This is a genomic window from Chitinophaga sedimenti, assembly GCF_023156195.1.
GTDB classification, from domain to species: Bacteria; Bacteroidota; Bacteroidia; order Chitinophagales; family Chitinophagaceae; genus Chitinophaga; species Chitinophaga sedimenti.
On sequence record NZ_JAKUKA010000001.1, the window covers coordinates 228,300 to 340,486 of the forward strand.

Here is a 112,187-nt window from a genome sequence, read left to right on the forward strand (position 1 = left end):
TGGAGCCCCAATGGCCGTTTCGCTTTGATGTTCAATCATGCGCAACGCGCCTGGATGCTGCTCGATCCCGTAAAAGGTGCGTTTGAAAACATATCAGCCAGCATAGGTTTTCCTGTAAACGACGAAGCCGCCGACATGGAGCGTATGCAAACTGCGTACGGCGTAGCCGGTTGGATGGATGGCGGTAATACGGTGGTCCTATATGATCGTTACGATATGTGGGCGTTGGACCTCACCGGTACTGCTGCGCCGCGATCACTGACAAATGGTTACGGCCGCGCAAATGGCATTGCCCTCCGCGCGCTGGGCGCACCTTTTCTCGGAGAAATCAATCCCGCTAAGCCTGTACTGTTAAGCAGTTTCAATGAGCGTACAAAATCGGCCGGCGTATATCGGTTAATGCCATTTAAAAAGGTAGAAGCACTGGCCGACGATGCCGCCTATTCTGTGAAGGGAGCGTCGGTTGCTGGTAATGGAAAAGCGTTCCTGTTCAGCCGGCAGAGTTTTGCCCGTTACCCCGACCTGTGGTATGCCAACGGCAACATGCAGGGCGCGAAGCGGTTGACGGACATCAATCCGCAGCAACAGCAATACAGCTGGGGCAGCGCTAAAGTGTTCAATTGGAAAAATGTAAACGGCAAGGAAAACCAGGGCCTCCTGTACCTGCCGGAAAACTACGATCCCGCGAAAAATACCCGGTGATCGTGAACTTCTACGAAAAGCATTCCGACGACCTGCACGATTATCTTACACCGCTCTATAGCACATGTACTATTGATATTCCTACGTTCGTGAGTAACGGTTACGTGGTATTCCGCCCAGACGTCCACTTTGGCGTGGGTAAACCCGGTGAAGACGCATTTAATGCGGTCACCAGCGGTACGCAGGCGCTGATCGCGCAGGGCATTGCTGATAAAGACCATATCGGTTTGCAGGGACACAGTTTTTCCGGATTCGAGGTGGCGTACATCGCCACTAAAACGGATATGTTTAAATGTATCAACGTAGGCGCGGGCGTGGTGAACATGACGTACAACTATACGTCCCTGCGTCAGAACGGCGCGCCGGGTATGTTTAAAACAGAGGTGGACCAATACCGCATCGGTAAAACGTTATGGGAAGATAAGGAAGCTTACCTGCTGAATTCGCCCATCCTGCAGGCGGATAAAATCAGCAGTCCGATGCTGATCCTGCACAATGATAAGGACGGTGCGGTAGCCTTCACCCAGGGACTCGATCTTTTTTAGCCATGCGCCGCATGCAGAAAACCGCCTGGCTCCTGAATTATAAGGGCCAGAACCACACGCTGGAAGAACTGCCGCAACAGCAGGACTGGACCGCCCGTATGACGCAGTTCTTCGATCATTACCTGAAAGGCAAACCAATGCCGAGGTGGATGAAACAAGGCATCAACACAGACGAAGCGAAAGTGGACCGTAAATTGGATTATTGATGTTTTCTCATAAACAAGGAAAGGCGCCGGCCAAGCGTTATTAAACGTACTGCCCGCAAAATAAACGTCCTGCCAAACATGGCGGGACGTTTTTATTTGCGCAGGAAGTCCATGCCATACGCCGTTCCCACACCCAGCAATGCCCCCGCAGCCACATCAGACGGGTTGTGCACACCCAAATATAACCGCGAGTAACTCACCGCGCCGGCCCATAAAAAGGAGGGTGCGATTACATACCATTTTGGATAGGCATGCGAAACGGCCATCGCGTTACTGAAAGTGGAGGAGGAGTGCCCGGATGGAAACGAATAGCCGCCATTGCGAGCAAGCGCCGTAAACCAGGAATAGCGGCGGAAGGGCCGGGGACGTTTGAAAATCAGTTTTAATCCTGCATTGAGCAGTGCCGTGGTGGCAGTGCTGCTTGCCACGTAGAGTGCATTGCTGCGCATGTCGCGGTTATCGGAGGCAATGCCGCCGATGAGCAGTCCGGCCGGTACAGCGATGTTCACATACGTGTTGGCCTTTGCGGCGAATTTATAAAACTTCGTTTGCGCGTCGGTGCGGGTGTTGGCAATGTTGTCGAGCATGCGGATGTCGATGGAGTCGAGTCGGGTTTGCGCCTGCAGACTGGTGCAAAAGGCGAGTAGCAGGAGCGTAAGGTGGCTTTTCAACATAGGATAAAAGTAAGGGTAATTTGGCATAGAGGAGGCCTGTGCAAATCGCCAGGGCTGTCATTTTTTCAAGATAAAAACTGACATTTTTTAGCCGGAAATGACAAAAATGTCATGGGCCATTGCCTGGCACACGGGTTGAAAAGAGTTTTTTCGGGAGGGCCCTCCCCCAAAAGAGCATGCTATAATGATTTGTTTTTGAACCAATTCAAATTAATGAACTATGGCAAACAGTGTAACAGCTATTCCATTGCATGACCGGGTAATTATAAGACCGGCGACCACAGAAGAGAAGACCGCAGGCGGCATTATTATCCCCGACACCGCCCGGGAGAAGCCTCAGAAAGGTACGGTAGTAACAGCCGGGCCTGGAAAAAAGATGAGCCGGTAACAGTAAAGTCCGGCGACACGGTGCTGTATGGCAAGTATGCCGGCACAGAAGTTAACATTGATGGCGAAGAACTGCTCATCATGCGCGAGTCCGATATCTTCGCAATTCTGTAACCATTAAACGTACTGGACAATCATGGCAAAGCAACTTTTCTTTGATCTTGAAGCGAGAAACAGAATGAAGAAAGGGGTAGAGATACCCTGGCCAACGCAGTAAAAGTAACCCTCGGTCCCCAGGGCCGCAACGTAGTGCTGGAAAAGAAATTCGGTGCCTCGGCCATAACAAAGGATGGGGTAAGTGTAGCAAAGGAAATTGAATTGGAGGATCCTGTTGAAAACATGGGAGCACAAATGGTGAAGGAGGTGGCCTCCAAAACCGCGGATGTTGCCGGCGACGGTACCACTACGGCAACCGTGCTTGCACAGGCAATCATCACCGAAGGGTTGAAAAATGTAGCTGCCGGTGCTAATCCGATGGACCTGAAACGGGGTATCGATAAGGCCGTTGCAGCAATTGTCGGAGGACTACAGCAGCAGGCGCGTACAATCGGTGATGATACGGAAAAGATCCGGCAGGTGGCTACGATATCCGCCAACAACGACGATAATATAGGACGCCTCATTACCGAGGCATTTACCAAGGTTGGCCGTGAAGGGGTGATTACGGTGGAGGAAGCCAAAGGTACAGATACAACTGTTAAAGTGGTGGAAGGTATGCAGTTCGACCGGGGCTATTCGTCGGCCTATTTCGTTACCAACCCGGATAAGATGCATGCCGAATTGCAACAGCCGTACATTCTTATTTGTGACAGGAAGATATCTGCAATGAAGGATATCCTGCATATTCTTGAAAAGGTAGCGCAGAGCGGCCGCCCACTGCTGATTATAGCCGAAGACACGGAGGGAGAAGCCCTTGCTACCCTGGTGGTAAACCGGCTCAGGGGCACTTTAAAGGTAGCCGCTGTAAAAGCTCCCGGCTTCGGTGATCGCCGGAAGGAAATGTTGCAGGACATCGCAGTGCTGACAAAAGGGATTGTGATCAGCGAAGAACAGGGCTATAAACTGGAAAATGCCGATTTAAGTTACCTGGGCTCCGCCGAATCTATTACGATTGATAAAGATAGTACGACCATTGTAGGCGGGCTGGGCGATAAATCCGCTATCAGCGCCCGCATTGGACAAATTAAAGCCCAGTTGCAGGCTACAACATCTGACTATGACCGCGAAAAACTTCAGGAGCGGCTTGCTAAGCTCAGTGGAGGCGTGGCGGTATTATATATAGGAGCGGCAACCGAGGTGGAAATGAAGGAAAAGAAAGACCGGGTAGACGATGCGCTGCATGCCACCCGCGCTGCGGTGGAAGAGGGGATCGTTCCCGGGGGCGGGGTTGCATTGTTGCGCGCCGCGGCCGGCCTCGAAGCTGTAGCATATTCCAACGAAGATGAGCAAACCGGCATAGAGATCGTTAAACGTGCCGTGGAGGAGCCTTTGCGCCAGATAGTCCGTAACTGCGGCCTCGAGGGAAGCGTCGTTGTGCAGCGTGTCAAAGAAGGAAAAGATGATTATGGCTTTAATGCACGCACCGAGCAATACGAAAACCTGTTGGCGGCAGGTGTAATCGATCCGGCCAAAGTAAGCAGGATTGCTATTGAAAACGCGGGGTCGATTGCCGGCATGTTGCTCACAACGGAATGCGTAGTTGCAGACAAACCGAAAAAGGAAATCCCCCGGTACCGGCAGCGCCGGGTATGGCCGGAATGGATTATTGATAGAAAAAGAGGTTCCATGTGCCGCAAAGGCGCAGTCAATCCCAAAACAAGAAAACCAATAACAAAGTGAGGGCTGGGGAAACCCGGCCCTCGTCTATTATATGTATGACACCCTGCGGCCCCGCAAATGAAGTATGCGGAGAAGTTCCTGAAATACTTATTTTTAGTTCTTCACCATTATTTTTTTGTACTTTTAATGTGACTGAGTGAACCCATCCACGTTTAGACCGTATGCATCAAAGCACAACCAATGACAACACGTTGTTACGCCTGCTTGCAGGTGGTGACCAGCATGCGTACCGGATCATTTTTGAACGGTATTGGGATCCCGTTTACTCCACCGCCTTACTCCTTACCAAATCGCCGGCCATGGCCGAAGATGTAGCCCAGGACGTGTTTACCATGGTCTGGGAGAAGCGTGCGTCGATGGCGGCAGTGGAAAAGCTGGAAGGATTCCTGTTCGTAGCCGCCCGCAATACCATTTATACCCGCCTCCGTAAGCTTGCATCGGGCAAGGCGTACCGCGATTATTTACTGCATTGTTTCGACGAAAACGGTGCACAAACCGCCGCCCAGCAGACCGAATTCCGGGAAATGGAGAAGACCGTACTGCAGGCGATCCGGCAATTGCCGCCACAACAGCAGAAGGCTTTTCAGCTCAGTCGTTTCGAAGGCATGCGCCATGAAGACATCGCCGTTACCATGGGCGTGTCGCGGATTACCATCAAAAGTTATATCGTACAGGCCATCGCCACCCTGCGTAAGGCCCTCGCCAACTATCCCTCCGGCGCCCTTATTACCTTATGGGCACTTAGTTTTATAGGTTGATTTCCTCCCCGCGAATTTTTTTAAATCCACCACCTCCCTTTTTCGGAGTTGCGCGTCTTTATCCTGTAACCGGCTATTTCACGTTATGGACCCGCAAACATTTTCGGCCTTACTGGATAAATATTTAAGCGAGGAGCTGAGCAGGGAGGAAGTAAACCAACTGCTGAACTCTTTGGAGGACGAGCAATTCCGCGGGCAATGGAACGACGCCCTTGATAAGTTGCTTGCCAACCGTGCCCTGCACGGCCTTTCGGACCGCGACCGCATGGATGCGATCCGTCAGCGTATTGTGCAGCGTCCGCGCTACAGGCGTTTGCGCACCTTGGCCGCCGCAGCTGCTGTACTCGCCCTAGCCGTTTCTGGTCTATTATATTTTATAAGAGAAACTCCTCCGACCACCCGGGGTACAAGCACCTTTGCCGCTAACCACCAGGTAAAGCCCGGGGGCAATAAAGCCGTGCTCACCCTGGCGGATGGCAGCGAGATTACGCTCGACAGCGCCGGGAACGGCGCCATTGCGCAACAGGGTAATGTACAGGTGATCAAGTTAAACAGCGGACAGCTGGCCTACCAGGCCGGTGGGGGCGCACAACCAAAGTCGGGCTACAACACGCTTACCACGCCAAGGGGCGGCCAGTTCCGCATTGTGCTGCCTGATGGCTCCAATGTATGGCTAAATGCTGCTTCCAGCCTTCGTTTTCCCACAGCTTTTGCCGGGAACGAGCGCGCCGTGGAGTTGCAGGGCGAGGCTTACTTCGAAATCGCCCACAACACGCGGCAGCCATTTAAAGTAATGGTGAACGACATGACGGTGCAGGTATTAGGCACGCATTTTAACGTAATGGCTTATGCAGACGAGCAGCAGGCGCGTACAACATTGCTGCAGGGCGCTGTGAAAGTAGTCCGCGGGGCACAGGCGTTAACCCTGAAGCCGGGACAGCAGGCCGTAACAGATCATCAATCTAATATCAACCTGAAAGAAAATATAAACCTGGAAGAAGTAGTAGCATGGAAAAACGGCTATTTCCAGTTTAACCACGAACCCCTGGAGGGCGTAATGCGACAGGTGGGCCGCTGGTACGACGCGGAAATTGCTTACGAAGGCAATGTGCCATCGCGGGAGTTTGGTGGACAGGTTTTGCGTAGCAGCAGTATAACAGACGTATTGAAAATGCTGGAATTAACCGGCGTCCACTTTCGCCTGGAAGGGAAAAAGATTATCGTGACACCTTAGTTTATTAGTTATGAAAAAATAAGCAATCCACTATGAAGAAAAGAACGCTCAACACACACTAATGAATCCGCCCATAAAAAAGCCGGTCCCGATGGCCGTCGGTCCCGGCGAAAATGAAAGGGCAAAACCAGCTGTTTAATTGGTACCTCCACGTTCCTGGCTATTGGCCAGGCGGGATTTCATTACCCTAACAAACCAAAATTATGCATTTTAGAATTATTCATGCGCGGTATTTAAAATGGCGCCTGTCAGCCCAAACACTGCTTGTTATGAAGATCACTGCTGTACTCTTATTGTCCGTATGCCTGCAGGTCAGCGCCCGCGGTTACGCTCAGAACGTAACGTTCTCGGGGCGCAATCTGCCGCTGGAAAAACTGTTCCGTTACTTCGAAAAGCAAACGGGATACGGATTTTTCTACGATCATCAATTGATCGATAAAGCGCCGAAAGTATCGGTCGACTTTAAAGACGTGCCTTTGGAAAAAGCGATGGAAGAGGCTTTGAGAGACCAATGGCTTTCTTATTCCATCGTGGGTAAAAATGTTGTTATCCGGAAAAAGGATATCTATATGAATCTTGGCCCGGTAAAAATACTGGTACAGGATACTACCGTTGAAGCCACAGGCCGTGTGACGGACGCCCGGAATCAGCCGCTGCCCGGTGCTACGGTAGCCGATAAAGCCACGGGTAAAGGCGCTGCAACGGATGCCAACGGCAATTTCAAACTGCGCGTATCCCGCGGGGCAATGCTCACCATTTCGTACCTGGGTTTCAAAAGCCGGGATGTGCAGGTGGTAAACGCGCAGCCCATCGAAATAAAACTGGAAGACCAGGTGAATGTAACCGACGAAATTGTGGTGGTAGGGTATGGTACCGTGCGCAAAAGCGATTTGACCGGTTCCCTGTCGCAGGTGAAGTCTAAAGACATTACCGCGTTCCCGTCTACCAACGTGATGCAGGCACTGAACGGTCGCGCGGCCGGTGTAAGGGTGATGCAGAACGGTGGCTCTCCCGGTGGCGGCGTGAGCATTAGGGTAAGGGGTACGAACTCTATCCTCGGTGGTAACGAACCGCTATATGTGATCGACGGCTTTCCTTATAATGGTAATCCTACGTTTTTACAGAATGCGGATATCGCCTCGCTGGAAATTCTGAAGGATGCTTCTTCCACGGCTATTTATGGTTCACGCGGCGCCAATGGCGTAGTGATGATCACTACAAAAAGCGGCCGTAAAAATGATTTTACTTCGGTAGATGTGGATGCCAGTTACACCTTGCAAACGGTATCTAAAAAAATGCCTTTGATGAACGCGCAGCAATACGCGCTTCTCTATAATGAACAGGCGAAAAATGACGGCCTGGCGCCCTACTTCACCCAAAACTATATCGATAGCCTGGGTGGCGTGAAAGGAACCGACTGGCAGGACCTCGTGCTGCGCCAGGCGCCTATCTACACGGTAAGCGCCACCGTAAACGGCGGAACGCAGAAAACGAAGTTCTCGATCGGTTCCAGCGCTTTCCTGCAGGAAGGTATTATCCGCGCCAGCGACTACAAACGTTATAACCTGCGCGCCAACATTGAGCATGATATCAATAAAGTATTCACCGTATCGTTTAACAGTATCCTGACCCGCCTGAGCAGCGCGCGCCAGAACTCTGGCCTGGGTAACCGCGGCAGCGACCTGATTTCAGCTATGTTGATGGCGCCGCCTTCTGTTACCCCCTATCTGCCTTCCGGCGCGTATCGCAGGCTGAATACCGCGTATCCTTTTATTTCCAACGCGATCATCAACCCGCTGATCTTTACCAACGAACAGCGCGACGTGATTAAAAGCGACCGCGTATTCGCGAATGCCGCGGTGATCGTTAAACCGCTCGATGGTTTAACACTGCGTTTTTCCGGTGGTATCGACAATATCAACGACCGTACCGATCAATACTCCAACATCGAACCTACCGTGAACTCTGTTGGTAATGCCAGCATTGCCACCACGCAGCAAACTGGTATGCTGAGCGAAAACACCGCTACCTATCAGAAAGAAATCGGGATACATTCCTTCACCGCACTGGCAGGTTTTACCTACCAGGACAATGTGAGCACCAGTCTGAACGGCTCGGGCAACGGCTTTCTCAGCGATGTACTGGGCACCGGCAATATCCGGGGTTCAGCCACACCGGGTATCCCGAGCAGCGGTTATTCTAAATGGGTATTGTTGTCGTACCTCGCCAGGTTGAATTACACCCTGAACGACAAATACCTGTTCACCGCCAGCATTCGTCGTGACGGCTCTTCCCGTTATTCTAGAAATAACCAGTGGGAAAACTTCCCCTCTGCGGCGGTAGCCTGGAAGGCATCTAATGAAGAATTCCTCAAGAAATCGAAAGTGGTGTCTGACCTGAAAGTGAGAGCTACTTATGGTTTGTCCGGTAATACTTCGCTGAATCCTTACCAGACCTTAAACCTGTTAGGTTCCGGTAACACGATCTTTGGCGATGCGCTGTTTGTATCGTACGGACCGGGTGTAGTACTGCCTGGTGATCTGAAATGGGAAGTTACCCGCCAGCTTGATTTTGGCGCGGAACTCGGCCTGTTTAAGAATGACCTGCGTTTAACGTTCGACTACTACCGCAAGCGGACCGTAAACCTGTTGAACAACGTAAATCTGCCACGTTCCATGGGATACGAGCGTACGCTTAAAAACGTGGGCGAGATGGAAAATACCGGTATTGAGCTTGGACTTGATGCGGCTATCCTGAAAGGCGATGTACAATGGAATATGAACGGTAACATTGCTTTCAACAGGAACAAAGTCGTGAAACTCTATGACGGACAGGATATTTATGGCTCAGCTTTTACACCGGTTCTTTAAATGATGCTGTGAACCTGCTGCGCGAAGGCGAGCCTTTAGGTGTGTTTTACGGTTATAAAGAAATCGGTTATACCTCGACCGGTAACCTGGCGTATGAGGACAGATCAAAAGACGGCGCCATCAGCGCGGCGGACAAAATGATCATTGGCGATCCGAATCCTGATTTCATTTACGGCCTCAATTCCGTAACCGGCTGGAAAGGCCGGAGCTCACCGTGTTTATACAGGGCTCTTACGGAAACGATATCTTCAATCTTAATAAAGCATCTTCCGTGGATCTGGGCATGGGTCTCAACCTGCCAAGAGAAGTATTCGAAGACCACTGGACACCGGAAAACACGAATGCGAAATATCCGAAGATTACGCGTACCCTTACCGCGAATATGTCCAGCCGCTTTGTGGAAGACGGTACCTACCTGCGTTTTAAAAACATACAACTTGCCTATAACCTGCCTGTAAGAGACTGGGGCTGGAAAGGATTTAAGTCTGCCCAGGTATATGCCAGCGGACAAAACCTGATCACGTTTACCAAGTATTCATGGTACGATCCGGAGGTAAATGCCTACGGTGGCGCCAATTCCATTAACCAGGGTATCGACTATGCGATCTATCCCACTAACAAGTCTGTTACATTCGGTATCCGTTGCGGATTCTGATCTGTTTTACCACGTTAATCATCTTGTATGAAAAAATATTTGATCCTTTTATTCGCAACCGCCACGTTCACTTCCTGCGCTAATTTGCTGGACGAGGAGCCGCGGGCGATTGATGCCGGTAATTTCTATAACACTCCAGCCGAAGTGGAAGCCGGCCTGAATGCCATTTACACGCCCACCCGCGGTTCGGGTGTGATGGGCGCTTTATACGAATGCCAGCAGGAAATATATGCCGAGTATTTATACGGCCGTGGCAGCCACGCACCGCTGAATGACTATACCGGGCTTGATAATACGAACATTACCCGTACCGGTGATATGTGGAGCGCGTTTTACCAGGCGATCCGCAACGCTAATATTGTGATACAAAAGGCGCCGTTGGGCAAACAACTCACGCCGGTGCAGGTTCAGCAATATGTGGCGGAGGCCAGGTTTATGCGCGGACTATCGTACTTCTTCCTGGTACGTAACTGGGCGGGCGTACCCCTGCGTACGGAGTTTAACATCGATTCTATTGAACTGGCGAGATCAACGCAGGCACAGGTGTACGACTTCCTGGTGGCCGATTTGCTGGCCGCCGAAAAGGATTTGCCCGATGCGCCAAGAGCCATAGGAGCTCCGTCGAAGCTGGTGGCAAAAACAGTGCTGGCCGATGTTTACATGAATATGGGACAATATGGTCCGGCGCGTGATAAGGCGCTGGAAGTGATCACCGCTAATAAATTTGCGCTGGTGGAAGTGACAACGGCGAATGACTTTGATAAGTTGTTCGGCCCGGAAGCCAACGGCACCAGCGAAGAAATTTTTACGTGAAATACTCGCGTACACCGGCCTCCCAGGGATTTCAGTACCCACAGTATTGTCATTATCCGGGAACGGTCTATTATAAACCAGGAGGATTTTATACCTTTTACAGCGATTCGATACAAAATCCGGCCGTGCGCGACTGGCCGAAGACTGATCTGCGTTATAGATACAACTGGTACAGCCAGACCTTCGGTTTGGGCGCTACCACTATTCTGCTCAAAAAGTTCAGTGACGGGGTAACCACCACTGCCGGTGGTAACGACTATCCCATGTATCGTTATGCGGATGTGCTGTTGTTTTATGCCGAGTCGGTGGCACAGGCGGATGGTGCTCCTAATGCCGATGCTATGGAGAAACTGAACATGGTGCATCGCAGGGCGTACGGTAAAAAGCCGACCGTGCCAGATGCGGCCATCGATTTTAAACTGGCCGACTATCCCACCAAACAGGCATTTATAGACCTGGTAGTAAAGGAAAGAGGCTATGAAACCGTAGGGGAGGCAAAACGCTGGTACGAATTAAAACGACTGGGCATTGCGCAGCAGGTGATAAAGGCAGTAAAAGGGAAAGATATGGCCGCGCGCCATTTATTGTGGCCTATTCCGGTGTCGGAGCTGAATTACAACAAAGCTATCGACCCCGTAAAAGATCAGAATCCTGGTTACTAAATCAATCTATATAGAAGATGAACAAAAGATGGAACGTCATGTTGGGGCTTGTGCTGCTCGCCGGCAGTGCAGCGGCACAAACAGTAAAAACGGTGGATATCTGCGTGTACGGCGGCTCTTCGGCCGGCATCATTGCGGGATATACCGCTAAAAAGATGAACAAAACCGTACTGGTACTGGAACCCGGCCAAAGGATCGGCGGACTCACCACCGGCGGTCTCGGTTACACCGATATTGGCAATAAATACGCCATCACCGGTCTGTCGCGCGACTTCTATCGTCGTGTAGGCAAGCATTACGGAAAATTTGAACAGTGGATCTTTGAGCCGAGTGTGGCCATGGCTACTTTTCAGCAGTATATTAAAGAATCAGGTTTAGAGATCATCTACCAGAAAAAGCTCGAAACCCTCAAGAAAGAGAACGGCCGCATCACCGAAATTAAAGCCGGCGATGTGATCGTACGTGCTAAAATGTTCATCGACTGTACCTACGAAGGCGACCTGATGGCGAAAGCCGGTGTAGCCTATACCGTAGGCCGCGAGCCGAACGCGCAATACAAAGAGGATTTCAACGGGGTGCAGATGCACGAAAAGCACCAGTTCCCAGACGGTATCGATCCTTACAAAATACCTGGTAAGCCAGAAAGCGGCCTGTTATGGGGCATCAGCAGCGAAACGATGGCTGAGAAAGGCTCCGGCGATAAGAAGGTACAGGCGTACAATTTCCGCATCTGTTTAACGGAAGATCCCGCCAACCGCGTGGAGATCACGAAGCCGGAGGGGTACGATCCGTCGAAGTACGACTTATTCATTCGCCTGATCGAAAAAACGAAGCCTAACAATTTAAATGCGTTCCTGAAGTTCGACAGGATGCCCAATAAGAAAACTGATATCAACAACCAGGGGGCGTTTTCTACCGATATGATCGGCATGAACTACGACTTCCCCGAAGCGGATTACGCCACGCGCGAGAAAATCCAGCGGGAGCATGAGTTGTATAATAAAGGATTTCTCTACTTCATTGGCCACGATCCGCGCATGCCCGAGGGACTGCGTAAAGAAATGCTGCGCTGGGGTTATCCTAAAGATGAATATGTAGAATTTGGTCACTGGTCGCCGCAGATGTACGTACGCGAAGCACGCCGCATGGTAGGTGCCTACGTGATGACACAGGCCAACTGCCAGAGCAAGGACATGGTAAAAGATGGTGTGGGCATGGCCGCGTACACTATGGACTCGCATAACTGCCAGCGCATCGTGGTAAATGGTATGGTGAAAAATGAAGGTGATGTGCAGATGGGCGGCTTTGGTCCTTACCCGATTGCATACCGCTCTATCATCCCGAAAGCGGAGGATTGCAAGAACGTGTTTGTGCCGGTTTGTTTATCTGCCAGCCACATCGCTTACGGTTCTATCCGCATGGAACCGGTGTTTATGGTGCTTGGTCAGTCGGCTGCGGTAGCAGCTTCGCTGGCGATCGACAGCAAAAAGGCCGTTCAGGATATTGATGTAGCTAAGCTGCAGACGATCCTGCGTGAGCGTCCGCTGGCTTCTAACGCTACCGCGGAAATACTGGTAGATAACGACGATGCGCCGCGTATTCAGCAAACAGGCGAGTGGAAAAGAGAAACCCGTGGTGCTTATGGTCCGTCTGTTTTTCAGGCGAAACCGGGTGCGGTGGCCAGCGTGAAATTCTCGCCGGTGGTGGTGAAAACGGGCAACTATAAAGTATATACCTATGTGCCGAAGCAAAGCGGCCTGTCTGCCAATACCAAAATTAACCTGGTGGCCAACGGCAAAAGCACGGCGACGCACTACACAGCGGCATCTGTACGCGTAGAGGGACAAACCTCCGGCGAATGGGTGGAGCTGGGTACCATGAAGCTCACGAAAGGAGGGAAGGACTATGTAGAGATTACGAATGAAGGTGCTGATGGTGTGGTAGTGGCGGATGCGGTATTATTTGTTCCGCAGTCTTAATCCACGTTTTACTGAGATATTGAAGCCGGCCTCTTACGGGGCCGGCTTTTTTATTCATCCACCTAAATTTTATTAATTTTATACCGGAATTATAACGGCGGCCAAAATTGTTACATAACGAAAGCGAATTACTGTCAGGGGTGGCGAACGGCGATGAGAGCGCCTTCCGCGAGCTGATGCGTACATATCAGCCGCTGTTGCTCACCTATGTATACCAGCTCACCAAATCCGAAAGCGTGTCGGAAGAGATCGTGCAGGATGTATTCCTGAAGGTATGGATGGGCCGCGAATCGCTGGCTGGTGTGCGCGATTTTAAGAGTTACCTCTTCATTATCTGCCGCAACTATGCGCTGGACCAGTTGCGTAAGCTGCTTAGGGAGCGTGAACGGGCTTCTGCCTGGGAGAACGAGCAGGATACTTCGGCTGCCGTTACCGCATCTTCCGATAACAATGATTTCTTTTTTACTTTATTAGATGAGGCTGTTGCCCAGTTAGCCCCGCAACAGCAGAAAGTTTACCTCATGGCGCGCCGCCAGGGTTTGTCGCATGCAGAGATTGCGCGGCAGACCGGCCTCTCCGTTCTTACCGTTAAAAAATATATGAAACTGGCCCTCGCGGCCATTACTACGTATATAAAATCAAGACTGCCGGACGTTTCGCTGGTGCTGATCGCTATGGCGATGGGCCTTGAAAATTATTTTTAGAAAAATTTTTTAGTCCGATGGCCCCCTCCGGCATTTTTTTCCGTCTTTAAGGTAGAATCAGTAAAAATATGCAAGAGAAAGAGATCCGGGACCTGTTTCACCGCTATATGCAGGGCGCCGCTACTCCCAATGAGGAGCAGGCGCTGAAAGACGTATTGCGCGGGCAACAGGACGATCAGCTTTTGCAATTACTGCAACAGGAGTGGAACGCGCTGCAAACACCCGACGCACGTTTTGCCGGTTACGATGTGGATGCTTCGTGGCAAAAGATCGTGGGTGAGCCGAAACCCTTAGCCCGCGTGTATTCTATGCGCAAATGGGGTTGGGCGGCTGCCGCGGCGGTTGTCCTGCTGGGCGGCGCCGGGTACTTCTGGCTAAACCCAAGCCGGTAGCGCCGGCGGAAGTCGTTAGTATTACTGACGTGGCCCCAGGCGGTACCAAAGCTACGCTTACCCTGGCGGACGGCAGTGTGGTAACGCTTGATAGCGCCGGGAACCAGGTGCTGCAACAGGCAGGCACTACGGTAACGCAACAAGGCGGAGAACTGGTTTATGATGAAAACGGCGCAATGGCCGATATAACTTACAACACCTTGCAAACGCCCCGTGGAGGCATCTTCCGGATCACGTTGCAGGATGGCACCAGGGTGTGGCTGAATGCCGCATCCGCTCTCCGTTATCCCACCGCGTTCAATGGTAAGGAAAGAGTGGTGGAGATAACGGGCGAGGCTTATTTTGAGGTGGCGCGGGATGCGCGCCGGCCTTTAAGGTACAGGTGGGCGATAAATCCGACATACAGGTGTTGGGCACCACTTTTAACGTTCATAACTATGCTGACGAAACCGTCTCCTCAACTACCCTGCTAAGCGGCGCCATCCGTGTGTCCGCCGGCGGGCAGACGGTTACGCTGGAACCCGGGCAGCAGGCATTGCTTGCAGCCGAAGGGCTGGAAGTGGCGCGCGACGCCGATCTTGGTAAAGTAATCGCCTGGAAAAGCGGTGCGTTCGATTTCGATAATGTAAGTTTGCAGGATGCAATGCGCGAAATAGCGCGCTGGTATGATATAGATGTTGTTTATGAGAATGGCGTGCCACCCATCTATTTTGGTGGTAAACTGCCGAGAAATATTAGCCTGAATGACTTGCTGGCGGCCCTCGAGGTCTCTGGTGTACGTTTCAGGATCGATGGTAAAAACTTATCGTAACAAAATAAACAATGTTTTAAGTAAGCAGGGGATGCAATACTCATCATGACTTCATGATAAGGGAAAACTATGCCTGAATAAATCAATGTCAATCAACCAATAAAAAAACCGGAAGTGATCAGACTTCCGGCAAAGACTGTCAATTTAAAACGAGTAGTCGAGTCTCATTTTTAAACCTTCAATCCAATGCAATTTATGCAAAAAACTGCTATTGCGTCAGGGGCTTCCCATGCCTGTACCCAACCGCCGGCTAGTCACCGCGCGACCGGAAACGGGGAAGTGAAGCGCCGCGCTTTAACCAAAATCTTGTTAGTAATGAAGCTTACCTTCATTTTGATGACGGCATTTCTTTTACAATTGCATGCCAACACTTATTCACAGTCCGTTTCACTGAACGTGCGGAACGTACCTTTGAAAAATGTTTTTTCTGAAATAGAAAAGCAGACAGGGTATACTGTTTTCTACAACCGCGAGGTGCTGGAAAAATCTAAGCCCGTAACGGTATCCGTGCAAAATCTTCCTTTGAAGAATTTCCTGGAAGTGAGCCTTGTAGGACAACCCATCGATTATATCATTAAAGATAAATTCATCCTGCTGAAAGAAAAGAAAATGGAGGAAACCACTGCACCCGTGGCTGCACAAGCAATACAGGGCGTCTTAAAAGACGAGCGCGGGCAGCCGGTGGCGAATGCTTCGGTGTTGCTGGTGCCGTCTCGCAGGGTGGCCAGCACCAATGCCGCGGGCTGGTTTTCTTTCAACGATGTGCTCCCGGGTGAATACACCCGGAGATTTCGCATGTGAGCTTTCAGCGGGTAACACATAAAGTAACCGTTGGCAACGCGCCCGTAACAGTAACGGTGAACATGCGCGTATCACAACTACAGCTCGAAGGGGTAACGGTAAGCACTGGTTACCAGAAGATCGACAAGCAGCAGATCACCGGTTCCGCTACCGTGATCACGGCAAAGGATATCCAGCAAAGCCCGGCACTGAACATCATGGAGCGGCTGGAAGGTATGGTGCCCGGTGTAGTGTTCGATGTGCGTAACAATGCCATCCAGATGCGTACGCAGAACAGCTACTATGGCGATGCGAAAGAGCGGATGCCGTTGGTGGTGATCGACGGATTTCCGGCAATCGATAACTACCTGACCACCAACCCGACCACAGGATTGGGCAGAACGGACAAAGCAACGAACAACTCCGTCATCAATAATATCAACCCGAATGATATTGAAAGTATTTCCTTTTTGAAAGATGCGGCAGCGGCGGCTATCTGGGGTTCCAGGGCGGCTAACGGTGTAATCGTGATCGAAACCAAAAGAGGAAAAGTGGGTGCACCCAGCGTAAGCCTGTCTACCGCGGTAAGTATTTCAGAGCCGGCAGACCTGAGCAACCTGAACGTGATGAGCACGAAGGATTACATCGAATTTGAACAGGAATTATTTGATAAAAACTTCTTTACAGATCCTGCCAGCCACTGGCGTACGCCGGATGTGAGCCGCGCACAGCAGATCATGTTTGATGCGAAGAACGGTAAAATCACCACAGCGCAGCGCGATCAGTTGCTGGCCGAACTGGGTACCCGCAACAACAGGAAGCAGCTGAACGATGTGATGTTGCAAAATGCAGTAACGCAGCAATACGGGCTGTCGGTTTCCGGCGGTTCCGGTAACTCCGATTATTATGTATCCGGCAACTACGCGAAAGACAGGCCGGTATTCCGCTCGAACGGCACGGAGTCTTACTTCGCAAATGTGCGTGTGAACAGTCGCTTTTTACAGAACAGGCTGAATTTATCGACCTATATTAACCAGACTTATTCTAAAAGCCAGGTAAATATGGCGGCAATGAACTCCCTGCAGCCGGGGCAGTTTGGTCTTCGTCCTTATGAAGACATCAACGATCCGAAATACCTGATGTTTACCAAGGCGGTGACCGACAGCTTTACGCGCCTCGGATATTTCCCCTGGTCGTACAACGCGATCGACGAACTGCATCAGTCCAAAACTACCTACCGCAAAAACAGCAGCCGTATTAACGTGGCGCTGACCGGTCATATTACCGATTGGTTCAGCCTGAACGTAGACGGTACTTACCAGCGCACCGGCGCCATGGTGGAGGAACTGACGAAAGAGAACGCCTACGCTACCAAACAACTCGTGAACGAAGGTACTTCGCGTGAGGCGAATGGAAGGCTCACGTACGGTGTGCCAAAAGGCGCCATCCTGAAGCTCAGCAACGTGGTGAGCCAGGATTATACGCTCCGTTTCGGTTTTAATTTCAACAAGCAATTTGGAGAGCACTCGGTGCATGTGCTGGGTGGTAATGAATTCCGTGAAGTAAAATCGGAAGGCTACACGCAGGCGCACTATGGTTATGATCTGCAAACCAGCAGTGGTATTGTGGTGAACCCGACCACTCCTTATAAAACTTACTTGTCAACACCCACTGTCGCATTTACCAAAACACTGGGTTATGCGGATGCAATAATCAACCGTCCCATTACGCGTTATTTATCTTACTACGGCGTGGCGAACTACGACTTTAAGAAACGTTATTTCGTTTCCGGTAGCGTGCGTTTTGACGACTATACAGAACTCGGCCTCGAAAGAAGGCAGCGTGCGAAACCTTTCTGGTCGGTAGGTACCCGCTGGGACCTCACCAAAGAGAACTTCATGAGCAGCCTGCTGCCGGTGATCAACAATGCTGCGCTGCGCTTTACGGTGGGTACAGCCGGTAAGGTGCCTGTAGGTGGTAACCCTTTCTCCCTGTACAACGCTTCCGCTGTTGACCAGTACACTACGTTGCCGAATGGTACGATCAGTACGCCCGGTAACCCTGACTTGCGCTGGGAAACTTCCCGCACTTTCAATACCGGCCTGGACCTGCGCATGCTGCAGCAGCGTTTGGTGGTAGCCTTTGATATTTACCAGCGTCGTTCTACAGGCATCCTGGTAAACATGCCAATGAACCCAACACTCGGCTGGAGCACCATCGCCTACAACACCGGCGAAATGAAGAGCAATGGCTTTGAAGTAGCGGTAAGTGGCGAAATTATTCGTGCTACGGACTGGACCTGGAGCGGCATGTTCAACATTGCTTACACCAATACCAAAGTAACCGATAACCGTTTTGGCACGCAGGCCGTAAACGGCCCAACTTATGTGGGACCCTTGGTGGGTTATCCCGTAGACCGCCTGTTTGCCTATCGTTGGGCGGGGCTCGATGAAAGAGGTCAGTCACAGATCTATAATGCAAAAGGAGAGAAGATCAGCTCTTTTGCGCCGAAACCTTTAACGATTGATGATATTAAATACGTGGGCCGTGCTACCCCGCCGACTACCGGCGGCTTAATGCAGACCCTGCGCTATAAGAAACTGTCGCTCACGGCGAGAGTGGCCTACTACCTTGGTCATAAAATGTTTTACGATCCGGTTGGTGCGCCGCAGCTGCCTAGTGGTTCGCAATTGAGCGGTTACCTGAGTACGGCAAAAGCGATGGCAGACCGCTGGCGTCAGCCGGGTGATGAGGCGAATACCAATGTGCTGGGTATCAGCAATATCAATTTTAATTCGATTAACTGGTTTACCACTTCTGACATTAATGTGATTGATGCGGACAACATTCGTTTGCAGCAGGTGTCATTGAGCTACGCGTTGGGCAGTTTAGGTAAACGTGCTTTCGTGAAGAATATGAACCTCGGTGTTACTGCCGCTAATGTGGGCTTAATCTGGAAAAAGAACAAGGTGGGGGTAGATCCGCAGTATGTGTTCACCAGCAGCTATAGCAGCCTGCGTCCGTCGCCGAATTACAACTTTAGCATGAGCGTTACTTTCTAATCAAGTTTGAAACAATGAAGAAATCATTTTTAATATATGCATTTGGCGCCCTGGTGTTAATCGCCGCGGGCTGCCGCAAATACGTGGAAGTAGAGCAACCCGGAAGGCGCGTGCTGAAACTGACTTCCGACTACGACGCGCTGCTGAACAGCGTTTTTACCATGAACTATGGCTATTCACTGCCGCCGGTGATGGCCGACGATTTTGAGGTGACCGACGTGGTGATTGAGCCGCGGATTACCAATGCCATTCGTATGGCCTACACCTGGTCTGAAAATGTGTATGGTGATTTAAATGATGCAGACTGGGACCGCTATTACAAACAGATTTATGTATGTAACCAGATCACCGATGGGGTGATGACCAGTGAAGGTGGTACGGAGGAACAGAAGCGCGCCACCTATGCGGAGGCCCGCGTATTCCGCGCTGCTGCTTACCTGGACCTGGTAAATATGTATGCCAAACATTACAACGAAGCGACAGCGGCTACTGACCTGGGCGTACCCCTGGTGTTGCGTGCAGCTTTCGAAGGGGTGAACCTGACCAGGGCGTCCGTTAAAAATGTATACGCACAAATTAAGACCGACCTGCTGGAGGCAATGCCCTACCTGCCCCCACAGCCTTTTCGTAGCACCGAGGCTTCGCAGATGGCTGCTTTCGGCCTGCTGACGCGTGCGCACCTGTACATGGGCGCCTACGAAGATGCCCGCCGTTATGCCGATAGCGCCCTTAAACGCAATAACCAGCTGTTGAACCTGGCGCCGTTCGTCAGCGGTACCGCTTTTCCGCCGAAACTGAGCCAGCCCGAAGTATTGTTCCTGCGTGTTAATGGATCTTCTTCGTTTGTGCACTATGCGATGAGCAGGGAGCTGCAGGCATTGTTCACACCGGAAGACCTTCGCTGGAGGGTATACACCGTGCCGGGTACAAACTATCCGATTGCGCCTACGTTTGCGGGCAGGGGATATGTTGGACACCGACTGGTATTAATCGACGTAGCGAGTGGTGCACTGACTGGCCCGAGCGTACCGGAAATGCTGCTGACCAAGGCAGAATGCCTGGCCCGCGACAACAAACCACAGGAGGCCATCGACCTCCTCAACATGTTACGCCAGAACCGTTTTCTTCCTGCTGAATACCAGCCGCTCGTGGCCACTACGGCAGACGAAGCATTACGTGTTACGCTGGAGGAGCGAAGAAGGGAACTGATGTGGAGCGGCACCCGCTGGTTCGACCAGAAACGATTAAACCAGGAGCCGCGTTTCGCAAAAACCGTTACACGTACTTTCCTGGGCGAAACCTATACGCTGGCGCCTAATTCCAACAGGTACGTATTGCCGATTGCAACAAAATATATTCAACTAAATCCTGAGATCCAGCAAAATCCCAGGTAACATCATCCTTATAATAAACTAATCATGCTTACACGAAAATTGCCGCTATTCGCGCTGATCTTCTCATGCGCGATCGTAGGGGTAAATCATGCTGCCAGCGCGCAGAAACGGAAAAAGAAAAAGGGAGCGGCCACGGTTGTAACGCCGCCCGCTAAACCTGTGAGCGACTCGTCCCGTAAAACGCCGCCCAAGGTGAAGAAGTACAGCGAGGTAATTACCAAGGACATGGAATCCAGCAAGGGCTTCCTCACTGTACATAAAAAGAGGAAAAATTTTATTTTGAAGTACCCTTCAGCCTGTTTAAACGCGATATCATGGCGGTGAGCAGGATATCGAAAGCCTCTGTGGACATGCGTAACGGCGCTTCCGGACTCGTGGGCGACCAGATCGGCGAATCGGTGTATCGGTTTGAAAGAGGGTCTGGTGACAGGATTTTCCTGCGCCGCATTTCTTATACAGAGTACACGAAAGATTCTACTTCGGACATGGCAAAAGCAGTGACGCTGAACAACGTGCAGGCCATTGCGATGTCGTTCCCGGTGGCGGCTTACAACAACGATTCTACCGCTGCGGTGATCGATGCTACGGAATTCCTGAACAGCGATAACAATATCCTTTATTTCGAGAATGATAAACTGAAACAACGTGCGGGTATGGGCGCTCAGCAGAACGACCGCAGTTATGTTGAATCGGTTAAAATCTATCCAACAAATCTGGAGGTAAAAGCCGTAAAAACGTATGCTGCCGGCATGAACCCGACGCACTCCAACTACACCGTGGAGCTGAACGCTTCGCTGGTGCTGCTGCCCGAAGTGCCGATGAAACCACGTATCATGGACGAACGTGTAGGGTACTTCACCTCTTCGCACCGCGACTTCGACGTACACCCGCAAAGTGTGAAAGTGATCAGCTACGCTGTTCGCTGGAGACTGGAACCGAAGCCGGAAGACGAGCAACGTTACCTGAAAGGCGAACTGGTAGAGCCAAAGAAACCGATCATTTTTTATATTGACCCCGCTACGCCTAAAAAGTGGGTACCTTACCTGATTGCCGGTATCAACGACTGGAATAAAGCCTTTGAACAGGCGGGTTTCAAGAACGCGATCATTGGTCTGGAAGCGCCGACCAAAGAGCAGGACAGCACCTGGAGCCTCGACGATGCCCGTAATTCGGCGATCATCTATCGTCCGTCCGCCATTGCGAACGCAATGGGACCGAACGTAAACGATCCCCGTAGCGGCGAGATCCTGGAAAGTCATATCTTCTGGTATCATAACGTGATGTCGATGCTGCAGAAATGGTACCTCGTACAGTGCGCCACTTCCGATCCCCGCGCCCGCAAGCCGGTAATCGACGACGCGTTGATGGGTGATCTGATCCGCTTCGTATCTTCCCACGAAGTAGGCCACACGCTGGGCCTGCGCCACAACTTTGGATCCAGTTCCACCGTGCCGGTAGAGAAACTGCGCGACAAAAAATGGTTGGAGCAGCACGGACATACGCCTTCTATCATGGACTACGCACGGTTCAACTACGTTGCGCAGCCCGAAGATAATATCGGTACTTCCGGTCTGTACCCACGTATCAACGATTACGATAAGTGGGCGATCGAATGGGGATACCGCTGGCGCCCACAGTACAAAGATGAGTGGGAAGAGCGTACAGCCCTCACCAAAATTGTATCCGACAGCCTGAAAAACAATCACCGTTTGTGGTTCGGTGGTGAAATGGAACCCGATGATCCGCGCTGCCAGAGCGAAGACCTGGGCGATGATGCGATGAAAGCAAGTGAATACGGTATCAAGAATCTGAAAAGAATTGTACCCCAGCTCATCGAGTGGACGAAAATCCCGCAGGAAGGATATAAAGAATTAGAAGATACCTATTCCCAGGTGCTGGCCCAGTACGGCCGTTACCTCGGTCACGTAAGCAAGAATATCGGCGGTATTTACGATACCTACAAAGTAGCTGCCGATGCCGGGCCTGTGTTCGTGCCGGTTGAATATGAGAAGCAGAAACGCGCCATGAAGTTCATGACCGATTATTTCTTTAAAACGCCTGAATGGCTGAATAGCCGCGACATCTTCGAACGTCTGCCTTATTCATTTGGGATGGAATTCGCGAAAGTACAGGAAGAAGGCATTGATATGCTGGTGAGCCGCCGCCGTATGAGCCACCTGATGGACCCGGCGTACGACAAAAAAGCGAAGCAGTACAAACTGGAGGAGTTTTTGAAGATATGAACAAAGGCATCCTCACAGAAATTTATGCTGGTAAACCGGTGGATTTCTACCGCAGGAACCTGCAGAAACTGTATATACTGCGCATCCTGCAGCAGGCATTTACGCAAGACAGCAAAGGAATAATCAGCATGGGCACTTACAATGTGTCTGGTTCTGATATGCAAGGCATTATGCGCGATGTACTAAGGCAGCAGCAACAGCTGTTTAAGCGCCAGATGCAAAGCCCGGCTATAGATAAGATTACCCGAATTCACCTGAGGGAAATGTATGACAGGATTGAGAAGACTTTTGAAAGTAAAGTGACCCTGTAAAATGAAAAAGCCGGCGAGTTAATCGCCGGCTTTTTTTTATGCAGTTACCTGACGATATACCATCAGTGCCGCGGCCAGGTCTTCGATGGCCAGTCCGGCGGATTTGAACAATGTTATTTCCCGCGCGTCCTTTCTGCCGGGGTGTTTGCCCGAACATAACTCCACGATATCTGCTTCCACATCTTCTTCCTCTATTATCCCATTTTTAATGGGGATGGCCAGTTCGCCGCATTCGTGCAGGGCGCCGGCTCGTGAATCCACGAATATAGAAGTTTTAAGGATGGCCTCATCGTCTGCTTCACGGGTATTTGGTTTGTAGGAGCCGACCATATCGAGGTGCTGCCCCTCACGCAGCCAGGCGCCCTTGATGATGGGCGTTTCGGCCATGGTGGAGCAGGAGATCACATCAGCTTCTTTAACTGCTTCCTCAAGGTTGGTCACCACTTCTATATGTTCGCCCAGTTCGGCTTGTAGTGCGCGGGCTTTTTCTTCACTACGCCCCCACAGCATGATTTTTTTATAACTCCGTACGCTGCTATGTGCCGCGGCCATATGACGGGCTACTTTGCCGGTACCGACGATCAGCAGCACGGACGCGTCGCGGTGAGCGAGGTAATCAGCAGCCAGTGCCGATGTGCAGGCGGTGCGTACGGAGGTCAGCATAGCTGCGTTCATGATCGCGAGTGGCTGGCCGGTACGGGCGTCAATGAGCGTATACAGCGCATGGATGCTGGGCAGGGACAGGCTGGCATTCTGCGGCGCCACAATCACCTGTTTAATGCCCATAAACTGTTCGGTCCAGGAGGGCATAAGAATAAGCGTGTTATCCAATCCGCCGGGCAGCGAGTAAAAATGATGGTGCCTTAAAGGCATGGTAAAGCTGCCCGCGAACGTTTCGCGCAGGGCTTTTATAAGGTCGGGGCAGTTCAGTGCCGCTTTGATGTCAGAATCAGCAATATGAAGCATGCGGCAAAGATAGGCCGATATATTACCCGTTAATTAGCAGAGACTTATCAAAATTTAACCTTAGCATGCTGTCGCCAGGGTAGCTTTACCCACGGACTTTGCGGATCGGTCATCAAGTATCGATAAATTTCAATCGTTTCATCATTACCCCTGGCGCTGCCGCCCCACATGGCGCGGCCGAGTACATAACTTTTGCCGAAAGTAGCCCAGTCATTAAATTGCTGCTGCGCCAGCTCATCGCCCGTATGAATAAAATGCCATACTTCCCTTTCAGTCAGATAACCGGCTTCGTAACACAGGCGGGCAAGGAAGACGATGCGCCCATAATCCCAGGCGTTGATGCTGATATGGACCACATCTTCCTCACTATTGATGATTCCCTTTGCAATTAAAACGGGGATGGTTTCTTTCAGGTGCTCCACATGGGAGAGGGCCTTTTCCCTGTCTTCCCGCGTATTGAAGCTGCTAAGGACGATCCCTTTTTTCTCCGCCTCGGTCGCAGCATGATACGCCCGCCAAACCCTGGAAAATAATACCTGAAGCCTTTGTCCCGCAGGTAAAGCAAGGTGTCCGTCGCCTCTTCCGGGCTGCTGATACCCCACCAGCTGACCAGCGATTCCTCGATGGCCGCTTTTTCGATACCGGTTTCCAGCGTATTGAGATAGGAGGGCTGGTACACGTGATAAATGGCCGCGAGGGCCAGTTGCCGGCATTGGTCGGGGGATAGCGTGGTTTGCGGCCGGTAGTGGATTCGTTCTCCCTTTCCGGCGCCTTTGAGCTGCATGCCGCGCATGCGCCGGATGAACGGTAGAATTTTAGCGTAGGTGTAATAGCCGCCGATGACGACGAGCACAAAAATGAGCAAAGCGGTTTGCATGATAAGGTCCGTTTTACGATGAGCATATGGTTCCGTACGCACACATCGGTTAACAGTTGGGTCGGTTTCGTTGTACGGCTGCATCCCTAATTTAAAATAAATTTTAAATACGCAATGGCTCAGTGTGCTTGCTTTTAGCAGCAGGGCGGGTGGGGAAATTTCAAAAAAGTTTGCAAATTCAAAACAAAGTGTATCTTTGCAATCCCAATGAAAACAAGTGAGTTGGGAAAAGATCTTACAATAAACCTGCGGAAGTAGCTCATTTGGTAGAGCACGACCTTGCCAAGGTCGGGGTGGCCGGTTCGAGCCCGGTCTTCCGCTCTAAATGGAGAATCCAAACTGAATGTCGGTTTGGATTTTTTTATTTACATTTAACAAGGGATACCCCTGGTGGTGGAATTGGTAGACACGCCGGACTTAAAATCCTGTGAGCCGCAACGCTCGTACGGGTTCGACTCCCGTCTGGGGTACTTAACCAGAAGTTAAATTTTTTAACATCTGAAAAAAATCGCGTTCTTTGAACGCGATTTTTTTTTGTAATCAGCTAGTTAGGGTGTTTAAAATTCCTGTGAAACTGCGCTTGTGCAATTAGCTATACCGGTATTATTTGCTGGTAATGAAGTTAATTTTGAGGCTCGTCAAAGAGATACATCTTCGTAAATATTTGTAAACATTTTCTGTAATGGCAATTTAATATTATACATGGTGTATAGTATTAATTTGACTTTGGCGGCATTAAATTCTTTTCTGGGTTAAATTGGTTAAAAGATAGCCTATAGCGTGTGCCCGTTGAATATATCCTGCGAGGTCTTACATATGGAATATTATGTCAGAAATCCTTGGAGATGCAAGTGGACAAAACTTTTTATTGGCAGGTAGTTTTAATGGAAGCGATTAAACCGCTTTTGGCCAAGTATCTGGACGGCCTACCTTCAAGTGGGAAAGGCAGCAGTTTCTGGCTCGCGGTATTCGTCCGCTGAGTGGCAACGTTAAGAAAATCGTCAAGAAGGGCATTGAAGACAAAGCTCATGTAGAACTGATATTGTAGGCAAATTCTTCAATGGGGATGATCCGCTGTGTATTCACATACAAAGAGCGTCTGGAAAAAGTAACCCCAGAGGCCGTGAAAAATACCGCCAATAAATATCTCAGTGGTGTAAATTTGGTGAAAGCAATGTTTGTCCCGGGAAAATAGGTATGCAAAGTAATCGTAATCAAGGGGCTGTCTCCTGTTTGTAAAAACAAAGACGGCCGTTTTTTTATAATTACACTATCGCACCGCTTTCATCGCCGCCTCCAGGATTTCATCCCTGCCTCCCGCAATCCCTTGCGTGGTAATTTTCACATGCCGATCAATCTTTACACCGAGTTGTTGCGAAGGACGCCCATCAGGATATGCCACATGACGGCCGGAAAACCCTAGCGTATAACCACCCGGCATAGGCAGGTCGATCAGATCGCCATCGGCCCCTGAAGTTTGTATCCCTACCGTAATGGTGGGGCCACTGGATTGGAGCATCATGGACACCCATTCCGACTGACTATGCGTGTTTTCATTCACCAGCAGGATCACTTTGCCCGGGTACTTATCCAGCAATGCCGGAGCGGGTACATCAGCATACGCGTCGAAATCGTAATACACGCCGGGGAATTTATTATAATGCGGTCGCAGACTGGCAAAGTTCCCCAGTTTACGCCCCAAGGCGGGCAGGAATTTATTAAAGAACACGGCCTGTGTCGCGTAACAACGCAGATCGATCAGAATAGCCTTGCTGTGTGATCGCATCAGGGTCATGATGCTGTCGATCCCGTGGTCCTCTTCTGAAGTATTGTACAGCACCGACAAGTTTGCCGCATCTATCCACGCGACACCCGGATCAATGGATCGCAATACAAAATCGTGCTGTGTAGTGCCATTCCTGTTCTCATATTGGTAGATGGCCGTCAGGTCATTACGAAACTTAACATCAGGAATTTGAAGGCGGAGCTTCTGTAAAACCGCTTTACCATTGTGCACGATCGAAATGTTGATGACACTATCCTTTCCCCGAAAAGGCAACAACAACCGAAGTGATGCCAATTGCGTTTTTTGCTTGGTTACATTAGAAGCAGACGTGTACAACTGATAGTCCTGCATGAGCTGCCCAACCGTGCGCCCTCGCACCTCTGTGATCACATCCCCTGGTTGAATATGTTGTTGTATACAGGCTACCGTATCAACATAATCCTTAACCACGATAGAGTCTCCCACAAAGCGGAACGTAAATGGCGGGAAATAGCGTCCATACACATCACCACTGTTCTTCACCGACAGGATGCCTCCATGCGAATCTTCTATGGCGGCATTAAGGTGCATTAACCCTTCTTCATAGCCAACCAGCGAAAGGGGTTTCATAAACACCGGGGTCGCTTCCCTAAGCACAGATATCCAGCTACGCTTCAGCATATATTTGTACGGGAAGAGGTATTCAATCGCATTCCAATAGCGCGCCAAGGCCAGTAACTGAAAGGGGATATTGGGGAACTGCAGCGCTTTGTAATATTTTTCCGCCGGCAATTCGGTTGTGTGAAAATTCTCCGGCATATATACATGCTTTGCTGTTTGCACACCTGTCCGGCGAAGTGTCCGCAAATAAGCCTGTATATGTTTGGGGAGCAATATATTGGAAAAAAGGTCGGGGGTATGATCGTTTTTAAAAAACAAGGATGCAGTATCACGCACTTCCTGATTGGTCCCCGGATTCACTTTTTCCAAAGTGGCGATCATGGCTGCAATGGCAGATCGGAATTCGCTGGTATTGTTGCATTCGTTGATCTTATCTAAATGATGCAGAAAAGCTGTGTCCGCCTCAACCATCCCCTCCGTAATAGCCGGATGATAATATTTCAAAAATCCCCAGATACGGATATAGCATTGCAATCTAGTTGGGGAGGGAGATGCATGGACCAAGACTGATGAGCCCACAAACAGAACAAGTAAAAAGACCTTCATCCTTTTCATAGGCATTTTTAAACGAAGGTAAGGATTGGCCAATAGCTTTAATATGTCAATTAGAAAAAGGTCGTCTCCCATGTTTTTGCAAACATGGGAGACAGTCCCTATTGCATACTTAAGCCCGATGCTCTATCCGTCAGGAAGCCTTTTGTTTTACACAAGTCCATTATAAATTCGGATCAAACTCCACAATCCACTCAATCCCATACTTATCCCTGAACATCCCGGCATAAGTCCCCCATGGCCCGTCTCCAATAGGTCCCTCCACCTCTCCGCCCTCCGACAAACCGTTGAATATCTTATCAGCTTCTTCTTTGCTTTCCGCACTCACCACTATTTTCGACCTGTTTTCGCGTTCGTTTACCCGTCCCATAAATTCGGGTACGTCATTCGCGATTAACACATTGTTTTTACCAATAGGCAGGGCTATGTACATTATTTTATTGGCCTCGTTTTCCGGTACCTGAAAATCATCGCTTGCCAGGTCTTTGAAACGAACAATTTTTGTAAAGTCTCCTGCAAAAACTGATTTGTAAAAAGTGAATGCTTCTTCGGCATTGCCATTGAAGTTGATCCAGGGATTGATAGCTCTCATAATGTCGGTTTTATTCCGAACAAATATCGGCAGCATGATGCGATTGTAAGTGGTGAAATAACGACAATTTAAGGGCGGATCGCGACATACAAGGCAGATTTGTTAAGAAAACGGTCATTTCCCATAAAAGGCTTAAATTAACATTGTACTCGACCATGATCCCATGAACCTCCGAACACCTCTATCCCTGATTTTACTAGGGTGCCTTGTTTGTTTTGCGGCGAGCAACGTTCAGGCGCAATCTTCAACCATCAGGCAGCAGCAGCGGCAGCTGCTTTCCATTACGGACAGTATTGCGTTTGCCGACCAGCTTAATCGCATCGGTATGCTTTTTACATGAAAGATGTAGACAGTTGCTTTTACTATGGTATGACGGCAAAAGCGCTCTCGGCCCGGCTCCGGTATGCCAAAGGCGAAACGGATGCCGATAATGTAATTGCAGCTGCGTTATATTTCAGGGGGCTTTATAAGGAAGCACTGGAGCTGTTCAATAAATGCCTGATTGAATATCGGGAAACGGGAGATTCCTCCAACGTGGCACAGGCGCTCTCTAATATGTCTACGGTGTATACAGACCTCCACGACACCGCAAAGGCGATCAGTTTGGCCCGGCAGGGCTTTGAACTGGGGAGGCAGCTGGACGGCGATAGTATCCAGACCTTGCTTTATCTCAATTATTGCTTAGATAATCCCCAGCTTCCCGAAGATACCATCCGGTACTACCTGGCTAAAGCACGGGCTAACGCAGAAAAATACAACGACCGTCCGATGCAGTCGTTGGCTATGCTCATGCTTCCGACTTATATGGTTGCTAATAACCGCATAGCGGAAGCTGTGCCCCTGATCAGGGAGGCACTTGATCATGCGCGCAATACGGGAATGGAGTACACGGAGATCAGTACCCTGGTCCTACTGGGCGATTGCATGAAAAATAAGCCAGACAGTGTGTTGGTTTACTACACAAAGGCACTCGATATTGCATCGAAAAATGGTTATGAAAATTTCAAGTTGCAGATATTACAGGTGATGCTGGAGAATTCGGAGCTGATCGGCAACAAGGATCAGATCATCCATGTACAAAAATTGCTGGCATCCGCATTGGAAACGGACAATAGCAACCTGAAAAAATTCATCGGCGATTACACGATTTATAGTGCCATCCGTGAGAAAAACCACCTGCTGGAGGCCGGGAACCGTAATAAGCTTACCAAAATATGGATGTTGGCGGCTATATGCGCCGCCTCGGTAATACTGATTGTTTTTATTTACTTCCAGTATCGTCGTTCCCGCCATAAAACTGAGATCATTTCCGGCCAGTACCAACAGTTGCAACATGCTATGACAGCGCTCGAACAGAGCCAGGCGGATAATACCCAGATGCTCAAAGTCGTGGCGCACGACCTCCGCAATCCTATTGGTGCAATGACGTCTATCGCCGGACTGATGCTGGATGAGGGTGCACGCACAGACGATGATCGTATGATGCTTGATTTGCTTAAGACCTCGGGGAGAACTCTCTCGAACTGGTAAATGACCTGTTGCTGATGCACAGCCGGTCCGAAGAGCTTACCAAAGAACCGGTAGACCTCTACGAGCTCCTGGAATACTGTATAGATCTGTTACAGTTCAAGGCAAAGGAAAAAAGACAGCAGATATTCCTGGCGGCAGAACACCTGACCATCCAGATCAACCGGGGAAAGATCTGGCGGGTGATGAGCAATCTTATTACCAATGCCATCAAGTTCAGCCCGGAGGGTGCACGCATCCGGTGTTGATGGAGGTAAAAACAGAGCATGTGCAAATCAAGGTAGTGGATCTGGGTATTGGGGTGCCGGCAGACATGAAAGATAAGATATTCGATATGTTTACCATCTCGCGGAGACCCGGAACAGCCGGCGAGCAGTCATTTGGTCTTGGCCTGTCTATTTCCAGGCAGATCATTGAGGCGCATGGCGGAACGATCTGGTGCGAGAGTTCTCCCGGTAATGGCAGTACTTTTTTGTGGAGTTGCCGAAGAAGGCCGTATAATACAGTTAATCCGCGGTATCGGCTGAAAAGCTCCTTTAAATTCTCAGCCGCTTTTCGTGCTCATCTCCCAGAAGCCCGATCGTTTAAATGATCGGCTCAGCGTCTTGCCAAAATAAGTAAGGTCATAGTCGTCGTAAGGTGGCCTTTTTGTTTACTCACCGATGAGTGAAGCCGGCGTTTTGCATGCTTTTACGCCCCGGCATAAACGTAACCGCGATGCGCGGAACACGGGATATTTTACACTGCGGCTTCTCTATCACCTGGGCTATCGCTTCCTCCGCCACATCCACCAACACGGCTGCCCCGCCCCCGAGCGCGCACCCGCCTTCATAAAAGCTCACCCCAAACGCCACAAATCCGCAACCGCTAAAGCCGGATGGCAACGCTGCCCGCAATGTAAGTCCCTCCGTCCACGCCGCATCCAATGAAATATGCTCCGACACCACATTGTGATGCACAGCCCCGCCAGTCTCAAAATCCACCACCGCAAACGTCATATGGAACTTCATGTGCGTTGCGCCCGACGGATGCCGCACCAGCCTGTCAGGCCTGAACCCGGGCACCTCCACCACCGCCGATCCCGAAGCCATATCGATCTGGGAACTGTAATTGCCGCAAAATGTATTGCTGAGTGTACTACGCGATCCGCCGAACTCGAACCGGCGCAGCAGGTTCAAACGGTCTTCTGAAGTAGCGGAAAATACCTTGCACAATACACTGGTAAGCCGGTTATGCATGCCTTTATCTTGGGTAGTAGATATCACCTCATGCAACGCCTGTCGCAGCACCTTCCCACTACTGCTGGCTTTCAGGAACCTGGACAGGCTGCGTCGCGTACCGGCAAATGCTTCATCGTGTAATACCTGTTCTCTTTTGGGGCCGGATTTGCGCCGTATTTTATAGCCATTGCACATGCGCAGGACAGTGTGTCCCTCCAGCATGGCATCCAGTTGTCGTTGTTGCTTTTTGTTGCTCATAAACGATGGTTTTGAATGAAGTTAACAGCCTTTTCCGAATGAGCAAAAGGGCCCTGTCGCATCGTGTCGTAAGCTGTCGCAAAGTGTCGCAATTGTCGTTTTTGACGCGTTTTTTTACTTAGGAATGACATACTGATTTCATGCTTTTACTACTGTAATTCTATTATGATTCTACTGTTAGTGCATTAATACTGGCATGCAAGGCCTTTGTAAGCGCATGCCAGAGCCATGAAAATTATTGAATTAATAGCCCTGCCCGATTATCTTTGTTATCATAGTTATGAAAAATCAGGTATCGGCATGAAAAGAGGAATTATTGTATTATTGACATTTATAGCTACGGGTATAGGTGCAACGGCGCAAGATGTAGTTGTTTCATCACCGGATAAACAGGTACAGGTGAAGGTGACTGTTCAGGCAGGTAAACCCGTTTACTCGGTGGTGTTTAAAGGACAGACCTTCCTGGAACCGTCGCCGCTCGGGGTGGCTACGAATGTGGGTGACTTCAGCCAGCAGATGACTTACGTCAGTCATAAGGAAAACCGAGTGGAGGAATCTTATACCTTGCCCAGTATCAAAAAGAGCCAGGTGACTTATGTGGCCAACGAACTGGTTACCATGTTGCAAAATCCCGGTAAACAGGCTATCGAAATTATTTTCAGGGTGAGCAATAATGATGTTGCCTTCAGATATAAAATACTGCGCAGCGGGAAACCAGCCGCCTGCCTGGTCCTGGAAAAGGAATTGTCCGGTTTCGATTTCCCACAGCAAACTACCACGTTCCTTACGCCGCAGGCAACCCCGATGATCGGCTGGGAGCGCACCAAACCGAGTTATGAGGAAGAATATACCGCCGATGCGCCGCTTGGCGCACCGTCCAAATATGGCGTAGGGTTCACCTTTCCGGCCTTATTCCGCATTGGCGCCAGCGGATGGGCATTGGTATCCGAAACCGGCGTAAGCGGGGCGTATTGCGGCTCCAAATTAAGCGAGGGAACTAAAGAAGGGCTTTACACCATTGCGTTCCCCGAGCCGGGGAAAACAACGGCATCGGCAGCGTTACGCCAGCGCTGGCCTTCCCGGCCGAAACACCCTGGCGTACCATCACGATTGGCAGCAGCCTGCAGCCGATCGTTGAAACCACGGTCGCCTCCGATCTGGTCAAACCTTTAATGGCGCCCACCAAAGACTACAGCTATGGCCGTTCCGTATGGAGCTGGATCATGTGGCAGGATGGCAGCATCAACTATGACGATCAGCTTAAGTATATTGATCTTGCCGCTGCAATGGGCTACGAATACAGCCTCGTCGACAATTGGTGGGATACCCGCATCGGGCGCGAAAAGGTGGAGCAACTGGCAGCATATGCGAAATCGAAAAACGTGAGCCTGATGTTGTGGTACAACTCCAACGGCTTCTGGAACGATGCGCCGCAAGGACCCAAACAATGCATGAATACGGCCATCGCCCGCGAAAAGGAAATGGCATGGTTAAAGAAGATAGGGGTAAAAGGAATCAAGGTAGACTTCTTCGGCGGCGACAAGCAGGTAACGATGCAACTATACGAAGATATCCTTGCAGATGCTAACCGCTATGGCCTGCTCGTGATCTTCCATGGCGCCACCATGCCCCGCGGCTGGGAGCGCATGTATCCCAACTACGCCGGCAGCGAAGCCGTACTGGCCTCAGAAAACCTGATCTTTACACAGCACGCCAATGATATGGAGGCCTTCAACGCCACGCTGCATCCGTTCATCAGGAACGCTACCGGCGCCATGGAGTTTGGCCCCGTATTGCTGAATAAGCGCCATAACCGCAATAACAATGGTGGCACCATACGCAAAACAACCGATGTGTTCCAGCTCGCAACAGCGGTATTATTTCAAAATCCCGTACAGGTGTTTTCGCTGGCGCCCAACAACCTGCAGGATGCGCCGGCCCTCGCCATCGACTTTATGAAACACGTACCGACCACCTGGGACGAAACCCGCTTCATTGACGGGTATCCTGGCAAATTTGTGGTGTTGGCCCGCCGTCATAAGGATAAATGGTACCTGGCGGCCGTTAATGCGCAGCAGGAAACATTGAAGCTGAAAGTAGATGTGCGCATGTTGGGCAAAGGAGCGCTGGTGAAGTATGCAGACGATAAGGACCGCAATCCTGTAAAGGAGAAGGTGGTTCCGGATAAGAAAGGGTTGGTGAGTATTGAGGTGAAGATGGGGGAGGGGTTGTAATAACGAATTAAGATAAAAGGCCGGTCCACACAGACCGGCCTTAAAATGCTACCTATTTAAAATGACTTTTGCCGTCCCGCTCCCAGACGCCCCTACAGCCCTTATCAGGTAAACGCCCGACGCACCGGCTAACTGCGATTTATCCATCTTCACTTCTCTTTGCTTAAATAAGTTTTGTTGATGTAACACCTTGCCCTGCATATCGCTGATATACAGGTTCACATCTTCTTCCACCCTGAACCCGCTCAGCTTCACCGTAAACACCGATTGCACGGGGTTAGGCGCTACCGTTACCTTCAGTTCCGCCGTCTCTATTTTCGGCGCCTCCACCAACTGTGCCGCCATGCGTGCCGTGGATGGTGTGCCCAGTACCCGCCATTCCAGGATGCCGGTCGACTGCGTAGTATTCAGCATGCTCACACGCAGCTGGTTAGTGGTGACGCCGGTAACCGCCAGCACGTTGTTCGCATCCTTTACCCGCGGGATAGGGCCATAGTTCACCCACGTCGAAGTAGCGTTATTATAATACTGCAACGTGGCTGTCGTTGGCGTGAGCACCCCGCCATTATCATCGAACCAATACACTTCTACCGATGATATGTTGTAATTCGAAGGCCAGGTGTACTGCACCCACTGCGTTGAATTTGGATTGTTCCAGTTGCCATAGGCGCCGTGCGACTTATCATTTGAATTAGCCGGTGGAAAGCCATCATTCAGCGCTGCAATGGTTTCCCACGATGATACATAGGACGTGGTGGCCGTTGCCAGCGGTGCAATATTAGACGTGCCGCCGCCGCTACAGCCGATGGCGGTCCAGGCCATCTGGGCATCGGTAAAGTTGGAATAGCTGGAATTGATGTCGATATTAGAGCTGTGCGTAGCGCCCAGGCCATCACAATTACTACGGCCATTGTTACCATGCGGTGTTTGCAGGTAAACGCCGGCGGTAGAACAGCTGCCGATTTCCGCATCGCCACCGACGATCACGTTGGTGCCGCCATAGGTCACGCCGTAGCCCCAGCCGTTTTCCCGGACGATCGCATTGCCGGATACATTCGTGTTTACCAGCACGGCGGCATCTGTAATCTGCGCGCTGCCCGTGTACGTACCGCCGTACACATTACAGTCGCCGCTAAAGGCAACGGAGCTGCTGGCCGTCACGTTTTCCAGCCGGGCCGTACCATTTACGGTAACAGAGCCGGAGAGATTAGAACTGCCGACCACCATCGCTTTGGGGCCTACATATACCGATGCGGCCACTGTTGCGGAGTTGGCCACCCAGCCGCCGCCATTGCTATGCGCATGACCGGCGTACAACGCTTTTACATCTGCCCTGAAATTAGATTGATAGCCTTCCGGTACCGCGTTCTCGATACGTAGCTCGTAAGGATAACGATGGATGCGCGGCCAGCCGGGTTCCCATACATAATCGTGTTTTGAGGTGGGGGCGCCCATCACCACGAGGTAAAGTTTGGAAGATGCGTTTGTCAGGGTGTACTGTGCTTCGCCGTCCGAAGTAGATTGCATGGCGCCGTATATCGGTGTGCCGCCGGAAGTGACCTCCACAAAGCCCCAGCGCCAGCCGGCCTGGGCGTTTACTTCGGTATGTCCCTTGAATTTAATGTGTACGGTGTTGGACGAGCAGTTCGGGTATAAAGGAATAATATTCATGCCATAGTCCTGCGGCGCCGGTGTTTGGGTACAATGTACCGGCTGGTGGTGGCGCTGATCTGGTTAAGTATCGTGTATTCCCGCCACAGCCAATGGTTTTCGGCGGCCGTGGTTTTGTAAATATTGATCTGTGCCCGCATGTCGGCCCCAAATCCCTGTGCCGGGTAATCGTAATTCACTTCCCGTTTGGCGTAATCGTACATGGCATTGCATAACTGCGCCTGCGTCCAGCCGCTGATCCGGCGCCATGTTTCCATGGCGGTTTCGTTAGCATTCGATTCCCGCCACAGCCGGTTCACCGTATTCACGCCGCCATAGTTTTGCTGAATGTTCATGAGCCACCTGAAAGTGGCGTAGTGATGGCGGGTAGAGGCTACGTGGAAGTGGCGCGTCATCAGCCAGCGGGGAAGGTCATCGCTGGCAAAGGTGGGGAACTGGAGACAACGCATGTAGTTGGCATGTGCTTCCCAGAAAAAGCCGGCAGGCTCCCAGCCCGTAAACCCTCCGCCACTGGGCCGGAAGTCGATGCGGTTTTGTCCCTGGAACGCATGCGCCAGTTCATGTGCAATCACATAGGGGTCACGCGTAGCGTTCGGATGGATCCACATGGCGCCGATCATGCCATCGTATTCTCCGCCAAACGCCCAGCCCGTGGGGCCGCCGGTGCCATTGTAGGTATCGTTCATCACGATAATCATTTTATACAGGCCGAGTTTGCCGGAGTTATCGTGGAATCCTACGGTGTTGACGAAATAATTGAAACTGGCTTCGAGGTAACCCGCAATGACCGCGGGGTCAAAACGGAGGTTCGGATCTGCATAAGTGGAAGGATTGGCGCCCACTTTCGCGCCCCAGAAAATAACGAAGTTCGTGGATTCGTACTTGTAGTTCGGGCTCCATTCATTCCAGGGCGCGGTGCTGAATTGCGTGGGAATGTAAACGGTTTTCGCGATACTGCTGGTACATAAAATAGTGATAAAACTAAAGAAGAGTAGAAGCGTTTTCATACTTGGAGGATTTATATTGGTTATAAACAAAGTAGTAGCGGTCCGCGCTTTCGCAGCAGAAAAAAGAAGGATTCTACAAGTGTCTGTTTATAAGGGGCGCGGAATTGTGCTATCTGATGTGACTTTGGAATTTTTCTTCTATGCGCCTGGGCTCTCTCGCGTTGTAGAAGCGATTAATTGTTAGATCGACAATTAAAAGTAGCACGATAACAGTTGTGGCTACACACAGATATTAACATGTACCGGGCAGATATTGCTCAATTTGAGATGCTACTGCGCTTCCAGCTCATACACGCCGGCCGGCAGCTCAAACACCTGTTTGTCGCCACGTTGTCCGATGTATTTAACGCCTTTTACGTCGGCTAAGGATTGCCCCTTTTCCCGGATGTTGTTGGCCCGTATCAGCAAATTCGCCGACGTATTCGCCGGTATCACTACGCGATAATTAATAGTAGTACCTGTTATCTTCCACGAGCTCTCGATACGACCATACATCGATTCATAAAACCCTTCCGCATGCGTAATGCTTTTTGTCGGATCGGGCTCCGGGCATAGCACGAAATGCTTAAAGCCGGGGCTCTGCTCATCTCGGGCAATACCCAGCGAGCGCCCTAACATCCATGCTCCAACGGCGCCAAATGAGTAGTGGTTAAAGGAGTTCATATTGTTATTGCCGCCGAATCCATCGGTATGCGTGTAGGAGTTGAGACGCTCCCAGATGGTAGTGGCGCCTTGTTTTACAGGGTATAACCAGGAAGGGTAGGAGGTTTGTTGCAACAGTTTATATGCCACGGCTTGATCCGACAGGGCAGGCAGTATGGCGGCCGTGCCAATGAACCCGGTCATTAAGGAATACGCCGGCAGTTCCCGGCCATCATCCGACTTATTCGTTCTGATAACGGTGGTGGCCAGATTTGCCGCTGCCTGTTGCGGGTCCGTGAATACATTCAGCGCCAGCGGCACGGCGTAAGAAGCCTGGTTGTCGATCAGCTTGCCACGGAAGGCGGTTTTACCGTTATCGATGTAGGTCTTGTTGAAGAATGCTTTTCTTTCCGCATAAAGTTTTTCGAAGCTGGCGGCATCTTCTTTCTTTTGTAAAATGAGCGCTATTTTCCGCATCACGTCCAGGTCGTACACGAAGTAGGCTTCCCATAACAGCGATTTTTCTGTCCTGTCGTATTCCGGGCTCAGCCAGTCGCCCAAGCTGCCCCAGTTCTTCCTGTCTTTATCGTCTAATACATGCGTGGTGCTGTCGATGCGGGTGCGCAGAAAGGTGATATAACGTTTCATGGCGGTGTAGTGCTCCTGCAGCAGACTTTCATCTCCATACTGAAGATAACTCTGCCAGGCCACCGTAATGCCCGCACTGCCCCACAATACGCCGCCAAATCCGCCGCCGATCGGCGCTACGTCGGAGAAGCAGCCGTCTGCCCGCTGTACGTCCCTCATGGCCCGCATATGCCTTTTCAGGAAGAGAGGAAGGTCGGCGAGGTAAGTGGCGGTTTCTGAAAATACGGAGATGTCACCACTCCATCCCAGGCGTTCATTGCGCTGCGGACAATCGGTCGGGATCGAAATAAAGTTGCCGCGGGCCGACCAATTAATATTATTCCATAACTTGTTGACGTCGGGGTTGGAGGTGGAATAGCCGGCAGTGGATTGATGAATGGAACTGAGTACCCTCGCCTTAATGGCGCTGAGCGGTAATGCTTTTTCAATGCCTGTTACCTCAATATAGCGGAAGCCGTGATAGGTAAACCGTGGCGTAATAGCTTCCTTTCCGCCACGTGTGATGTAGATATCCTGCGCCATGGCTGCCCGTATATTCTCCAGCATGATCATGCCGACATGCCCCTTGTATTCGGGCAGGTCGGGATACGTTACTTCCGCAAAGCGCAGTTTTATTTCTTTTCCCGCTTTAAGATTATCTAATGTGATATGCGGAACACCGGCAATATTTTGCCCCATGTCGTACACGAAAACGCCTGGGCGGGTTTCCGTGACGGAGGTGGCGTTAAGTTCCGCTATCTCTCTTACCGCGTCGCCAAACTGACCGACGATATCGAGATGGTCGAAGTTGTTGGCAAGCGGCATATCGGGCGCATTGCTTTTAGGGTCGTTGTTCACATGACCGTCCGTTGATACGGTTACTGATTGGTGCCAGTGGCTGTCGTTATAACCCGCGGTGGACCAGTCTTGCACCGCTGCTTCTTTGGAGGCATCATATACCTCGCCCTGGAAGAAGCTGCTGTAGACGGTGGGGCCATCGTTAAAGTAGCGCCAGGAGGCCGGATCAGTAACAATCACTTCTTCTTTTCCATCGGTATGTGTGATCACCAGTTTCGCCAGCAATGACTGCCGGTCGCCAAAAACATTCCAGGCTTCTCCCATATAAGTGCTGCCGCCGCTCCACCAGCCCTCGCCGAGGATAGCGCCGATGGCGTTCTTGCCCTGTTTAATTTCCTTTGTAACATCGAATGTCTGGTAAAGCTGTGTGAGGTTGTACTGTGTGCAGCCAGGATTAAAGTAATCGTTCCCGATCCTGTGGCCATTCACATACAGATCATAAATCCCGCGCGCGGTTACGTACAGCCGGGCCTTCGCGATGGGGGCCTGGCGTGCCGTGAACACCGTACGAAGCATAGGCATCGCATTCCTGGATGGATCTGATACCCGGAATCCAGCCGTGGTAGTTACGTTGGGTAATGTACGCAGCGTATTCGAAGGGTTCCTGTAGTTGCACACCTTAATATCTGACCAATGCACCAGTTGCTTTTCCGGCACCCGGAAGCCGATGTTGGCTACCAAGGGGAAGGCTATGTAGTCACCGCCCTGTCCAAGCGGGTTCATACCGGCCTGGCCCACCAGGTGTTCATTAATATAAAACTTTGTATTCCCCATCACGGAAGAAATATGCACGGAATGCTTATCACGGCAGTTGCGCTCGTTGATGATTGCCTGTGGTATAGGAAACGATTTAAGGGGAACATCACGTTTATCGGCAGGCGCATACCCTACCCGGTAGATGTTCAGCAACGCAGGCATTTTTGATATGTCCAGTTCTGCCAGGATGTAGGAGCTGTCGCGCGCATTTTCCAGGTGGTAGATATTTTTATGCCGGTCCATCAACCGCGGATCATTGGCGCCGTACACAAAACCCGCGCGGGTACTATTTTCATCAAACTGGATACTATAGCTTATTTTGAACACGGGAAGATAATCCGAATAGAAGGGCAGGTCGTTGTCGTCGCCCCCGATCCACTGCGCGTTGTTCCAGGCTGCTTTGCCGGTCATCAGTCCTGTTTCGAACCACGAGTCCGCGGTGAGTTTCCTTTTAGTTTGATCCCAGACCGCCAGCGACCAGGAGTAACGGGTTTGCGGGGAGAGCTTTTTTCCCTGGTAAATGATATTTAGCGAGTTGCTGGTGTTTACTTTCCCGGAGTTCCAAACTTCCATGCCCTTTTCATCTTTCACGATTAGCTGGTAAGACTGCTGCGCTGCACCGCGTTGGGTGGCGTTCATTTTCCAGCTGAACCTGGGGGCGGGAATATCTATGCCCAAAGGCGTTACCGCATATTCTGTTTTTAAACCGCCGATGGATGTTTGTGCGGTGGCGAGGATTGGGCTGTTGATGAGCAGTAAATGAAGTGCGAATGTCTTTAATTTCATATCGTGACCGGCATTGCTGAAATGTCGGGATAAGATAAGGTAATTAAGCTGAAACTGTAAGTGAGTTGTAGTCAAACTAACAATATCTCAGGTATACGACATTTTATTTCGTTGATAACTGGTTGTTCGGTAATATTGATTGAGTCACGGATGCCAGATAAATTGCATTTATTGGTGGCAATTGCAGAGTATGTTAACGATGAATGGGGGTGGATTAACATTGGTTTAACGGTTTCCCCATTGGTCATTTACCAATTATTTTGATAAATTTATTCCGTAGCGTTTGCCACAGATGTATTAATCTTTGGAAATTTCAGGAATAGATATATCTTACCCGGGCTACTCCTTACCGAAGGGAGTGGGAAATATGGAGAAAATTTACTAACTTCCCTTAGAAGGAGGTTGAATTACAACCAATCTTGAATGTTCGATTGCAGGTTTTAGTAGCCGACCGTTAATAAATAACGGGAGTTTTAGTGAATGTTTCGTAATGAAAAGAGAATGCTTATTTTCCGTTTAACGTATATAGTGCGTGTTTGAGAATAGCAGTAATATTTCAATCCAATCTTTGTCTTTTGTCGGTGAACCCCTTCCAATTTGCTATCAGACACTTATCTCTGCCAAACAATTTTTTGAAATTAACATTCGGTATGTTAGTTATTGTGACGTTATGGTCACATAAAGGGGTATAGTGCCATATGAAATCGTACAAGCAACTTCAGGACATAGAATTATTTCAGCTTATGAAAGAAGAGGCTGATGAAAACGCGTATGCCGAATTGTACGAGCGGTATAGCTTGAAGTTGTATCGACGTGCACTTAAACTCACCAGGGACGAAGAACAGGCAAAAGATACGACGCAGGACGCGCTGTTGATTTTGTGGGAGAACAGGGAGAACATCGAAATCGATATGGACCAGAAAGTGTCTTCTTATTTATATCGCGTGGTATTTCACAAATCGACGCACCTGATCGATCGTGCAAAAGTAGCCGCGAATTACCGGGAGGTGTTGAAATGCTTATCTCTCCAGGGAGCTAACGCAGCAGAAAGTAACCTTACCTTAAAAGAACTATATCAACTCATCAACAGGGGACTCGAAGAGATGCCGGATAACATGAAACATGTGTTTGTTCAGAGCCGTTTTGAAGATAAATCCCATAAGTTGATCAGTGAAGAAATGAATATACCTTACAATACTGTAAAAGATCTGATAAAAAAGCGTTGCATCGCTTTCGCCTGATGGGCGCACGTTTACACTCCTTGTTCTGAATTGACATCAGACATTTTCCACGAGCTTAGACAATGAAAAAAAAATACGCAGGCCATGGTCTGCTTTTCTGCGTTAATATTCGTTTAACCGTCTCTGTTATATTTTTTGTGATTTATTACATCCCAACACATTTCGAGACGTATTATATAGTTATAAGGCTCGAATCTAACCTTACATAAATGGACCAACACGAAATTGATAAACTGATAGCGCGCTATGATGGTGGAACAGCAACACCTGAGGAAATCTCAGTTGTTGAGCGGATACTATTTGGTCCGGATGACGATGATGCCAATCCACAGAACGCTCATGAAGTAGCTGTTCAGCGGGAGTTATGGTTGTCGTCATATGCACGTATACAACAGAGACGATCTACAACTAAAAAGATATACCGGGTGATGTCTTATGCTGCAGCGGCGCTCTTTGCCGGGGTGCTGTTGTTTGCGGGAGGACGTTATTACCGTGGAATGCAACCTAAAGCTATTGCCACCACCATTGCAGATGTTGCGCCTGGCGCCAGCCGCGCTACGCTCACATTAGCAGATGGTAGTGTGGTTGATCTGGAACAACATAAAAATGGACAAGTAGCCGCTCAGGGTTACGCGAATGTTCAGAAGTCCGCCGCAGGAAAAATTGTATACACCTTAAATCCCCAATTGGCAGGCAAAAAAGTTGCACCTGGCATTAACACTATTTCTACCCCAAAAGGTGGCGAGTTCGCCATCGAACTTCCGGATGGCACGAAGGCCTGGCTTAATGCGGCTTCGTCTATGACGTTTGCCACAGATCTTGGCAGCGGCAGCAGCCGGGAGTTAAACATTACCGGCGAAGTTTACTTCGAGGTTAAAAAAGATGAGGCCCGTCCTTTCCGTGTGAAAGCAGGATCTCAGGTAGTGGAAGTGCTCGGCACCCACTTTTCTATTAATTCCTACGCAGACGAACCCCAGGTTAAGACTGCTCTTTTCGAGGGTTCTGTTCGCATTACTTCACCATCGCTTCCGTCCGGCGTTACTCTCAAACCCGGACAGCAAGCACTTTTTAGCAACACCAAGGCAATAGAGATTTTTCCCGTTGATGCATCCGTCATCGCGTGGAAAGATGGTTTGATCCGCTTCCGCGGCTCAGATCTGAAAACCGTCATGCGCCAGCTGGCCCGCTGGTATGACCGGAAGTAGTTTACAAAGGCCAAATTTCAAACGAACTTATCAATGCTACAGTACCCAAGACCAGCCGGCTTGCCACCGTGCTGGATTTGTTGTCGGGTATAGGCGTTGAATTTACCATTGAACAAACAGAAAGCGGCAAAAGGATCATCGTAAAAGGAAGCTAAGTTATACCATATCTGAAAAGCAAGCAGCCGAAGGCGCAACGAACTAAACCAACAGCTCAAGAGAAAGCAATATTCACCAGGAATAAAAACCGGATGCAATTAGGACTTGCACCCGGCAGTAGTTCCGGTGTAAACATCCCTGTAGGTAATATTTATTAACCGTTACAAAACAAAAGTATGAAAATTTCTACTCATCGGAGTGGAGCGTGGAAATCGTATGTGAATGAACGAAGAGACTTATTAACCAAAATAATTATGCGTATCCAGCTTCTTTTTGTTATTATGCTGATTACGGCTATGCATACGTTCGGTAATGCGGCTGCGCAATCAGTAAGCCTTTCCGCCCGGAAGGCGCCACTAAGCAAGATACTCGACCAGATAGAGCAACAAACGGGATATTACTTCGCTTACAAAGTCCAGACGGTTGAGGACCTATTAGTCACCGTTGAGCTGAAGAACGTTCCTCTGCAGGAGGCGTTGGAGGCTTGTTTCAAGAATTTACCAGTTAACTACAAGATATCGGAAAGGACGATTGTTATTTCGCGGAAGCCGCAGCAGAATGGACAGGCGCCGGAGGTTGTGGTGGTGCCGCCTGTGAAAATTACGGGAAAGGTGACAACAAAAGACGGCAGCCCTTTTCCTAGCGTAACAGTACGTATAAAAGGTCAAAAGCAGGTTGCAGTTACAAATAATGACGGATATTACGAAATTCAAGGAGAGATTTCTGATGTAATAGTATTCTCGTATATAGGACATGAGACGGTTGAACTGAGGTTGGGAGGACAAAAAGAAATAGATATTGTTTTGCTTGAGGCGGCGGCGCAATTGAAAGAAACCGTAGTGAAGGGGTATTATAGCGTCCCGAGAGAGCTAAATACCGGTAGTGTAAGTGGTATCAAGGCTATTGATATTTCTAGGCAGCCAGTTAGCGATCCTCTCATGGCTCTTCAGTCGAAGGTTCCGGGATTGTATATAGCTCAGACTTCAGGTGTTCCAGGTGCAGCCCTAACTGTTCGATTGAGGGGCCAAAATAGTATCGATAACGGAAACGATCCGTTGTATATAGTTGATGGAGTGCCATTTAACTCGGAATCCATTGGTCTAAACTCAAACGCCGCGTCGGGAAATCTAAGTCCGCTGGCTAGTATTAGACCTAGTGATATTGAGAGTATAGAAGTGTTGAAGGACGCTGATGCCACCGCGATTTATGGATCGAGAGGCGCTAATGGAGTGATTTTGATCAGCACAAAAAAGGGGAAGAGTGGTAAAATCAAGTTGGATTTTAATATTTATCAAGGCGCGGGATCGATAACAAGGCGACTTGATCTGCTAAATACGCCTGAATATTTAGAAATGCGTAATGAGGCCTTTAAAAATGATAATGCGACGCCTGGAATGGCGGACTACGATGTTAATGGCACATGGGATCAGTCTCGTTTTACTGATTGGCAGGACGTGCTTATTGGAGGTACAGCACATTTTACCAACGCACATGCAGCGATATCTGGAGGCAGCGCTGCGACACAGTTTCTAATTAGTGGAGATTATAGAAACGAAACAACCGTATATCCCGGAGATTATCGAAATAGAATTGGTTCGGCACTATTTAATCTTTCTCATACGACGGAAGATAAAAAGTTTAGAGTGGATATGAGCACGACCTTTTCGTCAAATAACAATCGGCTTCCGCAGAGTGATTTTACAAGCAATATTTTTCTTGCTCCTAATGCCCCTGCAATTTATAATGCAGAGGGTACTTTGAATTGGGAGAACAGTACTTTCAATAATCCATTAGGTAACAGTAGAATTCGATCAACATCGAAAACGGATAATCTTAATAGTAATCTGATATTATCATATAGTTTTCTTCGCGATTTTCAATTTAAAACAAGTTTCGGCTATAATACGCAATTGATCAATGAAGTAAATATTGTGCCATTTGCGGCGGGCAATCCTGCGCGTGCGAATGCAGATCTTATTCGAACTAATATTACTGCTGCAAACAGGGTCAAGGCATGGATAGCGGAGCCTCAACTGAATTTTAACAGAAAATTTGGACATCATAATTTGGATGCGTTATTTGGTGCAACTTGGCAAGTGCGGAATCAAGAAGGTCAGAGACAGACTTACTCTGGATTTTTAAATGACGAATTAATTGCTAATCCCGCGGCCGCCGCAACTAAAGGCGCTCTAGTAACTAACTATTCGATTTATCACTATTCCGCTTTGTATGCAAGGGTTGGCTACAATTATAAAGAACGATATATTCTGAACCTGACTGGCCGTAGAGATGGCAGCAGTAGATTCGGGCCGGAAAATACGTTTGGGAACTTTGGTGCGCTAGGTGCCGCTTGGATTATTTCAAAGGAAGAATTTTTTCAAAAGAAACTATCGTTTATCAGTCTTTTGAAATTACGAGGGAGTGTGGGAAAGACGGGGAATGATCAACTTCCAAACTATGCATACTTGAGTACATATGAATCTAATTCTTTGAGTTATAACGGCGTTCCTGTCTTGGTGCCCAAGGGCTTAACAAATCCCTTTTATGGATGGGAAACGATCAATCAGATTGAAACGGCTTTAGAAATGGGGCTTTTAAAAAATCGAATCTTATTAAATACGACATGGTTTAGAAAACGATCTAGTAATCAGCTTGTTAAGTATCCTTTGCCTGTAGTTGCCGGATTTTCCGATATTTTTGCAAACTTACCCGCGGTGACCCAGAATAGTGGTTTGGAGTTTGATTTAAGCTCTGTGAATATAACTAACAACGAATGGTCATGGACAACGGCTTTAAATCTTAGTGTACCTTGGTCAAAGCTTGTAGAATTTCCGGATATAGAAAAAACAGCATACAAAAACCGTTATGTGGTAGGTGAACCACTGTATCTTAGGTTTGTGTATAAGTATACCGGTATAGACCCCACTTCAGGGCTTTACACATTTGAAGATGTTAATAAAGATGGAAGTATTACAAGCACGCAGGATAAGGTTCCTGTGTTTACGGGGCAACATTGGTATGGTGCAATTAATAATAACCTTTCATATAAAGGGGTTTCAATAGACTTTTCTATTCAGTTTGTAAAGCAAACTGGATTTGGATTTTTAATTAATCAATCGCCGGGACTGGTAAACTTTAATCAACCCACGGAGGTATTGGATAGGTGGCAACAGGAAGGCGACATTTCCAAGTTTCAAAGATTTACACGGAATACTACTACAGCATTTACTGCCAACAGCTTGTTTCTCGAAAGTGATATAAGATATACTGATGCATCCTTTGTTCGGTTTAGAAACTTGTCTGTATCTTATTCGCTTTCTCCCAAATGGATGAATTATTTTAGATTGAGTTCTGCCAGAATATATTGTCAGGGACAGAATCTCTTTACTATAACAAATTTCAAAGGGCTCGATCCAGAAACTCAACGGAGCGGATTTGCTCCATCTTTGCCACCCCTGCGAGTACTTACCGCTGGTATCCAACTAACATTTTAAAGACTGATATTATGAGGCGAAGTCATACAAATATATTCTTAGCATTATTTCTGTTATTTGATTTAGGTTGCAAAGATTTCGTTGAAATCGATCCCCGAGGAATCAGCTTATCACAGAAACTGTATTTAAAAATCCGGAAACTGCAACGGCGGCTCTTTTAAACATTTACAGTGCAATGGGCAACGTTGCGGAGGCTTCTCCGTATTATTTGGCTTTATTAACAGGTAGTTATGGCGACGAGTTAGTTAATTATTCAACGAATGTGACTTTACAACAGCTTTATACCAATTCATTAAACTCTGTTGATGCACAGACTAATCGTGTTTGGACATCTGCATATAATTTTATTTATCAGGCAAATGCCGTCATTGAGGGGGTTCAAGCCTCATCGGGAATAAATGAAGGAGTTAAACATCAGCTAACTGGCGAAGCTCTTTTCTTACGGGCCTATTGGCATTTTTATTTGACCAATCTTTATGGGAAGATACCAATAGTTACTAGTACTTTATATAAGGAAAACGCTGTTGCAGTTAGGGACGATAAAGTAAAAGTATATGAACAGATTGTCAAGGATCTTTTATCTGCTAGACTGGTCTTGGGCGACACTTATGTAGGTAACGATAATATTTCTCTATCTACGGAAAGGATACGGCCTAATAAGTTTGTTGTCGATGCTTTTTTAGCTCGAGTATATCTTTATATGGAAAAATATGAGGAGGCCGAACTGGCATCTACCAGAGTTATTAATAATAAGTCGCAGTTTGATATTATTGATGCTGATAAAGTTTTTTTGAAGAATAGCAAGGAGTCGATTTGGCAAATTATGACGGCGGCTCCAAACACTAATCTAAATACAACGGAAGGTGCTGGTTTTATTTTAACATTGAAACCACAAAATAGTGCTGCAGGATCTACTGCTGTCAGCCCCCGTTTATTAAATTCATTTACTTCCGCAGATAAACGAAAAACTATTTGGATTGCTAAATTTACCGATAAAACGGTGACCCCAATGTAGACTATTTTTATCCAAACAAGTATAAAATTAGAACTGCGGCTATAGCGAGCGAATATTCCGTTTTGTTGCGCCTTGCGGAGCAATATCTTATACGAGCGGAAGCAAGGGTGAAGCAAGACAAGGTAAGTCAAGCAATAGATGATCTAGATATGATAAGAAATAGGGCGGGGTTATCTTTGATTAAGATTACGAACCCAACTATAACTAAAGACGATTTAATAGAGGCAATTTTTGAAGAACGACAACTTGAGCTTTTCACAGAGCAAGGACATCGATGGTTGGATATTAAAAGATTGGGTAAGGTGGATGCTGTAATGATGGCGGTATCCTCCTTTAAGGGTATTACATGGGATACCCGAAAACAATTATGGCCTCTTCCGTTTTCAGACACGCAGAATGGTACAAATCTCGATCAGAACCCAAGTTATAATTAGTGTTAACCTCATTAAAACCATTTCTTATGAGCATACGCCCTTTTTTATTGTCTTTAATTTTTTTTTCGTCTACTGTCAGGGTAGTTGCTCAATCTGAGTTATCCTATCCCAAGATTGGTGAACCAATTGGAGAATATTCGATTAACGATGTTAAAAATTACAATAAGCCGAGGTTGTCATTATCCGATTTTCGTGGTAAATGGCTAATCGTGGATATTTGGACTAGGATCTGTACGGGGTGTATTGCGAGTTTTCCAAGTATGCAAAGGCTACAGGATGAGCTTAAAGATTCTGTTAACGTCGTTATGTTAGGTCAATATAATAACTCACTTCGTAGTATGCAAGTTGGGAAATATAGCGACGAACAGCTACTAAAAGCGATCTTTCAAGATCAATCTCGACGGAACAACCTGTCCTTTATAGCTGGTTTTGATAGTACGTTAACAGAAAGGTTTGCGTTAATGAGTGTGCCGACTATTTTTGTCGTAAATCCGGAGGGCATTATCGTTGGGAAAGCAACAAAGCTGACTACGTTTGATATGAGAAATTTTATGGCTGGTAAAAGAGATTTTTCGTATAACCGACAGTATTCAAGAAATGAGCCTAGAACCAGTTCTCAATATAATACTGAATTGCCATTGCTAACAAATGGGCAACAAAGTAATGGGGGAAGTGATACCTGTTTTATTAGCAGGAGTTTGATAACTACATGGAATCCGAGAATGCCGCTGATGAATAGGAAAACTAATATTCCGGGATGCTTAGAGATGTTCGGGCGAGATTTGCAGGAAATGCTGTTGTATGCGTATTTTGGGAAGCCCTATGGTTGGTCTTTCAATGATTCGCTGTATCATTTGGTTAATAGAAGTATAATAGTAGAATGCGATAGAAAGGAGTTGTTCGGTAGAAAGGATGAGGCTACGGGCAGAAATATGTATTCATATTCTCAATACAATAAACAATCGATAAATAACGATAACCTTCAGCGCAAAATATTACTTGAGGACATTCATAGGACATTTTGCTTCAAAACTGTTCTCGAAGAGCGAACTGTGGATGCTTATTCTTTTATCGTGTTGGATTCAAATAAAGTGTATAAGTTGCGATCAAAAAAGAAGAAAAGAGATGTATTTGGATCATGTGAACGGTTTAAAAGGAGTTCTTTTGACTTTCAAAGATTTAGTTAGTGTTTTTCAAGGTACATTGATGCGAACTTACGGCAATTCGGCAAATAGTATTCCACCCATATTTGACGATAGAGGATTTGATATGGGGATCGATATAGAACTTAAGGGTGACTTGTACGATTATGATGAACTTCGGAAGCAATTGCAAAACAATGGACTTGATTTGATAAAGTGTAAAAGAAAGCTTTTATGTATTGTTGCGAAGAATAATAGTGATAAATGACAAAAGGTAGGCTATTTAGCCCACCTTTTGTTGCAATTATTATTGTTTTCGACGAAACTTATGGTAATTGAGGGGCAACGGGGTGCTGTGCTGCTGCATCAGTATACAATTGCCTTATTTCATTAATACCATCTTTGGTAACAAAAACTTCACAACCCAGAGCTTCCCTTGGACAACTAACGGTAAAGTCGTCGGAATCAGTTCCCAGGGAAGGATTTTGGTCATCAATGTAAAACCAAAGTGTGGTTGTTGTATTTTGAGATGAAGCGAACGCACCAGCTGCTGCTACAAGCAGCAAAGAGGCTGCGATCAGAATTTTAGCTTTTTTCATAAAAGAGCTTTTTATTGAATTAGTGAATAAAGAAGAAACAATGTGTACCGTCAATCGTCATCCGGACCCAATGGAATTTGTCCTGCAGAATCCAAGTATAGCTGCCTCATTTCATTAAGGCCATTTTTTGTAACAAAGACAATACATCCTATTTTATCTTCGCGTCCACAAAGAACACCGAAATCATCGGAGTCGGTGCCTAAACTCGGATTCATTTCGTCGATATAAAAGTATTGTACGGTCATTGCCTTGAATCTAGAAGCAAGGGCTGCCAATGTTGCAGTTGTCGTTAGAGCGATCGTGAGTATTAATTTTGCCCTTCTCATATTTTTTTCTTTTTAATTCCTTGATAGAAGAGAATTCGGCGTATAGTTACCAGCCTACTATTCTTCAGGTGCAATAGGATGCTGTGCGGCAGCATCAGTGTACAGTTGACGATTTGCATTTAAACCGTCTTTGGTTACAAATACTATGCAACCTTCAGCTTCAATTGGACAAGAAACGCTAAAATTGTCAGAGTCAGTTCCTAACTGAGGCTGGGCGGGGTCAATGTAATAATACAAAGTTACATTTTGCATTTTGGCTGATGCAATTGCACCAATTGCTGCAATTACTACAAGGCAAGCTGTAATGAGGATTTTTGCGCTTTTCATAAATTTAACTTTTTGTGTTAAGTATAATGCCTACTCTTAAGGTTTTCGGCTACCCCTTATATATATTGCAATAATATCTCAAGATGTAAATTGACCACTACTATCAGGCGTTGATCGGCTTATCAAGCTTGTTTTTTGAGCGTGGATTAGCAGGCCTACTGCTGCCAGTACTGTCGATAGACTATTGAAATACATGTGGTTTTTCCAAGTCATATTTCTGAAAATCCCTCCACATGAACAAGGGCGTTCAGTTGTCATCCCAAGTACATAACCAACGTATATTGTAAAGGCCAACATTAAAACCAGTGCTCCAGTTAAACCTAAAAGCCTGGTGCGGTTAAAAAGTAGAAGAACTGCAACTATTAGTTCCATTGCAGGTACTGTGATAGCGAAAAGTATTGGATATTGAGACGTAAAGGGTGCTCTACCTAGATCGTCTACAAACAATGGAAATATAAACCACTTACTAAGTGCTGTGTAGGTAAATAGTAAAAAGAAGAAATAACAAATAGCCTCAGTTATTATCGATTTTTTCATGTTGTTATTATTTAAACCGCAATTTTTCATTAAACTTTTAAGACTGGCGAAGGGTGTTAACTTTAAACGAGATCTAAATCCGATTTTAAGGCGCTACTTGGTACATAATCTATTCAATAATAATCGGCATTTAGGTGCCTTCATAACCTGTCTTTTTAAAGATTTTTTGATTTTTGGGTCAATAGAAATTAATGTTCTAAAGAATAGCTGGACGGTGCTGATGTATTTCAAGTTTAGGTGTGCTCGCTCTAATCGCGGACTTTTTGATTGCCTATGAGCTAGCAGTTATAGTTCTGTACCGTCTGCTTACATGAGATCGTAGTTAAATTCTTTCAAATTCAGACGACGGATCTAGATATTATAGCAGACAATCTCCCTTGGAAACAATAAAATTTTGTATGCCGGATGTACGTTTCCGATAGATGACTAGGATTGCTTACTTAGTACCCACCTTTTGAACTGAATTAATCATTTAGGTTTGTATGAAACTCTGTACAGATGTAACAACGCGTTTAGCGGGAGGTTGCATAGTCAAAGAGAATCTATTTTCATTCCGGTGGGTATCTTTCAATCTAAAATCCGGGCTATACAAATCCATTATTCATAAAACACGTGGTCAACATAATCTCTAAGTGGTCAACATTTCCTCTGTGTGTCTTTCGTTCTTCAGGCAAATTACACCAGCCAATCTAACTAACAAAATTTAAAAGGTGACAAAAAAGTCACTTCACTGCTTTTTAAATTCAGCAGGATTTGTTTTATGGACCGATTTGAACGCCCTCGCGAAGCTACCGATGGTGCTGTATTTAAGCATGATGCTTGCTTCTTTCACCTGCATGCCGTCCTCGATCATAGCTTTGGCTATAGTCATTGCCCGCTCAAGCCAGTACCTGTAGATAGTGATGTTGAAAACATATTTAAATCCGCGTGTCAGTTTGGTTTTTGTGAGACCAGATATCATTATCAGGTGGTTGATCTCAACACGTTCGGGACTGCTTAAATCGATGTAGTCTTTTACATCCTGGAGGGCTTTCGTTTCGTCTTCTGTTACAAACATATCTAACAATTTTATGGTTATACGATATATGTGGGGATGGACATATTGCTCATAAACGTGCGCGCCTTTCAAGGCGCGATGGGCTAATTTACTTGCTTCCACTGAAGTATAACCTCTCTGGCGGCTTTATTTGAGGTGTTTCCGCTCAAACCGCCGCTTCGCCATGGCATGCGCTTCGTCAATCAGATCATAAATCTTCTGTAGCTTCTCCTCTGCGGGACTCAGTATACAGATATAGTGCTGGGCAGCATAATGTGGATGTGGCATGAGTGTATTCAATGTTGTGAAGTCCCATTGTTGCTCTCCGGCCGGGAACAACTTAGCATAGGTGTCTTTAGGCGCGCCGATGTAATCCGGTACAATGCCTGCCGTGAAATGTTCGATACCTGGTCATTTCGTTGTCGGAATCTGCGATACTTACGAAGGGGTAAAGTATGATCGGCATCGTAGAAAAAGGAAGGTATAACTGAAGTTCAGGACTTTTCGGTGTTTGGCAGGGTACTGATGTGTTGTTCGATTTTCGCTATAATAATTAGCGAAAATTTCTGCGTATCATTTTTACTTTTGCAATTGCTTACTCTTTTGTACAATAGTAACATAAAGTCCAGTATCGCTGTTGCATATGCCTACGATATTACCGCCGACAGTAGGGTATTCGTTTACAGGCAAGGGAAATAGCTTCAAACGCGATGATCCCGTCGCGGCAGTCAAAAATGCGGAGGTTAAAAGACCTCCAGAATTGTTATCTCATTTTTATTAAATAGAAATTTATCCCCCGCCTTTTTATGTAAAAGCACCTTCGCCAGTGGCGCCCCAGGCGAAAGGAAAAACACAGCGTCCTGTTTCCCTAGTCCCGCAGCAATGAAAAAGGAATGATCCGCACATCTTACATAAGCACCAGGTTGTGCATGAGGATAAACAGCCGCGACGTTTATTTTTTGCAACAGGTCTAGTTCCTTCCTATTTTCCACCTGTTGCCGTGCGTACATGTCTTTTGCAGGTGTCCCATCGCTCTGCCGGTTTCGTATTTATCGCCTGCTGAACTTTTGCCTTCGTTGTTAGCCGCTTCCTGTGCATTGTCGATTGCCAGTTGGGTGGTGGCGATGCGGTCTTTGATAAGGAGCTCGCCGGCCGCTTTCAGGCGGGTTTTGAAGTCAATCATTTGTTGGTGCGTCATCATGCAAAATACTAAAATCGTCGCGCCCCGCCTACAGCCTCTTTCTCCCATTTGCGCTGGATGGAAAACAAGCCTATCCAATAAGGCACGAATACCGGAATAAGCATCCCGATCAGCAAGGCTCTTGGCCCCGCTGCCAATACCATCAGCATTACGTAGGCCGTCCATACGATAGCAACGCCCAGGTTGAACCGGATAGCGCTCTTTTTTTCTGACCGTACAAGTTCTCCCATAAAAAGAATTAATATGCCCGGAATAAATTGGCCGATCCACGCTCCTGTACGATAAGCACCCCCATTTTCCGGGTCATGGGCCCGTGCATCATTGGTGTCGAATACAGGTATGGAAAATGCGGCATAAGCCAGCATTCCTATCCCGAAAATTATGACGATCCACATATAAACGATTAGCCATTTGGGCATCAGCTCGCGACGCCGGGGCGCATTTTGTTCGTCGAAATCATTGTCGAAGATGGTGTCCTGCTGATTCATGGTATAGGTAAGGTGAAAAAATGTTTGCGCAAATGTAAGAAATAGTCAACCGCAAAGTAACTTTGCCCCATGTTGCCAGATCAATACCTCCTCCAAGCCCTCGCCCGTCGCCTGATGGCGCAGGGTTACCTTATCGATATTGCCACCACCGGCTACCAGCTCACCGTTTCCGGCGCGCTGGATATCACTACGTCCATTATTGATTCGCCGGATTATCATCCTTCGCTTATACACCTGCTGATCACCACGAAAAATGCGGATTACTTCCCCGAAGGCATTATCGAAAACATAGTAGGCGTAGGCAATACGCTGGAAGAAAAGGTGGAAACTGTTTTGGACAATTATCTCGCCACCACGTTCCCCGCTATCGCCGATAGCTTCCTCGATGGGCACGATCCCGAGGTAGATTTTAACGATGCCCGTGGCGTACTCTGGCACCCACGTATCGGCGCGCTGTCGCTGCAAGGGCAGTGGGAAGCAGAACCCGCGGGTGAGCCTATATTCGATTTGCTTAAAACCAGGCTGGCTGGTATGTTGCCGGACAGGAAGCTGAACTGGCTGAAGGTGTATGTAGCCAGGTACCAGGACAATGAGATCATCGCGGAATGCCTGCTGAACAATGAAGTGTGGCCGGAAGGCGTGGCCGCCGTGCGTGCCTATGCGGCCGGTTGGGCGCAGGTGGGAACGTTTTTAGGGCAGAAACAGTTTATGATGTTCAGGCGGTGCGATGCGTTCGATGCAGTAAACGTATAAGCGTCCTATGCTCATCCGCTGAAACCCTTGTCCATGCACCCCATACTTATAAGAAGTATATAGGATCGCTATAATAATTAAGTAAGAGGGAGAAATGTCCCTCTTACGTTATTGGTCGCTAATTTACACCCCTAATCACCAATCACAGAAGACCCTCCCAACGTTATATCCGCATACTTCCAGGCCTCCTTAAACAACACCAACGTCTGCCGCGCTTCCTCCTCCTTATTTTGCTTACTTAACGCCTGCTGCAACCCGATCAGCGCCCAGCCGTTCTTACGCCATGTACGCAGGTCTTCGCGATAAACAGCTTCGGCCTCCTTGTACTGAGCAGCCTTCAACAAAACCGCACCTAAATGATGCCGTACCGAAAAGAACCAGTCCGGCGGCTCGTTATAGTTCAGCTGATCTTCGAGGGCTACCGCTTCTTTCAGCAGCGATATGGCTGTTTCTGGCGGTGATGCAACGCCGGCCGACAACACCTTCGCTGCGATCTGCACAAGATCGTATGTTGTATTGATGTTCCAGATCGTGATATCCTGCAAGGTGGTATCGGCAGCAAGCAGTTGCAGGCTGTCCAGTGATCTGCGGGCATTCGGCATATCATGCTTTCCCAGGAACGCCATGCCGCGTGCATAGTGCCAGATGGCGCGGGGGTAGATTAGATCGGGGGCAGGGGAAGGCAGCGCCAGTATGGTATCCCACATGTTAAGCTTCACCGCTACGTAATACGGGATGCTGTAGTAATGTTGCAGCGTGCCCCAGCCAGGTTGCCGCATAATATCTTTAGAGGTATGTTGATGCAATTTCATCGCTGCCTGCCAGGCCAGTGCTGTATTGCCTTCCAGCGTAGCAGTGGCTACCAGGAAATGATAGTTGTGCGGGTAATAGGCGAGGGGATAAGCGCCCTGGGCATGGCAGGCAGTTGTATACACACTATCTGCCGCCACCGCGCGGACATTGGAAATTGATCCGAGATGATAATCGCCGGTGTTGATGTAAATATGCGATGGCATGTGCAGCAGGTGGCCCGCGCCGGGTACGAGCGTGTCCAGTACATAGGAGCTGGCTAACGCTTTTTCGGGTGTGGCAGAGGCTTCCAGGGCATGAATGTAAAAGTGGTGAGCGCCCGGATGTTGGGGATGCAACTGCATCAGGTGTTCCAGTACCTGTATGATTTCAGGCGTCCAGGCTTTGGGGGCTTTGGTCTTTTTTCATACAGATCCCAGGGGTGCAGGTTCATGACGGACTCCGCGTACAAAGCACCCACATCTGGGTCGGAGGGAAACTGCGCATATACTTTTTTCATGGCCGCCGCATAAGCTATGTCTAATGGTTTGCGGTCGGCAGGTGGGGCGGCGGCGTAGCGGGCAGACAATGCTTTTATTAACGCGGCTTCTTTCGGTGTGCAGCCGGCTGATAATGCCTGCGCTTTCGCGGCCGCCTGGTAAGCGCGTTGAAAGTTATCTTCTTCCATGCCTGCATTATAGTTAGGGCCCAGCACCAGTGCATATCCCCAGTAGGCCATCGCACAGCCGGAATCCAGCCGCGCGGCTTCGTAGAAGGAGCGTGCCGCCTCCGCATGGTTAAAGCCATACGAGAGCATCAATCCCTGGTTAATGTACCGTTGCACTGCTGTATTTTTTGTTGATATGGGGAAGTCAACGCCTTCAAGTCCACTGAACAGCGGCGCCTTTTTGCCGGATGTGTACCAGTCTTTATCGGTGGTAGGCGGTACATAGCAGCCGATCGATTGTGGAATCGGTTCCTCCTTTGGTTTGCTGCGTTGCTTGCAGGCAACGAGGAAAATAATTACGAAGCAGATTTGTCTCATAACGCATATCATTTTGGGGGTAAGGGGTCTACTCTAATTTACGAAAAAAGCCGCCAACAATTACTTGCTGACGGCTTTTGTGAAAAATGTTGGGGTGTTTAATTCGTGATGCGCAAAGTGCCAGCCTCGTTCTTCGCCGGCAACCTCACGGCCAATACACCTTTGCCTATCCGCTCCGCGGGAACCGCTTGGCCGTTAAACGTAGCTTTATAGTCAAACGCCGGGTTCATACCCACTAATAGGGTGCGCTCATGCGCCAGCGTGGACTGGTCGAACGACAACCGCGCATTAAACGCAGTGTGGTTCTCGTTAAAAGCCTGCTGCTCAATCCATATTTCAAAGCCCGGTGTTACGGTGCCTGTTTTGTAATACGCATCAAACCAGGCCAGTACTGGGGTGGATAAGCCTGAAAACTGATGCCAGCCCGCACCGCGACCAGAGGCAGCCAGGAAGTGCTCGAACGTATAGTAGGATGCATCGGCTTCTGTTTTGTATACGTCCAGTCCTTTCGAGGCCAGTTTACGCGCAAGTTCCGGCTGGGCGAGGTCTAACATCGTTTTCCATACAAACCACTGGTGCGGCATCCATACCGCGCCATTCCAGTAACCGTCGGTGCGGTAGTAGGGGGCCGACTGGTCCACCACGCAAATGCCCGATGGCGTCCACATATGTTTGTCTGAAAAGATTTTGTTGATCAGCGTATCCCGCTGCGGAGGCGTGCAAATACCCGATACCAGCGGATAAGCGCCATCCAGTCCCATATTGAAATTGGCGCCGGATGCGGGATCGTTGAAGAAGCCCGCCGGGTTGCCCGTATCATCGTGCTTTACATACGAAAAATAGCCACTCTTCGCATCCCAGGAATGTTTCTGCAGTGCAGCCGTAAACCGGCTGATGTCTTTGTCGTAGGCTTTTACATCTGCTTTTAGGTTCAATGCGCTCGCGGCCATGCGCAATATCTTCGCAAAACGGATCGCATGTGCCGTGGTAATTACCGGCGTTACGCGCTTTTCCAGGTGCTGGTTGTGCACGCCCACCTGTGGCGGATAATCGTCCCAGCCACCGGAATTGTAAAAGTAATCCCAGGTTTGCAACAGGTCGGAATTGAAGATGCGTGTGCTCGTACTGCCGTATTGCCCGGAGAGGAAAGCGTAATATTGTTTCAGTCTGGGATAGAAGTAGTGCAGCAGTTCTTTCGACTGCGTTTGATTCCATACTTCCAAAAATGCATAGGCCTGTACCGGTACCGGAGAGCCATGATGCACGAAGGCCGACTGGCTGCCCGGCGGCGTTAAGTATGCATTGATCGCATCTATGGCCAGTTCCGTATTTACTTTGGACAGTCCTAAGGCGATAAAGCCAAGGTCCCAGGTATACAGGCTGTTCCACCATTTGCCGGGTGTAAAGTGGCGTATGTATTGGTTTTGCGTATACACAGGATATACCACGTTCGATAGTAAGGTGCTTTTCAGCAGCTGCTGGCTGAACAAATATTTCTCGCCTTCCGGCAGGATGCCTTCCACCGTATCACGTAATACTGGCCTGGCAGGCGCGCCTTTTTTAAGGCCGCCAATACCGCATCACGCGAACCGCTGCTTAATATGGCGGTGTATGTGGCTTCGGAATTTGGCGCCAGTTCCAGCGGACGAATAAACAGATTGGCAAAGTCGCCTTTCATATTACCATTCAGCACCTTTGCTACGTGGTTGTGGGTTTCATTCCGGAGGAAAATATCTAATTCATCATTCCTGATACTTCTTATTTTGAAAGGTTCCTTATCCCAGCTGATCCCGTAATACTGCGGCACATCTGCGTATTTCAGCAACAGCGTGCGTGCGGAAAGGTTTTCTTCGGTAACAGGTGTTTTGTTGATGGAAGCCGGAACGATGGTAAATGCATTATCGGTAGTCACTACGAATCCGTTCAGTAAAATCTCTCCACCACCAAGTGTGGTAAGGGTTAAGCGGCCGTTTGCAGCTAACGGAACTTCCAGTCGCGCCAGCGTATCGCTTGGCGTAAAAGTAATTGTTTGATTAATCGCTCCGGAAAGCTGCACCGCAGATGCTTTCCCATTTTTCAGCATGTAGATAAAAACAATTTTGTCGCCGCTGGCTTTTACATCATATTCCAGTTTGTCGCCTGCCTGTGCGCCGAAACCTTTGCCCACACCGCGACCGTTAATCAGCGCAGATTGCCGTACTTCGCCGCGCAGCCAGCCATCGTACACTAGATCGGAGTCATACCGCTTACGTGCAAACGTCAATGAACGATAGTCCATGGCATTATGCCATTGGGAACCGCTGCCCAATTTCAATTTCCGCTCGCCGTAACCTTCGGGGTATTCCATGGAGGCGATGAGGTTCAGCGAAAGGGTTCTGCGGTAGCGCGGTGTTATTCACGCAACGCATAGATACCTGTACGGACGTGGAGTCTAGCAGGGTATAGGTTACATCGGTATACACCTGGTCTTTCCACTCCAGTTCATAGCGATAAGAGAAGGCACTTAAGTCTTTCTGCACCTGCCAGGGAAAGTATTGCGATTCGAAGCGCACGTTCGGCACCAGCAGTTTGTTGCGATAGTAGCCAGGTAATACCGAAAAGTCGAACCGCATGCCCGACTGCATTTCCGGTATATGCGAAATGCCCGCGTACCTTTTGGAGTAAGGTCCCCAGGCCGGAAGCCGCAGGTCGTGGCTGCCATTTAACCGGCCGGTGTCGATGGTTTGTGCTTGTGCGGTCGTCGCAAATAGTAGTACCAGGCTGGCGAGTAACTTCATAGTGGGTATTTTGAAAAACTGCCTGCCGCATGCGGCAGGCAGTGGTTTATTTAGTTAGATCCTTCGTTCTGTTTAATCTTCTCTTTGTTAATATCGACCTGGCTCTGCGGGATCGGGAACACCAGGTTTTGCGGCGTGACCGGGTTCACGAGGTTGATTTGTGTTGCTTTGCTGTTGATTACCGTAATCGCGCGGTCGGTTCTTACCAGGTCATACCAGCGAAGGTTTTCAAAGGCAAATTCCACTCTCCGCTCGCGCTCCATGGCCAGCCGGAATGATGCCTGGTCAGGCACCTGGGCCGCTTTCAGATCACCAAGACCGGCACGGAAACGCACATCGTTCAGGTAGTCGAAGGCAGGCCCGTCTGCCACATATGCCGCTTCATTCAGGCACTCCGCATACATAAGGATCACATCTGCATAGCGAATAATGGGAATGTTGTTCGCATTATCGTTAGCCAGGGCAGGCACATCAAAGTACTTTTTGACGAAGTTGCCAGGAATGGTGTTGCCGCCGGCATTCACGTAGGAAGTGGCTACTGTCGCCGCTTTACGCAGGTCGCCCGGTTCATACGCATTTACCAGGTCGTCAGAAGTATATTGTTGCCGCCGCCGCCAAACATGATCACCGCATTACCGGAGTTCTGCGGCGCAAAAGCGTTCGGCCAGCCATTGCCTTGTCCAACACCGCCCGATTTATACTGCACATCAAAAATGGCCTCAACATTGTTCTTGTTATTGACTTTGAAAAAATCAGCATACACCGGCACCAGGTCATATTTTTTACTGTCGATAACGGCTTTCAATTGCTCGGCCGCCGGTCCGTACTTTTTCTCCGTAAGCAATACGCGGCCCAGTATCGCTTTCGCAGCGCCTTGTGTGGCCCGGCCACGGTCTGCGGCCGCGGTATAGCTGGGTGGCAATACAGCTGCCGCTTCCGCCAGGTCTTTTTCGATCTGCGCATATACCTCGCCAATCGGATTTCTGCCATATTGATAGCCCTCATCCGGGTTGGTAATTTCTTTCAACACCAATGGCACGTCACCAAAGGTACGCACGAGGTTGAAGTAATACAATGCCCGCAGGAACTTCGCTTCCGCTTTATACCGGTCTTTCGTGGCCGCATTCATGGTAATAGCGTCTATGCGGTCCAGGATGGCGTTACAGCGGGCAATCGCCGTGTAACTGTTGCTCCACCTGTTGTTGATGTACGGATTGGTGGTGCGGATGTAAAACCGGTCAAATTCATCCTGGTCCGTTACAGAGCCCGATGCTACCGGCGTTGAGTTGTCCGAACGGATTTCGCCAAATACATAACTGTCACCGCCGTAGTTGCCGCCTGCGCGTAGTGAATTGTAAGCACCGTTCACGGCATTTCTAAAGTCTTCTTCCGTTTGATAGAAGTTGCCGGTGGTAGTGGACGATACGGGCTTCAGGTCCACAAAGCCTTTGCCGCAGGAGGCCAGGGCCAAAGCTATTACCGCTGCCGCGCATATATTACGATAGTTGTTTTTCATGTTGCATCAATTTAAAAGCCAATGTTAATGCCGAAGGTTACGGTTTTCGCCAGTGGATAACTGCCATAGTCCACACCGCCGGTAAGCGGGCCTTCATAGTTGCTCACCTCCGGGTTAAAGTTGAGGTATTTGCTCCAGGTATGCAGGTTTTGCGCAGAAGCGTATATACGTACCTGCGACAGGTTGATGCGGTCTACCCATGCTTTCGGCAGTTTATAACCCAGGCTGATGTTCTGGATACGCAGGTAAGAACCATCTTCTACCCAGCGGGAAGAAACGGCATTGTTATTACCCGTGGTACGTGCATTGGCCCTTGGTACTTTGCCGTTGCCGGGGTTTTCCGGGGAACGCCAGCGGTCTTTCACGATGGAAAGGTTGTTGCCGCCGCCTTCCAGGTTTTCAAAGAAACGGCGGCTCAGGTTCAGGATCTGACCGCCCTGTGTGCCCTGCAGCGAAATACCCAGGTCGATGCCTTTAAAGGAAAAGGTGTTATTGATGCCGTAGATAAAGTCTGGCTGGTTGTTACCAATGATCGTACGGTCTTTCGCGTCAAGAATGCCGTCGCCGGTCACGTCTTCATATTTCACGTCGCCTGGACGCGTGGTGTTATCATGCGGGTTGGTGTGGAGGTCGGCCGCATCTCTGAAAATGCCCAGCTGTTTATAACCATAAAAGCTACCGATCGGATGCCCGATCATGGTGATATTGGTTTCACCCACGCCACTGCCGCTCAGGATCGGCGCACCGGTAGGACCCAGTGCCAGCACTTTGTTGCGGTTGAACGACAGGTTTGCACTCGTATTCCACGTAAACGCACCCACGAAGTTATAACTGCTTACACCAAATTCAATACCCTTATTGCTCATCCGGCCGATGTTCTTGAACGCCGAGCCGAAACCGGTAAGGGTGGGCACGTTTACGGACAGTAACAGGTCTTTGGTAATACGGTCGTAATAATCTACAGACAATGAGATGCGGTTCTGTAACAGGCCGATGTCTAAGCCCAGGTCCAGCTGTTCGTTACGCTCCCAGCTAAGGCCTGAGTTGCCCAGTGAGCTGATGGCCAGCCCTGTTACGGTTATCGCCAAACGCATAGTTGGTGGAGCCTACACTACCCACATACGGATAGTAGTTGCTGAACGAGTTGTTACCCGATAAACCATAACTCGCGCGCAGCTTCAGTTCCGATACGACATGCTGGTTCTTCATAAAGTTTTCTTCTGATACGCGCCAGCCCACAGAAGCAGCCGGGAAGGTGCCGAAGCGCTTGTCCGGCCCAAAGATGGAGGAACCATCGCGCCGTATAGACAACTTCAGCAGGTACTTCGTTTTGTAGTTGTAATCTACCCGGCCAAAGTAAGATACTGTGGCGTTTTCCGTGATCTGTGAACTCACCGAAGTAGGTTGTCCTGCAGCATTCAGCGTTTGTACGATATCATTGGCGAAGATGCCGCCGGCGCCATTGGCGCTCTGGTATTGTAGTTTATTGGATTCGCTGCCAATCAGCACCTCCAGGTTGTGCGCATCGTTAAATGATACGTTGTAGCTCAATACCTGGTTCACCAGCCAGCTTACGCCCTGTTCCGAGAACGAGGAGCCCACGGCCGCGGTAGGCGGCAGCTGCTGGTTCAGCGGCATTTTAGAGGTGGTGTAAGCGTTCCTGCGATTGGCGTACAGGTTGGCGTTTGCTGATAAACGATATTTCAGGTTCGGTAAAAATGCGTACTCCGCCCACGCGTTCGACAACAAGTTGATCTGGTCGAACTTGCTGTTGTACTCCGTAATGTTCGCCACCGGATTGGTAATACCCGGCAGGTTGTACATAGCCGCCAGTGCGGTTTGCGAAGAGTACCCCCGTTTTCGTTATAGATGGGAGCCATTGGCAACGCGGTCAGTGCTGCATTGATAATGCCATTGTCTGCCCAGTGGCCATCTGAACGTACTTCCTGGGTAATTTTATAAGAAGGGTTGATGTTAACGCCGAGGCTCAGTTTGGAGGTTGGGCGTATATCTACATTGGCCCGCAGGGTGTAGCGGTCCATTTTAGATCTTTTGATGATGCCGTCCTGCTTCAGGTAACCCGCGCTGATGGCATATTGTACCTTATCCGTACCACCGTTGGCGGAGAACTGGAAGTTGCTGATCGGCGCGGTGCGGAAAATCAGGTCCTGGTATTTATAATCGGGCAGGGCCGCCACTTTTGCAGGATCGTCGAAGTTGAACCAGTCGAACAGGTCGCCGCGGGGATAGCGGTAACGCAGATAGTTCGAGGGTCTTACGTTGTTGGGATCTGTAATCTGTGCACCCGGTACGTTATCGAGGTAAGCATTGTTGGCGGCTTCTATAGAGAACTCGGCAAACTCACGGGAGTTCAGGATATCCAGTTTTTCCGTTACCTGCTGGAAGCCGGTGTAGGCGTTGAGGTTCATGCGTGCTTTGCCGGCTACACCTTTTTCGTGGTGACCAGTACTACGCCGTTGGAGCCGCGGGAGCCGTAGATCGCGGCGGACGAGGCATCCTTCAGTACGTCGATCTTATCTATTTCTTCTGCATCAAACAGACCGAAAATAGCGGACGAAACGATATTGCCATCTACCACGATCAAAGGACTGGTGCCGGCGGATATCGATCCAAAACCGCGTACTTTAATGGCTGGCGTTCTGCCCGGACTACCCGAGTTTTGCTGTACCACCACGCCGGCAATTTTGCCCTGTAATGCCTGGGCTACGTTGGATACAGGCATGTCGCGGATTTCCTGCATGGGCACGGAAGCAATGGCGCCGGTCACGTTTTGTTTCTTCTGCGTGCCATAACCTACCACCACCATTTCGTTCAGGTTGCTGGACGAAGCGACCATCGTTACGCTCAAAGATGTACGGCCATTCAGCGGCAGTTCCTGCGAGGTGAATCCTATAAAAGTAAAAACGAGAATGTCTGTTGTGTTGGGCACGTTCAGCGTAAAACGGCCCCCATCGTTAGTAGTAGTACCTAAAGCAGTACCCTTTACATTGACGGTCACGCCGGGCAGCGGTTGGTTTTGCTGGTCCGTTACGATGCCGGAAACGGCCACCTGTGGCCGTTACTTCCGTACGCGGTACGATCACAATCATGTTGTTTCCCATATCGCGGTAGCGCAAACCGGAGTTCTCCAATAACTTGTCAAGGGCATCGGATAAACGGGCGTCTTTCACCGCAAAATCGACTTTGCGATGAAGCAGGTGGAGGTCGTAATTATACACAAACCGCACTTTCGCCTTTTTTCAATTACGTTCAGGATCGTGCGCAGTTCCGCCCTTTCAAAGCTGGCGGTGATGGTCTGACTGAAGACCTTCGCAGCACTCACCTGGGTAACGGTAAATAGAATGATTAACACGGAAAGCTTCATACATAGTAGAAATTTAAACAGACGTAGCGCCTGTCCTCCCGGGGCGGGAGGTGCATTTTTTTTCATAACTTTGGATTTACGGTTTAAGAAGAAGAAACCCAATGATTTTGCCGATCCCAGGGTTTCTGAACGTTAGACGTTTTCGGGGAATGTTTGCAGCATTTCCCGATTTTTTTGGTTGCTACTTGTAAATGTCTACCTCATTATTGTTGATTTTAAAAGTGAAGGGCAAGGATACCTGCAGCGCCGCCAGTACTTCTGTAATGGTTTCGTGCTCAAACTTCGCATGAAACCGGTAGCTGGCCACCGCGTTGTCGTGGATCGTTATTTTTACATTGTACCACCGCTCCATTTCATTGGAGATCTGCCTGAAGTCCTCTCCGTCAAATACCAGTTTATTATACACCCAGGCCGTTTCCACCAGCGCGGTGTCCGTTATATTTTTTTAAGTTGACGCAAAATCAGCGACTTCGCGGTTTCGGTTTCCACCTGTTTTTTTGCACGACCACTTTTTCGCGAGGATGTAGCAACAGCGTTTCGCCACTGCTGTCGCCGGTTTGCGAGATCTGCACCAGCCCGCTGATCAGGGTGGCTTCGGTCTGATTATCTTCGGGATAACATCTTACATTGAAAACCGTTCCCAGTACATGTATGCGGATATCACGCGTATGCACGACAAAGGGTTTTACCTGCCGCTTTCGCCACATCGAAATAGGCTTCGCCCTCGAGGGTTACTTCGCGGATAGAGTCGTTGAAGCTGGAAGGGTAATTAAGCCGGCTGCCCGAATTCAGCCACACGACCGTACCATCCGACAGCAACAGCCGCGACTTGGCGCCGGGTTTGGCCACTGATTCGGTAAGTGCGGTCCCCGACGTATTCGCAGGCACCCGAACATGTTGTGCATACCACCAGCCGCCCGTCAGCAGCACGGCCACTGTCGCCGCCACCGCCAGCACCCTGCGCGCGATGCGCGGCCGGCGTTCAGGCTCGTCCTTGTCCTCCGCCGCTTCCAGGATGTGCCGGAAATGTGCCTCGTTGTCTTCCGTGGCAGGTGTAACCGGCCGTGCCCAGTACTCATCGAGGATCGACAGGAAATAGGCATCTTCCGGATGCGCCGACAAGTGGGCATCCAGCTCCTTTATTTCCTCCGAAGTGGCCTCACCAGACAACTTCCGGGCAATTAGTTGAGATATCCTTTCTTTATCCATGGAACCTTGGTTACTGATAAAGACAGGAAAATAAAGGGATGACCTTAAAGCTTTTTGAAATTTATTTTTTGACGTGCTTTTGGGGGAAGGCAGAGAAGTGCGCCTGTACTTTTTCGGAGATGCGTTTTACCGCGATCACCATTTGGGCGTCTACGGTATTGACGGTAAGGTTCAGGATTTCGGCCACATCTTTATAACGCAGCCCATCTTCCCGTACCAGTTTAAAGATCATTTTACACCTTGGTGGCAGGGATTCCACCGCAGCCGTGATTTTCGCCTGCAGCTCCGCACTGATCATCTGCTGGTCGGGCGCCGGGTCGCGGCTCAGTTCAATATCGAGGTGACTGAATGGTTCGGTAATCTGCCTTTGCGCCTTGGCAGACAGGTAGTTGAGGGAGCCGTTTTTACCGCCACATACAGGTATACGCGGATGTTAGCAATGGCCCCCGCATTGGCGCGCTGTTTCCAGAGCCGGATAAACACATCGTCCACAATCTCGGCAGTGGCTTCGCGGGTTTTGATAATGGAAAAGGCGAACTGGTTGAGCCGCGGACTGTAGTGCTGGAACAACCGGCGGAAAGCCTGTTCATCTCCTGCCACGATCTGGCGGAGGTCTATGGACGGCTCCTCAGGGGTATGACGTGGACTGTTTGACAAGCAATCGAACTTTTAAATGTGACGGTCTGTGATACTTAAAGTACACATTTTTTTTCATTTTCAACTTTTACGTTGGAAGGTTTTCCCATTCCACAACACCTCTTCCTGCGTGAGCAGCCAGGTTTTGCCGTTATCGTTGTTGCCCTGGTAAAACAGGTACGTTTTTCCATTTTTATCCGGAAGATATGGGGATGCCCGGACTCGCTGCTGTTCCATTCGCCTGGCTTCCCGTTGGGTACGAATGGTACCTGCGATACCCGTTCCCATGTTACCCCGTCTTTGCTTACCGCCAGTCCGATCTGCTGCGGGGCGTTGTTATAAGCGCCGGCATAAAACATAAAGAGGCGGTTGCCCCTTTGAATGACAGATGCTCCTTCGATACAGGCTCCTTCCCAGTCCAGCTGCGGATACAGGATGGGTTTGTCTGCCGCCTGCGTCCACTGGTCGCGGTTAAAGTTGGTACGGACGGGCGCGGTGGCTACGCCGATCATCTGTATTTTCATTGCCGTATCCCGCGTAGCGAAATACAGGTAGAACTTATTTTTGAAAGAGATCACTTCCGCATCAATGGCGCGGCCGGATGTCCAGTCGCCGGTAGGTTTAAAGATCGGGTTGGTGGCATTGCGGGCGAACTGGATGCCGTCGGTAGACCAGGCATGGCAGATAGCGTCTTTTTACCGTTGCCGTAAGTTTGATAGAAGAGGTGTACCGTATCGTTGCGAACGATAGCGCCTGGTGCGCACAAACCCTTCTCTTCGTACTTCGCGCCCGGAGCGGGACGGACCTCCCCGATCTTGTTCCAGTTGATGAGGTCTTTACTTTCCGCAATACCAATGTTCCAACCCGACTGCGGATCGTTGGCGAACGGTGGAATAGAAAAGTACAACAGATATCTTCCCTTAAAAGAGACTACGTGCGGGTCCTTGGCGTAGGGGAGGCCCTTGCGCGAAGTGTCGCCATATTTCATGATGCTTGATTGCGCGAAACCCGCTGTGAATGCGAGTGAAAAGATGACCAACAACCACGATCTAAGTTTCATACGGGCGGAATTTTGATGCTTATGGGGAATCAAGATACAAGATTCTTACATTTGGTCGTCTGCTATTAAAATAAAAAATCCGCCGCAGAAGCTGCAGCGGATGCCGATTATTCTAAACATTAATAACGTTTCCCGTCCAAATACTTATGACTCGTCGCCAAACTGGCAAACATATCACCCTTACTCACATCCTGCTCCACGAACCACATCTTCATCCCGGCTTTTTCGCGCGCTGCGAAAATCCGGTCGAAGTCGATCACACCATTTCCCACTTCGGTAATATCGCCCGTACCTTTTTCCATGTCTTTCACATGCCATAAAGGGAACCGGCCGGGATATTTATCGAAATAAGCCACGGGATCGTGTTTCGCTTTGCTGATCCAGTACAGATCGAGTTCCATGCTTACGAGGTCAGGATTGGTGCTGGTCAGCAGGTAGTCGTACACCAGCGTATCGTTGTAGGGTTCAAATTCAAAATCATGGTTGTGATAAGCAAACCGGATACCCGCCTGTTTGCAACGTTCTCCTGAAGCATTGAGCAACGCCGGCAGCTGTGCGTAATTCTCGGGTGTCCTTTCTTCCGGGAACAGGTATGCGCACGCCATGTAGTCTACACCCAGTTCATGCAGGTCATCTACTGCTTTGTCCCAGCCTACAGACAGGGAGCCGGGCGCCTTGTTGCCTAAGCCGCTCAGGTGGTGCGAGCTGACGACTTTCATTCCTGTTTTCGCCAGTATCGATTTGAATTCTGCCACGGTTTTGCCGAAGAATTTGCCGTCATACCCATAAATCTCCAATTTATTATATCCCATTTTCACCAGGCGTTCCAGCGTGCCTTCCAGGTCTTTCGCCACGGCATCGCGCACAGAAAATAATTGCAGTCCCAGTTCCTGACCGGTGGCAGCGGCGCAGCTTTGCAGGGATGCAGTGTACAAACCGGCGGCGCCTAGGCCGAGCAGCTTCATGAAATTCCTTCTTTCCATAACGTTCTATTTAAGTTCTTTTATTTTGATGTTTTTAAACGATACCCCTTTTTCCAGTCCTGCAGTGCAATATGGCCTTCGGTGTGTTTGCCGAACTCCGGCCATTCGCGGAAGTGAGTATTGGCAATGGTGTCGCGCCAGGCGGCGGTGGTAAAATCCTGTTCGGCGGTCAGTATATCGTTGAGATAGAATTTTACTTTACCATGTTGCTGCTCGATCCGGCTGGTATTCCAGTCGCCGTGCTTCGCTTCCACGGCATTGGCCTGCGGGGCGAAGTTGTAGAGGCAGCCAGGGCGTTTCTTCAGGTTGCTGTAATCGGGATGTTTCGCGTCCAGTAGCTGGTATTCCGGCCCGGAAGCCCAGGTAGCCGGGATGGCCGGATCTTCCAGTACATTGATGAATACCCCGCTGTTGCCGGCTTCAGACAGTTTCCAGTCGAATTGAAGAATGTAATCTTTGTAGATTTTGTTCGTTACCAGGTCCGCCGGCGCCACTGGCCGTGTTGGGTCGCAGTAAATGGTGTGGTTCACGGCCTTCCAGTTGGATACACCGGATGGTTGGTTATAAACGTGCCATTCACTAAGGGTTTCGCCATCGAACAGTAAAGTCCAGCCGTCTTTCTTTTCTTCGGCAGACAGACTATTGTCGCGCGGAGGTGAGGTACAGGAGGACACGGATAGCGCCAACAGGGCGGCCATCATCGTAGCCTGACGCGATTTTTTTCTCATAAACGCAGATTTGCTTTCCTAATTTCTATAATATTTCATTCCGGATCAAGTTTTATCTTGATAACTTTTTAGTTGGGGCTTTACGCGCTTCCGGCAGAAACGTCCGCTCCTGTAAACGGCGCAATAACTACTTAAGGGTAAAAGACATGTCCAATCAACAACCACTCGAAGCTGTTACGATATCCGCCGTTCGTTCGGGCGACAGTCTGCTTGTTAACCACACTTCCTCCAACGGCCAGGGACGGTACCGGCTCACCGGACTGCCACTGAACAAACCTTTCGAAGTACTCATTACCCGCAAAGGTTACCAGGATACCTTTGCCGTATTTACACTCACGCCTGAAAAACCGCTGCTCGATAGTCTCGACTGGCTCATCCGCGTACAGCCCATCGAACTGAAAGGGGTAAGTGTGGTGGCGAAAAGGGCGCCGTGTACGTACCGGAACGACCGCCGTTACGCAGGAGATCTTTCCGTGAACAGGTTCGGGGAATTACGCCTGGGTACAGCGATGAACGCAGGTTATTTGAAAAGATGGCGGCTGCCGCCAGTTACAACTATATGATCAACAGCCAGCTGCCGCCCGACATGGGCCGGCGCATGCAACGGCTGAATGCGCGTGTGGAACGGCGTTTTCTTCCAAAAGAAAAGCTGGCCTTATCGCTCACGGTGAACGATATCTTTAACAACCGCCAGGATGTAATGCGGCGTGTTACATCTTCTTATGTGGAGAACAGGACCGGTAATTCCGCAGGCCGTTTCTTTCTCCTGAAATTGCAGTACAACTTTGATATGCTCCATGAAAAGCGCAGCGATTTCTAGAGCCGCGCTTCCATGTCGTAACGGTCCATGCCCGCGGCATATCCGTCCGGCGTCATTTTTACAGTGTGAAAGCCCATTTTCTCGTAGAAGGCCACCGTATGCTGCGAGGTATTGATCTGGTAAAGGGCGCCAGGAAAGAGGCGACGCATCAGTTCAATACGATATCGGGTAAACTCCTTTCCGAACCCTTTTTTGTGATGCATGCTATGCACCATGCCCCAGGAGAGGCCGGCGGCGTTGGTCGCCTCATCGTAAAACACGCCGCCGCAGGCGATGATCTCACTATCGTTTTCCAGCACAAAGTAATTGTCTTCGCACCGCTCATCGAGCCAGCGGGTGAAAAGCGCAATTTCATCTTCCGTGAAGAATTTGGGGCGGTTGCTGTGAAAGATCGCCAGGCAGGCGTCGCGGTACTGGGGTGTGTATGGTAAAATCGTGGACATGCAGCAAAGGTAAGGGTTAATGGTTGATGATGACCGCGTTGTGCACCGGGATGTAGTATCTGGTGTATGAACTGTTTTTCATAGCCCTACGCCGTTAAACCGCGTCCTGCTAAGGGGCAACAGTAATTGCCTGAACCGCCGTTTATGCCGCCAGATACCGTCGTTGTATGAACAGTGCCGGAGCTGGAAAAGAGGTCAACTTTCTAATGTCGTTTCCGGCCCTTCGTTTTGTCGTGTTACCCACCCGTATTTTTGCTGATACCACCGTATGTTTGCATTATAAAACGCATATATTATGGAAAATAAAGCACGTACGAAAGTAACCATTGAAGCCACTGTAAATGCCCCTGTAGCCAAAGTATGGCAATACTGGAATGAGCCGGAGCACATTAAACAATGGGCTTTTGCATCGCCAGAATGGCATGCGCCCGCTGCCACCAACGATCTGCGTGTAGGCGGTCAGTTTACGACGCGGATGGAAGCGAAAGACGGCAGCTTTGGTTTCGATTTCGGCGGCGAGTACACGGAAGTAGCGGAACACAAGGCTATCGCTTATGTGATGGGCGACGGTCGCGAAGCACGCACTACTTTTGAGGAGCGGGATGGTAAAACCTATATCGTGGAGGTATTCGACGCGGAAGAAACAAATCAATTGAAATGCAGCAAGCTGGCTGGCAGGCGATTCTCAACAACTTTAAGAATCATACTGAAAGTGGTAAATAGTGCATGACGCGGCTGCTTATTATACACGGCAGCCGCGCCATTATGCAGTAAAATTTTTATTTTGCAGGGGAATATACCAATTATGAAAAGATATCTCCTGCTGTTAGCCTTGTCATTGCCCATGGCGACCATGGCGCAAGATGAAATACCCGCTGCCGGTCCCGCCAGCATCGCCTACCATGAATACCGGATGAAAGAAAGCGTGCCGCCCTACGGGCTGGCAAAAGTGAAAGCGCTGATTACCAAAATTAATGACAGCGAAGAAACAACCGCGCTGAATGCCAAAGATTACCTCGGGCTCTCCCTGCGCGAAAAATTCACCTATCACATGATCCACGCGGAATCGTATAGCCAGAACTGTGATATTGTGTTGCCGGAGCCGGACGAAGAAAAGAAGATATTCGCTTACCTGCCGAGTGTTTTCGGCGATACGCACTGGAGCAGCCGCCAGCTCGATTTTTTCCAGAGCAACCGCGATTCGGTCCTGGCGCTCATCAAAGAATCCGCAAACCGCAGCAAACGCACGGGTCTGAATTACAAACATGCACTCATGGAAATGCATGCGGTGGAGGCCATTCCCTTCCTGGCTGAATTTTACCAGCGCGATCGTAAAGACCACGATATTCTTACCCTGCTGATGTTGCTGATGAAAGAGAGCCGATACGCGCCCTTCCTGTCTTCGGCATCCTACACCAAATTGTACAGCAAAGAAAGCAACTACTTCAGTTATTTACAGGATAACAAAGCGAACGAGGATCTTATCATCAAACGCGCTACGGATTTTTACAACAGCCGGAAATGATAACCACACTTGTCATATGCTGCATGGCGTACGATACCGCATTTGTGCACGTACCGGCGGGAGCGTACCGGGTGGGACAAAAAGGGCACCCCGTAAATCCTCTGCGGACAGTGCATTTGCAGGCGTACGATATCGCCGCGCACGAGTTGACCAACCGCGAATTCGCGGCCTTCGTCGATGTTACCAACTATGTAACTGATGCGGAGCGGCATCGCAACGCGCTGGTGTTCGAGCCCGGGCTGAAAGAATTCCGCTGGAAGGAGGACAGTACCGCATTTTGGCGTTACCCGAATGGCCTGGGCAGGGGAGGCATCGAACAAAAAATGGATCACCCGGTCACAACGCTGAGTTATACCGATATACAGGCTTATTGCCAGTGGGCGGGTGTTCGCCTGCCATCGTTCGAGGAATGGGAAGTGGCGTCCAGGGCGGGTGCGCGGAGTACTTACTTTTGGGGTAAAGAAGCGGCGCGGATCGGGGAGTATGCCAACATCTGGCACGGTAACGATCACCTGCAGGCCGATAGCTCCGATGGGTATATGTATACCGCGCCGGTGGGCAGTTTTAAGCCCAATCCCTGGGGTTTGTACGATGTGTACGGTAATGTGTTCGAGTTCTGTGAAGGGCACCTGGGTAAGGAAACCAGCGTACATGCCCGCGGAGGATCCTGGTGGTGCAGCACGCATGCCTGCAACTTTTTTAATTCGGTAGACATTGGCAGCGTGCACCCGCATGCCTCTTTCAGCAACCTGGGCTTCCGGGTAGTGAAGAAATAAACCGGATTGATTATCTTGGGGGATTGCTAAATTCCACCCAATAGACATGATACAACGTTTTTTTGTTTCCCTTTTCCTGTTAATCCCTTTTACGGTCGCTGCGCAATGGATTGCGCCGCCCGACGTTGCTGCCGGTGCATACAACGTTTCCCATTTTCGCAAAACATTCGTTTTAGATAAAAAACCGAAGTCTTTTCTTATAAAGATATCCGCCGACAATCGTTACCGGTTATACGTAAACGGCCGGTCGCTCACCACTGGTCCGCAGCGCTCCGATGCCGCACACTGGCGTTACGACAGCCTTGATCTTGCACCTTATCTGCATCGCGGTGAAAACCTCATTGGTGTTACCGTCTGGAACCAGGGAGCATACGCGGCCTGGGCGCAGCTCTCTGCCCAAACCGGCCTTTGGTTGCGCGGGCCGGGCATCCAAACCGATAACAGCTGGCGCGTTTGGCGCGATACTGCTTATGCTGCCGTGATAGATGAGCTGCATATTGTAGGGCCGTACGAGCAAGTAAACGCCGCTGCTTATCCCTGGGGATGGGAGCAGCCGGATTATAACGACCGGCACTGGAAACAGGCGTTGCTAACGAACGACCAACGCCACCTGCTGCCAAGGAATATTCCCTTCCCGGAAGAGCGCTGGCAGCGATTTTTATCGGTAAGACGGGCGGATACCCAGGTGCCGGGCGGGTTTGTCCGCGGCGATGCTCCGCTAACGATTGATGCACATCAACAGGCAAAAATATTATTGGAGCAGGGAGAGCTGACGACCGCATTCCCACAGCTGCTGGTAAGTGGCGGTAAGGGGGCAAAAATCAAGATTACTTACGCCGAGGCCCTGTACGACAGTACCGGAAATAAACACAACCGTAACGAGATAGCTGGAAAAACTATCCGTGGCCGTTATGATGTATTTCTGCCGGATGGTGGCGAGGGAAGGGTGTTTCAGCCATTGTATTACCGCACGTTCCGCTACGTGGAACTGGCGGTGCAAACAGGATCAGCCGTTAACGATACGCGACGTGAGAAGTCAGTTTACAGCCTATCCCTTCCGCGAAAATGCTTACTTCCGCTCCAGTGATACGGCCTTAAACCGCCTGTGGGAAGTGGGATGGCGCACCAGCCGGTTGTGCGCGTACGAAACTTACATGGATTGCCCGTATTACGAGCAGCTTCAGTACATCGGTGATACGCGCATCCGGCGCTCATTTCGCTCTACGTTTCCGGCGACGACCGCCTCATGAAAAACGCGATCCTGCAGTTTGACCAGTCGCGCATACCGGAAGGTTTAACGCAAAGCCGTTACCCCTCGAACGAAAAGCAGATCATTCCGCCTTTTTCGCTGTTCTGGATCGCCATGTTGCACGATTACCGGCAGATCGGGAGTGATACCGCTTTTGTAAGGCCACTGTTGCCGGGCGTTACCGCGGTGTTGAACTGGCACCGCCAATATGTGGGCGGGCAACAACTGCTCGTTAAAATGCCTTACTGGAATTTCGTAGACTGGCCATCGGCATGGCCATGGACAGGAAAGGAGGAAACCAGCGGTATCCCGCCGGGCACGTTGGAAGGTAAATCATCTATCCTGACCCTGCAATACGTGTATGCTTTGAAGTTATCCGCCGATTTGTACCGCGGTTACGGGTATACGAAAGAGGCCTTAGCGGCCGAAACAGAAGCCGCCCGCATTGGAAAAGCCGTTTATCAGCTTTGCTGGGATAAGGACCGGAAACGATTGGCAGACACGCCCGATAAAAATGTATTCAGTCAGCATGCGAATATACTGGCCGCGCTCACCGATATCGGGCCGAATGAATATAACTTTTTAGATAACAGGGAGCTGTTGATCAATATAGAAAATGATTCGAGCCTGATCCCATGTACGTTATACTATCGTTTTTATCTTGCCCGTGCGCTGCAGCAATTACAGGCCGGTGAGCGTTACCTGGGGTTGCTGAAGGATTGGTATAATATGCTCGACCTGGGACTAACCACATTTGCGGAACGACCGGAGCCCACCCGTTCCGATTGCCATGCCTGGAGTGCAAGTCCCCTCTATGATCTGCTGGCCACTGTAGCCGGCATCACCCCTGCTTCATCCGGCTTTAACAGCGTGCGGATAGCGCCGGAACTTGCCGGACTTGACTGGCTGGACGTGGCCATGCCGCATCCAAAAGGCGAAATCAAACTAAAACTGGAAAAGAAAGACGGCCGCCTGAAAGGCAATGCGATACTACCCAGGGGCGTGAGTGGACGATTTTACTGGAACGAAAAAATACTTGATCTTCAGGGCGGTACAAACCGGATAGACATTCTTTAAGGCAACACTGCTACCGCTTCCATTCCCATCAAGTAATCGGGATTGGATAAGGCGGGAACATACAACATCGTTATCACCGGCGGATGCTGGCGTTTACCCCAGTACTGCTGAAATGCTTCATACCCGGGGCGCAGGTCCTGTCCCTGTACAGCATACACGGTCCATTTGATAACGTGTTGCCAGTCAGCGCCAACGGTTTGCAGTGCCACCTGCATGTTTTCCATGACCTGCAGCGCCTGTGTTTTCATATCACCTTTGCCCACCACATTACCTGTGGCATCATTGGCATTAATTTCCCCGATATACACCGTTTTGCCGCTGCCTTCTACGGTAACAATATTCGTAAAGGCAGGGTTTTTAATTAACCCTTCGGGGTTGACGTGTGTGACTTTAACTGTACTCATATTGTAGTGGCGACAATCTTTGTGCCATGCGTCAACCGGACTGGACCGATTTTTGTAACTTTGTGGTATCCCCCGATTCATAGTACAGTAACCGTTATACATATATGAGAAGATTGCTCACCGTTTGCAGCCTTTCCCTTTTCTGCATGGCCTGTGGCAGCAGCAGCGATCTGCCTGCCACTGAGGATATTGTAAATAAGAAAATTGAAAATATTATCCCGCGCCAGTACGGACACCCTCGCCCGCCTGGGTTTAACGGCCAACAAAGGCATTAATCCGCCCAACGTGGAAGGGCTCTATTTCGTTCGCCCGCACCTGTTAGATGCCGGTAATGTGCCCGGCGATGAACCCGGCCGCCGCTTCCCCGATGTGGAACTCCGCTTGTCCGCGCAACGCAACCCGGATTTCAGTATCGTATTTACCGGTTCCAACTTCGTGTCGAAGAGCGATACCAGTATGGCGACGGTCATAGCCGGACAGGGGAATGATTTTACCGTGTATGCAAAACTTAAAGCCACTGATGGTGATGCCTACGCTATTTTCGGTATCGTGATTTCCGGAACGCGTATAGGTGAAACGTTGCGCGATCTTCGCATAGGTGTGATCAATATTGATGATCGTCACGGTGGCGGCAGATTTATTCGCCAGGGACAGGGACGCGTGGGCTACGATGCCGATGATGTGACTGCGCGGGAAAGATAACTTACCCTTTTACATGTTGTTGCACGGCCTGTACGAAACTGTTATAGGATTCGGCTTCCGCCCGGGTATTTTTCCTGGCAGACAGGAAAAAGGGGTAGTGACCAAACTTCAGGGTTTTTCCGCTCTGCAAATGCAGGTACAGTCGCGGTGATTGAATGGCGCCACGCCTCGGCGGCAGCACGAGCTGGTAGCCTGCTACTTCGGACCAGCTTACATGTTGCGGCTTGCCACGGTGGAGCGTAAAGCCTTCCTCACTTGTTTTAATAGTTTCCTGCTGGTGATGTAGCCGTATAATACCGCTGACAATTACGAACATCACTGCCGTAATCAATAACAAATAAAAGCTGTACAACGCACTGTTGCCATTGTCGCGCAGCCCGATGTGACCGAAGGTGGTCTGCATCGCCACCATTAGCAGGATGAAAACCGGTATGCTGATGAGCAGGCGCAAGCGAAGGAAGGTCGTAAATCGTATCTCCATAAAGCAAAAATAAAAAGGCTTCCGGTACAGGAAGCCTTTTTTACGTTAATTTATTTTGCCGGTGTGATGGTGATTTTCCGGAATTCTATCGGACCGTGATCGCCCCTGGATGTAGAGCGGACCAGGTTCCCCTTCGTTGCTGTCCAGCGCACCGCCTGTAATACCGGTATTTCCTGGTTCGAGATTACGGTTTTGCCATTTACAACAATGGTGACCATACGACCGATCAGCGTAATATCATAGCTCTGCCAAACGCCCGGACCTTTTGCCGCAATTTCGCTTGGTGCTAAAAAGCCATATACGCCGCTGAACAAAACGCTGGCAGGATGTGCATCAGCCGGGCTGTCTTCGATCTGTACTTCATGACGACCGCGCAGGTATACGCCACTGTTGCTGCCTTTTTCATATTTAAACTCCACGTGCAGTTTAAAGTCGGTAAAGGTTTGTTCGGTGATCAGGTTGGCGCCGGAACGCGGGCTGGTAAGGATACCATTGCGTACTTCCCACTGGTTGGCCGCACCGCTGGTTTTCCAGCCGCTAAGGTCTTTACCGTTAAACAGTTCGATGGATCTGCCCCAAACGGGAGCGGTTGTACGTTTTAACAGAGGTGCTTTTACACCGGTGAATTTTTCGGATTTGCCCGCGCGGCTGATGGTGCCGGCGATGCCGTTGGCCGTTACTTCGCCTTCGATCACAAAATCTTCGGTGCCGGCTTCCCATTGTGGAGGAATGGTGAAGCTGAATTTACCGTTATCGAAATTTACTTTGGCTACCGGACGTGCGCTGCCCGATGTGCCTACGAAATAACCGACGAGTGTCTGGCGGCCGGAGAGTTTTACTTCCAGCCAGGAGGGTGCTTTTTACCGCCCTGGTCTACCGTAATGTCCCAGCGGCCGATGAGGTCTTTAGGCTCCGCTGCTGTTTGCTCTGTGCTAACCGGGGCGCCGCATACGGGCACAATGGCGGCTGTCAGTAGTAAGCAGCTCATGCCGGTGGCGATGATTTGTTTGCGCATAATTGTTGTTTCTGAATTGAAGATTAATTCCCGCAGAAGACGTGGGATCTGCCGGGGCTGGGTAAGATAGGCTTTATTTGCGGCACGCGCAAACTGCTTACATGACTGGTGTATCAACGAAAAAGGCCTCCGGTCAGGGAGGCCTTTTGATTATTTATTGAATTCATATTTGTAGCGGATCATGCCGAGCAGCTCGTTGCCTTTGGCGTAGGCATCTTCCTTGAGCGGAAGGCCTTTGGCATCGTAGCTGTATTTCCATACGGTATAGTCGCTGGTGGTCGCATTTACGGTGGTCATCTGCGCCAGGCGGCCCTGTGCGTCGTATTCAAACAGGTAGTCGGGCACCATGCGTTTTTTTACCGGTTGATAACGCATCACGTCGGTCAGGCGCCCCTGTGCGTCATAATTATAGTAAATACGCTGGGAGCGGATGTTTTTACCGGCCTCCAGTTCTTCTATCACGCGGCCGGCTTCATCCAGTTTGAAAAGTACAATGCTGGAATCGGCGCTGTTGTTCTTGCGGCGCACCATCTGCACGGGGCGAAGCAGCGAATCGTACGTGTAGCTGCGGGTTTCGGTCATCTTAAATTTCTCATCCCGCGCCTGCGATACGGTTTGTATGTTTACCAGGGCATCACCCACATAGCGGTATTGGGTAATGTTGATGCTGCTTCCGGTGCTGTCGGTAATCTTGTTCAGCTGCCCCTTGGGGCCGAAAGTGGAGGTGAGTATGGACAGGCCGGTAGACCGTGAGCGCGTCACGGAGCGCATCTGCCTGAAATTATTGCTGATGGTGCGTATGCAAACGAAATCATCGTCGCTCTGCAGGTTGGCGTCCAGGCTCTGAACGGTTTGTGTGGCCACATTCGCGTTTTTAAGGGCCTGCATATTGGCCACCGTTTTCTGCGTATTGTAAATGTCCTGCAGATAGTACTGTCCAAACGCCGTGTTGCCTGTAAATACTGCCAATCCGAGCGCCAGCAGCGCAATGCCTGGTTTTTTCATGAGATTTATAGAAATGATCCTTTTATATCGACAAAAGTACTAACGTTCCACCTAATTCAAAACGTATACCGCCCTTACAATTACCGGAAATTTAAAATATCTTTAGGAATACCCGAAAACAGCAACCAAAATCTATGAGCGCTAACCACCTGAGGAAAGATCCCACCTGCCTGAACTGCGGCAGCGAAGTGGCAGAACGGTATTGTACGCATTGCGGCCAGGAGAATATCGAGCCGCACGAAACCTTTGGCCAACTGGTAAGTCACTTTTTCCAGGATATTACCCACTACGATTCCAAAGCCACGGATCACCATCCGCGACCTGCTGTTCCGGCCGGGCCTGCTCACCAAACTGTATTTATCCGGCAAACGCCAAAGTTTCGTAAATCCCATCCGGATGTACGTATTCGTGTCTTTCGTGTTTTTCCTGCTGCTCGCCTATATTGGTACGCATCACGATCCGTACGAGGTGCACCGTCCCGGGGAGCATGACGAAATGGAAGTGTATAACGCCGCGCTGGACAGCATCAACGTCCGTAACCACCGCGGGGACGAGCAACCGGGTGTCAATAAACAAATTGTAGCCTTGTCTGATACGGAGTACGTGCATATCATGAAAACCACGATCGGTGCGCCAGCAGAGGCAGTGCGGCGCTACGATTCACTGGTGAAAACAAGGCCGCAGGAAAAACGGGGATCGGCCGTAGATCGTTTTTTCGAGCGCTCGATCCTTTACCTGCAGGGGAAATACGGATCAAATATGGGCAGGGCCGTAATGGATAAATTCCAGCACAGTATTCCCAAACTGATGTTCGTGTTCCTGCCGTTGTTCGCATTGTTCCTCAAAATGGCTTATCGACGCAGGAAGCTGGTGTACGCAGATCATGCGATATTTACCATTCACCTGCACACTTTCCTGTTCTTGTTGGGCATAATAGCGTTCCTGCTCGATTACTGGATGCATACCAGCTGGTTTACACTGATCGCCATTTTTATCGCCGTGCTTTACTTTGTGCTGGCGCTGAAAAATGTGTATGGGCAATCCATTGGTAAATCCATCTTAAAAGCGGTTGTGGTGATGTTCCTCTACGGCTTTAGCATCTTATTGATCATTATTGGATATCTTCTGAGTATATTAGCATTTGTATAACACATACTTATGCTTCCCCAATTCATTACAGTACACCAAAACGTTGCGCCCCACGTTGCGCACATCCGCCTTAACAGGCCCAATGAACTGAATGCCCTGAACCTGCAACTGATGGGCGAGTTGCGCGATGCACTCAAAGCGCTGGATGCGGACGATGACATTCGCGCGATCGTGCTGAGCGGTAACGACAAAGCGTTTGCGGCGGGTGCAGACATCCGGGAGATGGCGAACAAAAGCGCCATCGATATGTTTATAACAGACCAGTTCAGTACCTGGGACGCTATCAAAAAAATCAAGAAGCCGATGATTGCCGCTGTCAGCGGATTTGCGCTGGGCGGCGGTTGTGAGCTCACTATGCTCTGCGATATGATCGTGGCCAGCGAAACCGCGCGGTTCGGTCAGCCGGAAATTAAAATTGGCGTAATGCCCGGCGCAGGCGGCACACAACGGCTTACCCGCGCCATCGGCAAGGCAAGGGCAATGGAAATGGTGCTTACGGGCCGTTTTATTACCGCGCAGGAAGCATTGGATGCAGGACTCATTAACAAAGTAGTGCCGGTTGAACTATATTTGCAGGAAGCCATTAAACTGGCCTCGGAAATCGCTGCATTAAGTCCGCTCGCCGTTAAAATGGCGAAAGAAGCGGTGTTGAAGTCGTTCGATACCACATTGGAAGAAGGTTTGCACTTTGAGCGGAAGAATTTTTACCTGCTGTTTGCCGCCGAAGATCAGAAGGAAGGCATGCAGGCTTTTGTGGAAAAACGGGCCCCGGTGTTTAAAGGGAGATAACCATCAACATATAAAAATCAGATACTGACTATGAACCCATTCGAAACCTTACTGGAAAACAACAAAGTGTGGGCCAGTGAAAAAGTGAAGACAGATCCAGACTTTTTCAAACACCTTTCCGAACAACAGGCGCCAAAGTTCCTGTGGATCGGCTGTTCCGACAGTCGCGTGCCCGCCAATGAAATCACCAATACCCAGCCCGGCGAGATATTCGTACACCGCAATGTGGCCAACATGGTGGTGCATACGGATTTAAACCTGATCACGGTGATCGAGTATGCGGTGAACGTGTTGAAAGTAGAACACGTACTGGTGGTAGGCCACTATGGTTGTGGTGGTGTGAAAGCCGCGCTTACCAATAAAAACTATGGTATTATTAACCGCTGGCTGAAGCATATCAAGGACGTTTACCGTTTTCACCGCGATGAGCTGGACGCCATCCCCACGGAGGAAGGCCGTACCGACCGCCTGGTGGAACTGAACGTGGTGGAGCAGGTGATGAACCTAGCGAAATCAAACACCATCCAGGAGGCCTGGCACCGCGATCAGCGGCCGCACCTGCATGGCTGGGTATATGGTCTTAAAGATGGTCTCATTAATCCCGTGTTCCATATGGCGCCGGGTACCCATATTGATCCGATATACGAATACGACATGGAGTAAAAACTATCGCTTATGAAGAAATGGCTCATCGTAGCAGTGTTGTTGCAGGGTAGTATAATATGCATATCCTGTAAAAATAGCAACACAAAAGGAAAGCCCGCCAAACGCCGCCCCGATTCGGTGGTGATGGTGAACACGGATACCATGATCCAGGCTACGGACACCAGCATCATTGCCGTTGCGATGCCTTCCTGGACGGTTTTTGAGCGCTTTAACGGCAAATATGCACACGATGTAAAGCTGTTTGACCAGGAGCCATTAAAAGCCCGATTAAAAGCCCTGTTAGGCGATCAGTTCAAACCGTTCCTGGAGCGTCATAAAACCACGCCGCCCATTGCGGTGGAAAACGCACAGCTGTACTCGGAAGGTTGCCGGCCGCACGATTGTTCCGAGGAGGAATCTGCACTGGTGATCGATATGAAAAAAGATGTGCTGTACGCGGGGATTGCCATTCGCAAACAGGTGCACCTGTTCTCGGAGAAAGGCGATACCGCGTATCCGGTGAGCCTGGTGAAGTGGAAAGCAAAGTTTAACGAATAGTAAAAGAAAACGCCGGAGTTCAATGCTCCGGCGTTTTCTTTAAACCTTAATCAAACTTCTTTTTCAGTGCCAGCAATTTGGCCTGGAAGTCGTTTAACGGCGCCTCTTTTTTAGGCTGCTTGTTGTTATTGTTGTTACGGTTGTTGTTATTGTTGTCCCTGCGCTGACCGCCGCCTTGCGCCGGTTCATTATCTTTCATCGACAAAGAAATGCGTTTGCGGTGAACATCTATTTCCAGCACCGTTACCATCACTTTCTGGTTCAGTTTCACGGCTTCGCTGGGGTTGCTGATAAAGCGGTTCGACAGGTGGGAGATGTGCACCAGGCCATCTTGTTTCACTCCTATGTCCACGAACGCGCCAAAAGCCGTAATGTTCGTTACCACGCCAGGCAGTTGCATGCCGGGTTTCACGTCTTCCATGGATTTGATGCCTTCGGCATATTCGAAGATCGCGATTTCATCACGCGGGTCGCGGCTGGGTTTTTCCAGCTCTTTCATGATGTCTTCGATCGTGAGGAGGCCCACTTCTTCGGTGATATATTCTTTCGGGTTGATTTTCTTACGCAGGTCGGTCTGGCCGATCAATTCCTGTACCGTGCAGTGCTGTTTGGCAGCCATTGCTTCGATTACCTCGTAGCGTTCGGGATGCACCGCGGAGTTGTCCAGCGGGTTGTCGCCGTTCTCAATGCGCAGGAAGCCCGCACACTGTTCGAACGCTTTATCGCCCAAACGGGTTACTTTTTTCAGCTCTTTACGGTTTTTGAAAGCGCCGTTCTCCTTACGGTATTTAACGATGTTTTCCGCCAGAGAAGGGCCAAGACCGGAAACGTATGCCAGCAGGTGTTTGGAAGCAGTATTCAGGTTTACGCCCACGTTGTTCACGCAGCTGATCACCACGCGGTCCAGGCTCTGTTTCAGGTGGCTCTGGTTCACATCGTGCTGGTATTGACCAACACCAATGGCTTTCGGATCTATTTTCACCAGTTCCGCCAGCGGATCGATCAGCCTGCGGCCGATGGATACAGCACCACGTACCGTTACGTCGTGATCGGGGAATTCTTCACGGGCTACCTCGGAAGCGGAGTACACGGAGGCGCCGCTTTCGTTCACCATGAACACGATTACCTTTTTACCGAAGTCGATCTTTTTCACGAATTCTTCGGTTTCGCGGCCTGCGGTACCGTTACCTACTGCGATGGCAGCCGTATCGTAGCGGTCTACCCACTTTTTCAGCAGGTGTTCCGCATCGTCGCGTTTGTAATTTTTTTCCAGGGGATAAATAACGTCGTTGTCGAGCATGTTACCCTGGTTGTCCAGTGCTACAATTTTACAGCCGGTACGGTAACCGGGGTCGATCGCGATGACCGCTTTAGGACCCAGCGGCGCCGCCAGCAGCAGCTGTCGCAGATTTTCCGCGAATACTTCGATCGCTTCCGCGTCGGCGCGTTCTTTTGCCTGGGCGCGGAATTCGTTTTCCAGCGATGGGCGCAGCAGGCGTTTGTAGGCGTCTGTACCGGCTTTGAGCATTTGCTCGCCGGAAGGCGTATTTCTTTTCGTGATGAACTGATCGGAGATGATGTCGATCGCATCTTCCTCTACCGGGGCAATGGTGCCGTACAGGAAACCTTCCGCTTCGCCGCGCAGGATGGCCAGTACACGGTGGGAGGGGATGGTGGTAATATCTTCGTTAAAGTCGAAATAGTCTTTGTACTTCACGCCTTCCTCTTCTTTACCTTCAATCACTTTAGCCGCGAATTTGGAGGTGTTGTTAAAGAGTTTACGCATTTTATCACGCAGCTCGGCATTTTCGTTCATGCGCTCCGCGATGATGTCGCGCGCACCTTTCAGTGCATCGTCGCCCGTGAGCACCTGTTCGTTCAGGTACCCCTTGATGATTTCGTCGAGGGCGCCGGGTTCCTGCTGGTCCATAATAAGATTGGCCAGTGGCTCCAGTCCCTTTTCGATGGCGGCCATCGCGCGGGTTTTACGTTTGGGTTTGTAGGGCAGGTACATGTCTTCCAGCTCGGTCAGCACCCAGGAAGCCTCCAGTTTTTCCGGGAGCTCCGGCGTCATTTTCTCCTGCTCTGTGATCGTCTTGATGATGAAGGCGCGACGTTCGTCCACTTCCTTGTAGCGTTTCTGCAGGTCTTCGATTTTCGCGATCTGTACCTCATCGAGGCTACCAGTCACCTCTTTACGGTAACGGCTGATGAAGGGCACGGTAGAGCCTTCGGCCAGCAGGTTCATGGTATTCTCTGCCTGCTTCTTCGCAATTCCCAGTTCGGAGGAAATCAGGTCAATGTGTTTCGCATTCATAATAATATCAATAATTTATTCTTTTTTTTAGGGGATGGAAACGCCGCTGAGGCATTTCGCTCCGGGCCGCAAAGCTAATTAAATTGGCTTATCCGCCAAGAAAAAGAAATTAACAGTTTTTTGCATATACATTAAGGCCCGAAATTTGCTGTAAGACACACATTATCAACCTATTTGCCATCTTTTTACTTCGGGGCACAAATACTTTGTATTTTGCCGGCTGTTCCTAACAACGTTTGAATGGAAAATAAACATACCTTCAGTAGCTTACTGGCTATTATGGACGATCTCCGGGAGAAATGCCCCTGGGACCGCAAACAAACGCTTCAGAGCCTGCGGCAGCAAACCATCGAGGAGCTGTACGAACTGACCGACGCCATTACCGATACCGACTGGAAAGCTATCCGCGAAGAGCTGGGCGACCTGCTGCTCCATATCGTTTTTATGCCAAAATAGGCGCCGAACAAAACCAGTTTACCATAGATGATGTGATCAATGGCATCTGTGAAAAGCTGATTTCCCGGCATCCGCATATTTATGGTGATGTAAAGGTAGAAAATGAAGAGCAGGTGAAGCAGAACTGGGAAAAACTCAAACTGAAAGAAGGAAAGAAATCGGTCCTCAGCGGTGTACCCGGCTCCCTGCCGGCCCTGGTGAAAGCGATGCGGCTGCAGGAAAAGGCCAAACAAGTGGGGTTTGAATGGGATACCACCGAACAGGTACTTGATAAGGTAAACGAAGAAATGCAGGAGCTGAAAGCCGCTACCACCCCTGAACATATTGAAGAAGAATTTGGCGATGTGCTGTTTTCCCTTGTGAACTACAGCCGCTTTTTAAAGATAGATGCGGAAAATGCACTGGAACGCACGAATAAAAAGTTCATCCGCCGTTTTCAGCAAATGGAAGAAATGGCGGCGCAGCGTGGTGAGAGCCTCAGCGATCTGTCACTTGAGCAAATGGATCACCTCTGGAACGATATCAAAAAAATAGAAAAAGGAGCTTTATAAACTTTGGCCCGGATAGAATTTAAAGAAATACGGTTGTTCTTCCTGCGCAATGGTTACTTGTTAATCATTGCCGCATGGCTGTTGACATTCTCGTTCCTGTTCGCCAACTTCTGGTCTTATTACTCGTCGGAAGACGGCGTGCGGCAAACGTTGCAGAGCAGCATCAATGCGGGCAGCGCGCATTCGACCGCATGGCGGCCGATACGCAGCTCGTACGCCGGCTGATGGACCGCAGTTACACGGAAGAGGAGCTTGAAAAACTCTATGGGAAAAACTATTTTGTTTTTACTTACGACAACCGCGGTGGTGATTCCTGGGAAACCTTCTGGAGCACCAATATGGTGAAACCGCTGGACCTCCCCCTTGACCCGCGGCCCGGCAGTTATTACGTAAAGCTGAACAACGGCGATTATGTGATGATGTGCCGCCAGGTATTCCCGGAGCAGTATTTAGTGGGATTGATTCCTATTAAAATGCAATACCAGATCGAAAATGATTACCTGGTAAACGGTTTTTACAAGAAGCCCGCCATCAGCGATGAGTATTCGATCCATTCCAGCGGCCCGGGGAAACCGGTCGTTAGTTACGATACCGGGCGCATTCTCTTTTATTTATACCATGACCTGAGCGGTGGCGGGTACCCGCCAAACTGGATCAGTATTGCCCTTTGGTGCATCGGCTGCATCTGCATGCTCATCTTCATTAACCAGTTTGCGACGTTACTCGCACGGAAATTCAGTCCCATCTGGGGGTTCCTGTTCCTGTTGTTCGTGGTGATCATCGGGCGCGGGTTTACGTACCTGTATAATTTCCCCATCAACCTCCGCACACTGCAACTGTTCGATGCCACGATCTATGCGCGCGATGATGTGTTCCGTTCGCTGGGCGACCTGTTGCTGAACGTATTGCTCACTTTCTGGCTCATCCTTTTCTTCCGCGAACACGTGCGAACTATCAAACCGCCGGTGCTCAGGAAAACCTGGCAGTTGTGGGCTGTTATCAGTTTGTCCGGATTAGTGATGTTCCTCGTCGGCCAGTTTTATTCCGACCTGGTAGAATCGCTGGTAAAGGATTCGCAGATATCTTTTGATGTGACGAATGTATTCGGTCTCGATGAATACAGTGTAATAGGCTCTATCGTCCTGGGTTTCATTGCGATCAGTTTCCTTTTTTCTCGCAAATCATCAACTATTTACTGAACCAGCTCACCGACTTTAACTACCGCAGCAAATACCTGTTCCTTGCTATCGTTGGACTGTTATGGCTTGCTTATAATATTTACCAGGACGAAAGTGTGTACGATGTGGCCTTTATGACTGGCTTCTGGCCTACGTGATTGTGCTCGATTTACTGGCCCTGCGTTTCGAAGACACGCCATCGTCTGTTCCCTTCCTGTTCTGGATGCTCGTGATGACCGTGACCACTTCCGCCGTACTGGTGTACCATAACAACCAGAAGGAGCTGGAATACCGCGCGAAGGTGGCCGAAAGGTTATCCAAGCGAAAAGACGTGGCACTGGAATCATTCCTGAAAGATGTAAATGAGAAGCTGGCGAAAGATGCTATGGTACAGGCGTTTTTCAAGTACAGGACCCGCCTGGCCAAGGATGATTTAAAAGCGCAGCTGGATCAGAAATACTTCACCGGCTCGTACAATAATTATAAAATAGACCTCTATACCTTTGACCAGTACGGCACGCCGTTGTTCAACGACAACGCCGAAACCATCGACGAGTTCGACAGTTTCAAGTCCCGGACGGAGAAGCCGCTGATCGCCGATAAGAACCTGTATTACGAGGAGCGCAGCTTCAATGACTACAGTTACATCGGTACCCGCGAGATCCGCGAAGACTCCATGTTGGTAGGTTATATTCGTTTTGTGCTCACGCCGCTGGTCGCCCAGCCCGAACGCCCGTTCCCCAGCCTGCTCGTGGAAGGCAGCAAAACCGGGGAGAATGATATCAGCGCGCTGTATTCCTACGCCGTGTACGATAAAAACGTACTGGTCACCAACAACAACGATTATCCGTTCCCGATACGGTTATACAACCACGACATACCTAAACTGGCAGACAACGTTGCCTTCGTGGAGGAGGGCGGCTACTCGAAAATGTATTACCGGCCCACCGCCGAGAAGCTGGTGATCATCGTAAAAAAGGACCGCAGCTTCGTGGAGTTCATGACGCTGTTCGCCTACATGTTCTGCCTGTTCCTCATTATCATCGCCCTTTACGCTGTATTCGACCTGCTCATCAAAGCCCGCATGCGCTGGGGCGCCATGAAAGGGTTGCTGAACATCAATATCCGCAAAAAGTGCAGGGCACCATTATCTTCGTAGTGGTATTCGCTTTTATCATATTAGGGGTAACGACGATCCTGTTTTTCATTAACCGTTATCAAACGGAGAATGCCGAACGCCTGAGCAAAAAGATCAATGCCGTGGCGCACGACCTGCAGCAGGTATTTCAACACCGGCTGGAGTTTGATGAGATGGAGATGATTTATGATTCGCTGTCACGTTCCGTTAATAAGCTGGCTGAAAACCACGATGTAGACCTGAACCTGTACGACCGCGACGGCAACCTGCGCTTCACTACGCAGCCCTTGTTGAGCGAAAAGGGACTGGCCGCCGCGAAGATCAATCCCGTTGCTTATTTCCAGCTGACGCGGTTAAATAAGATCCAGTTCATTCAAAGTGAGAAGATCGGTAAGATGAACTACCTGTCCGGCTACATTCCCATTCGCGATGGAGCGAGTGTAATGGCCTATCTCAACGTGCCGTCCTTTACCACGGAAACGGAACTGAATAACCAGATATCGAACTTCCTGGTAGCGCTGATCAATTTTAATGCCCTGATATTATTGATTGCGGGCCTGCTCGCCTTGTTCATCACCAACACGATCACCCGCTCTTTTTCGCTGGTAACCGACAGGCTGCGAAGCATTAACCTGGGGCAGCATAACGAGGAGATCGTGTGGGAAAAGGACGATGAAATTGGGTTGCTTGTCAGAGAGTACAATAAGATGGTGCGTAAGCTGGAAGTGAGCGCTGCCAAGCTGGCCAAAAGCGAACGCGAAGGAGCGTGGCGGGAAATGGCGCGGCAGGTGGCCCACGAAATCAAGAACCCGCTGACGCCGATGAAGCTAAGCATTCAATACCTGCAACGGGCCATCGCCAACGATTCGCCGAATGTGAAGGTGCTATCGCAGAACGTGGCCAGTACGCTGGTAGAGCAAATAGAGCACCTGTCCAACATTGCATCCGACTTCTCGGCGTTTGCACATATAGGTCAGTCGAACAGCGAGGAAATGTCGCTCAACGAGCTGCTGTACTCCCTTACAGGCCTTTACCAGGGGCATCCGGGTACTGAGATTATATATGATCAGCCGGAGCGGCAGTACACGATTTTTGCGGATAAAACCCAGATGAACCGCCTGTTTACGAACCTGTTGCAAAATGCGATACAGGCCATGCCGGAAGGTAAGCAGGACGGGCGTATTCATATTAATCTGGAGGCGTCGCGGGCGGGCTATGTAACAGTAAGCGTGACCGACAACGGCCACGGTATCCCGCCTGATGTGCGCCCGAAAATATTCGTGCCCAATTTACCACGAAATCTTCCGGTACGGGTCTTGGACTTGCAATGTGTAAGAATATCGTGGAGCAGGCGAGGGGAGAAATCTGGTTTGAAACGGAGGTGAATGTGGGGACTACTTTCTTTGTAAGGTTACCTTTAATCGAAGAATAAAAAAGCCGGACGGTGACTCGTCCGGCTTCTTAATATCTTAGAACCTTGCCCCGAACAACATGCTGCCAATCCTCACCAACGTTCCCCCAGCTTCCAGCGCCACTTTATAATCACCGCTCATACCAATAGACAGTTCGCGGAATGCATCTTCCGAAGGAAAATAATCAGCTTTTACCTTATCGAATAATGCTTTCAGCTGATGAAACTCTTTGCTGACCTGCGCCACGTCGTCCGTATTGGTGGCCATGCCCATAAAACCGCAAACCCTTACCCCGGCAAACTTGCCGGGCGCGGCGGTATAGTCGGCCAGCAGGCTGTTGAGTTCTGTTTCATCGAGGCCGAACTTGGTTTCTTCTTCCGCGATGTGTAGCTGTAACAGGCAGTCGATCTGCCGTTGTGCCCTGATGCCTTGTTTGCTGATTTCCTGCAACAGTTTCGTACTATCGACGCCGTGAATCATGCTCACAAACGGGGCAATGTATTTCACCTTGTTGGATTGCAGGTGGCCGATGAAATGCCATTGAATGTCGGCGGGCAGCTGGCCCTGTTTTTCGAGCAGCTCCTGTACATAATTCTCGCCAAAGATGCGCTGCCCGGCTTTATACAAGGCCATAATATCCGATGCCGGCTTTATCTTGGAAACTGCCACCAGGCGTGCGCCATATGCTTGCAGCTCGCTGGTAATACGTTCATATGCGGGTAAATTGACTGCCATAGTACCGCAAAAATAAAGGAATTGCTGTATTTGTACCTCAGCGCTATCGTTTCATTCAACAATTCTCAAAGAATAATGGATAAGATTGAATTTTAATGCGGCCATTTTTTTAGGTGCACTTTTATAAATAGGTTTGTAAACACCATAATCCCCGCTATAAAACATTTTACGGTATGAATTTTCAATTGACTGAAGAACATTTGATGATACAAAAAGCAGCGCGTGACTTCGCTGTAAGTGAACTTTTACCCGGTGTGATAGAACGAGATGAGCAGCAGCAGTTTCCGGCAGAACAGATAAAAAAACTGGGTGAACTTGGTTTCCTGGGTATGATGGTGGACCCTAAATATGGCGGTTCCGGTATGGATACTATTTCCTATGTGCTGGCCATGGAAGAAATCTCAAAGATAGATGCCTCTGCCTCGGTGGTGATGAGCGTCAATAACTCGCTCGTTTGCTGGGGACTGGAAACCTTCGGCACCGAAGAACAGAAACAACAATACCTGGTGCCGCTGGCAAAAGGAGAGGTGATCGGCGCATTCCTGCTCAGCGAGCCAGAAGCCGGGTCGGACGCCACTTCACAGCGTACCACCGCTTTAGAGGATGGCGATCATTATATACTGAACGGCACCAAAAACTGGATTACCAACGGTAACTCCGCCAGCACTTACCTCGTGATCGCGCAAACGCATCCGGAGCTGGGCAGCAAAGGCATCAACGCTTTTATCGTGGAAAAGAACTGGCCCGGCGTAACTGTTGGTGCTAAAGAAAATAAGCTTGGCATCCGTGGCAGTGATACGCACAGCATCATGTTCCAGGATGTGAAAGTGCCGAAAGCGAACCGTATCGGCGATGATGGTTTCGGGTTTAAGTTTGCCATGAAAACACTGGGTGGAGGCCGCATTGGCATTGCTTCCCAGGCATTGGGTATTGCGAGCGGCGCGTACGAACTGGCTCTTAAATATTCAAAAGAGAGAAAGGCTTTTGGTAAAGAGATCAGCCAGCACCAGGCCATCCAGTTCAAACTGGCCGATATGGCTACCAAAATTGAATGCGCCCGTTTACTGTGCCTGAAAGCGGCATGGCTGAAAGACCAGCATGAAGATTATACACTGGCCGGCTCCATGGCTAAAGTGTTCGCTTCCGAAACGGCTATGTGGGTAACCACGGAAGCGGTGCAGGTGCATGGTGGTTACGGTTATGTAAAGGAATATCATGTAGAAAGGCTGATGCGCGATGCCAAGATCACCCAGATCTATGAAGGTACCTCCGAGGTACAGCGCATTGTGATTGCCCGGTCGATATTGAGTTAAGCCTGTTAGCATACTGATAATGTTGCATGCACATTAGTGTCAGCTAATTGGCGTAGATTGCCATTATATTATGAAGAATATTAAGATAATAGAAGTGAAATCAGAGATCGGCGCCGGCACCCGCGGCGCCAGTCTGGGGTAGACGCGATCAAGATCGCGGCGCTCGACTTCATGAGTAACTTCTTCGTGCATTTCCCTTCCGAAGAAATAGAAACAGAGAACAAGCTTTTGTTCGAACCGATCGAATCGCCGTTTGCTAAACGTATCAAGGGTACGCTGAGCATGTACGAAAAGATCAGCAAAAGTGTATACGAAACCGTGAAAGCCAACTGGTTTCCCGTAGTGCTTTCCGGCGACCACAGCACAGCCGGCGCCACCATTGCCGGTTTGAAGCTGGCCAGGCCCAAAGCGAAGTTGGGCGTGATATGGATTGATGCGCATGCAGACCTTCACACGCCGTATACCACCCCCTCGGGTAACATGCACGGCATGCCCATTGCCACGGCCATCGCGGAGGATAATCTCGATTGTAAAGTGCACGAGCTGGACGATAATACCACGCGGCTCTGGAATCAACTTAAAAACTTAGGCAAAATAGCTCCCAAGGTGCTGCCCGAGGATATTGTATTCATTTCGCTCCGCGACTACGAAAAGGAAGAAGAACATCTCATTAAAAAGTATGGGATGAAGGTGATATCTACCAACGAAGTACGCCGTAAAGGCCCAGAAGCCGTGGCCCGCTCGGTATTCCGCTATCTGAGCGACTGCGAGCATGTGTATGTATCGTTCGATGTGGACAGCCCGGATGCCTCTATTTCCCGCGGCACTGGCACACCGGTGAGCAATGGGTTGCGCGAGCGCGAGGCGCAGGACCTTATCTCCAAATTCATGCAGCACCGTAAAATCTGCTGTTTCGAGATCACAGAAGTAAATCCCACCCTGGACCGTGAGAACCTCATGGCCGAAATAGCCTTCGATATTCTGCAGCGTAGCGTGAATGTGCTGTTAATGAACTAGGTTTTGGAGAAGTAGGCGAGCAGCCAGCCTACTACTTCGCTGTAACTGCGGATGCCTTTTTCCTGGTGGTTTGCCTTAAGATACTGATCGTACACCACGGTGGAATAATCGCCCACCGGGCCCCGGAACTGATCGTAAAAGGCCATCAGGTTGTTGTAATGCATGCGCACCCGCGGATCCGTTTTTTGCCAGATAATGCGGGTCAGTGAAGGATCGCGGCGGGAGAGGTGGCGGATGCTGTACACGAACATCTCGAAATTTGCCGCATAACGGAAACGGATGTCTGTAGATCCTGCAGCCACCAGGTAACCAACGAAATTGGCGTCTTCTTCGGGCGCATAGCCCAGCTGGTGGGCAATTTCATGACAGGTCGTAAACGGCTGTACGAAAGCGGGGACCGTAGTATTTACCTGGGCCTCGTTCGTAAACGGATTGAGGTAGCCCGTAACGCCTATGTAATTCATCCACCTGCCAAATATCATCGGTTTTATAGAAGCGTATTTGTATTGGAGCACCGGCCAGCGTTTTTCTGCGCCGAGGTAGCTGTGCGTGGCCGTGTCGAACATTTGTTGCGTGGTAAGGGCCGGCAGGCTGTCAACTGCAGCCGCATCGCGGTTAACGAGGTGCAGGAGCGTGTCGCTGAGCAGGTAGAGGTCTGCACGGGAGTACTTTTCGGGTACGTTCAGTGAAATATCGCCGGCCAGTGATTTACGGTGATAATTGCCGCCCCAGAGCACCAGGAAAGCGAAGTAAATGCTCAGTAGCGTGTTAATTCCCCGTAAAACCATCAATAGCGCGGTTTTTCCCTTTCTTAAAAGTGTATATATTAGTTTTACAAAAAAATAAATCAGCGTTAGCACCAGGTAATGTATAGTACATCGCCTATACTGAATGGAATCTGGCCGAGGGCGGTCCTGAGCAATTTGCTTATGAAGAAGTACCACCTGTGAAAATAGAGCCCGGCTAATCCGGCGTCCACTGTCAGTATTACTTTGAACAGTACGATAAAAAGTACCGTGAGCGCAATTTGAATGATCCTATTCCTAATCCTGGTGCCGGTATCCAAGTTACTATCAAACATGATCGACGAAGTTTTACAAAAAGAATTAGCTGCAGCCCTTTCCGCGCAATTAAAAGTGAAAATACAGATTAATCAGTCAGAAAGGATACATGGCGGCGACATAAATGAAACTTACCGCATCCAGGCCAACGAGGGCAACTGGTTCCTTAAACTGAATGATGCGCGTCGTTATCCGCAGCTGTTTGCGCGGGAGTACGATGGCCTTCAGTTGTTGCGTGAGTCGCAGGTAATTGCGGTGCCACGCCCGGTATGTACCGGTGAAGCTGCCGGCCGCGCGTTTCTTATCACAGAGTTTGTGCAGAAGGGGGTGGCATCGCCGGATTTCTGGGAGTCGTTCGCAGCTTCGGTGGCGCGCATGCACCAGCAAAGCCAGCCCTTTTTCGGGCATCGTGAAGCCAACTATATCGGATCTATTAAACAATATAATACACCTTATAACAATTGGGCGGTGTTTTACGCCTTTAACCGTTTGCTGCCACTGATGCGCATGGCGTACGATCAGCAGGCGCTGACGACGGCAGATAAAGAGCAGATAGAACGTTTGTGTAAAAAGCTGCCGGAGTTGTTCCCGGAAGAAAAGCCCGCGTTATTGCACGGCGATTTATGGTCGGGCAATTTCATGATAGGGGCTAACGGGAAGGCCTGTATTTTTGATCCGGCCGTGTATTACGGCCACCGGGAAATGGACCTGGCGATGACGCGTTTGTTCGGAGGTTTCGATACCCGTTTTTATTATACCTACCAGGCCATTATGCCGCTGGCACCGGGTTGGCAGCAGCGCATAGGCCTCTGCCAGCTGTATCCACTACTGGTACACCTCGTGCTTTTCGGCGGCAGTTACTACAACGATATCCGGGAAATCCTGCAGGGATTTTAGGAGGAAACGGGTTATTCGTGCGCTTTAATGAACTCCTGCATTTTCCGCAGTTCATTCTCCACTACCGGGAAGAAGTTATCTACCTCCGTAATCACCTCCTGTAACAAACCAGGCACCTGGTCCAGGTTATTGTTATGACGTAACAAACCTTCCAGCGTTTCCATTTTGGACGTTACCCAGGTAAGTCCGACCATGGAAAAGTTAGGTTTGATTTTGTGCACCTGGAAACGCAACTGCTCCAGGTCTTTGGTTTCGGCGATCACATTCAGTTTGCGCATTTCCTCGCGGATGTTGTTTACAAAGATCTCGAAAAGATCTACCGCGTAACTGATATTGCTTTCATATAGCGTATTGAGGTACTTCACGTCCAGTCCTGAATGGAACTCGTAGCCACTGATGTTTTGTACTTCCATTATAATTTCAGTTTCGTCTTCGTTCAGATATTTATTAAGCACCTGTAGTAATTGGTCAGGTGTGTAAGGTTTCGTCAGGATGTCGGTAATGCCGATTTGCCGTGCTTTTGCGACGGTGCTGGGCATCGCGGCTGCCGTAGTCGCGATTACCGGGGTGGCTACGTTTGGTTTTTGTTCATCTTCACGGATCTTTTCTGCCAGCTCAAAACCATCGATGCCGGGTATACGGATATCCATCAGCACCAGGTCGTAATGCCTGTTGTTGAGAAAGTACAACGCGTCGTGCCCGTTGGTGGCCAGCTGGTAATTAACATGGTATTTATCCAGCAGGCTGATGATGTACTTGAGGTTCATAGGATTGTCCTCCACCACCAATACCTTGGCATGACCGAAGTCGATATTCGAATATTTATGATCAGGTTTTTCTGGCATTCTGGGCGTACCGGTTTTCTCGTATCAACAAATGGCAAGTTAAAACAAAAGCACGTACGGTACACCGGTTCGTCTACCACACTGATCCTTCCTCCCTGCAATTCCACGAGTTGTTTGGCGATGGCCAGTCCCAGCCCGGTGCCGCCATACTTCTCGCTGATGCCTTTCTCTGCCTGTTTGTAGTCCTGGAAAACCAGCTCCAGCTTATCTTTTTCGATGCCGATGCCGGTGTCGCAAACCATAAACTTCAGCCACATGGTGTTACCCTGCATGCTCTCCAGCTCTACAGAGAGTGCTATTTCGCCTTCGCGGGTGAACTTTTCGGCATTGCCGAGCAGGTTCATTAAAATCTGGTTCAGGATCATATCGTCGCCCATCAGCAGGGTGTTCAGCCGTTTGTCGAACTGAACGGTCAGCATAATAGGCCGTTTGGCCAGTTTTAACTGGAACGAGTGTTTCATGGAATCCACCAGTTTGCTCAGGTCGAATTCGCGCTGATGCACTTCCAGCTTGCCGGCTTCTATCTTGGAGAGGTCCAGGATGTCGGTGATGAGGCCGTGCAGGATGTTGGACGAGTGCTTCAGTATCTTAATATACTCCTTTTGATCTTCTGTCAGATTTGTTTCGTCGAGCAGATGCGTCATGCCGATGATGGCGTTGAGCGGGGTGCGGATTTCGTGGCTCATGTTGGCCAGGAATTCCTTTTGCGCCCGCTGGGCTTCTTCGGCATCCTGTTTCGCTTTTTCGAGTTCCTTTTGCAGCTTTTTGTGGTCGGTAATATCCATCTGGATATGCACGCCGCCCACGGTTTTGCCTTCCCGGTCGTACAGGTTGGCGGAGCTGGCCACCACCCATTTGCGGGTGCCGTCTTTTAACGTTACCTCCATATCGTACAAAATAGGCAGGTTGGAATCGATGCGGTATTTGCGCAGGCTGCGGGCTTTTGCCGGTCGGCCTCGTTCGGTACGAACAGTTCTGTAATATTCCGGCCGATCACCTCATCGCGGGTGTAACCGGTGAGGCGCAGCATATTGTCGAATACCCGGGTGATGTTGCCGTTGATGTCCGTTTCGCAGAAGGCGGCATTCAGGTTATCGAGGATCACGCGGTACTTTTCGTCGGTACGTTTCACTTCTTCCTGCCATTGGCGGTGTTTGGTCACATCCACTACCTGCCAGATGGCGCCGCGGAAAGTATTATCGTCGAAAATAGGAACGTAGCTTACTTCGCGGATGTGGCCTGTCACAAATACCAGTTCCCAGCCGAACAGCGGTTTTTCGCGGTACTGCATTTCCTTCATGCGGGAAATAAAAGCGGCCGGATCGAGTGTATATTCCGCCAGGTAGGTAACCAGCTCTTCGAACGGCATGTCCATCTGCCGCTCATTAAACGGACTGTCCCGAAGTAAGCGGAGAATACTTCGTTTACCCAGATGAAATGGTGGCGTTCGTCTGATACCAGTACACCGGCATTGGTATTGCGGAGGAAGGTGGAAAGCGGCAGGGAAAAGATAGCCGGTAGCGCTTCCCGGGTGATCGGGGAGGTGCGGATGTCCGCGGCTCGGTCTATTCTGGCTTTCTGCGTCATATGTTTTTCGGGATAGGGGTTATTGCGGATTTCATAAGAAATACCAATAATTTATCTCCGTGTCCACGGGTCGTCGGGTTGCTCGCAACTTACTCGTTGTAAATATCTGATATTTTTGTATATTTTCTTATATAAATCACGTAGACAATCAACAAAGTTAGGAAATTTTTGCTTTTGCAAATATTTGTATACCTTTGCATCCCTCTTAAAGTGAGGATTTTGTTATGAAACAGCTCCGCGAATTCGATATTGCCTTTGTAGGACTGAAGCCCGGAGTTCATACGTTTCAGTACCAAATTACGGATAGTTTCTTTGAAAACTATGGTCCGCAGGATTTTACCAACTGTAAAGCAACGGTAAAGTTACAATTCGATAAGAAAAGTAACTTTTTTATGTTGAAGTTTGAGATAGGTGGTTCAGTTACAGTTACTTGCGACCGTTGTGGGCAGCCCTTTGAACTCCAGTTGTGGGATGATTTCGAACACGTGGTAAAACTCGTGGAAAATCCTACCGAGCTGGAGGGAAATGATGATCCGGAGGTTACATATATTAACAAGACCGAATCACATTACAATGTGGCGAACCTGATTTATGAGTTCATCAACCTGAGCATTCCGATGCAGCGCATCCACCCGGATGACGCCGAAGGAAAAAGCGGTTGCGATCCAAAGGTACTGGAAATGCTAGCGAAGATGAACGACCGGGGAACAGCAAAAGGCAAACCCGATCTGGAAAGGATTGGAAAAATTTAAAGACAATTAATAAACAAAGGACAAATTAAAAATTAAATAAGATGCCAAATCCGAAACGCAGACACTCCCAGCAAAGATCAGCTAAGAGAAGAACGCACTACAAGGCTTTCGCTGATACGCTTAGCACAGACAGCGCTACTGGCGAGGTTCACCTGAGGCACCGTGCACACTGGGTAGAGAATAAACTGTACTACAGAGGTAAAGTTGTACTGGAAAAACAGGCAGCCGCTACTAAATAATAATATTTTACTATTTTTACACCCGAGCTAACAGACAAATTATACATGAGAATCGGGCTTGATATGATGGGTGGCGACTTTGCCCCCGTTGAAGCAGTAAAAGGAGTAAAGTTATTTTTAGAGACCGTTGCCTCTGACGCGCACCTGGTACTCATTGGTGATGAGCAAGTCTTGTCACCCTTGTTATCTGATGCGGGTCTGGACCAATCACGATATTCAGTTGTTCATTCATCTCAAGTCATTGGGATGAATGAACACCCTACCAAAGCGCTCAAGGAAAAGCAGCAATCTTCCATCGCTATCGGCTTTTACCTTCTTCATAACAAGAAGATCGACGCTTTTATCAGTGCCGGTAATACCGGTGCAATGATGGTAGGCGCACTTTATACCGTTAAAACCATCGAAGGCATTCAGCGTCCCACAATTTCGACCATTCTGCCCCGCGAAAGCGGTAATAATGGTTTGTTGCTGGACGTGGGTATCAACGCCGACTGTAAGCCGGAAAACCTGCTGCAGTTCGCTGTCCTCGGTTCCCTCTATTCCCAGCACATCCTCAAAATTGATTCACCGCGCATCGGCCTGTTGAACGTTGGAGAGGAAGAAGGAAAAGGAAACCTGCTGGCACAGGCCACATACCCGCTTTTGAAAGAAAGTACACAGCTTAACTTCGTTGGTAATGTAGAAGGTCGCGACCTGTTTGAAGATAAAGCCGACGTTATTGTATGCGAAGGCTTTACCGGAAACGTGATCCTCAAATTGGCGGAATCCTTCTATGGAATCACCAAAAGGAGGAATATCAAAGACGAGTACATCGATAAGTTCGATTTCGAAGGCTACGGTGGCACCCCATCTTAGGCGTGAACGAACCGGTGATCATTGGTCATGGTATTTCTGAGGGCCCGGCGTTCAAAAATATGATCCTCCTCGCTCAGCAAATGATCGACAGCAAATTGATGGACAAGATCAGGGAGAGCTTTGTAACCGTGAAATAAGGAATCTTTCCTTCCAATAAAATTATTCGATCGCTCCGGCATTGCCGGGGCGGTTTTTTTTTATGTGTTCGCTATGTTCAGATAGTATCGGTTTGAGGTGAATTTTGGGCCTTTTTATGTGAGCGTCATCGTCGTAGCAAGGGTACGGAACCTACGCTGAACCTACACGTAACCATCACTGAACCATCCAACCGGTAAAGTGGCTGTTCTGATACTATATTCAGGTAGTGGTAGTCTATATGTCTTGTAGGGTATTCCCTGTTTTTTCCTAATTTTACAGGATGAGAAAGATCCTAATGTTGGCCCTGCTCTCCGCGGGCCTCTGGTCATGCAAACCGAATGGTGCTACCTTGCAAAACGGTCCCTGGCAGGCACGCCTGCAACGGGCAGACGGCGGCGACATCGTGTTTAATTTTGACGTGAAAGACAGTGCAGGTAAGAAAATTCTTTATATCCGCAACGCGGCGGAGCGTTTGCTGGTCGACGAGATTACGCAGCAGGGCGACTCCATCTTCATAAAAATGCCTTTTTCGATTCCGAGTTCAGGACAGTCCTGCAGCCCGATGGCAGCCTGCAGGGCCGGTGGATAAGGCACCTGGCCAGTGAAGATCAGTCTATCGGCTTTATTGCCACACCCGGTGTTGCCGACCGCTTTGCAGCACCACAGGCGACCACGAAGTCGGTGCAAGGCCGTTGGTCCACCTGGTTCACCGCTCCCGAAGGAAACGACAGCTCCTATGCCATTGGCGAGTTTGCCCAGCAAGGCAGCCGGGTTACCGGCACTTTCCTCACCAGCACGGGAGATTACCGCTTTCTCGAAGGCGTGATCACCGGCGATACGCTGAAACTCTCCACATTCGACGGCTCCCATGCTTACCTCTTTACCGCATTAGTGGGCGATTCCAGTATCAACAACGGGGTATTTTACGCCGGCATCAAAGGCCTGGAACACTTTACGGCACGTAAGGATGAAGGGGCGAAACTGCCCGACGAGAAGTCGCTCACCACCGTAAAACCCGATTCCGCCGTGCTCGATTTCCGCTTCCCGGACGTGAATGGCAATGAGGTCTCGATCCGCGATGAGCAGTTCCGCAATAAGGTCGTGATCGTGCAGATCTCCGGTTCCTGGTGCCCCAATTGCATGGACGAAACCGCGTACCTGAGCGAGTGGTACAGGAAGAATAAGGGCCGTGGCGTGGAAATTATAGCCCTGGCCTATGAGCGTACGCCCGATCCGGAAAAGTCGAAAAGGGGCGCGCTTAGCTTTATTAAACGATTTGATGTAACGTATCCCGTGCTGCTTACCGGCGTAACCCCTTCGGATCCGCAGCGGACAGAAAAGACCCTGCCGCAGCTCACGCCCCTTAAGGGTTTCCCGACCACTATTTTCGTAGATAAACAGGGCAGGGCAAGGGAAGTGCATACCGGGTTTACCGGTCCGGGTACAGGTGAACATTATGAGGCGTTCAAGCAGAATTTTAACCGCCTGGTAGCCGAGCTGCTGGCCGAAAAGCCGGAGTCGCCCAAAGCATAATAGCATATCCAACTATAAAAAAGGAGAAAGGCCGTAAGACCTTTCTCCTTTATGTTTGTGCCGCATACAGTGGATTAAAACTCGTTTTTCCACATCATGCTCTCCACCGGTTTAATGGTGCGGCCGTTGTATTTGGCATTGCCTTTTTTGTTGTAAAACGTTTCGATGTCGCCTTCCACCACGAAGTAAATGAGCTGACCGATCGGCATGCCCGCGTAGATGCGTACCGGTTGGGCGCAGGAGATTTCCAGCGTCCGGTATTGCAGAACCCAACGTCGCCTTTACCGGCAGTGGCGTGGATATCGATACCCAGGCGGCCGGTGCTGCTTTTTCCTTCGAGGAACGGTACGTGCGAGTGGGTTTCGGTGTACTCGGCCGTTACACCCAGGTAGAGCGTATTGGGTTGCAGTACGAAGCCCTCCTCAGGGATTTCGAAATGATCGATCTCGTTGTGTTTACGGGCATCCAGCACGCGGTCCCTGTACGTGGCCGGTGTTTACCCAAATGCACGTCATAAGAGTTGGTACCGAGGAATTTCCGGTCATACGGCGATATGACGATCGTACCCTTTTCAATTTCCTCCAGGATGCGCTTATCCGACAAAATCATGTTTTTCTATTACTTTTGATGCCTAATTAATGCGGCAAGATATGCCAATAATACGTACGATACAAATAGATGACGATACAAAGCTGGGCGTGTGGAAAATTAGTGAAGAAGAGCCGTTTTTCCGCCAGCGCGTGGCCATTGAACCCGAGATTCATCAGTCCCACAAGCGGTTGCAGCACTTTGCCGGTCGTTACCTGCTGCTGGAGCTGTTTCCTGCTTTCCCGGTCAAGGATATCCGTGTTACCGATCGCCGCAAGCCCTATTTGCCCGATAACAGCTATCATTTTTCGATATCGCACTGCGGGGATTACGCGGCGGCGATCGTTAGCCGCAAAGGCGCGGTAGGCATAGATATTGAACTGGCACAACCGAAAATTGAGAAGGTGTCGCATAAGTTTTTATCGCCCCGGGAAGTGGCGTTCATAGACCCGGTGCGGGCGTTGTCGCACAAAACCGTATGCTGGTCTGCCAAAGAGGCCGTGTACAAATGGTACGGGCTGGGCAGCGTAGACTTTCGCGAACATATGCAGCTGCAGCCTTTTCCGTTTATGCAAACCGGTATGCTCACCTGCGATTTTATGAAGCCGGATAAAAACGCACGCTTATATTTGCATTACCTCATGGACGGCGAGATGTGCCTGGCCTGGGTGGTGGAATGATATATGTCATTGTACGACTGAAAAAAACTGTTCAACTTGAGAGTATTCCTTTTAGGCTTCATGGGAGCCGGCAAAACATATTGGGGCAAACAACTCGCCGAGCATTGGGGACTTCCCTTTTTGACCTCGACGAAGTGATCATCGAACGGGAGGGCATGTCTGTAAGCGACATTTTCGCCGCTAAAGGAGAAGATGCTTTTCGCCAGATGGAAAAAGAGGCCCTGCGTGAGCTCGTGGCGGAACAGGACAAGTTCGTGATTTCCTGCGGCGGCGGTACGCCCTGCTTCCACGAGAACATGCCGTTTATGAACGAGCAGGGCATTACCGTGTGGCTGAACCCTACAGTGGAAGTGATGGTAGAGCGCCTGCAGCGTAAACGGGAGAAACGCCCGCTGTTGAAGGACCTGAGCGATGAGGAACTGGTCGCCTTCGTGGAAAAGCGCCTTACCGCGCGCACGCCGGTGTACGAGCAGGCCAGGATTATTATTGAGAACGATGAAGTTTCGTTAGAAGTATTCGATAAATATTTGAAAGATGCATAAGACCTTTTTGACCTGGGCCGCGCTGTTAGGTGCACTGGCGGTAGCATTCGGCGCGTTTGGCGCACATAAGCTGAAGGAACTGGTGCCGCCCGAAACGGTGAGCACATTCCAGACAGGCGTTACTTATCAATTTTACCATGTATTTGGCCTGCTGGCCATCGGCATACTGTACGCGAACTATCCCGGTCCGCTCATGACCTGGGCCGGCCGCTGTTTCCTGTTCGGGATACTGTTGTTCTCCGGATCACTGTACCTGCTGACTATTTTCAAAGCCACCGAAACCGTGGGATTGAATAAGTTTGGCATTATTACTCCTTTCGGCGGCCTGTTTTTCATCGCCGGCTGGATCTGCATGCTGCTGGCATTCATCAAAAAGTAAATTATGCGCGTAACCCGCTTCGTTTTCATCCTGGTTGTTTTATTTGGTTCGATGTCTGCAAACGCGCAACAGCGCAGTATTGTGGGCGACTGGTACGGTGTTTTCCTGAATGCCCGTGCGGTGATTACTGTTACCGACAATGGAGGCACACTTTTCGGTGTGTTTAAATCGCCTGACCAGACCAAACAGGAGTTCCCGATGAACGTGCTAAAGCACAACGGCGATACGCTGGAGTTTGAAGTACGCACGCTCGCCCTGCGCTATAAAGGTGTTTGGGTTGATTCCGCCGCCACGTTCAAAGGCTTCTTTACCCAGGCAGGCCGCGATTTTCAGCTTGATTTTTCTCAGCAAAAGATAGAGAAGGTGGAGGAAAAACGTCCGCAGGAACCGAAGCCGCCATTTGATTACGAATCGGAACAAGTGACTTTTACGAATAGCAAAGACTCGGTAACGCTTGCCGGTACGTTCACCAAGCCGCGTGGCGCCGGTAAGTTCCCGGCAGTACTGCTGATTACGGGCTCGGGCGCGCAGAACCGCAACGAAGAATTATTCGGACATAAACCGTTTTGGGTGATCGCCGATTATTTTACACGCCATGGCATTGCCGTGTTGCGGTACGATGATCGCGGTTTCGGGAAGTCTACCGGCAACTATGCCAAAGCCGATATCGATGCTTTTGCACGCGATGCGGCGGCAGGTATTACGTGGCTGCAGCAACGCGCCGATGTGGATAAAGCAAAGGTAGGCGCACTGGGACATAGCGAAGGCGGCATCGTAGTGCAGATGCTGGCGGCGAATGATAAGTCGCTTGCTTTTATCGTGTCTATGGCCGGCCCCGCCATTAGTGGCGTGGAAAATGGACGATTACAGAACACTGCGTTGAACCGTGCAGCTGGACTGCCAGATAGTACGCTTAACAAAATAACCATAGAAAATACACGTTTACTGCAATTGATGGCCAGCGAAAAGCAGCTGGATACGTTGCGCCGTAAAATGGTGCCGCTCATTCACCGCCTGTACGATGTAATACCTGTGGCCGCGCGACAGGGCATGGAAAAGCCGGCTTACACGTTTACGTCGGTGGCAGCTTTACGGCCCCGGGAATGTTGTCGCTCGTGCGTTATAATCCCGCGTTATACCTGCCTAAAATTAAATGCGCAGTGTTGGCCATCAACGGCGACAGGGATGTGCAGGTAAGTGCAAAAGAGAATATTGAAGGCTGGAAAAAGGCAGGCAGCAAAGACCTGACCGCAACGGCTTTACCCGGACTGAACCACCTGTTCCAGCAGTGTAAAAATTGTTCCGTAAGTGAATACGGACAGCTGGAGCAAACCATATCGCCTGAAGTGCTGGATATCATGACGAAGTGGATACAACAACGCACCGGGCTGCAGAAATAAAAAAGCGCCGTATGCCCGGCAATAGTTAATTTTGGTACCATATTATGGCAGGAAACAAATTGAAAACCGAAAAGAAAAAGGCGGATAGCAAAAAGCCGCAGGCCAAGCCAGCCGACCCCGATGTGCTGAAGCCGGACAAAGAGCCGGAAGTGAAAGTGAAGGAACTGGTAAAGGATGAACGCACCCATAAAGTATTGGGTGTAACCCTGCTGTTGTTATCTCTTTATTGCTTCATTGCGTTTACCTCTTATCTCTTTTCCTGGCAGGAAGACCAGGACAAAGTGTTCAGATATTCCGCCCGCATTTTGTTCAGCAACGATGTGGAAGTAGACAACCTGCTGGGCCGCCTCGGCGCCTTTGTATCGCATTGGTTTTTTTACAAGGGATTTGGACTGGCATCGTACCTGTTCTGTTATTTCTTTTTCATTTTAGGGGTGAACTACATTGTTGGCCGCCGCGTATTCCGCGTATGGCGCAACATCAAGTATATTTTATTCGGGTTGATCTTCATCAGCACCACGCTGGCGTTTATTTCCGGTAAAGCATCGTTCCCGTGGGGCGGCGCTACCGGTACCGCGCTTAACAAGTGGACCAGCGGTTTCGTTGGCAAGGCCGGTATGGGCCTGCTGTTACTGGTAGCCGGTTTAAGCTGGGTAATCTGGAAGTTTAATATCGATTTCAAAATACCAGAAAAGAAAAAACAGCCGCCTGTTAAACCTGCAAGAGTAGCAGAAACAGGTCCCGTTTTACATATTGATGAGGAAGTGGAACCGAAGGAAGATCCTACCCTGGAGCCAATGACGGCTACCTTCCGCGGTAATGGGCTGAAAGAGGAGAGTGGTGTAACCGTGATTCCGCCAGTAACAGAAGAAGACTTTGATCCCTCGCTGCAGCTGGTAGAGCGCGAAGACCCTGCTGTGAAGGCGCCACACATCACCTACATTCCGCCGGTAATTCCGCCACCGGTAGAAGAGCCGCTGCTGGAACTGGTAGAAGACGATGAGCCGCCGTTTGATATGACGGAGGTTACGAAACCGGCCGAGCTGGAAGTTCCCGAACAGCCGGTAAGCCGCCGCCCTAAAACGGCAGGCGAAGTAGCATTCGAGATCAAACCGCCGGTAGAGGAAAATGTAGCGGAAGACGACGACGTACACCAGGGCCCATTGCCCGTGCGCGAACACGTAACCGCCGATCCGTATGAACCTACACTGGACCTCCGCGATTATAGATATCCCACGCTGGAAATGCTGGAGAGCCATGGTTCAGATAAGATTGTACAGGATGCGAGCGAACTGGAAAAGAACAAGAACCAGATCATCGACACGCTCAAGAACTATGATATCCAGATCCAGAAGATCAGCGCTACAGTGGGTCCTACAGTAACCCTGTACGAGATCGTACCGGCGGCCGGTGTGCGTATTTCGCGCATTAAGAACCTGGAGGACGATATTGCACTGAGCTTATCGGCCTTGGGCATCCGTATCATTGCGCCTATTCCGGGTAAAGGTACCATCGGTATCGAGGTGCCGAATGTGAAGAAGAGCATTGTGTCGCTGCGCAATATGCTGGCGTCGGAGAAGTTCATGAACAGTAATATGGACCTGCCGGTGGCCATCGGGAAAAAGATCGATAACGAGAACTTTATCGCCGACCTGGCCAAAATGCCCCACCTGTTGATGGCGGGTGCTACCGGTCAGGGTAAATCAGTGGGTATCAATACCCTGCTGGTATCGCTGCTGTATAAAAACATCCTTCCCAGCTGAAGTTTGTACTGGTAGACCCCAAAAAGGTGGAGCTTTCTCTCTATAAGTTGATAGAAAAGCACTTTTTGGCCAAACTGCCGGGCGAAGAAGACGCCATCATTACCGATACCAAAAGGTGATTCACACGCTGAACGCCCTGTGTATAGAAATGGACGTGCGCTACGACCTGTTGAAAGAGGCTGCTACCCGTAATATCAGGGAGTACAATGCCAAATTCACCGCCCGCAAGCTCAATCCGTTGAAAGGTCACCGCTTCCTGCCGTTTATCGTGCTGGTGGTGGACGAGTTCGCCGACCTGATCATGACGGCCGGTAAGGAAGTGGAAATGCCGATTGCGCGTTTGGCCCAGCTGGCCCGCGCGGTGGGTATTCACCTGATTATCGCCACGCAGCGTCCTTCCGTAAACATTATTACGGGTACGATCAAGGCGAACTTCCCGGCCCGTATTGCTTTTAAGGTATCTTCCAAAGTAGATAGCCGCACCATCCTCGGATATTGGCGGCGCCGAGCAGCTGATCGGGCAGGGCGACATGCTTATCAGCTATAACGGTGAGCTGGTTCGTCTCCAATGTGCGTTCGTAGACACACCCGAAGTAGAGAAAGTGGCCGAGTTTATCGGCGAACAACGGGGTTACCCCGAGGCGTTCCTGCTGCCGGAGTATGTTGATGAGAAAGACATGGAGGGCAAGGATTTCAGCCTGGCCGACCGCGACCCGCTGTTCGAGGAAGCTGCCCGCGTGATCGTGCAGAACCAGCAGGGGTCTACTTCCTTATTGCAGAGACGGATGAAACTTGGCTATAACCGCGCCGGCAGGCTCATGGACCAGTTGGAAGCCTCAGGCATCGTTGGCCCCAACCTCGGTAGTAAGGCCAGGGAGGTGAACGTTAAGACAGAAGCCGATCTCGAAGAAATTCTTAATAATTTGTTATAATTTTTGCGGAAACCCGCCCGCATTTCCACTTTTGGCAGGAATTGCGATTTTTGCATTTCATTAAACCTGTTAGGCACAGCATTTGTCTTATACCCGGTGAAAAAACCAATAACTGTTATAAAACTCAAGATGATGAAGAAAACGATACTTATAGGCGCCCTGCTGTGTGGAATAGTATCTGTCAGCTCCGCACAATCCACCGATCCTAAAGCGAAAGTGGTGCTGGATGGCGTAAGCAAAAAATTTAAATCGCTGACCTCCGTGGTAGCCAACTTCATCCTCAAGGTGGAAGGAGCGAACAATAAAGTATCTGACACCAAGAAAGGTACGGTATTCCTGAAAGGCGCTAAATATAAAGTGGCGCTGGACGGCCAGGAAATTATCAGCGATAACAAAACTTCGTGGACATACAGCAAAGACGTGAACGAAGTAACCATTAACTCGGTAGACCAGAGCTCCAGTGCGATGACACCAGCAAAACTGTTCACCAACTTCTACGACAAAGACTATCTGTACCGCATGGAAGGCGAAACGACCGAAAAAGGTAAAGTGTTGCAGAACATTGAGCTGACGCCAACCGATAAATCCAAATCCATGTTTAAAGTGCTGGTATCTATCGATAAAAGAGCCAGACCATTGCAAGGATGAAGATGTTTGAAAAGAACGGTAACAAAGTAACTTACGAGATTACCAACTTTACGCCCAATGCCGCTGTAACCGAAGGCACCTTTACCTTCGACGCGAAAAAATACCCGGGTGTAGAGGTAGTGGATCTCCGCTAATAACGCTTTACAACAGCAAAAAGAACGAAGCCCATTGGTCTGGACTAACATACCGGATCAATGGGCTTTTCTGTGCCTGTCAGCGGCGTGTAATACAATGGTAAACGATGTATACAACTTCCTACATTTTTCACTACCTTTGGCAAGTTTAATTTTAAAATCCAACAATATGGCATACGACGTTATCGTAATTGGAAGTGGGCCTGGTGGCTATGTAGCTGCTATCCGTGCTTCTCAGCTGGGATTCAAAACAGCTGTGGTGGAGAGAGAGAACCTGGGTGGCATCTGTTTGAACTGGGGTTGTATTCCCACAAAAGCGTTGTTAAAATCTGCACAGGTATTTGAATATATCCAGCACGCGAAAGATTACGGTATCACCGTAAGCAGCGCTGAAACTGATTTTGCTGCCGTTGTTAAGCGCAGCCGTGGTTCTGCCGACAAGATGAGCAAGGGCGTTCAGTTCCTGATGAAGAAAAACAAAATCGATGTGTTGTTGGGCAATGGTAAGCTGAAAAGCAAAAACCAGGTGGAAGTAACCGACAAAGACGGTAAAGCCACTATCCACGACGCTAAATATATTATCCTCGCAACCGGCGGCCGCGCCCGTGAACTGCCTAACCTGAAAATGGACGGTAAAAAAGTGATCGGCTACCGCGAGGCCATGGTGCTGCCAGAGCAGCCCAAATCTATGATCGTTGTAGGCTCCGGCGCTATCGGCGTGGAGTTCGCCTACTTCTATCACAGCATTGGTACTAAAGTGACCATCGTTGAATTCATGCCGCGCATTGTGCCGGTAGAGGACGAAGATATCTCCAAAGAACTGGAGAAAATCTACAAGAAGAAAGGCATCGAGATCATGACCAACGCTTCTGTAGAAGCGGTTGATACTACTGGTAACGGTGTTAAAGCAAAAGTGAAAACACAAACCGGCGAAATCACCCTGGAAGCAGATGTGGTACTGAGCGCAGTAGGTGTTTCCGCTAACATCGAAAACATCGGCCTGGAGTCTGTAGGTGTTAAAACCGAAAAAGGCAAAGTGACCGTTGACAAATACTACGCTACCAACGTAAACGGTGTTTACGCGATCGGCGATATCGTTCCCGGCCAGGCCCTTGCACACGTTGCTATGAAAGAAGCAGTAGTATGCGTCGAGGCTATCGCCTACAACGAGAAGAAGTTCCATCACAAACCAGAGCCGGTAGACTACAACAACATCCCTGGCTGTACTTACTGCTCTCCTGAAATCGCTTCTGTAGGTTATACCGAAAAAGCGGCGAAAGAAGCAGGTTATGAAGTGAAAGTGGGCAAATTCCCCTTCACTGCATCAGGTAAAGCAACTGCCGCAGGCGCTACTGAAGGTTTCGTAAAAGTGATCTTCGACGCTAAATACGGCGAGTGGCTGGGTACGCACATGATCGGTGCTAACGTTACCGAGATCATTGCGCAGACAGTAACCGCACGCAAACTGGAAACTACTTACATCGAGGCGCTGGACGCCATTATGCCGCACCCGACTATGAGCGAAGCGGTAAAAGATGCGATCGAAGTAGCTTACGGCGAAGCGATTCACCTCTAATCAAATTCAAAGCAGTTAATAAAGATGCAGCCGGACAGCGAAAGTTGTCCGGCTGTTCTTTTTCCGTTAAATTGCTTTTTTTACTACACCAAAGAACAGCTACAAGTATGTTGCAACAAATGCTGAAACGCGCCGTGCTGCCCGCACTGCTCGTACTCACACAATTCCGGGCCCAGGCCACCGAAGGCATGTGGCTGCCGCACCTGCTCTCCAATATGAATGAGAAAGAAATGAAGGGAATGGGCATGAAGATCAGCGCGGCCGACATTTACAATGTAAACAAAGGCAGTCTTAAAGATGCGATCGTAAGTCTGGGTGGCTTTTGCACCGGCGAACTCATATCTTCCCAAAGCCTGTTGCTCACCAATCACCACTGTGGTTACGCGGCTATTCAAAGTCATTCTTCCGTACAAAATAACTATCTCGATAACGGCTTCTGGGCCCGTACGCAGGCCGAAGAGCTGCCAAACAAAGGCCTCTTCGTTACTTTTATTGTGAAGATAGAAGATGTTACCCTGCAGGCTTTGCAGGGTGTAAGCCGCAGCACGACCGAAAAGGACAGGGTGCGCATCATCGAGGAGAATCTTACTAAGATAAAAACGAACGCTAAGAAGGAAAGCTACCAGGATGCACTGATTAAGCCTTTTTATGAAGGCAACCAGTATTACCTGTTCGTAACGGAAACGTACCGCGACGTCCGCCTCGTAGGTGCGCCGCCATCATCTATAGGTAAGTTCGGATCGGATACGGACAACTGGATGTGGCCGCGTCATACAGGCGATTTTTCGCTGTTTCGCATTTATGCGGGTAAGGATGGCCGGCCGGCTGAATATTCGCCTGAAAACGTGCCTTTAAAGCCCAAACACTTTTTACCCGTTTCGTTAGATGGTATTGCCGAGAACGATTTTACCATGGTATTCGGTTTCCCGGGCCGTACGCAGGAATACCTGCCGTCTGAAGCCGTGAAACTCACCGTGGAAGGACAGGACGTAGCCAAGGTAAGCATGCGCGATGCCGCGTTAAAAATCATTGACGGCTTTATGCGCCAGGATGAAAAGATCAAAATTCAATATGCTGCGAAATACGCCAGCACCGCCAATGCCCGGAAGAAGTGGATCGGCGAGATGCAGGGCGTGCAGCAAACCAAGGGTATCGAAAAGCGGGTGGCTTACGAGGCCGAATATACCAAACGCCTGAACGGCAATGCTTCCCTGCAGGCAAAGTATAACGGCGTGCTTGATTCGCTCAATGCACTGTACCGCGATTTTGGTCCTTATGCCATAAACCGCGATTATTACAATGAGCTGATCCGGAACGTGGAACTGTTATCGCTTTCCGATAAGATCGTGACCATGTTGTACGATGTGAGAGAGAAAGGGGAGGCGGCCTATCCAGAGCTGCGTGACAAGCTGCTGGCGGCGCAAGAGTCGTTCTACAAAGACTTCAGCCCCAAAGTGGACCACGATGTCGCCGCAGCATTACTCGATCTTTATTTCACGAACGTACCGAGCCGTTATATTGGCGGAGAGGCTACGCAGATATGGATGGAGACGAATAAAAGCGGGAAGCAGGCCGCGGATAAGTACTACAGCAATTCAGCCTTACTTTCTTACGATAAGTTGAAAGCGTTTCTCAATAAACCTTACCGCGACGTAGCCACGGCGATCTTCAGCGATCCGGTTACGCGGATGGGTATCGCATTGCGCAATGGTTATGTGGAACACGTCAACAATCCGGCTGCCGGTATGCAGAACGATATAAACCGTTTGCAACGCGTGTACATGCAGGCACAGATGGAAGTGCTGGATAACCGCCGTTTTTACCCGGATGCGAACAGCACGCTGCGCATTACTTACGGTAAAGTAAACGGCTACAAACCTGCCGATGCTAAAACATATGATTACTACACCACGCTTGATGGTGTCATGGAAAAATATAAACCCGGCGATTATGAGTTTGATGTGCCCGAGAAACTGCGGAGCCTTTATGCCGCGAAAGATTACGGCCAGTATGGCGTAAACGGGAAAATGCCTGTTTGCTTCATTGCTTCCAACCACACTACCGGCGGCAACTCCGGCAGTCCCGCGCTGGATGCGTATGGCAACCTGGTAGGACTTAACTTCGACCGTACCTGGGAAGGCACGATGAGCGATATCAACTACGACGCGTCTATCTGCCGTAACATTATGGTGGATATCCGGTATGTACTGTTTATCATCGATAAATATGCCGGGGCAAAGCGACTGGTGGACGAGATGAAGCTGGTGCATCCGAAGAAAGCTGCTGTGAAAGCGGCGCCGGCGAAGCGGGCGTAACGACATAAGAAAGCCGGGTGACTCACCCGGCTTTCTTATTTATCCCTGAATTTTACATTCATACACGATCGAACTACACACATCCACATTCCTTAGTGCCTTCCGATAAGATGTAAACCCGTTCCAGAAACCTTTCAACAGTCCGCCGCCACCGGTTTTATACTTTTCGCTCAGCAGGCTTACATAAAACGAATCAAACACCATCGGATGTTTTTACCACGGTCACGCCGTGCGCCTGCAACATGTTTTGCATGGCGGTGGGGGAGAAGTGGTAGAGGTGACGCGGTACGTCATAGGCGGCCCAGTGTTCGCCATAATGCTGCGCGTCTTTGGAGGTATAGTTAGGCACGGCGATGAGTAAGGCGCCGCCGGGCTTCAGCACTTTTTTATTTGTTCCACGTAACCGTGCAGGTTGTGCACGTGCTCCATTACATGCCACATGGTTACCACATCGAACTGCGCGGGCTCCGGGCCAAAGAACGCTTCGGGAGGAAGTGCTTTCAGTTTGTACAGTGTTTCGGCGTTGGCGCGTGCGCCTTCGTCCGGTTCGATGCAGGTTACCTGCCAGCCGGTTTGCTGCATAAAGTGGGCAAACGCACCGGTGCCCGCGCCAATGTCCAGCAGTGAACCTTCCTTCAGTTTTGCGGCAGACTTCACCCAGTTCTGTTTGGAGCGGAGCGTAATCTTGCGCGCACTGTGGTACAGGCGGTTGACGAGGCCTTCTTTGGTTTCGGTGTGAGAGATATATTCTTCCGACTTATAGAATGCGCCAATCTCGCTTTCGTCGGGAATATTTTGCGTGAAACGGCCGGTGCAATGTGCACAATGCCATATTTCGAAGGATGATTCAGATACTGTGTAATCCACGGCGTTCAGCGCGTGGCTGATCTTATCGGACCCACATAAGGGACAGTATTGGTAAAAAATACGGCTCATGTTGCTTTGTTCCGGTTTTCGCCGGCCGGGAGAAAACGCTCCTGGCCGTAGACCGGCGAAGTTAAATGTTGAAATCCGTTTTTGCTAAAACGGGATGGTATTTTTTTGCAGACAACTATCTGTATTCTCCCCAGACTTTGCGTAATGCGTCCGAAATTTCGCCCAGTGTACAGTAGTGCTCTACCGCGTCTACTACCAGGGGCATCAGGTTGTCGGTTCCACGGGCGGCCGCTTCAATAGCAGCCAGCAGCGATTGTACCTTCGCGTTATCCCTGCGCTGGCGTAAAGCGGCCAGTTTTTCGGATTGTACGCGGCGGATGCTATCGTCTACCCGGAATACTTCGGGGACCTCTTCGGTTTCTACAGTAAATTTGTTGACCCCTACGATCACTTTTTCGCCCCGTTCAATTTCCTGCTGGTACCGGTAGGCGCTGCGCGCAATCTCGTCTGGATAAAACCTTGTTCAATGGCGCTGACCGCGCCGCCCATGGCGTCTATCTTCTCCATCAGTTGCATGGCCTTCGCCTCTACCTCGTTGGTAAGTGCCTCTACATAAAAAGAGCCGGCCAGGGGATCTACCGTATCGGCCACGCCGCTTTCGTAGCCAACGATCTGCTGCGTGCGCAGTGCGATGCGGGCGGCCGCTTCGGTGGGCAGGGAAAGCGCTTCGTCAAAACCATTGGTGTGCAGCGACTGTGTACCTCCCAGGGTAGCGGCCATGGTTTGAATCGCTACGCGCACTATATTGTTGTGTGGCTGTTGTGCGGTAAGGGTGCTGCCCCGGTCTGGGTATGAAAGCGCAGCATCTGTGCTTTTGGATCGGTGGCGCCCAGTTCCTTCGTAATATTCGCCCACATGCGGCGGGCGGCGCGGAACTTGGCCACTTCTTCGAAAAGATGATTATGGGCGTTAAAAAAGAAGGATAACCGTTTGGCGAACACGTTGATGTCCAGCCCTTTTTCCAGGGCGGCCTTCAGGTAGGCTTTACCGTTGGCCAGCGTAAAGGCCAGTTCCTGTACGGCATTGGCGCCGGCCTCGCGGATGTGGTAGCCTGAAATGGAAATAGTATTCCACTTCGGGACTTCCCGGCTGCAATAGTCAAAAATGTCCGTAATCACACGCATGGAGGGTTGCGGCGGATAAATGAAGGTGCCGCGGGCGGCGTATTCCTTCAGGATATCATTCTGGATGGTGCCCGAAATCTTTTTCAGGTCTGCACCCTGCCGTTTAGCCAGTGCTATGTATAACGCCAGCAGGATAAATCCGGTGGCGTTGATCGTCATCGATGTGGAAATATTTTCCAGTGAAATACCCTGGAACAGCACCTCCATATCTTCGAGGGAGTCGATGGCCACACCTACTTTTCCTACTTCCCCTTCGGACATGGGATGGTCGCTGTCGTAGCCGATCTGCGTAGGCAGGTCGAAGGCTACGCTCAGGCCCATGACGCCCTGGCTGAGCAGGTAATGATAACGGCGGTTACTTTCTTCCGCAGTACTAAAACCCGCGT

At 49.7% G+C, this 112,187-nt stretch carries 126 protein-coding genes, 2 tRNA genes and 7 pseudogenes (2 of these 135 cut by a window edge); 77 read left to right on the plus strand and 58 right to left on the minus strand.

Annotation, left to right across the window (positions count from 1 at the left end; translation table 11 throughout):
• The 3 genes in view from MKQ70_RS01275 to MKQ70_RS01285 are tightly spaced (at most 11 nt apart) and all read left to right on the plus strand, a layout consistent with a single transcriptional unit that may run on beyond the window.
• Positions 1-702: the 3' end of a hypothetical protein gene (locus MKQ70_RS01275; RefSeq protein ID WP_248066688.1), read on the plus strand. 1,023 nt of this gene lie to the left of the window's left edge; the window shows 702 of its 1,725 coding nt (coding positions 1,024-1,725); the start codon falls outside the window, past its left edge; its stop codon occupies positions 700-702.
• On the plus strand, positions 699-1,247 hold the full coding sequence (locus MKQ70_RS01280) for an alpha/beta hydrolase family protein (protein WP_248066691.1): 549 nt from the start codon (positions 699-701) through the stop codon (positions 1,245-1,247). Before MKQ70_RS01275 ends, MKQ70_RS01280 begins: the two co-directional genes overlap by 4 nt.
• A gap of 11 nt (positions 1,248-1,258) precedes the next feature.
• Positions 1,259-1,453 (plus strand): hypothetical protein, encoded by a 195-nt coding sequence (locus MKQ70_RS01285; protein ID WP_248066693.1) that lies wholly within the window; start codon positions 1,259-1,261, stop codon positions 1,451-1,453.
• 92 nt (positions 1,454-1,545) lie between these two features.
• Here the strand turns inward: MKQ70_RS01285 and MKQ70_RS37360 are convergent, their stop codons facing one another.
• On the minus strand, positions 1,546-2,127 hold the full coding sequence (locus MKQ70_RS37360; RefSeq protein ID WP_282456169.1) for a phosphatase PAP2 family protein: 582 nt from the start codon (positions 2,125-2,127) through the stop codon (positions 1,546-1,548).
• 220 nt (positions 2,128-2,347) lie between these two features.
• Between MKQ70_RS37360 and MKQ70_RS01295 the strand changes: the two are divergent.
• From MKQ70_RS01295 to MKQ70_RS01385, 19 genes and pseudogenes are all read left to right on the plus strand, one after another.
• Positions 2,348-2,628 (plus strand): annotated as a pseudogene (locus MKQ70_RS01295) (co-chaperone GroES).
• Between the two features lie 87 nt (positions 2,629-2,715).
• Positions 2,716-4,353, plus strand: coding sequence for a chaperonin GroEL (gene groL, locus MKQ70_RS01300; protein WP_443657901.1), 1,638 nt, complete (start codon positions 2,716-2,718; stop codon positions 4,351-4,353).
• Between the two features lie 161 nt (positions 4,354-4,514).
• The gene (locus MKQ70_RS01305) at positions 4,515-5,111 is read left to right on the plus strand and encodes an RNA polymerase sigma factor (RefSeq protein ID WP_248066695.1); all 597 of its coding nucleotides are present in this window, start codon (positions 4,515-4,517) and stop codon (positions 5,109-5,111) included.
• A gap of 85 nt (positions 5,112-5,196) precedes the next feature.
• Entirely contained in the window at positions 5,197-6,345 is a 1,149-nt protein-coding gene (locus MKQ70_RS01310; protein WP_248066697.1) for a FecR family protein, read from the plus strand.
• 269 nt (positions 6,346-6,614) lie between these two features.
• On the plus strand, positions 6,615-9,215 hold the full coding sequence (locus tag MKQ70_RS01315; protein WP_248066712.1) for a SusC/RagA family TonB-linked outer membrane protein: 2,601 nt from the start codon (positions 6,615-6,617) through the stop codon (positions 9,213-9,215).
• A 271-nt stretch (positions 9,216-9,486) separates the two neighbouring features.
• Entirely contained in the window at positions 9,487-9,870 is a 384-nt protein-coding gene (locus MKQ70_RS01320; RefSeq protein WP_248066715.1) for a hypothetical protein, read from the plus strand.
• A 27-nt stretch (positions 9,871-9,897) separates the two neighbouring features.
• Positions 9,898-10,683, plus strand: coding sequence for a RagB/SusD family nutrient uptake outer membrane protein (locus MKQ70_RS01325; RefSeq protein WP_248066718.1), 786 nt, complete (start codon positions 9,898-9,900; stop codon positions 10,681-10,683).
• A gap of 125 nt (positions 10,684-10,808) precedes the next feature.
• Entirely contained in the window at positions 10,809-11,345 is a 537-nt protein-coding gene (locus MKQ70_RS01330; protein ID WP_248066722.1) for a RagB/SusD family nutrient uptake outer membrane protein, read from the plus strand.
• Between the two features lie 17 nt (positions 11,346-11,362).
• Positions 11,363-13,324 (plus strand): FAD-dependent oxidoreductase, encoded by a 1,962-nt coding sequence (locus tag MKQ70_RS01335; RefSeq protein ID WP_248066724.1) that lies wholly within the window; start codon positions 11,363-11,365, stop codon positions 13,322-13,324.
• A gap of 107 nt (positions 13,325-13,431) precedes the next feature.
• A complete protein-coding gene (locus tag MKQ70_RS01340) occupies positions 13,432-14,028 on the plus strand; it encodes an RNA polymerase sigma factor (RefSeq protein ID WP_248066726.1) in 597 nt (198 codons plus the stop codon).
• Positions 14,029-14,096: 68 nt separating this feature from the next.
• A complete protein-coding gene (locus MKQ70_RS01345) occupies positions 14,097-14,420 on the plus strand; it encodes a hypothetical protein (RefSeq protein WP_248066729.1) in 324 nt (107 codons plus the stop codon).
• A gap of 29 nt (positions 14,421-14,449) precedes the next feature.
• Positions 14,450-14,893: a FecR family protein gene (locus MKQ70_RS01350; protein ID WP_248066732.1), complete on the plus strand. Its 444-nt coding sequence runs from the start codon at positions 14,450-14,452 to the stop codon at positions 14,891-14,893.
• Entirely contained in the window at positions 14,827-15,231 is a 405-nt protein-coding gene (locus MKQ70_RS01355) for a FecR family protein (RefSeq protein ID WP_248066735.1), read from the plus strand. Before MKQ70_RS01350 ends, MKQ70_RS01355 begins: the two co-directional genes overlap by 67 nt.
• A 315-nt stretch (positions 15,232-15,546) precedes the next feature.
• Positions 15,547-16,032 carry a carboxypeptidase regulatory-like domain-containing protein gene (locus MKQ70_RS01360; RefSeq protein ID WP_248066751.1) on the plus strand — a complete coding sequence of 162 codons (486 nt, stop codon included), beginning with the start codon at positions 15,547-15,549 and terminating at the stop codon, positions 16,030-16,032.
• Positions 16,029-19,073: a SusC/RagA family TonB-linked outer membrane protein gene (locus MKQ70_RS01365; protein ID WP_248066753.1), complete on the plus strand. Its 3,045-nt coding sequence runs from the start codon at positions 16,029-16,031 to the stop codon at positions 19,071-19,073. Before MKQ70_RS01360 ends, MKQ70_RS01365 begins: the two co-directional genes overlap by 4 nt.
• 14 nt (positions 19,074-19,087) lie before the next feature.
• The gene (locus MKQ70_RS01370) at positions 19,088-20,467 is read left to right on the plus strand and encodes a RagB/SusD family nutrient uptake outer membrane protein (protein ID WP_248066756.1); all 1,380 of its coding nucleotides are present in this window, start codon (positions 19,088-19,090) and stop codon (positions 20,465-20,467) included.
• Positions 20,468-20,491: 24 nt separating this feature from the next.
• The gene (locus MKQ70_RS43675; RefSeq protein WP_248066759.1) at positions 20,492-20,791 is read left to right on the plus strand and encodes a DUF5118 domain-containing protein; all 300 of its coding nucleotides are present in this window, start codon (positions 20,492-20,494) and stop codon (positions 20,789-20,791) included.
• On the plus strand, positions 20,764-22,710 hold the full coding sequence (locus MKQ70_RS01380; protein WP_248080911.1) for a zinc-dependent metalloprotease: 1,947 nt from the start codon (positions 20,764-20,766) through the stop codon (positions 22,708-22,710). The genes MKQ70_RS43675 and MKQ70_RS01380 overlap by 28 nt, the downstream gene beginning before the upstream one ends.
• On the plus strand, positions 22,707-23,021 hold the full coding sequence (locus MKQ70_RS01385; protein WP_248066762.1) for a hypothetical protein: 315 nt from the start codon (positions 22,707-22,709) through the stop codon (positions 23,019-23,021). Before MKQ70_RS01380 ends, MKQ70_RS01385 begins: the two co-directional genes overlap by 4 nt.
• 36 nt (positions 23,022-23,057) lie before the next feature.
• Here MKQ70_RS01385 and lhpI read toward each other — a convergent pair whose 3' ends face one another.
• From lhpI to MKQ70_RS40895, 3 genes are read right to left on the minus strand one after another with little or no spacing between them, the layout of a single operon-like run.
• Positions 23,058-23,987 (minus strand): bifunctional Delta(1)-pyrroline-2-carboxylate/Delta(1)-piperideine-2-carboxylate reductase, encoded by a 930-nt coding sequence (gene lhpI / locus MKQ70_RS01390; RefSeq protein ID WP_248066765.1) that lies wholly within the window; start codon positions 23,985-23,987, stop codon positions 23,058-23,060.
• A 47-nt stretch (positions 23,988-24,034) separates the two neighbouring features.
• Positions 24,035-24,463, minus strand: coding sequence for a DUF1266 domain-containing protein (locus tag MKQ70_RS40890; protein WP_248080913.1), 429 nt, complete (start codon positions 24,461-24,463; stop codon positions 24,035-24,037).
• Positions 24,397-24,864 (minus strand): hypothetical protein, encoded by a 468-nt coding sequence (locus MKQ70_RS40895; RefSeq protein ID WP_248066767.1) that lies wholly within the window; start codon positions 24,862-24,864, stop codon positions 24,397-24,399. Before MKQ70_RS40895 ends, MKQ70_RS40890 begins: the two co-directional genes overlap by 67 nt.
• 248 nt (positions 24,865-25,112) lie before the next feature.
• On the opposite strand from MKQ70_RS40895, the gene MKQ70_RS01405 reads away from it, so the two are divergent.
• Positions 25,113-25,185 (plus strand) — tRNA-Gly (locus tag MKQ70_RS01405).
• A 62-nt stretch (positions 25,186-25,247) separates the two neighbouring features.
• A tRNA-Leu gene (locus MKQ70_RS01410) sits at positions 25,248-25,334 on the plus strand.
• A gap of 800 nt (positions 25,335-26,134) precedes the next feature.
• On the opposite strand, the gene MKQ70_RS01415 is transcribed toward MKQ70_RS01410, so the two are convergent.
• Together MKQ70_RS01415 and MKQ70_RS01420 are read right to left on the minus strand one after the other, a co-directional pair.
• The gene (locus MKQ70_RS01415; RefSeq protein WP_248066770.1) at positions 26,135-27,937 is read right to left on the minus strand and encodes a S41 family peptidase; all 1,803 of its coding nucleotides are present in this window, start codon (positions 27,935-27,937) and stop codon (positions 26,135-26,137) included.
• Positions 27,938-28,025: 88 nt separating this feature from the next.
• Positions 28,026-28,454, minus strand: coding sequence for a VOC family protein (locus tag MKQ70_RS01420; protein WP_248066772.1), 429 nt, complete (start codon positions 28,452-28,454; stop codon positions 28,026-28,028).
• Positions 28,455-28,790: 336 nt separating this feature from the next.
• Here MKQ70_RS01420 and MKQ70_RS01425 point away from each other — a divergent pair, with 336 nt between their 5' ends.
• From MKQ70_RS01425 to MKQ70_RS01435, 3 genes are read left to right on the plus strand one after another with little or no spacing between them, the layout of a single operon-like run.
• A complete protein-coding gene (locus tag MKQ70_RS01425; protein WP_248066775.1) occupies positions 28,791-29,984 on the plus strand; it encodes a tetratricopeptide repeat protein in 1,194 nt (397 codons plus the stop codon).
• Between the two features lie 14 nt (positions 29,985-29,998).
• The gene (locus MKQ70_RS01430; protein WP_248066779.1) at positions 29,999-30,229 is read left to right on the plus strand and encodes a cell wall metabolism sensor histidine kinase WalK; all 231 of its coding nucleotides are present in this window, start codon (positions 29,999-30,001) and stop codon (positions 30,227-30,229) included.
• Positions 30,229-30,573 (plus strand): sensor histidine kinase, encoded by a 345-nt coding sequence (locus MKQ70_RS01435; RefSeq protein ID WP_282456171.1) that lies wholly within the window; start codon positions 30,229-30,231, stop codon positions 30,571-30,573. Before MKQ70_RS01430 ends, MKQ70_RS01435 begins: the two co-directional genes overlap by 1 nt.
• Before the next feature lie 64 nt (positions 30,574-30,637).
• Here the strand turns inward: MKQ70_RS01435 and MKQ70_RS01440 are convergent, their stop codons facing one another.
• On the minus strand, positions 30,638-31,459 hold the full coding sequence (locus MKQ70_RS01440) for a hypothetical protein (protein WP_248066784.1): 822 nt from the start codon (positions 31,457-31,459) through the stop codon (positions 30,638-30,640).
• A gap of 300 nt (positions 31,460-31,759) precedes the next feature.
• On the opposite strand from MKQ70_RS01440, the gene MKQ70_RS01445 reads away from it, so the two are divergent.
• Positions 31,760-32,632, plus strand: a complete 873-nt coding sequence (locus tag MKQ70_RS01445; RefSeq protein ID WP_248066786.1) for a glycoside hydrolase family 97 N-terminal domain-containing protein — start codon at positions 31,760-31,762, stop codon at positions 32,630-32,632.
• On the plus strand, positions 32,632-33,693 hold the full coding sequence (locus tag MKQ70_RS01450) for a glycoside hydrolase family 97 catalytic domain-containing protein (protein WP_248066800.1): 1,062 nt from the start codon (positions 32,632-32,634) through the stop codon (positions 33,691-33,693). Before MKQ70_RS01445 ends, MKQ70_RS01450 begins: the two co-directional genes overlap by 1 nt.
• 48 nt (positions 33,694-33,741) lie before the next feature.
• On the opposite strand, the gene MKQ70_RS01455 is transcribed toward MKQ70_RS01450, so the two are convergent.
• From MKQ70_RS01455 to MKQ70_RS01465, 3 genes and pseudogenes are all read right to left on the minus strand, one after another.
• On the minus strand, positions 33,742-34,920 hold the full coding sequence (locus MKQ70_RS01455) for a T9SS type A sorting domain-containing protein (RefSeq protein ID WP_372490081.1): 1,179 nt from the start codon (positions 34,918-34,920) through the stop codon (positions 33,742-33,744).
• 183 nt (positions 34,921-35,103) lie between these two features.
• Positions 35,104-36,371 (minus strand): annotated as a pseudogene (locus MKQ70_RS01460) (DUF6055 domain-containing protein); the annotation flags it as partial.
• 270 nt (positions 36,372-36,641) lie between these two features.
• Entirely contained in the window at positions 36,642-40,040 is a 3,399-nt protein-coding gene (locus MKQ70_RS01465; protein WP_248066809.1) for an alpha-L-rhamnosidase, read from the minus strand.
• Positions 40,041-40,783: 743 nt separating this feature from the next.
• Here MKQ70_RS01465 and MKQ70_RS01470 point away from each other — a divergent pair.
• The 6 genes from MKQ70_RS01470 (at position 40,784) to MKQ70_RS01495 (ending at position 48,772) form a co-directional block, all read left to right on the plus strand.
• On the plus strand, positions 40,784-41,281 hold the full coding sequence (locus MKQ70_RS01470; protein ID WP_248066812.1) for an RNA polymerase sigma factor: 498 nt from the start codon (positions 40,784-40,786) through the stop codon (positions 41,279-41,281).
• Positions 41,282-41,490: 209 nt separating this feature from the next.
• On the plus strand, positions 41,491-42,486 hold the full coding sequence (locus tag MKQ70_RS01475; protein WP_248066815.1) for a FecR family protein: 996 nt from the start codon (positions 41,491-41,493) through the stop codon (positions 42,484-42,486).
• 332 nt (positions 42,487-42,818) lie between these two features.
• The gene (locus MKQ70_RS01480) at positions 42,819-46,136 is read left to right on the plus strand and encodes a SusC/RagA family TonB-linked outer membrane protein (RefSeq protein WP_248066817.1); all 3,318 of its coding nucleotides are present in this window, start codon (positions 42,819-42,821) and stop codon (positions 46,134-46,136) included.
• A gap of 163 nt (positions 46,137-46,299) precedes the next feature.
• Entirely contained in the window at positions 46,300-47,151 is an 852-nt protein-coding gene (locus MKQ70_RS01485; protein ID WP_504909694.1) for a RagB/SusD family nutrient uptake outer membrane protein, read from the plus strand.
• Positions 47,152-47,177: 26 nt separating this feature from the next.
• Entirely contained in the window at positions 47,178-47,585 is a 408-nt protein-coding gene (locus tag MKQ70_RS01490; RefSeq protein ID WP_372490082.1) for a RagB/SusD family nutrient uptake outer membrane protein, read from the plus strand.
• Positions 47,586-47,611: 26 nt separating this feature from the next.
• Positions 47,612-48,772 (plus strand): TlpA family protein disulfide reductase, encoded by a 1,161-nt coding sequence (locus MKQ70_RS01495; RefSeq protein ID WP_248066822.1) that lies wholly within the window; start codon positions 47,612-47,614, stop codon positions 48,770-48,772.
• Between the two features lie 281 nt (positions 48,773-49,053).
• Here MKQ70_RS01495 and MKQ70_RS01500 read toward each other — a convergent pair whose 3' ends face one another.
• The 8 genes from MKQ70_RS01500 to MKQ70_RS01530 all read right to left on the minus strand — a co-directional run bounded on the left by MKQ70_RS01500 (position 49,054) and on the right by MKQ70_RS01530 (position 53,241).
• Positions 49,054-49,326 carry a DUF6520 family protein gene (locus MKQ70_RS01500; RefSeq protein ID WP_248066825.1) on the minus strand — a complete coding sequence of 91 codons (273 nt, stop codon included), beginning with the start codon at positions 49,324-49,326 and terminating at the stop codon, positions 49,054-49,056.
• Positions 49,327-49,376: 50 nt separating this feature from the next.
• Entirely contained in the window at positions 49,377-49,652 is a 276-nt protein-coding gene (locus MKQ70_RS01505; protein WP_248066828.1) for a hypothetical protein, read from the minus strand.
• A gap of 57 nt (positions 49,653-49,709) precedes the next feature.
• Positions 49,710-49,979, minus strand: coding sequence for a hypothetical protein (locus tag MKQ70_RS01510; protein ID WP_248066831.1), 270 nt, complete (start codon positions 49,977-49,979; stop codon positions 49,710-49,712).
• Between the two features lie 78 nt (positions 49,980-50,057).
• Positions 50,058-50,516 carry a MauE/DoxX family redox-associated membrane protein gene (locus MKQ70_RS01515; RefSeq protein WP_248066834.1) on the minus strand — a complete coding sequence of 153 codons (459 nt, stop codon included), beginning with the start codon at positions 50,514-50,516 and terminating at the stop codon, positions 50,058-50,060.
• Positions 50,517-51,243: 727 nt separating this feature from the next.
• Entirely contained in the window at positions 51,244-51,573 is a 330-nt protein-coding gene (locus MKQ70_RS01520) for a helix-turn-helix domain-containing protein (RefSeq protein ID WP_248066837.1), read from the minus strand.
• Positions 51,574-51,699: 126 nt separating this feature from the next.
• Positions 51,700-51,957: a DUF6194 family protein gene (locus tag MKQ70_RS41885; RefSeq protein WP_372490083.1), complete on the minus strand. Its 258-nt coding sequence runs from the start codon at positions 51,955-51,957 to the stop codon at positions 51,700-51,702.
• A 565-nt stretch (positions 51,958-52,522) separates the two neighbouring features.
• Positions 52,523-52,753, minus strand: a complete 231-nt coding sequence (locus tag MKQ70_RS01525) for a hypothetical protein (RefSeq protein WP_248066840.1) — start codon at positions 52,751-52,753, stop codon at positions 52,523-52,525.
• Between the two features lie 8 nt (positions 52,754-52,761).
• Entirely contained in the window at positions 52,762-53,241 is a 480-nt protein-coding gene (locus tag MKQ70_RS01530) for a hypothetical protein (protein WP_248066843.1), read from the minus strand.
• A gap of 69 nt (positions 53,242-53,310) precedes the next feature.
• Here MKQ70_RS01530 and MKQ70_RS01535 point away from each other — a divergent pair, with 69 nt between their 5' ends.
• Positions 53,311-53,994: a DUF6348 family protein gene (locus tag MKQ70_RS01535; RefSeq protein ID WP_248066845.1), complete on the plus strand. Its 684-nt coding sequence runs from the start codon at positions 53,311-53,313 to the stop codon at positions 53,992-53,994.
• Positions 53,995-54,125: 131 nt separating this feature from the next.
• On the opposite strand, the gene MKQ70_RS01540 is transcribed toward MKQ70_RS01535, so the two are convergent.
• The 21 genes from MKQ70_RS01540 to MKQ70_RS01640 form a co-directional block, all read right to left on the minus strand.
• A complete protein-coding gene (locus MKQ70_RS01540) occupies positions 54,126-55,148 on the minus strand; it encodes a tetratricopeptide repeat protein (RefSeq protein ID WP_248066848.1) in 1,023 nt (340 codons plus the stop codon).
• The gene (locus tag MKQ70_RS01545; RefSeq protein WP_248066850.1) at positions 55,148-55,828 is read right to left on the minus strand and encodes a hypothetical protein; all 681 of its coding nucleotides are present in this window, start codon (positions 55,826-55,828) and stop codon (positions 55,148-55,150) included. The genes MKQ70_RS01540 and MKQ70_RS01545 overlap by 1 nt, the downstream gene beginning before the upstream one ends.
• A gap of 98 nt (positions 55,829-55,926) precedes the next feature.
• The gene (locus MKQ70_RS01550) at positions 55,927-57,351 is read right to left on the minus strand and encodes an MGH1-like glycoside hydrolase domain-containing protein (protein WP_248066852.1); all 1,425 of its coding nucleotides are present in this window, start codon (positions 57,349-57,351) and stop codon (positions 55,927-55,929) included.
• Complete coding sequence (locus MKQ70_RS01555; RefSeq protein WP_248066854.1) at positions 57,297-58,175, minus strand: hypothetical protein; 879 nt, start codon at positions 58,173-58,175, stop codon at positions 57,297-57,299. Before MKQ70_RS01555 ends, MKQ70_RS01550 begins: the two co-directional genes overlap by 55 nt.
• A complete protein-coding gene (locus MKQ70_RS01560) occupies positions 58,111-58,605 on the minus strand; it encodes a hypothetical protein (protein ID WP_248066857.1) in 495 nt (164 codons plus the stop codon). Before MKQ70_RS01560 ends, MKQ70_RS01555 begins: the two co-directional genes overlap by 65 nt.
• Before the next feature lie 50 nt (positions 58,606-58,655).
• The gene (locus tag MKQ70_RS01565) at positions 58,656-59,129 is read right to left on the minus strand and encodes a RagB/SusD family nutrient uptake outer membrane protein (RefSeq protein ID WP_372489921.1); all 474 of its coding nucleotides are present in this window, start codon (positions 59,127-59,129) and stop codon (positions 58,656-58,658) included.
• A 53-nt stretch (positions 59,130-59,182) separates the two neighbouring features.
• Positions 59,183-60,121, minus strand: a complete 939-nt coding sequence (locus MKQ70_RS01570) for a RagB/SusD family nutrient uptake outer membrane protein (RefSeq protein ID WP_248066860.1) — start codon at positions 60,119-60,121, stop codon at positions 59,183-59,185.
• 11 nt (positions 60,122-60,132) lie between these two features.
• On the minus strand, positions 60,133-61,215 hold the full coding sequence (locus MKQ70_RS01575) for a TonB-dependent receptor domain-containing protein (RefSeq protein WP_248066861.1): 1,083 nt from the start codon (positions 61,213-61,215) through the stop codon (positions 60,133-60,135).
• The gene (locus MKQ70_RS01580; RefSeq protein ID WP_372489922.1) at positions 61,154-61,945 is read right to left on the minus strand and encodes a SusC/RagA family TonB-linked outer membrane protein; all 792 of its coding nucleotides are present in this window, start codon (positions 61,943-61,945) and stop codon (positions 61,154-61,156) included. Before MKQ70_RS01580 ends, MKQ70_RS01575 begins: the two co-directional genes overlap by 62 nt.
• 619 nt (positions 61,946-62,564) lie before the next feature.
• Positions 62,565-63,191: a TonB-dependent receptor plug domain-containing protein gene (locus MKQ70_RS40900; protein WP_248066866.1), complete on the minus strand. Its 627-nt coding sequence runs from the start codon at positions 63,189-63,191 to the stop codon at positions 62,565-62,567.
• A complete protein-coding gene (locus tag MKQ70_RS41890) occupies positions 63,097-63,369 on the minus strand; it encodes an STN domain-containing protein (RefSeq protein ID WP_372489923.1) in 273 nt (90 codons plus the stop codon). The genes MKQ70_RS40900 and MKQ70_RS41890 overlap by 95 nt, the downstream gene beginning before the upstream one ends.
• Positions 63,309-63,506 carry a hypothetical protein gene (locus MKQ70_RS01595; protein WP_248066868.1) on the minus strand — a complete coding sequence of 66 codons (198 nt, stop codon included), beginning with the start codon at positions 63,504-63,506 and terminating at the stop codon, positions 63,309-63,311. Before MKQ70_RS01595 ends, MKQ70_RS41890 begins: the two co-directional genes overlap by 61 nt.
• A gap of 181 nt (positions 63,507-63,687) precedes the next feature.
• Positions 63,688-63,927: a FecR domain-containing protein gene (locus MKQ70_RS01600; protein WP_248066871.1), complete on the minus strand. Its 240-nt coding sequence runs from the start codon at positions 63,925-63,927 to the stop codon at positions 63,688-63,690.
• Positions 63,928-63,967: 40 nt separating this feature from the next.
• The gene (locus tag MKQ70_RS01605; protein WP_248066874.1) at positions 63,968-64,180 is read right to left on the minus strand and encodes a FecR family protein; all 213 of its coding nucleotides are present in this window, start codon (positions 64,178-64,180) and stop codon (positions 63,968-63,970) included.
• Positions 64,167-64,715: a FecR domain-containing protein gene (locus MKQ70_RS01610; RefSeq protein ID WP_248066878.1), complete on the minus strand. Its 549-nt coding sequence runs from the start codon at positions 64,713-64,715 to the stop codon at positions 64,167-64,169. Before MKQ70_RS01610 ends, MKQ70_RS01605 begins: the two co-directional genes overlap by 14 nt.
• A gap of 61 nt (positions 64,716-64,776) precedes the next feature.
• On the minus strand, positions 64,777-65,139 hold the full coding sequence (locus MKQ70_RS01615) for a sigma-70 family RNA polymerase sigma factor (protein ID WP_308199401.1): 363 nt from the start codon (positions 65,137-65,139) through the stop codon (positions 64,777-64,779).
• The gene (locus MKQ70_RS01620) at positions 65,040-65,372 is read right to left on the minus strand and encodes an RNA polymerase sigma factor (protein ID WP_248066881.1); all 333 of its coding nucleotides are present in this window, start codon (positions 65,370-65,372) and stop codon (positions 65,040-65,042) included. The genes MKQ70_RS01615 and MKQ70_RS01620 overlap by 100 nt, the downstream gene beginning before the upstream one ends.
• 35 nt (positions 65,373-65,407) lie before the next feature.
• Positions 65,408-65,929 (minus strand): hypothetical protein, encoded by a 522-nt coding sequence (locus MKQ70_RS01625; protein WP_308198903.1) that lies wholly within the window; start codon positions 65,927-65,929, stop codon positions 65,408-65,410.
• A complete protein-coding gene (locus MKQ70_RS01630) occupies positions 65,926-66,411 on the minus strand; it encodes a glycoside hydrolase family protein (protein ID WP_248066885.1) in 486 nt (161 codons plus the stop codon). Before MKQ70_RS01630 ends, MKQ70_RS01625 begins: the two co-directional genes overlap by 4 nt.
• Before the next feature lie 119 nt (positions 66,412-66,530).
• Positions 66,531-67,394 (minus strand): sugar phosphate isomerase/epimerase family protein, encoded by an 864-nt coding sequence (locus MKQ70_RS01635; RefSeq protein ID WP_248066888.1) that lies wholly within the window; start codon positions 67,392-67,394, stop codon positions 66,531-66,533.
• Between the two features lie 20 nt (positions 67,395-67,414).
• Entirely contained in the window at positions 67,415-68,122 is a 708-nt protein-coding gene (locus MKQ70_RS01640; RefSeq protein WP_248066891.1) for a 3-keto-disaccharide hydrolase, read from the minus strand.
• 146 nt (positions 68,123-68,268) lie between these two features.
• Here MKQ70_RS01640 and MKQ70_RS01645 point away from each other — a divergent pair, with 146 nt between their 5' ends.
• Positions 68,269-68,685 carry a carboxypeptidase-like regulatory domain-containing protein gene (locus MKQ70_RS01645; protein ID WP_248066893.1) on the plus strand — a complete coding sequence of 139 codons (417 nt, stop codon included), beginning with the start codon at positions 68,269-68,271 and terminating at the stop codon, positions 68,683-68,685.
• Positions 68,655-68,942 carry an outer membrane beta-barrel family protein gene (locus MKQ70_RS01650; RefSeq protein WP_248066897.1) on the plus strand — a complete coding sequence of 96 codons (288 nt, stop codon included), beginning with the start codon at positions 68,655-68,657 and terminating at the stop codon, positions 68,940-68,942. The genes MKQ70_RS01645 and MKQ70_RS01650 overlap by 31 nt, the downstream gene beginning before the upstream one ends.
• Here the strand turns inward: MKQ70_RS01650 and MKQ70_RS01655 are convergent.
• Positions 68,939-69,385, minus strand: a complete 447-nt coding sequence (locus tag MKQ70_RS01655) for a GNAT family N-acetyltransferase (RefSeq protein WP_248066901.1) — start codon at positions 69,383-69,385, stop codon at positions 68,939-68,941. The genes MKQ70_RS01650 and MKQ70_RS01655 overlap by 4 nt on opposite strands.
• A 295-nt stretch (positions 69,386-69,680) precedes the next feature.
• Between MKQ70_RS01655 and MKQ70_RS01660 the strand changes: the two genes are divergently transcribed.
• From MKQ70_RS01660 to MKQ70_RS01680, 6 genes are all read left to right on the plus strand, one after another.
• Positions 69,681-70,115, plus strand: coding sequence for an SRPBCC domain-containing protein (locus MKQ70_RS01660; protein ID WP_248066905.1), 435 nt, complete (start codon positions 69,681-69,683; stop codon positions 70,113-70,115).
• Positions 70,116-70,190: 75 nt separating this feature from the next.
• The gene (locus tag MKQ70_RS01665) at positions 70,191-70,910 is read left to right on the plus strand and encodes a hypothetical protein (protein WP_248066908.1); all 720 of its coding nucleotides are present in this window, start codon (positions 70,191-70,193) and stop codon (positions 70,908-70,910) included.
• Positions 70,907-71,686 (plus strand): formylglycine-generating enzyme family protein, encoded by a 780-nt coding sequence (locus tag MKQ70_RS01670; RefSeq protein ID WP_248066911.1) that lies wholly within the window; start codon positions 70,907-70,909, stop codon positions 71,684-71,686. Before MKQ70_RS01665 ends, MKQ70_RS01670 begins: the two co-directional genes overlap by 4 nt.
• A gap of 46 nt (positions 71,687-71,732) precedes the next feature.
• The gene (locus MKQ70_RS01675) at positions 71,733-72,773 is read left to right on the plus strand and encodes a family 78 glycoside hydrolase catalytic domain (protein WP_248066914.1); all 1,041 of its coding nucleotides are present in this window, start codon (positions 71,733-71,735) and stop codon (positions 72,771-72,773) included.
• 25 nt (positions 72,774-72,798) lie between these two features.
• Complete coding sequence (locus MKQ70_RS41895) at positions 72,799-72,936, plus strand: hypothetical protein (RefSeq protein WP_372490084.1); 138 nt, start codon at positions 72,799-72,801, stop codon at positions 72,934-72,936.
• Complete coding sequence (locus MKQ70_RS01680; protein ID WP_248066916.1) at positions 72,933-74,012, plus strand: alpha-L-rhamnosidase C-terminal domain-containing protein; 1,080 nt, start codon at positions 72,933-72,935, stop codon at positions 74,010-74,012. Before MKQ70_RS41895 ends, MKQ70_RS01680 begins: the two co-directional genes overlap by 4 nt.
• Here the strand turns inward: MKQ70_RS01680 and MKQ70_RS01685 are convergent.
• A complete protein-coding gene (locus tag MKQ70_RS01685; RefSeq protein ID WP_248066919.1) occupies positions 74,009-74,416 on the minus strand; it encodes a RidA family protein in 408 nt (135 codons plus the stop codon). The two genes, MKQ70_RS01680 and MKQ70_RS01685, sit on opposite strands and share 4 nt — an antisense overlap.
• 204 nt (positions 74,417-74,620) lie before the next feature.
• Here MKQ70_RS01685 and MKQ70_RS01690 point away from each other — a divergent pair, with 204 nt between their 5' ends.
• Positions 74,621-75,118 (plus strand): hypothetical protein, encoded by a 498-nt coding sequence (locus MKQ70_RS01690; RefSeq protein WP_248066925.1) that lies wholly within the window; start codon positions 74,621-74,623, stop codon positions 75,116-75,118.
• A gap of 1 nt (position 75,119) precedes the next feature.
• On the opposite strand, the gene MKQ70_RS01695 is transcribed toward MKQ70_RS01690, so the two are convergent.
• The 5 genes from MKQ70_RS01695 to MKQ70_RS01715 all read right to left on the minus strand — a co-directional run bounded on the left by MKQ70_RS01695 (position 75,120) and on the right by MKQ70_RS01715 (position 77,933).
• Positions 75,120-75,599: a hypothetical protein gene (locus MKQ70_RS01695; protein WP_248066941.1), complete on the minus strand. Its 480-nt coding sequence runs from the start codon at positions 75,597-75,599 to the stop codon at positions 75,120-75,122.
• Between the two features lie 50 nt (positions 75,600-75,649).
• The gene (locus MKQ70_RS01700) at positions 75,650-76,294 is read right to left on the minus strand and encodes a 3-keto-disaccharide hydrolase (protein WP_248066944.1); all 645 of its coding nucleotides are present in this window, start codon (positions 76,292-76,294) and stop codon (positions 75,650-75,652) included.
• 140 nt (positions 76,295-76,434) lie between these two features.
• Complete coding sequence (locus tag MKQ70_RS01705) at positions 76,435-76,614, minus strand: hypothetical protein (protein WP_248066948.1); 180 nt, start codon at positions 76,612-76,614, stop codon at positions 76,435-76,437.
• 150 nt (positions 76,615-76,764) lie between these two features.
• Entirely contained in the window at positions 76,765-77,619 is an 855-nt protein-coding gene (locus MKQ70_RS01710) for an RHS repeat domain-containing protein (protein WP_248066951.1), read from the minus strand.
• Positions 77,620-77,699: 80 nt separating this feature from the next.
• Positions 77,700-77,933, minus strand: coding sequence for a hypothetical protein (locus tag MKQ70_RS01715; RefSeq protein ID WP_248066954.1), 234 nt, complete (start codon positions 77,931-77,933; stop codon positions 77,700-77,702).
• An 82-nt stretch (positions 77,934-78,015) separates the two neighbouring features.
• Between MKQ70_RS01715 and MKQ70_RS01720 the strand changes: the two genes are divergently transcribed.
• Genes MKQ70_RS01720 through MKQ70_RS01735 form a run of 4 tightly spaced genes read left to right on the plus strand, consistent with a single transcriptional unit; the run spans position 78,016 to position 80,760 of the window.
• Positions 78,016-78,768: an RDD family protein gene (locus MKQ70_RS01720; protein WP_248066957.1), complete on the plus strand. Its 753-nt coding sequence runs from the start codon at positions 78,016-78,018 to the stop codon at positions 78,766-78,768.
• Positions 78,769-78,777: 9 nt separating this feature from the next.
• On the plus strand, positions 78,778-79,557 hold the full coding sequence (locus tag MKQ70_RS01725; RefSeq protein ID WP_248066960.1) for an enoyl-CoA hydratase-related protein: 780 nt from the start codon (positions 78,778-78,780) through the stop codon (positions 79,555-79,557).
• A 30-nt stretch (positions 79,558-79,587) separates the two neighbouring features.
• On the plus strand, positions 79,588-80,220 hold the full coding sequence (can, locus tag MKQ70_RS01730; protein ID WP_248066965.1) for a carbonate dehydratase: 633 nt from the start codon (positions 79,588-79,590) through the stop codon (positions 80,218-80,220).
• Positions 80,221-80,232: 12 nt separating this feature from the next.
• On the plus strand, positions 80,233-80,760 hold the full coding sequence (locus MKQ70_RS01735; RefSeq protein ID WP_248066968.1) for an Ivy family c-type lysozyme inhibitor: 528 nt from the start codon (positions 80,233-80,235) through the stop codon (positions 80,758-80,760).
• 46 nt (positions 80,761-80,806) lie between these two features.
• Here the strand turns inward: MKQ70_RS01735 and MKQ70_RS01740 are convergent, their stop codons facing one another.
• A complete protein-coding gene (locus tag MKQ70_RS01740; RefSeq protein WP_248066971.1) occupies positions 80,807-83,077 on the minus strand; it encodes a Tex family protein in 2,271 nt (756 codons plus the stop codon).
• 279 nt (positions 83,078-83,356) lie between these two features.
• On the opposite strand from MKQ70_RS01740, the pseudogene MKQ70_RS40905 reads away from it, so the two are divergent.
• From MKQ70_RS40905 to MKQ70_RS41905, 7 genes and pseudogenes are all read left to right on the plus strand, one after another.
• A pseudogene (locus MKQ70_RS40905) lies at positions 83,357-83,553 on the plus strand (MazG nucleotide pyrophosphohydrolase domain-containing protein); the annotation flags it as partial.
• 12 nt (positions 83,554-83,565) lie between these two features.
• On the plus strand, positions 83,566-84,084 hold the full coding sequence (gene mazG, locus MKQ70_RS01750; RefSeq protein ID WP_248080933.1) for a nucleoside triphosphate pyrophosphohydrolase: 519 nt from the start codon (positions 83,566-83,568) through the stop codon (positions 84,082-84,084).
• Positions 84,085-84,087: 3 nt separating this feature from the next.
• Positions 84,088-84,309: a hypothetical protein gene (locus MKQ70_RS01755; protein ID WP_248066974.1), complete on the plus strand. Its 222-nt coding sequence runs from the start codon at positions 84,088-84,090 to the stop codon at positions 84,307-84,309.
• A complete protein-coding gene (locus MKQ70_RS01760; RefSeq protein WP_248066977.1) occupies positions 84,276-85,283 on the plus strand; it encodes a hypothetical protein in 1,008 nt (335 codons plus the stop codon). The genes MKQ70_RS01755 and MKQ70_RS01760 overlap by 34 nt, the downstream gene beginning before the upstream one ends.
• A gap of 139 nt (positions 85,284-85,422) precedes the next feature.
• Positions 85,423-86,421 carry a hypothetical protein gene (locus MKQ70_RS01765; protein ID WP_248066980.1) on the plus strand — a complete coding sequence of 333 codons (999 nt, stop codon included), beginning with the start codon at positions 85,423-85,425 and terminating at the stop codon, positions 86,419-86,421.
• Positions 86,422-87,176: 755 nt separating this feature from the next.
• Positions 87,177-87,668 (plus strand): annotated as a pseudogene (locus MKQ70_RS41900) (sensor histidine kinase); the annotation flags it as partial.
• A gap of 59 nt (positions 87,669-87,727) precedes the next feature.
• Positions 87,728-87,832 (plus strand): hypothetical protein, encoded by a 105-nt coding sequence (locus MKQ70_RS41905; RefSeq protein ID WP_372489924.1) that lies wholly within the window; start codon positions 87,728-87,730, stop codon positions 87,830-87,832.
• Between the two features lie 37 nt (positions 87,833-87,869).
• On the opposite strand, the gene MKQ70_RS01775 is transcribed toward MKQ70_RS41905, so the two are convergent.
• The gene (locus tag MKQ70_RS01775; RefSeq protein ID WP_248066986.1) at positions 87,870-88,547 is read right to left on the minus strand and encodes a YggS family pyridoxal phosphate-dependent enzyme; all 678 of its coding nucleotides are present in this window, start codon (positions 88,545-88,547) and stop codon (positions 87,870-87,872) included.
• Between the two features lie 173 nt (positions 88,548-88,720).
• Here MKQ70_RS01775 and MKQ70_RS01780 point away from each other — a divergent pair, with 173 nt between their 5' ends.
• Positions 88,721-89,860 carry an acyl-CoA dehydrogenase gene (locus MKQ70_RS01780; RefSeq protein WP_248066988.1) on the plus strand — a complete coding sequence of 380 codons (1,140 nt, stop codon included), beginning with the start codon at positions 88,721-88,723 and terminating at the stop codon, positions 89,858-89,860.
• A gap of 171 nt (positions 89,861-90,031) precedes the next feature.
• Positions 90,032-90,877: an arginase gene (locus MKQ70_RS01785; protein ID WP_248066991.1), complete on the plus strand. Its 846-nt coding sequence runs from the start codon at positions 90,032-90,034 to the stop codon at positions 90,875-90,877.
• Here MKQ70_RS01785 and MKQ70_RS01790 read toward each other — a convergent pair.
• On the minus strand, positions 90,874-91,821 hold the full coding sequence (locus MKQ70_RS01790) for a DUF3810 domain-containing protein (protein WP_308198904.1): 948 nt from the start codon (positions 91,819-91,821) through the stop codon (positions 90,874-90,876). The two genes, MKQ70_RS01785 and MKQ70_RS01790, sit on opposite strands and share 4 nt — an antisense overlap.
• 135 nt (positions 91,822-91,956) lie before the next feature.
• On the opposite strand from MKQ70_RS01790, the gene MKQ70_RS01795 reads away from it, so the two are divergent.
• Entirely contained in the window at positions 91,957-92,835 is an 879-nt protein-coding gene (locus MKQ70_RS01795) for a fructosamine kinase family protein (protein ID WP_248066997.1), read from the plus strand.
• An 11-nt stretch (positions 92,836-92,846) separates the two neighbouring features.
• Here the strand turns inward: MKQ70_RS01795 and MKQ70_RS01800 are convergent, their stop codons facing one another.
• The 4 genes from MKQ70_RS01800 to MKQ70_RS01815 are packed head-to-tail and all read right to left on the minus strand — an operon-like array spanning position 92,847 to position 95,267.
• Positions 92,847-93,602: a response regulator gene (locus tag MKQ70_RS01800; RefSeq protein WP_248067000.1), complete on the minus strand. Its 756-nt coding sequence runs from the start codon at positions 93,600-93,602 to the stop codon at positions 92,847-92,849.
• Positions 93,599-94,567 carry a PAS domain-containing sensor histidine kinase gene (locus MKQ70_RS01805; protein WP_248067003.1) on the minus strand — a complete coding sequence of 323 codons (969 nt, stop codon included), beginning with the start codon at positions 94,565-94,567 and terminating at the stop codon, positions 93,599-93,601. Before MKQ70_RS01805 ends, MKQ70_RS01800 begins: the two co-directional genes overlap by 4 nt.
• The gene (locus MKQ70_RS01810; RefSeq protein ID WP_248067006.1) at positions 94,558-95,055 is read right to left on the minus strand and encodes a PAS domain-containing protein; all 498 of its coding nucleotides are present in this window, start codon (positions 95,053-95,055) and stop codon (positions 94,558-94,560) included. The genes MKQ70_RS01805 and MKQ70_RS01810 overlap by 10 nt, the downstream gene beginning before the upstream one ends.
• Entirely contained in the window at positions 94,977-95,267 is a 291-nt protein-coding gene (locus tag MKQ70_RS01815) for a hypothetical protein (RefSeq protein WP_248067008.1), read from the minus strand. Before MKQ70_RS01815 ends, MKQ70_RS01810 begins: the two co-directional genes overlap by 79 nt.
• Before the next feature lie 224 nt (positions 95,268-95,491).
• Between MKQ70_RS01815 and MKQ70_RS01820 the strand changes: the two genes are divergently transcribed.
• The 6 genes from MKQ70_RS01820 (at position 95,492) to MKQ70_RS40915 (ending at position 98,784) form a co-directional block, all read left to right on the plus strand.
• Entirely contained in the window at positions 95,492-96,019 is a 528-nt protein-coding gene (locus MKQ70_RS01820) for a YceD family protein (RefSeq protein WP_248067011.1), read from the plus strand.
• Between the two features lie 41 nt (positions 96,020-96,060).
• Complete coding sequence (gene rpmF, locus MKQ70_RS01825; protein WP_244841622.1) at positions 96,061-96,258, plus strand: 50S ribosomal protein L32; 198 nt, start codon at positions 96,061-96,063, stop codon at positions 96,256-96,258.
• 66 nt (positions 96,259-96,324) lie between these two features.
• Complete coding sequence (gene plsX, locus MKQ70_RS01830) at positions 96,325-97,113, plus strand: phosphate acyltransferase PlsX (RefSeq protein WP_248080936.1); 789 nt, start codon at positions 96,325-96,327, stop codon at positions 97,111-97,113.
• 2 nt (positions 97,114-97,115) lie between these two features.
• Positions 97,116-97,250 (plus strand): hypothetical protein, encoded by a 135-nt coding sequence (locus MKQ70_RS37385; protein ID WP_282456173.1) that lies wholly within the window; start codon positions 97,116-97,118, stop codon positions 97,248-97,250.
• 281 nt (positions 97,251-97,531) lie between these two features.
• A complete protein-coding gene (locus MKQ70_RS01835) occupies positions 97,532-97,840 on the plus strand; it encodes a hypothetical protein (protein WP_248067014.1) in 309 nt (102 codons plus the stop codon).
• A 92-nt stretch (positions 97,841-97,932) separates the two neighbouring features.
• Positions 97,933-98,784 (plus strand): TlpA disulfide reductase family protein, encoded by an 852-nt coding sequence (locus MKQ70_RS40915; RefSeq protein WP_248067017.1) that lies wholly within the window; start codon positions 97,933-97,935, stop codon positions 98,782-98,784.
• Between the two features lie 74 nt (positions 98,785-98,858).
• On the opposite strand, the gene MKQ70_RS37395 is transcribed toward MKQ70_RS40915, so the two are convergent.
• Together MKQ70_RS37395 and MKQ70_RS41910 are read right to left on the minus strand one after the other, a co-directional pair.
• On the minus strand, positions 98,859-98,993 hold the full coding sequence (locus MKQ70_RS37395; RefSeq protein ID WP_282456174.1) for a hypothetical protein: 135 nt from the start codon (positions 98,991-98,993) through the stop codon (positions 98,859-98,861).
• 110 nt (positions 98,994-99,103) lie between these two features.
• Positions 99,104-99,256 (minus strand): annotated as a pseudogene (locus MKQ70_RS41910) (dCTP deaminase domain-containing protein); the annotation flags it as partial.
• Between the two features lie 178 nt (positions 99,257-99,434).
• Here MKQ70_RS41910 and MKQ70_RS01850 point away from each other — a divergent pair.
• The 12 genes from MKQ70_RS01850 (at position 99,435) to MKQ70_RS01905 (ending at position 109,741) form a co-directional block, all read left to right on the plus strand.
• Positions 99,435-100,052, plus strand: coding sequence for a 4'-phosphopantetheinyl transferase family protein (locus tag MKQ70_RS01850; RefSeq protein WP_248067023.1), 618 nt, complete (start codon positions 99,435-99,437; stop codon positions 100,050-100,052).
• A 104-nt stretch (positions 100,053-100,156) separates the two neighbouring features.
• Positions 100,157-100,594 (plus strand): shikimate kinase, encoded by a 438-nt coding sequence (locus MKQ70_RS01855; RefSeq protein ID WP_248067026.1) that lies wholly within the window; start codon positions 100,157-100,159, stop codon positions 100,592-100,594.
• The gene (locus tag MKQ70_RS01860; RefSeq protein WP_248067029.1) at positions 100,587-100,973 is read left to right on the plus strand and encodes a DUF423 domain-containing protein; all 387 of its coding nucleotides are present in this window, start codon (positions 100,587-100,589) and stop codon (positions 100,971-100,973) included. The genes MKQ70_RS01855 and MKQ70_RS01860 overlap by 8 nt, the downstream gene beginning before the upstream one ends.
• A gap of 3 nt (positions 100,974-100,976) precedes the next feature.
• Positions 100,977-102,170: an alpha/beta fold hydrolase gene (locus MKQ70_RS01865; RefSeq protein WP_248067031.1), complete on the plus strand. Its 1,194-nt coding sequence runs from the start codon at positions 100,977-100,979 to the stop codon at positions 102,168-102,170.
• Positions 102,134-102,373: a hypothetical protein gene (locus MKQ70_RS01870; protein WP_248067034.1), complete on the plus strand. Its 240-nt coding sequence runs from the start codon at positions 102,134-102,136 to the stop codon at positions 102,371-102,373. The genes MKQ70_RS01865 and MKQ70_RS01870 overlap by 37 nt, the downstream gene beginning before the upstream one ends.
• A 44-nt stretch (positions 102,374-102,417) precedes the next feature.
• The gene (locus tag MKQ70_RS01875; RefSeq protein WP_248067036.1) at positions 102,418-104,136 is read left to right on the plus strand and encodes a DNA translocase FtsK 4TM domain-containing protein; all 1,719 of its coding nucleotides are present in this window, start codon (positions 102,418-102,420) and stop codon (positions 104,134-104,136) included.
• Between the two features lie 115 nt (positions 104,137-104,251).
• Positions 104,252-104,683, plus strand: a complete 432-nt coding sequence (locus tag MKQ70_RS40920; RefSeq protein WP_248067039.1) for an FtsK/SpoIIIE domain-containing protein — start codon at positions 104,252-104,254, stop codon at positions 104,681-104,683.
• Positions 104,667-105,068, plus strand: a complete 402-nt coding sequence (locus MKQ70_RS01885; RefSeq protein ID WP_248067042.1) for a DNA translocase FtsK — start codon at positions 104,667-104,669, stop codon at positions 105,066-105,068. The genes MKQ70_RS40920 and MKQ70_RS01885 overlap by 17 nt, the downstream gene beginning before the upstream one ends.
• A 129-nt stretch (positions 105,069-105,197) precedes the next feature.
• Positions 105,198-105,716 carry an outer membrane lipoprotein periplasmic chaperone LolA1 gene (lolA1, locus tag MKQ70_RS01890; protein ID WP_248067045.1) on the plus strand — a complete coding sequence of 173 codons (519 nt, stop codon included), beginning with the start codon at positions 105,198-105,200 and terminating at the stop codon, positions 105,714-105,716.
• On the plus strand, positions 105,713-105,850 hold the full coding sequence (locus MKQ70_RS01895) for a LolA family protein (protein WP_248067048.1): 138 nt from the start codon (positions 105,713-105,715) through the stop codon (positions 105,848-105,850). The genes lolA1 and MKQ70_RS01895 overlap by 4 nt, the downstream gene beginning before the upstream one ends.
• A 169-nt stretch (positions 105,851-106,019) precedes the next feature.
• Positions 106,020-107,426, plus strand: a complete 1,407-nt coding sequence (gene lpdA, locus MKQ70_RS01900) for a dihydrolipoyl dehydrogenase (protein ID WP_248067051.1) — start codon at positions 106,020-106,022, stop codon at positions 107,424-107,426.
• A 107-nt stretch (positions 107,427-107,533) separates the two neighbouring features.
• Positions 107,534-109,741 carry a S46 family peptidase gene (locus tag MKQ70_RS01905; protein WP_248067054.1) on the plus strand — a complete coding sequence of 736 codons (2,208 nt, stop codon included), beginning with the start codon at positions 107,534-107,536 and terminating at the stop codon, positions 109,739-109,741.
• A gap of 39 nt (positions 109,742-109,780) precedes the next feature.
• Here the strand turns inward: MKQ70_RS01905 and MKQ70_RS01910 are convergent, their stop codons facing one another.
• The 3 genes and pseudogenes from MKQ70_RS01910 to MKQ70_RS41915 all read right to left on the minus strand — a co-directional run.
• A complete protein-coding gene (locus MKQ70_RS01910) occupies positions 109,781-109,945 on the minus strand; it encodes a hypothetical protein (RefSeq protein ID WP_248067056.1) in 165 nt (54 codons plus the stop codon).
• Positions 109,935-110,677, minus strand: a pseudogene (locus MKQ70_RS01920) (class I SAM-dependent methyltransferase). Before MKQ70_RS01920 ends, MKQ70_RS01910 begins: the two are co-directional and overlap by 11 nt.
• 115 nt (positions 110,678-110,792) lie before the next feature.
• Positions 110,793-112,187 (minus strand): annotated as a pseudogene (locus MKQ70_RS41915) (acyl-CoA mutase large subunit family protein) (it continues 151 nt past the right edge of the window).

What these genes read in the sequence shown, in the direction of transcription:
- MKQ70_RS01285 (WP_248066693.1), top strand. Translation starts at nt 1,259, where the DNA reads ATGCAGAAAACCGCCTGGCTCCTGAATTATAAGGGCCAGAACCACACG.
- MKQ70_RS37360 (WP_282456169.1), bottom strand. Translation starts at nt 2,127, where the DNA reads ATGTTGAAAAGCCACCTTACGCTCCTGCTACTCGCCTTTTGCACCAGT.
- MKQ70_RS01305 (WP_248066695.1), top strand. Translation starts at nt 4,515, where the DNA reads ATGCATCAAAGCACAACCAATGACAACACGTTGTTACGCCTGCTTGCA.
- MKQ70_RS01310 (WP_248066697.1), top strand. Translation starts at nt 5,197, where the DNA reads ATGGACCCGCAAACATTTTCGGCCTTACTGGATAAATATTTAAGCGAG.
- MKQ70_RS01315 (WP_248066712.1), top strand. Translation starts at nt 6,615, where the DNA reads ATGAAGATCACTGCTGTACTCTTATTGTCCGTATGCCTGCAGGTCAGC.
- MKQ70_RS01325 (WP_248066718.1), top strand. Translation starts at nt 9,898, where the DNA reads ATGAAAAAATATTTGATCCTTTTATTCGCAACCGCCACGTTCACTTCC.
- MKQ70_RS01335 (WP_248066724.1), top strand. Translation starts at nt 11,363, where the DNA reads ATGAACAAAAGATGGAACGTCATGTTGGGGCTTGTGCTGCTCGCCGGC.
- MKQ70_RS01345 (WP_248066729.1), top strand. Translation starts at nt 14,097, where the DNA reads ATGCAAGAGAAAGAGATCCGGGACCTGTTTCACCGCTATATGCAGGGC.
- MKQ70_RS01360 (WP_248066751.1), top strand. Translation starts at nt 15,547, where the DNA reads ATGAAGCTTACCTTCATTTTGATGACGGCATTTCTTTTACAATTGCAT.
- MKQ70_RS01370 (WP_248066756.1), top strand. Translation starts at nt 19,088, where the DNA reads ATGAAGAAATCATTTTTAATATATGCATTTGGCGCCCTGGTGTTAATC.
- MKQ70_RS43675 (WP_248066759.1), top strand. Translation starts at nt 20,492, where the DNA reads ATGCTTACACGAAAATTGCCGCTATTCGCGCTGATCTTCTCATGCGCG.
- MKQ70_RS01385 (WP_248066762.1), top strand. Translation starts at nt 22,707, where the DNA reads ATGAACAAAGGCATCCTCACAGAAATTTATGCTGGTAAACCGGTGGAT.
- lhpI (WP_248066765.1), bottom strand. Translation starts at nt 23,987, where the DNA reads ATGCTTCATATTGCTGATTCTGACATCAAAGCGGCACTGAACTGCCCC.
- MKQ70_RS40895 (WP_248066767.1), bottom strand. Translation starts at nt 24,864, where the DNA reads ATGCAAACCGCTTTGCTCATTTTTGTGCTCGTCGTCATCGGCGGCTAT.
- MKQ70_RS01415 (WP_248066770.1), bottom strand. Translation starts at nt 27,937, where the DNA reads ATGGGAGACGACCTTTTTCTAATTGACATATTAAAGCTATTGGCCAAT.
- MKQ70_RS01420 (WP_248066772.1), bottom strand. Translation starts at nt 28,454, where the DNA reads ATGAGAGCTATCAATCCCTGGATCAACTTCAATGGCAATGCCGAAGAA.
- MKQ70_RS01425 (WP_248066775.1), top strand. Translation starts at nt 28,791, where the DNA reads ATGAAAGATGTAGACAGTTGCTTTTACTATGGTATGACGGCAAAAGCG.
- MKQ70_RS01430 (WP_248066779.1), top strand. Translation starts at nt 29,999, where the DNA reads ATGCACAGCCGGTCCGAAGAGCTTACCAAAGAACCGGTAGACCTCTAC.
- MKQ70_RS01435 (WP_282456171.1), top strand. Translation starts at nt 30,229, where the DNA reads ATGGAGGTAAAAACAGAGCATGTGCAAATCAAGGTAGTGGATCTGGGT.
- MKQ70_RS01440 (WP_248066784.1), bottom strand. Translation starts at nt 31,459, where the DNA reads ATGAGCAACAAAAAGCAACAACGACAACTGGATGCCATGCTGGAGGGA.
- MKQ70_RS01445 (WP_248066786.1), top strand. Translation starts at nt 31,760, where the DNA reads ATGAAAAGAGGAATTATTGTATTATTGACATTTATAGCTACGGGTATA.
- MKQ70_RS01450 (WP_248066800.1), top strand. Translation starts at nt 32,632, where the DNA reads ATGGCGCCCACCAAAGACTACAGCTATGGCCGTTCCGTATGGAGCTGG.
- MKQ70_RS01455 (WP_372490081.1), bottom strand. Translation starts at nt 34,920, where the DNA reads ATGGTGGTCGGCAGTTCTAATCTCTCCGGCTCTGTTACCGTAAATGGT.
- MKQ70_RS01465 (WP_248066809.1), bottom strand. Translation starts at nt 40,040, where the DNA reads ATGAAATTAAAGACATTCGCACTTCATTTACTGCTCATCAACAGCCCA.
- MKQ70_RS01470 (WP_248066812.1), top strand. Translation starts at nt 40,784, where the DNA reads ATGAAAGAAGAGGCTGATGAAAACGCGTATGCCGAATTGTACGAGCGG.
- MKQ70_RS01475 (WP_248066815.1), top strand. Translation starts at nt 41,491, where the DNA reads ATGGACCAACACGAAATTGATAAACTGATAGCGCGCTATGATGGTGGA.
- MKQ70_RS01480 (WP_248066817.1), top strand. Translation starts at nt 42,819, where the DNA reads ATGAAAATTTCTACTCATCGGAGTGGAGCGTGGAAATCGTATGTGAAT.
- MKQ70_RS01495 (WP_248066822.1), top strand. Translation starts at nt 47,612, where the DNA reads ATGAGCATACGCCCTTTTTTATTGTCTTTAATTTTTTTTTCGTCTACT.
- MKQ70_RS01500 (WP_248066825.1), bottom strand. Translation starts at nt 49,326, where the DNA reads ATGAAAAAAGCTAAAATTCTGATCGCAGCCTCTTTGCTGCTTGTAGCA.
- MKQ70_RS01505 (WP_248066828.1), bottom strand. Translation starts at nt 49,652, where the DNA reads ATGAGAAGGGCAAAATTAATACTCACGATCGCTCTAACGACAACTGCA.
- MKQ70_RS01510 (WP_248066831.1), bottom strand. Translation starts at nt 49,979, where the DNA reads ATGAAAAGCGCAAAAATCCTCATTACAGCTTGCCTTGTAGTAATTGCA.
- MKQ70_RS01515 (WP_248066834.1), bottom strand. Translation starts at nt 50,516, where the DNA reads ATGAAAAAATCGATAATAACTGAGGCTATTTGTTATTTCTTCTTTTTA.
- MKQ70_RS01520 (WP_248066837.1), bottom strand. Translation starts at nt 51,573, where the DNA reads ATGTTTGTAACAGAAGACGAAACGAAAGCCCTCCAGGATGTAAAAGAC.
- MKQ70_RS01525 (WP_248066840.1), bottom strand. Translation starts at nt 52,753, where the DNA reads ATGATGACGCACCAACAAATGATTGACTTCAAAACCCGCCTGAAAGCG.
- MKQ70_RS01530 (WP_248066843.1), bottom strand. Translation starts at nt 53,241, where the DNA reads ATGAATCAGCAGGACACCATCTTCGACAATGATTTCGACGAACAAAAT.
- MKQ70_RS01535 (WP_248066845.1), top strand. Translation starts at nt 53,311, where the DNA reads ATGTTGCCAGATCAATACCTCCTCCAAGCCCTCGCCCGTCGCCTGATG.
- MKQ70_RS01540 (WP_248066848.1), bottom strand. Translation starts at nt 55,148, where the DNA reads ATGCAGTTGCATCCCCAACATCCGGGCGCTCACCACTTTTACATTCAT.
- MKQ70_RS01545 (WP_248066850.1), bottom strand. Translation starts at nt 55,828, where the DNA reads ATGAGACAAATCTGCTTCGTAATTATTTTCCTCGTTGCCTGCAAGCAA.
- MKQ70_RS01555 (WP_248066854.1), bottom strand. Translation starts at nt 58,175, where the DNA reads ATGGAATACCCCGAAGGTTACGGCGAGCGGAAATTGAAATTGGGCAGC.
- MKQ70_RS01560 (WP_248066857.1), bottom strand. Translation starts at nt 58,605, where the DNA reads ATGAAGTTACTCGCCAGCCTGGTACTACTATTTGCGACGACCGCACAA.
- MKQ70_RS01570 (WP_248066860.1), bottom strand. Translation starts at nt 60,121, where the DNA reads ATGAAAAACAACTATCGTAATATATGCGCGGCAGCGGTAATAGCTTTG.
- MKQ70_RS01575 (WP_248066861.1), bottom strand. Translation starts at nt 61,215, where the DNA reads ATGCGTTTGGCGATAACCGTAACAGGGCTGGCCATCAGCTCACTGGGC.
- MKQ70_RS01580 (WP_372489922.1), bottom strand. Translation starts at nt 61,945, where the DNA reads ATGTACAACCTGCCGGGTATTACCAATCCGGTGGCGAACATTACGGAG.
- MKQ70_RS01595 (WP_248066868.1), bottom strand. Translation starts at nt 63,506, where the DNA reads ATGAAGCTTTCCGTGTTAATCATTCTATTTACCGTTACCCAGGTGAGT.
- MKQ70_RS01610 (WP_248066878.1), bottom strand. Translation starts at nt 64,715, where the DNA reads ATGGATAAAGAAAGGATATCTCAACTAATTGCCCGGAAGTTGTCTGGT.
- MKQ70_RS01630 (WP_248066885.1), bottom strand. Translation starts at nt 66,411, where the DNA reads ATGAAACTTAGATCGTGGTTGTTGGTCATCTTTTCACTCGCATTCACA.
- MKQ70_RS01635 (WP_248066888.1), bottom strand. Translation starts at nt 67,394, where the DNA reads ATGGAAAGAAGGAATTTCATGAAGCTGCTCGGCCTAGGCGCCGCCGGT.
- MKQ70_RS01640 (WP_248066891.1), bottom strand. Translation starts at nt 68,122, where the DNA reads ATGAGAAAAAAATCGCGTCAGGCTACGATGATGGCCGCCCTGTTGGCG.
- MKQ70_RS01645 (WP_248066893.1), top strand. Translation starts at nt 68,269, where the DNA reads ATGTCCAATCAACAACCACTCGAAGCTGTTACGATATCCGCCGTTCGT.
- MKQ70_RS01650 (WP_248066897.1), top strand. Translation starts at nt 68,655, where the DNA reads ATGGCGGCTGCCGCCAGTTACAACTATATGATCAACAGCCAGCTGCCG.
- MKQ70_RS01655 (WP_248066901.1), bottom strand. Translation starts at nt 69,385, where the DNA reads ATGTCCACGATTTTACCATACACACCCCAGTACCGCGACGCCTGCCTG.
- MKQ70_RS01660 (WP_248066905.1), top strand. Translation starts at nt 69,681, where the DNA reads ATGGAAAATAAAGCACGTACGAAAGTAACCATTGAAGCCACTGTAAAT.
- MKQ70_RS01665 (WP_248066908.1), top strand. Translation starts at nt 70,191, where the DNA reads ATGAAAAGATATCTCCTGCTGTTAGCCTTGTCATTGCCCATGGCGACC.
- MKQ70_RS01670 (WP_248066911.1), top strand. Translation starts at nt 70,907, where the DNA reads ATGATAACCACACTTGTCATATGCTGCATGGCGTACGATACCGCATTT.
- MKQ70_RS01675 (WP_248066914.1), top strand. Translation starts at nt 71,733, where the DNA reads ATGATACAACGTTTTTTTGTTTCCCTTTTCCTGTTAATCCCTTTTACG.
- MKQ70_RS01680 (WP_248066916.1), top strand. Translation starts at nt 72,933, where the DNA reads ATGAAAAACGCGATCCTGCAGTTTGACCAGTCGCGCATACCGGAAGGT.
- MKQ70_RS01685 (WP_248066919.1), bottom strand. Translation starts at nt 74,416, where the DNA reads ATGAGTACAGTTAAAGTCACACACGTCAACCCCGAAGGGTTAATTAAA.
- MKQ70_RS01695 (WP_248066941.1), bottom strand. Translation starts at nt 75,599, where the DNA reads ATGGAGATACGATTTACGACCTTCCTTCGCTTGCGCCTGCTCATCAGC.
- MKQ70_RS01705 (WP_248066948.1), bottom strand. Translation starts at nt 76,614, where the DNA reads ATGCGCAAACAAATCATCGCCACCGGCATGAGCTGCTTACTACTGACA.
- MKQ70_RS01710 (WP_248066951.1), bottom strand. Translation starts at nt 77,619, where the DNA reads ATGAAAAAACCAGGCATTGCGCTGCTGGCGCTCGGATTGGCAGTATTT.
- MKQ70_RS01715 (WP_248066954.1), bottom strand. Translation starts at nt 77,933, where the DNA reads ATGGTGATCCGTGGCTTTGGAATCGTAGTGGGTAATATCCTGGAAAAA.
- MKQ70_RS01720 (WP_248066957.1), top strand. Translation starts at nt 78,016, where the DNA reads ATGTACGTATTCGTGTCTTTCGTGTTTTTCCTGCTGCTCGCCTATATT.
- MKQ70_RS01725 (WP_248066960.1), top strand. Translation starts at nt 78,778, where the DNA reads ATGCTTCCCCAATTCATTACAGTACACCAAAACGTTGCGCCCCACGTT.
- can (WP_248066965.1), top strand. Translation starts at nt 79,588, where the DNA reads ATGAACCCATTCGAAACCTTACTGGAAAACAACAAAGTGTGGGCCAGT.
- MKQ70_RS01735 (WP_248066968.1), top strand. Translation starts at nt 80,233, where the DNA reads ATGAAGAAATGGCTCATCGTAGCAGTGTTGTTGCAGGGTAGTATAATA.
- MKQ70_RS01740 (WP_248066971.1), bottom strand. Translation starts at nt 83,077, where the DNA reads ATGAATGCGAAACACATTGACCTGATTTCCTCCGAACTGGGAATTGCG.
- MKQ70_RS01760 (WP_248066977.1), top strand. Translation starts at nt 84,276, where the DNA reads ATGGCGGCCGATACGCAGCTCGTACGCCGGCTGATGGACCGCAGTTAC.
- MKQ70_RS41905 (WP_372489924.1), top strand. Translation starts at nt 87,728, where the DNA reads ATGTGTAAGAATATCGTGGAGCAGGCGAGGGGAGAAATCTGGTTTGAA.
- MKQ70_RS01775 (WP_248066986.1), bottom strand. Translation starts at nt 88,547, where the DNA reads ATGGCAGTCAATTTACCCGCATATGAACGTATTACCAGCGAGCTGCAA.
- MKQ70_RS01780 (WP_248066988.1), top strand. Translation starts at nt 88,721, where the DNA reads ATGAATTTTCAATTGACTGAAGAACATTTGATGATACAAAAAGCAGCG.
- MKQ70_RS01785 (WP_248066991.1), top strand. Translation starts at nt 90,032, where the DNA reads ATGAGTAACTTCTTCGTGCATTTCCCTTCCGAAGAAATAGAAACAGAG.
- MKQ70_RS01795 (WP_248066997.1), top strand. Translation starts at nt 91,957, where the DNA reads ATGATCGACGAAGTTTTACAAAAAGAATTAGCTGCAGCCCTTTCCGCG.
- MKQ70_RS01800 (WP_248067000.1), bottom strand. Translation starts at nt 93,602, where the DNA reads ATGAACCTCAAGTACATCATCAGCCTGCTGGATAAATACCATGTTAAT.
- MKQ70_RS01805 (WP_248067003.1), bottom strand. Translation starts at nt 94,567, where the DNA reads ATGGAGGTAACGTTAAAAGACGGCACCCGCAAATGGGTGGTGGCCAGC.
- MKQ70_RS01810 (WP_248067006.1), bottom strand. Translation starts at nt 95,055, where the DNA reads ATGGACATGCCGTTCGAAGAGCTGGTTACCTACCTGGCGGAATATACA.
- MKQ70_RS01815 (WP_248067008.1), bottom strand. Translation starts at nt 95,267, where the DNA reads ATGACGCAGAAAGCCAGAATAGACCGAGCCGCGGACATCCGCACCTCC.
- MKQ70_RS01820 (WP_248067011.1), top strand. Translation starts at nt 95,492, where the DNA reads ATGAAACAGCTCCGCGAATTCGATATTGCCTTTGTAGGACTGAAGCCC.
- rpmF (WP_244841622.1), top strand. Translation starts at nt 96,061, where the DNA reads ATGCCAAATCCGAAACGCAGACACTCCCAGCAAAGATCAGCTAAGAGA.
- plsX (WP_248080936.1), top strand. Translation starts at nt 96,325, where the DNA reads ATGGGTGGCGACTTTGCCCCCGTTGAAGCAGTAAAAGGAGTAAAGTTA.
- MKQ70_RS01835 (WP_248067014.1), top strand. Translation starts at nt 97,532, where the DNA reads ATGAGAAAGATCCTAATGTTGGCCCTGCTCTCCGCGGGCCTCTGGTCA.
- MKQ70_RS37395 (WP_282456174.1), bottom strand. Translation starts at nt 98,993, where the DNA reads ATGCCGATCGGTCAGCTCATTTACTTCGTGGTGGAAGGCGACATCGAA.
- MKQ70_RS01850 (WP_248067023.1), top strand. Translation starts at nt 99,435, where the DNA reads ATGCCAATAATACGTACGATACAAATAGATGACGATACAAAGCTGGGC.
- MKQ70_RS01860 (WP_248067029.1), top strand. Translation starts at nt 100,587, where the DNA reads ATGCATAAGACCTTTTTGACCTGGGCCGCGCTGTTAGGTGCACTGGCG.
- MKQ70_RS01865 (WP_248067031.1), top strand. Translation starts at nt 100,977, where the DNA reads ATGCGCGTAACCCGCTTCGTTTTCATCCTGGTTGTTTTATTTGGTTCG.
- MKQ70_RS01875 (WP_248067036.1), top strand. Translation starts at nt 102,418, where the DNA reads ATGGCAGGAAACAAATTGAAAACCGAAAAGAAAAAGGCGGATAGCAAA.
- MKQ70_RS01885 (WP_248067042.1), top strand. Translation starts at nt 104,667, where the DNA reads ATGCTTATCAGCTATAACGGTGAGCTGGTTCGTCTCCAATGTGCGTTC.
- lolA1 (WP_248067045.1), top strand. Translation starts at nt 105,198, where the DNA reads ATGATGAAGAAAACGATACTTATAGGCGCCCTGCTGTGTGGAATAGTA.
- MKQ70_RS01895 (WP_248067048.1), top strand. Translation starts at nt 105,713, where the DNA reads ATGAAGATGTTTGAAAAGAACGGTAACAAAGTAACTTACGAGATTACC.
- lpdA (WP_248067051.1), top strand. Translation starts at nt 106,020, where the DNA reads ATGGCATACGACGTTATCGTAATTGGAAGTGGGCCTGGTGGCTATGTA.
- MKQ70_RS01905 (WP_248067054.1), top strand. Translation starts at nt 107,534, where the DNA reads ATGTTGCAACAAATGCTGAAACGCGCCGTGCTGCCCGCACTGCTCGTA.
- MKQ70_RS01910 (WP_248067056.1), bottom strand. Translation starts at nt 109,945, where the DNA reads ATGGTGTTTGATTCGTTTTATGTAAGCCTGCTGAGCGAAAAGTATAAA.